Annotated in this window: 112 protein-coding genes, 1 tRNA gene, 1 other RNA gene and 4 other annotated features (2 of these 118 cut by a window edge); of the genes, 10 read left to right on the top strand and 104 right to left on the bottom strand. The window is 42.3% G+C overall.

Annotated elements, in window-relative coordinates:
* From cymR to EDD69_RS15230, 9 genes are all read right to left on the bottom strand, one after another.
* Window positions 1-124: the 5' end (the start) of a cysteine metabolism transcriptional regulator CymR gene (cymR, locus tag EDD69_RS04030; RefSeq protein ID WP_132947673.1), read on the bottom strand. 293 nt of this gene lie to the left of the window's left edge; 124 of the gene's 417 nt are visible here — the first part of the coding sequence; it begins with the start codon at window positions 122-124; its stop codon lies beyond the left edge, outside the window.
* Between the two features lie 73 nt (window positions 125-197).
* Window positions 198-1,481 (bottom strand): replication-associated recombination protein A, encoded by a 1,284-nt coding sequence (locus EDD69_RS04025; RefSeq protein WP_132947672.1) that lies wholly within the window; start codon window positions 1,479-1,481, stop codon window positions 198-200.
* A gap of 10 nt (window positions 1,482-1,491) precedes the next feature.
* The gene (locus EDD69_RS04020; protein WP_132947671.1) at window positions 1,492-2,322 is read right to left on the bottom strand and encodes a TetR/AcrR family transcriptional regulator; all 831 of its coding nucleotides are present in this window, start codon (window positions 2,320-2,322) and stop codon (window positions 1,492-1,494) included.
* A 93-nt stretch (window positions 2,323-2,415) separates the two neighbouring features.
* On the bottom strand, window positions 2,416-5,475 hold the full coding sequence (locus EDD69_RS04015; protein ID WP_132947670.1) for an efflux RND transporter permease subunit: 3,060 nt from the start codon (window positions 5,473-5,475) through the stop codon (window positions 2,416-2,418).
* 148 nt (window positions 5,476-5,623) lie between these two features.
* Window positions 5,624-6,388 carry a tRNA threonylcarbamoyladenosine dehydratase gene (locus EDD69_RS04010; RefSeq protein WP_132947669.1) on the bottom strand — a complete coding sequence of 255 codons (765 nt, stop codon included), beginning with the start codon at window positions 6,386-6,388 and terminating at the stop codon, window positions 5,624-5,626.
* Between the two features lie 132 nt (window positions 6,389-6,520).
* Window positions 6,521-6,710: non-coding RNA, 6S RNA (gene ssrS, locus EDD69_RS04005), on the bottom strand.
* Between the two features lie 58 nt (window positions 6,711-6,768).
* Window positions 6,769-8,553 carry an aspartate--tRNA ligase gene (gene aspS, locus EDD69_RS04000; protein ID WP_132947668.1) on the bottom strand — a complete coding sequence of 595 codons (1,785 nt, stop codon included), beginning with the start codon at window positions 8,551-8,553 and terminating at the stop codon, window positions 6,769-6,771.
* The gene (gene hisS, locus EDD69_RS03995; RefSeq protein WP_132947667.1) at window positions 8,553-9,833 is read right to left on the bottom strand and encodes a histidine--tRNA ligase; all 1,281 of its coding nucleotides are present in this window, start codon (window positions 9,831-9,833) and stop codon (window positions 8,553-8,555) included. The genes aspS and hisS overlap by 1 nt, the downstream gene beginning before the upstream one ends.
* Before the next feature lie 73 nt (window positions 9,834-9,906).
* Window positions 9,907-10,135, bottom strand: a binding site (T-box leader).
* Window positions 10,136-10,342: 207 nt separating this feature from the next.
* Complete coding sequence (locus tag EDD69_RS15230) at window positions 10,343-10,516, bottom strand: hypothetical protein (RefSeq protein WP_165871722.1); 174 nt, start codon at window positions 10,514-10,516, stop codon at window positions 10,343-10,345.
* Window positions 10,517-10,647: 131 nt separating this feature from the next.
* Here EDD69_RS15230 and EDD69_RS03990 point away from each other — a divergent pair, with 131 nt between their 5' ends.
* The gene (locus EDD69_RS03990; protein WP_132947666.1) at window positions 10,648-11,865 is read left to right on the top strand and encodes an N-acetylmuramoyl-L-alanine amidase family protein; all 1,218 of its coding nucleotides are present in this window, start codon (window positions 10,648-10,650) and stop codon (window positions 11,863-11,865) included.
* A 32-nt stretch (window positions 11,866-11,897) separates the two neighbouring features.
* On the opposite strand, the gene dtd is transcribed toward EDD69_RS03990, so the two are convergent.
* From dtd to EDD69_RS03955, 7 genes are all read right to left on the bottom strand, one after another.
* Window positions 11,898-12,338 carry a D-aminoacyl-tRNA deacylase gene (dtd, locus tag EDD69_RS03985; protein WP_132947665.1) on the bottom strand — a complete coding sequence of 147 codons (441 nt, stop codon included), beginning with the start codon at window positions 12,336-12,338 and terminating at the stop codon, window positions 11,898-11,900.
* 15 nt (window positions 12,339-12,353) lie between these two features.
* Complete coding sequence (locus EDD69_RS03980; RefSeq protein WP_132947664.1) at window positions 12,354-14,552, bottom strand: RelA/SpoT family protein; 2,199 nt, start codon at window positions 14,550-14,552, stop codon at window positions 12,354-12,356.
* 177 nt (window positions 14,553-14,729) lie between these two features.
* On the bottom strand, window positions 14,730-15,242 hold the full coding sequence (locus tag EDD69_RS03975; protein ID WP_132947663.1) for an adenine phosphoribosyltransferase: 513 nt from the start codon (window positions 15,240-15,242) through the stop codon (window positions 14,730-14,732).
* Window positions 15,208-17,592 (bottom strand): single-stranded-DNA-specific exonuclease RecJ, encoded by a 2,385-nt coding sequence (gene recJ / locus EDD69_RS03970; protein WP_132947662.1) that lies wholly within the window; start codon window positions 17,590-17,592, stop codon window positions 15,208-15,210. The genes EDD69_RS03975 and recJ overlap by 35 nt, the downstream gene beginning before the upstream one ends.
* Window positions 17,593-17,645: 53 nt before the next feature.
* Window positions 17,646-18,548 (bottom strand): cation diffusion facilitator family transporter, encoded by a 903-nt coding sequence (locus EDD69_RS03965; protein WP_207893244.1) that lies wholly within the window; start codon window positions 18,546-18,548, stop codon window positions 17,646-17,648.
* 92 nt (window positions 18,549-18,640) lie between these two features.
* Window positions 18,641-20,890: a protein translocase subunit SecDF gene (gene secDF, locus EDD69_RS03960; RefSeq protein ID WP_132947661.1), complete on the bottom strand. Its 2,250-nt coding sequence runs from the start codon at window positions 20,888-20,890 to the stop codon at window positions 18,641-18,643.
* 95 nt (window positions 20,891-20,985) lie between these two features.
* Window positions 20,986-21,267 carry a post-transcriptional regulator gene (locus EDD69_RS03955; protein WP_165871721.1) on the bottom strand — a complete coding sequence of 94 codons (282 nt, stop codon included), beginning with the start codon at window positions 21,265-21,267 and terminating at the stop codon, window positions 20,986-20,988.
* A 90-nt stretch (window positions 21,268-21,357) separates the two neighbouring features.
* Here EDD69_RS03955 and spoVB point away from each other — a divergent pair, with 90 nt between their 5' ends.
* Window positions 21,358-22,884 carry a stage V sporulation protein B gene (spoVB, locus tag EDD69_RS03950; RefSeq protein ID WP_132947660.1) on the top strand — a complete coding sequence of 509 codons (1,527 nt, stop codon included), beginning with the start codon at window positions 21,358-21,360 and terminating at the stop codon, window positions 22,882-22,884.
* On the opposite strand, the gene EDD69_RS03945 is transcribed toward spoVB, so the two are convergent.
* On the bottom strand, window positions 22,885-23,514 hold the full coding sequence (locus EDD69_RS03945) for a DUF421 domain-containing protein (protein ID WP_132947723.1): 630 nt from the start codon (window positions 23,512-23,514) through the stop codon (window positions 22,885-22,887).
* A gap of 140 nt (window positions 23,515-23,654) precedes the next feature.
* On the opposite strand from EDD69_RS03945, the gene EDD69_RS03940 reads away from it, so the two are divergent.
* Window positions 23,655-24,038, top strand: a complete 384-nt coding sequence (locus tag EDD69_RS03940) for a TIGR04086 family membrane protein (protein WP_132947659.1) — start codon at window positions 23,655-23,657, stop codon at window positions 24,036-24,038.
* 26 nt (window positions 24,039-24,064) lie between these two features.
* Here EDD69_RS03940 and yajC read toward each other — a convergent pair whose 3' ends face one another.
* From yajC to safA, 11 genes are all read right to left on the bottom strand, one after another.
* Window positions 24,065-24,328 carry a preprotein translocase subunit YajC gene (gene yajC, locus EDD69_RS03935; protein ID WP_132947658.1) on the bottom strand — a complete coding sequence of 88 codons (264 nt, stop codon included), beginning with the start codon at window positions 24,326-24,328 and terminating at the stop codon, window positions 24,065-24,067.
* A 25-nt stretch (window positions 24,329-24,353) separates the two neighbouring features.
* Window positions 24,354-25,493: a tRNA guanosine(34) transglycosylase Tgt gene (gene tgt / locus EDD69_RS03930; RefSeq protein ID WP_132947657.1), complete on the bottom strand. Its 1,140-nt coding sequence runs from the start codon at window positions 25,491-25,493 to the stop codon at window positions 24,354-24,356.
* 26 nt (window positions 25,494-25,519) lie between these two features.
* The gene (gene queA / locus EDD69_RS03925) at window positions 25,520-26,551 is read right to left on the bottom strand and encodes a tRNA preQ1(34) S-adenosylmethionine ribosyltransferase-isomerase QueA (RefSeq protein ID WP_132947656.1); all 1,032 of its coding nucleotides are present in this window, start codon (window positions 26,549-26,551) and stop codon (window positions 25,520-25,522) included.
* Window positions 26,552-26,576: 25 nt separating this feature from the next.
* The gene (locus EDD69_RS03920; RefSeq protein WP_132947655.1) at window positions 26,577-26,783 is read right to left on the bottom strand and encodes a DUF2905 domain-containing protein; all 207 of its coding nucleotides are present in this window, start codon (window positions 26,781-26,783) and stop codon (window positions 26,577-26,579) included.
* Window positions 26,776-27,780, bottom strand: a complete 1,005-nt coding sequence (gene ruvB / locus EDD69_RS03915) for a Holliday junction branch migration DNA helicase RuvB (protein WP_132947654.1) — start codon at window positions 27,778-27,780, stop codon at window positions 26,776-26,778. The genes EDD69_RS03920 and ruvB overlap by 8 nt, the downstream gene beginning before the upstream one ends.
* Before the next feature lie 13 nt (window positions 27,781-27,793).
* The gene (gene ruvA, locus EDD69_RS03910; protein WP_132947653.1) at window positions 27,794-28,390 is read right to left on the bottom strand and encodes a Holliday junction branch migration protein RuvA; all 597 of its coding nucleotides are present in this window, start codon (window positions 28,388-28,390) and stop codon (window positions 27,794-27,796) included.
* A gap of 78 nt (window positions 28,391-28,468) precedes the next feature.
* Window positions 28,469-28,891: a BofC C-terminal domain-containing protein gene (locus EDD69_RS03905; protein WP_424565331.1), complete on the bottom strand. Its 423-nt coding sequence runs from the start codon at window positions 28,889-28,891 to the stop codon at window positions 28,469-28,471.
* A gap of 132 nt (window positions 28,892-29,023) precedes the next feature.
* Window positions 29,024-29,761, bottom strand: coding sequence for a YebC/PmpR family DNA-binding transcriptional regulator (locus EDD69_RS03900; RefSeq protein WP_132947651.1), 738 nt, complete (start codon window positions 29,759-29,761; stop codon window positions 29,024-29,026).
* Window positions 29,762-29,845: 84 nt separating this feature from the next.
* Window positions 29,846-30,553 carry a YhcN/YlaJ family sporulation lipoprotein gene (locus EDD69_RS03895; protein ID WP_132947650.1) on the bottom strand — a complete coding sequence of 236 codons (708 nt, stop codon included), beginning with the start codon at window positions 30,551-30,553 and terminating at the stop codon, window positions 29,846-29,848.
* Between the two features lie 95 nt (window positions 30,554-30,648).
* Window positions 30,649-31,389: an NAD(+) synthase gene (gene nadE / locus EDD69_RS03890; protein WP_132947649.1), complete on the bottom strand. Its 741-nt coding sequence runs from the start codon at window positions 31,387-31,389 to the stop codon at window positions 30,649-30,651.
* Between the two features lie 120 nt (window positions 31,390-31,509).
* The gene (safA, locus tag EDD69_RS03880) at window positions 31,510-32,697 is read right to left on the bottom strand and encodes a SafA/ExsA family spore coat assembly protein (RefSeq protein ID WP_243643035.1); all 1,188 of its coding nucleotides are present in this window, start codon (window positions 32,695-32,697) and stop codon (window positions 31,510-31,512) included.
* A gap of 362 nt (window positions 32,698-33,059) precedes the next feature.
* On the opposite strand from safA, the gene EDD69_RS03875 reads away from it, so the two are divergent.
* Window positions 33,060-33,593: a transcription repressor NadR gene (locus tag EDD69_RS03875; RefSeq protein ID WP_132947648.1), complete on the top strand. Its 534-nt coding sequence runs from the start codon at window positions 33,060-33,062 to the stop codon at window positions 33,591-33,593.
* A gap of 21 nt (window positions 33,594-33,614) precedes the next feature.
* Here the strand turns inward: EDD69_RS03875 and pheA are convergent, their stop codons facing one another.
* From pheA to EDD69_RS03730, 29 genes are all read right to left on the bottom strand, one after another.
* Window positions 33,615-34,472, bottom strand: coding sequence for a prephenate dehydratase (gene pheA / locus EDD69_RS03870; protein WP_207893243.1), 858 nt, complete (start codon window positions 34,470-34,472; stop codon window positions 33,615-33,617).
* A 15-nt stretch (window positions 34,473-34,487) separates the two neighbouring features.
* Window positions 34,488-34,928, bottom strand: coding sequence for an ACT domain-containing protein (locus tag EDD69_RS03865; RefSeq protein WP_132947647.1), 441 nt, complete (start codon window positions 34,926-34,928; stop codon window positions 34,488-34,490).
* Between the two features lie 21 nt (window positions 34,929-34,949).
* Window positions 34,950-36,236 carry a GTPase ObgE gene (gene obgE, locus EDD69_RS03860; protein WP_132947646.1) on the bottom strand — a complete coding sequence of 429 codons (1,287 nt, stop codon included), beginning with the start codon at window positions 36,234-36,236 and terminating at the stop codon, window positions 34,950-34,952.
* A 21-nt stretch (window positions 36,237-36,257) separates the two neighbouring features.
* Window positions 36,258-36,806 (bottom strand): sporulation initiation phosphotransferase B, encoded by a 549-nt coding sequence (locus EDD69_RS03855; protein WP_132947645.1) that lies wholly within the window; start codon window positions 36,804-36,806, stop codon window positions 36,258-36,260.
* A 115-nt stretch (window positions 36,807-36,921) separates the two neighbouring features.
* Window positions 36,922-37,212 carry a 50S ribosomal protein L27 gene (gene rpmA / locus EDD69_RS03850; RefSeq protein WP_132947644.1) on the bottom strand — a complete coding sequence of 97 codons (291 nt, stop codon included), beginning with the start codon at window positions 37,210-37,212 and terminating at the stop codon, window positions 36,922-36,924.
* Complete coding sequence (locus EDD69_RS03845; protein WP_132947643.1) at window positions 37,206-37,562, bottom strand: ribosomal-processing cysteine protease Prp; 357 nt, start codon at window positions 37,560-37,562, stop codon at window positions 37,206-37,208. The genes rpmA and EDD69_RS03845 overlap by 7 nt, the downstream gene beginning before the upstream one ends.
* A gap of 10 nt (window positions 37,563-37,572) precedes the next feature.
* Window positions 37,573-37,881 (bottom strand): 50S ribosomal protein L21, encoded by a 309-nt coding sequence (gene rplU, locus EDD69_RS03840; RefSeq protein WP_132947642.1) that lies wholly within the window; start codon window positions 37,879-37,881, stop codon window positions 37,573-37,575.
* Between the two features lie 15 nt (window positions 37,882-37,896).
* Window positions 37,897-37,974 (bottom strand) — a sequence feature (ribosomal protein L21 leader region).
* A gap of 49 nt (window positions 37,975-38,023) precedes the next feature.
* Window positions 38,024-38,887 carry a M50 family metallopeptidase gene (locus EDD69_RS03835; RefSeq protein WP_132947641.1) on the bottom strand — a complete coding sequence of 288 codons (864 nt, stop codon included), beginning with the start codon at window positions 38,885-38,887 and terminating at the stop codon, window positions 38,024-38,026.
* Window positions 38,880-39,632: a M23 family metallopeptidase gene (locus EDD69_RS03830; protein WP_132947640.1), complete on the bottom strand. Its 753-nt coding sequence runs from the start codon at window positions 39,630-39,632 to the stop codon at window positions 38,880-38,882. Before EDD69_RS03830 ends, EDD69_RS03835 begins: the two co-directional genes overlap by 8 nt.
* Window positions 39,633-39,730: 98 nt before the next feature.
* Window positions 39,731-40,540 carry a septum site-determining protein MinD gene (gene minD / locus EDD69_RS03825; protein ID WP_132947639.1) on the bottom strand — a complete coding sequence of 270 codons (810 nt, stop codon included), beginning with the start codon at window positions 40,538-40,540 and terminating at the stop codon, window positions 39,731-39,733.
* Between the two features lie 2 nt (window positions 40,541-40,542).
* A complete protein-coding gene (gene minC, locus EDD69_RS03820; protein ID WP_132947638.1) occupies window positions 40,543-41,226 on the bottom strand; it encodes a septum site-determining protein MinC in 684 nt (227 codons plus the stop codon).
* Between the two features lie 68 nt (window positions 41,227-41,294).
* Complete coding sequence (gene mreD, locus EDD69_RS03815; RefSeq protein ID WP_132947637.1) at window positions 41,295-41,810, bottom strand: rod shape-determining protein MreD; 516 nt, start codon at window positions 41,808-41,810, stop codon at window positions 41,295-41,297.
* The gene (mreC, locus tag EDD69_RS03810; protein ID WP_132947636.1) at window positions 41,807-42,670 is read right to left on the bottom strand and encodes a rod shape-determining protein MreC; all 864 of its coding nucleotides are present in this window, start codon (window positions 42,668-42,670) and stop codon (window positions 41,807-41,809) included. The genes mreD and mreC overlap by 4 nt, the downstream gene beginning before the upstream one ends.
* A gap of 18 nt (window positions 42,671-42,688) precedes the next feature.
* A complete protein-coding gene (locus EDD69_RS03805) occupies window positions 42,689-43,711 on the bottom strand; it encodes a rod shape-determining protein (protein ID WP_132947635.1) in 1,023 nt (340 codons plus the stop codon).
* A gap of 84 nt (window positions 43,712-43,795) precedes the next feature.
* Window positions 43,796-44,467, bottom strand: coding sequence for a RadC family protein (gene radC / locus EDD69_RS03800; RefSeq protein WP_132947720.1), 672 nt, complete (start codon window positions 44,465-44,467; stop codon window positions 43,796-43,798).
* On the bottom strand, window positions 44,467-45,084 hold the full coding sequence (locus EDD69_RS03795) for a Maf family protein (protein WP_132947634.1): 618 nt from the start codon (window positions 45,082-45,084) through the stop codon (window positions 44,467-44,469). Before EDD69_RS03795 ends, radC begins: the two co-directional genes overlap by 1 nt.
* A 111-nt stretch (window positions 45,085-45,195) precedes the next feature.
* Window positions 45,196-46,014 carry an SPOR domain-containing protein gene (locus EDD69_RS03790; protein ID WP_132947633.1) on the bottom strand — a complete coding sequence of 273 codons (819 nt, stop codon included), beginning with the start codon at window positions 46,012-46,014 and terminating at the stop codon, window positions 45,196-45,198.
* A gap of 106 nt (window positions 46,015-46,120) precedes the next feature.
* Entirely contained in the window at window positions 46,121-46,588 is a 468-nt protein-coding gene (locus EDD69_RS03785; RefSeq protein WP_132947632.1) for a type II secretion system protein, read from the bottom strand.
* Window positions 46,589-46,605: 17 nt separating this feature from the next.
* A complete protein-coding gene (locus EDD69_RS03780) occupies window positions 46,606-47,319 on the bottom strand; it encodes a pilus assembly protein PilO (RefSeq protein WP_132947631.1) in 714 nt (237 codons plus the stop codon).
* Window positions 47,319-47,927: a PilN domain-containing protein gene (locus tag EDD69_RS03775; RefSeq protein WP_132947630.1), complete on the bottom strand. Its 609-nt coding sequence runs from the start codon at window positions 47,925-47,927 to the stop codon at window positions 47,319-47,321. The genes EDD69_RS03780 and EDD69_RS03775 overlap by 1 nt, the downstream gene beginning before the upstream one ends.
* Window positions 47,911-48,897, bottom strand: a complete 987-nt coding sequence (pilM, locus tag EDD69_RS03770; protein ID WP_132947629.1) for a type IV pilus biogenesis protein PilM — start codon at window positions 48,895-48,897, stop codon at window positions 47,911-47,913. Before pilM ends, EDD69_RS03775 begins: the two co-directional genes overlap by 17 nt.
* A gap of 12 nt (window positions 48,898-48,909) precedes the next feature.
* Window positions 48,910-49,674 carry a prepilin peptidase gene (locus tag EDD69_RS03765; protein ID WP_132947628.1) on the bottom strand — a complete coding sequence of 255 codons (765 nt, stop codon included), beginning with the start codon at window positions 49,672-49,674 and terminating at the stop codon, window positions 48,910-48,912.
* Between the two features lie 24 nt (window positions 49,675-49,698).
* Window positions 49,699-50,136 (bottom strand): prepilin-type N-terminal cleavage/methylation domain-containing protein, encoded by a 438-nt coding sequence (locus EDD69_RS03760; protein WP_132947627.1) that lies wholly within the window; start codon window positions 50,134-50,136, stop codon window positions 49,699-49,701.
* Between the two features lie 80 nt (window positions 50,137-50,216).
* Window positions 50,217-51,428 carry a type II secretion system F family protein gene (locus tag EDD69_RS03755; RefSeq protein WP_132947626.1) on the bottom strand — a complete coding sequence of 404 codons (1,212 nt, stop codon included), beginning with the start codon at window positions 51,426-51,428 and terminating at the stop codon, window positions 50,217-50,219.
* Window positions 51,429-52,469, bottom strand: coding sequence for a type IV pilus twitching motility protein PilT (locus EDD69_RS03750; protein ID WP_132947625.1), 1,041 nt, complete (start codon window positions 52,467-52,469; stop codon window positions 51,429-51,431).
* 11 nt (window positions 52,470-52,480) lie between these two features.
* Entirely contained in the window at window positions 52,481-54,145 is a 1,665-nt protein-coding gene (locus tag EDD69_RS03745) for a GspE/PulE family protein (RefSeq protein WP_132947624.1), read from the bottom strand.
* Window positions 54,142-55,476: a VanW family protein gene (locus EDD69_RS03740; protein ID WP_132947623.1), complete on the bottom strand. Its 1,335-nt coding sequence runs from the start codon at window positions 55,474-55,476 to the stop codon at window positions 54,142-54,144. Before EDD69_RS03740 ends, EDD69_RS03745 begins: the two co-directional genes overlap by 4 nt.
* A 14-nt stretch (window positions 55,477-55,490) precedes the next feature.
* Window positions 55,491-56,303: a PRC-barrel domain-containing protein gene (locus tag EDD69_RS03735; RefSeq protein WP_132947622.1), complete on the bottom strand. Its 813-nt coding sequence runs from the start codon at window positions 56,301-56,303 to the stop codon at window positions 55,491-55,493.
* A 5-nt stretch (window positions 56,304-56,308) separates the two neighbouring features.
* The gene (locus EDD69_RS03730; protein ID WP_132947621.1) at window positions 56,309-57,442 is read right to left on the bottom strand and encodes a hypothetical protein; all 1,134 of its coding nucleotides are present in this window, start codon (window positions 57,440-57,442) and stop codon (window positions 56,309-56,311) included.
* A gap of 103 nt (window positions 57,443-57,545) precedes the next feature.
* On the opposite strand from EDD69_RS03730, the gene EDD69_RS03725 reads away from it, so the two are divergent.
* Genes EDD69_RS03725 through EDD69_RS03715 form a run of 3 tightly spaced genes read left to right on the top strand, consistent with a single transcriptional unit; the run spans window position 57,546 to window position 60,314 of the window.
* The gene (locus EDD69_RS03725) at window positions 57,546-58,151 is read left to right on the top strand and encodes a type IV pilus modification PilV family protein (protein WP_132947620.1); all 606 of its coding nucleotides are present in this window, start codon (window positions 57,546-57,548) and stop codon (window positions 58,149-58,151) included.
* Window positions 58,135-58,698, top strand: coding sequence for a PilW family protein (locus EDD69_RS03720; protein WP_132947619.1), 564 nt, complete (start codon window positions 58,135-58,137; stop codon window positions 58,696-58,698). Before EDD69_RS03725 ends, EDD69_RS03720 begins: the two co-directional genes overlap by 17 nt.
* An 11-nt stretch (window positions 58,699-58,709) precedes the next feature.
* Window positions 58,710-60,314, top strand: coding sequence for a hypothetical protein (locus EDD69_RS03715; protein ID WP_132947618.1), 1,605 nt, complete (start codon window positions 58,710-58,712; stop codon window positions 60,312-60,314).
* A 36-nt stretch (window positions 60,315-60,350) separates the two neighbouring features.
* On the opposite strand, the gene EDD69_RS03710 is transcribed toward EDD69_RS03715, so the two are convergent.
* From EDD69_RS03710 to EDD69_RS03700, 3 genes are all read right to left on the bottom strand, one after another.
* Window positions 60,351-63,485 (bottom strand): VWA domain-containing protein, encoded by a 3,135-nt coding sequence (locus tag EDD69_RS03710; RefSeq protein WP_132947719.1) that lies wholly within the window; start codon window positions 63,483-63,485, stop codon window positions 60,351-60,353.
* A gap of 72 nt (window positions 63,486-63,557) precedes the next feature.
* A complete protein-coding gene (locus tag EDD69_RS03705; RefSeq protein ID WP_132947617.1) occupies window positions 63,558-64,895 on the bottom strand; it encodes a bifunctional folylpolyglutamate synthase/dihydrofolate synthase in 1,338 nt (445 codons plus the stop codon).
* A 65-nt stretch (window positions 64,896-64,960) separates the two neighbouring features.
* Entirely contained in the window at window positions 64,961-67,585 is a 2,625-nt protein-coding gene (locus tag EDD69_RS03700) for a valine--tRNA ligase (RefSeq protein WP_132947616.1), read from the bottom strand.
* A gap of 45 nt (window positions 67,586-67,630) precedes the next feature.
* Window positions 67,631-67,858 (bottom strand) — a binding site (T-box leader).
* 128 nt (window positions 67,859-67,986) lie between these two features.
* On the opposite strand from EDD69_RS03700, the gene EDD69_RS03695 reads away from it, so the two are divergent.
* Entirely contained in the window at window positions 67,987-68,178 is a 192-nt protein-coding gene (locus EDD69_RS03695) for a hypothetical protein (RefSeq protein WP_132947615.1), read from the top strand.
* Between the two features lie 23 nt (window positions 68,179-68,201).
* On the opposite strand, the gene ysxE is transcribed toward EDD69_RS03695, so the two are convergent.
* The 9 genes from ysxE to EDD69_RS15225 form a co-directional block, all read right to left on the bottom strand.
* Window positions 68,202-69,182 (bottom strand): spore coat protein YsxE, encoded by a 981-nt coding sequence (ysxE, locus tag EDD69_RS03690; protein WP_243643034.1) that lies wholly within the window; start codon window positions 69,180-69,182, stop codon window positions 68,202-68,204.
* 22 nt (window positions 69,183-69,204) lie between these two features.
* Complete coding sequence (locus EDD69_RS03685; RefSeq protein ID WP_132947614.1) at window positions 69,205-70,125, bottom strand: LysM peptidoglycan-binding domain-containing protein; 921 nt, start codon at window positions 70,123-70,125, stop codon at window positions 69,205-69,207.
* Window positions 70,126-70,219: 94 nt separating this feature from the next.
* Window positions 70,220-71,515, bottom strand: a complete 1,296-nt coding sequence (gene hemL, locus EDD69_RS03680) for a glutamate-1-semialdehyde 2,1-aminomutase (RefSeq protein WP_132947613.1) — start codon at window positions 71,513-71,515, stop codon at window positions 70,220-70,222.
* 15 nt (window positions 71,516-71,530) lie between these two features.
* A complete protein-coding gene (hemB, locus tag EDD69_RS03675; RefSeq protein WP_132947612.1) occupies window positions 71,531-72,508 on the bottom strand; it encodes a porphobilinogen synthase in 978 nt (325 codons plus the stop codon).
* Between the two features lie 9 nt (window positions 72,509-72,517).
* Window positions 72,518-73,267, bottom strand: coding sequence for a uroporphyrinogen-III synthase (locus EDD69_RS03670; RefSeq protein ID WP_132947611.1), 750 nt, complete (start codon window positions 73,265-73,267; stop codon window positions 72,518-72,520).
* Entirely contained in the window at window positions 73,267-74,196 is a 930-nt protein-coding gene (gene hemC, locus EDD69_RS03665; protein ID WP_132947610.1) for a hydroxymethylbilane synthase, read from the bottom strand. The genes EDD69_RS03670 and hemC overlap by 1 nt, the downstream gene beginning before the upstream one ends.
* 20 nt (window positions 74,197-74,216) lie before the next feature.
* A complete protein-coding gene (locus EDD69_RS03660) occupies window positions 74,217-75,038 on the bottom strand; it encodes a cytochrome C assembly family protein (RefSeq protein WP_132947609.1) in 822 nt (273 codons plus the stop codon).
* Between the two features lie 16 nt (window positions 75,039-75,054).
* The gene (gene hemA, locus EDD69_RS03655; protein ID WP_132947608.1) at window positions 75,055-76,389 is read right to left on the bottom strand and encodes a glutamyl-tRNA reductase; all 1,335 of its coding nucleotides are present in this window, start codon (window positions 76,387-76,389) and stop codon (window positions 75,055-75,057) included.
* A 153-nt stretch (window positions 76,390-76,542) separates the two neighbouring features.
* Window positions 76,543-76,704, bottom strand: coding sequence for a hypothetical protein (locus EDD69_RS15225; protein WP_165871719.1), 162 nt, complete (start codon window positions 76,702-76,704; stop codon window positions 76,543-76,545).
* Window positions 76,705-76,807: 103 nt separating this feature from the next.
* Here EDD69_RS15225 and EDD69_RS03650 point away from each other — a divergent pair, with 103 nt between their 5' ends.
* Window positions 76,808-77,287 (top strand): LiaI-LiaF-like domain-containing protein, encoded by a 480-nt coding sequence (locus EDD69_RS03650; RefSeq protein ID WP_132947607.1) that lies wholly within the window; start codon window positions 76,808-76,810, stop codon window positions 77,285-77,287.
* Between the two features lie 49 nt (window positions 77,288-77,336).
* Here the strand turns inward: EDD69_RS03650 and yihA are convergent, their stop codons facing one another.
* The 26 genes from yihA to EDD69_RS03525 all read right to left on the bottom strand — a co-directional run bounded on the left by yihA (window position 77,337) and on the right by EDD69_RS03525 (window position 104,200).
* Complete coding sequence (gene yihA, locus EDD69_RS03645; RefSeq protein WP_132947606.1) at window positions 77,337-77,918, bottom strand: ribosome biogenesis GTP-binding protein YihA/YsxC; 582 nt, start codon at window positions 77,916-77,918, stop codon at window positions 77,337-77,339.
* A complete protein-coding gene (lon, locus tag EDD69_RS03640) occupies window positions 77,915-80,239 on the bottom strand; it encodes an endopeptidase La (RefSeq protein ID WP_132947605.1) in 2,325 nt (774 codons plus the stop codon). The genes yihA and lon overlap by 4 nt, the downstream gene beginning before the upstream one ends.
* 125 nt (window positions 80,240-80,364) lie before the next feature.
* Window positions 80,365-82,023: an ATP-dependent protease LonB gene (gene lonB / locus EDD69_RS03635; RefSeq protein WP_132947604.1), complete on the bottom strand. Its 1,659-nt coding sequence runs from the start codon at window positions 82,021-82,023 to the stop codon at window positions 80,365-80,367.
* Window positions 82,024-82,134: 111 nt separating this feature from the next.
* Window positions 82,135-83,397 carry an ATP-dependent protease ATP-binding subunit ClpX gene (gene clpX / locus EDD69_RS03630; protein WP_132947603.1) on the bottom strand — a complete coding sequence of 421 codons (1,263 nt, stop codon included), beginning with the start codon at window positions 83,395-83,397 and terminating at the stop codon, window positions 82,135-82,137.
* Window positions 83,398-83,610: 213 nt separating this feature from the next.
* Window positions 83,611-84,897 carry a trigger factor gene (gene tig / locus EDD69_RS03625; protein ID WP_132947602.1) on the bottom strand — a complete coding sequence of 429 codons (1,287 nt, stop codon included), beginning with the start codon at window positions 84,895-84,897 and terminating at the stop codon, window positions 83,611-83,613.
* A 132-nt stretch (window positions 84,898-85,029) separates the two neighbouring features.
* Complete coding sequence (locus tag EDD69_RS03620) at window positions 85,030-85,950, bottom strand: tetratricopeptide repeat protein (protein WP_243643033.1); 921 nt, start codon at window positions 85,948-85,950, stop codon at window positions 85,030-85,032.
* Window positions 85,951-85,986: 36 nt separating this feature from the next.
* Window positions 85,987-86,130: a hypothetical protein gene (locus tag EDD69_RS15220; protein WP_165871718.1), complete on the bottom strand. Its 144-nt coding sequence runs from the start codon at window positions 86,128-86,130 to the stop codon at window positions 85,987-85,989.
* A 125-nt stretch (window positions 86,131-86,255) separates the two neighbouring features.
* The gene (leuD, locus tag EDD69_RS03615; RefSeq protein WP_132947601.1) at window positions 86,256-86,840 is read right to left on the bottom strand and encodes a 3-isopropylmalate dehydratase small subunit; all 585 of its coding nucleotides are present in this window, start codon (window positions 86,838-86,840) and stop codon (window positions 86,256-86,258) included.
* 11 nt (window positions 86,841-86,851) lie between these two features.
* Window positions 86,852-88,267, bottom strand: coding sequence for a 3-isopropylmalate dehydratase large subunit (leuC, locus tag EDD69_RS03610; protein WP_132947600.1), 1,416 nt, complete (start codon window positions 88,265-88,267; stop codon window positions 86,852-86,854).
* A gap of 15 nt (window positions 88,268-88,282) precedes the next feature.
* Window positions 88,283-89,398, bottom strand: coding sequence for a 3-isopropylmalate dehydrogenase (gene leuB, locus EDD69_RS03605; RefSeq protein WP_132947599.1), 1,116 nt, complete (start codon window positions 89,396-89,398; stop codon window positions 88,283-88,285).
* A gap of 14 nt (window positions 89,399-89,412) precedes the next feature.
* The gene (locus EDD69_RS03600) at window positions 89,413-90,963 is read right to left on the bottom strand and encodes a 2-isopropylmalate synthase (RefSeq protein ID WP_132947598.1); all 1,551 of its coding nucleotides are present in this window, start codon (window positions 90,961-90,963) and stop codon (window positions 89,413-89,415) included.
* The gene (ilvC, locus tag EDD69_RS03595; protein ID WP_132947597.1) at window positions 90,950-91,975 is read right to left on the bottom strand and encodes a ketol-acid reductoisomerase; all 1,026 of its coding nucleotides are present in this window, start codon (window positions 91,973-91,975) and stop codon (window positions 90,950-90,952) included. Before ilvC ends, EDD69_RS03600 begins: the two co-directional genes overlap by 14 nt.
* A gap of 25 nt (window positions 91,976-92,000) precedes the next feature.
* Window positions 92,001-92,519, bottom strand: a complete 519-nt coding sequence (ilvN, locus tag EDD69_RS03590; protein WP_132947596.1) for an acetolactate synthase small subunit — start codon at window positions 92,517-92,519, stop codon at window positions 92,001-92,003.
* On the bottom strand, window positions 92,516-94,234 hold the full coding sequence (gene ilvB, locus EDD69_RS03585; protein ID WP_132947595.1) for an acetolactate synthase large subunit: 1,719 nt from the start codon (window positions 94,232-94,234) through the stop codon (window positions 92,516-92,518). The genes ilvN and ilvB overlap by 4 nt, the downstream gene beginning before the upstream one ends.
* A 69-nt stretch (window positions 94,235-94,303) precedes the next feature.
* Window positions 94,304-94,557: a binding site (T-box leader), on the bottom strand.
* A 12-nt stretch (window positions 94,558-94,569) separates the two neighbouring features.
* Complete coding sequence (gene ilvE, locus EDD69_RS03580) at window positions 94,570-95,472, bottom strand: branched-chain-amino-acid transaminase (RefSeq protein ID WP_132947594.1); 903 nt, start codon at window positions 95,470-95,472, stop codon at window positions 94,570-94,572.
* A gap of 292 nt (window positions 95,473-95,764) precedes the next feature.
* A tRNA-Arg gene (locus EDD69_RS03575) sits at window positions 95,765-95,838 on the bottom strand.
* A 118-nt stretch (window positions 95,839-95,956) separates the two neighbouring features.
* On the bottom strand, window positions 95,957-96,469 hold the full coding sequence (locus EDD69_RS03570) for a metallophosphoesterase family protein (RefSeq protein WP_132947593.1): 513 nt from the start codon (window positions 96,467-96,469) through the stop codon (window positions 95,957-95,959).
* Between the two features lie 3 nt (window positions 96,470-96,472).
* A complete protein-coding gene (locus EDD69_RS03565; protein ID WP_132947592.1) occupies window positions 96,473-97,078 on the bottom strand; it encodes an XTP/dITP diphosphatase in 606 nt (201 codons plus the stop codon).
* A complete protein-coding gene (gene rph, locus EDD69_RS03560; protein ID WP_132947591.1) occupies window positions 97,075-97,845 on the bottom strand; it encodes a ribonuclease PH in 771 nt (256 codons plus the stop codon). Before rph ends, EDD69_RS03565 begins: the two co-directional genes overlap by 4 nt.
* A 99-nt stretch (window positions 97,846-97,944) precedes the next feature.
* Window positions 97,945-98,994, bottom strand: a complete 1,050-nt coding sequence (locus EDD69_RS03555) for a GerMN domain-containing protein (protein WP_132947590.1) — start codon at window positions 98,992-98,994, stop codon at window positions 97,945-97,947.
* 80 nt (window positions 98,995-99,074) lie between these two features.
* A complete protein-coding gene (gene racE / locus EDD69_RS03550) occupies window positions 99,075-99,887 on the bottom strand; it encodes a glutamate racemase (RefSeq protein ID WP_132947589.1) in 813 nt (270 codons plus the stop codon).
* A 127-nt stretch (window positions 99,888-100,014) separates the two neighbouring features.
* Window positions 100,015-100,239, bottom strand: a complete 225-nt coding sequence (locus tag EDD69_RS03545; protein ID WP_132947588.1) for a helix-turn-helix domain-containing protein — start codon at window positions 100,237-100,239, stop codon at window positions 100,015-100,017.
* Between the two features lie 279 nt (window positions 100,240-100,518).
* Window positions 100,519-100,983, bottom strand: a complete 465-nt coding sequence (locus EDD69_RS03540; protein ID WP_132947587.1) for an acyl-CoA thioesterase — start codon at window positions 100,981-100,983, stop codon at window positions 100,519-100,521.
* A 62-nt stretch (window positions 100,984-101,045) separates the two neighbouring features.
* Window positions 101,046-101,807, bottom strand: a complete 762-nt coding sequence (gene sdhB, locus EDD69_RS03535) for a succinate dehydrogenase iron-sulfur subunit (protein ID WP_132947586.1) — start codon at window positions 101,805-101,807, stop codon at window positions 101,046-101,048.
* A complete protein-coding gene (gene sdhA, locus EDD69_RS03530) occupies window positions 101,804-103,564 on the bottom strand; it encodes a succinate dehydrogenase flavoprotein subunit (RefSeq protein ID WP_132947585.1) in 1,761 nt (586 codons plus the stop codon). Before sdhA ends, sdhB begins: the two co-directional genes overlap by 4 nt.
* Before the next feature lie 27 nt (window positions 103,565-103,591).
* Window positions 103,592-104,200 (bottom strand): succinate dehydrogenase cytochrome b558 subunit, encoded by a 609-nt coding sequence (locus tag EDD69_RS03525; RefSeq protein ID WP_132947584.1) that lies wholly within the window; start codon window positions 104,198-104,200, stop codon window positions 103,592-103,594.
* Between the two features lie 303 nt (window positions 104,201-104,503).
* Here EDD69_RS03525 and EDD69_RS03520 point away from each other — a divergent pair, with 303 nt between their 5' ends.
* Complete coding sequence (locus EDD69_RS03520; RefSeq protein ID WP_424565329.1) at window positions 104,504-104,947, top strand: YslB family protein; 444 nt, start codon at window positions 104,504-104,506, stop codon at window positions 104,945-104,947.
* Between the two features lie 103 nt (window positions 104,948-105,050).
* Here the strand turns inward: EDD69_RS03520 and uvrC are convergent, their stop codons facing one another.
* The 9 genes from uvrC to EDD69_RS03475 all read right to left on the bottom strand — a co-directional run.
* A complete protein-coding gene (gene uvrC, locus EDD69_RS03515) occupies window positions 105,051-106,832 on the bottom strand; it encodes an excinuclease ABC subunit UvrC (RefSeq protein WP_132947582.1) in 1,782 nt (593 codons plus the stop codon).
* A gap of 5 nt (window positions 106,833-106,837) precedes the next feature.
* Window positions 106,838-108,241, bottom strand: coding sequence for a nucleoporin-interacting protein (locus EDD69_RS03510; protein WP_243643032.1), 1,404 nt, complete (start codon window positions 108,239-108,241; stop codon window positions 106,838-106,840).
* Between the two features lie 44 nt (window positions 108,242-108,285).
* On the bottom strand, window positions 108,286-109,212 hold the full coding sequence (locus EDD69_RS03505) for an FTR1 family iron permease (protein WP_132947581.1): 927 nt from the start codon (window positions 109,210-109,212) through the stop codon (window positions 108,286-108,288).
* Window positions 109,213-109,240: 28 nt separating this feature from the next.
* On the bottom strand, window positions 109,241-109,987 hold the full coding sequence (locus EDD69_RS03500; protein WP_132947580.1) for a hypothetical protein: 747 nt from the start codon (window positions 109,985-109,987) through the stop codon (window positions 109,241-109,243).
* Window positions 109,988-110,061: 74 nt separating this feature from the next.
* Window positions 110,062-110,808 carry a glycosyltransferase family 2 protein gene (locus EDD69_RS03495; RefSeq protein WP_424565328.1) on the bottom strand — a complete coding sequence of 249 codons (747 nt, stop codon included), beginning with the start codon at window positions 110,806-110,808 and terminating at the stop codon, window positions 110,062-110,064.
* Entirely contained in the window at window positions 110,768-112,261 is a 1,494-nt protein-coding gene (locus EDD69_RS03490) for an alkaline phosphatase family protein (RefSeq protein ID WP_132947578.1), read from the bottom strand. The genes EDD69_RS03495 and EDD69_RS03490 overlap by 41 nt, the downstream gene beginning before the upstream one ends.
* Window positions 112,258-113,193, bottom strand: coding sequence for a lysylphosphatidylglycerol synthase transmembrane domain-containing protein (locus EDD69_RS03485; RefSeq protein WP_243643031.1), 936 nt, complete (start codon window positions 113,191-113,193; stop codon window positions 112,258-112,260). Before EDD69_RS03485 ends, EDD69_RS03490 begins: the two co-directional genes overlap by 4 nt.
* Window positions 113,183-114,127 carry an NAD-dependent epimerase/dehydratase family protein gene (locus EDD69_RS03480; protein ID WP_132947577.1) on the bottom strand — a complete coding sequence of 315 codons (945 nt, stop codon included), beginning with the start codon at window positions 114,125-114,127 and terminating at the stop codon, window positions 113,183-113,185. The genes EDD69_RS03485 and EDD69_RS03480 overlap by 11 nt, the downstream gene beginning before the upstream one ends.
* Before the next feature lie 117 nt (window positions 114,128-114,244).
* On the bottom strand, window positions 114,245-115,343 hold the 3' portion of the coding sequence (locus EDD69_RS03475) for a hypothetical protein (RefSeq protein WP_424565327.1). The gene runs 95 nt beyond the window's last position; 1,099 of the gene's 1,194 nt are visible here — the last part of the coding sequence; the start codon falls outside the window, past its right edge; the stop codon is at window positions 114,245-114,247.

Genomic DNA, 115,343 nt, shown 5'->3' with positions numbered 1-115,343 from the left:
AATAATGTTCAGACAAATTGTTCATTTGAGCGATCATTTTTAATGAAATCGGTCCTTCCCCATACCGTTTCGCTAACTCAATCATAATGGTTAAACCATATCGGCCTTTCGTTGATATCTTCATAGAATCCTCCGTTCCAATCCCCTTGTTTTCCTATCAGAAACATACGTTATTATATCACAAAACCGAGAAGCATTCAGGATTGACGCTTTCGCTCCTCTAAACGTTCATATACTTTTGCCAAATATTTTTCTTCCCCATGTTCCTTTGGTTTGTAATAACGCACGCCGACTAAATCATCAGGCAAATATTGTTGATGCACCCAACCATGCGGATAATCGTGCGGATATTTATAGCCTTGTCCATGTCCAAGCTGCTTGGCTCCGCTATAATGCGCATCTTGCAAATGCGGAGGAATCGAACGCCCCTTTCCGCTTCGCACATCCGCTAAAGCAAGATCAATGGCTTTATAAGCCGAATTTGATTTTGGCGATAAACACATTTCGATCGTAACAGCAGAAAGAGGAATACGTGCTTCAGGCATTCCCAATCGTTCCGCCGCTTCAATGGCCGCCATGACCTTTACGCCGATCATTGGATTCGCTAACCCGATATCCTCGTATGCAATGACGGCGAGACGGCGACAAACCGCGGACAAATCCCCGCCTTCTAACAAGCGCGCCAAATAGTGCAACGATGCGTCAACATCGCTGCCACGAATGCTTTTTTGCAAGCTTGATAAAAGCGAATAATAAATATCTCCACCTTTATCATGAGTAAATCCTTTATTTTCAATACATTGTTCGACCGTATCCATTTGAACAACAATGACGCCATCGATGGATTCAGACGCATAAACAACCTCTTCTAAAATGGTAAGCGCCGATCGCGCATCACCGTTCGTTGAAGCAGCAATTTTTTGCAATGCTTCATCGGTGATGTTAATGTTTTGTTCACCCAGTCCTCTTTCCGGATCCGTCAACGCCCATTTTAACAATTTGAGCAACTCTTCATCCGTTAGTTTCTTTAACTGTTTAATTTGTCCGCAGCGGCTGCGAATCGCGGGATTGACCGCATGAAAAGGGTTTTCCGTCGTCGCTCCGATCAACGTCACAAGGCCGCTTTCAACATGCGGCAACAAATAATCTTGCTGTGCTTTAGTAAAGCGATGAATTTCATCGATAAACAAAATGACATTTCCCATCATTTTGGCTTGAGCAACGACTTCTTCGATTTCTTTTTTTCCAGCCGTCGTTGCATTCAGCATATAAAACTCTTTTTTCACTGTCCCGGCAATCGCATAAGCAAGCGATGTTTTGCCAACTCCCGGTTCGCCGTACAAAAGCATGGACGGTACATAATCATTGCGGATCATTTTGTATAAGGCGGTATTCGGACCGATAATGTGCTGTTGTCCAACGATTTCATCAATCGTCCTTGGGCGCATGCGAAATGATAATGGCTCTTTGGCAAATAGCATCCAACATCCCTCATTTCAAATACAGTGCTAATTTCGCCCTTAACGCTGGAAGAAATTCGCTTAGCTTCGTGCGTTCGAGATATAAAAGAAACGCCTCAATGATCATTTTGCGCGGCTTCTCGGAACAAATTTCTTGCTTAAACATGAAAAGCAATTCCATTAAATCGTCATCCTCTTTTGCTTGCTCGATCATTTGCTCAATCGTTTCAATGATTTGTTGTTGAAACATTTTTTCATCATCTTGTTCGATTACAAGAGAGGTCTCTCCGCTTAACAAACTATCGACAATGGCATCGAGCCGCTTCATTAAAAAAGGAGCAAGCCGTTGAAATTCAATTTCTTTTTGCTCAAAGATGGCATAAAATAAATACTCTTTCAACATTCCATTCAGCATGATCGCACAATCAACAGCAAATGGGCGCAAGCGTTCACCATATATTTCAATCATCGACTTTACATACCAATTAAATATTTGGGTGCGAATATGAAAAACGAGCGCGTGTAATTCTTCGCTTACTTTTTCCGCTTGATCTCCCATATGCATTTGCACAAATTCTTTATGTCGGTCAAACGCTTCAATTTGAAGCGAAAGCTGTTTTAAAAATTTCTCACGCGGAGTGAGTGTGTGATCGTTTGCAATTTGCGAAAATTGATGAAACAACCGTTCGTAATGAAAACGGAAAATAGATAAAGCAATTTCTTCCTTGGATTTAAAGTAATTGTATAACGATCCTTTCGCTAAGCCGCTATGCTCGGCAATTTCTTGCATCGATGTCGCATGATAGCCTTTTTGAGCAAACAGCTTCATCGCCGCTTCAATAATTTGTTCTTTTCTGCTCAATGTTGCCCCTTCCTTATCGAACATTTTGATTTCATTATAACATAAGTCATGATGAGCAAATAAGGCTGACCCCTATCGAGCCAGCCTTGCTCACTAATCTTCCATTTTTCGTTCCGCTTTTACCTGACGAAAGAAAAACAACTCATACACAACCGGAATAATGATAAGCGTTAACAAAGTGGAAGAGGTTAATCCACCGATGACGGTAATCGCTAATCCTTTTGAGATGAGCGTTCCTGATGATTTCGTCAAGGCGAGCGGAATGAGTGCAGCAACCGTTGCAAAAGCGGTCATTAAAATCGGACGCAAGCGCGTTTTTCCAGCTTCAACAAGCGCTGCGCGAATCGCCATTCCTTTTTGTTCACGATTTTGCCCAATGCGGTCAACAAGAACGATCGCATTCGTTGTAACAATTCCAATAAGCATCAATAAGCCGATCATGACGCTGACCGACATCGGTTCATTCGCGATAAATAGCCCGAGCAACGAACCGATTGGAACGAAAATAAGCGAAGATAAAATGATAAACGGAATGCGCGCTTTGCCAAATGTAATCAACATGGTAATGTAAACAAGTCCGATGGCAATGACCATAGCGAGTCCCAGTTCTTTGAACGTCTCAACCGTTTCATCGCTTCCGCCTCCGACTTCAAGCGATACTTCTTTCGGCAAGTCGACATCGTTTTTCACGCTTGCGATGACGTCTTGCGTCACTTTTTGAATGTTATCCCCAACAATTTGAGCGGAAACGCGCGCAAATACTTTTCCGTCTAATTTTTGAATCGATGTAAACGTATCTATTTTTTCTACTGTTGCTAATTCCGTGATTGGGACAAGACCGCGCTTTGTAAAAATCAACGTGTTCTTTAACGCTTCAAGCGAATCGATATCTCGGTCATAAGAAAGCTGAACGGTACGTTCAACACCATCAAGCGTTAATGTCCCCACCTGTACAGGTTTTGTTTGGTCAGCAATCGTTCCAAGAATTTGGAATCCGGATACGCCATATTCCGCCGCTTTTTCTGGATCAATATTGACAACGATTTGCTTTTGTTTATCCGAAAAGTTGTTTGTCACATACTTTAAGTCATCGCGCGATTTCAAATAATTTTCAACCTCTTTTGCTGCTTTTTGAAGAGCGGCTAAATCCGTTGAATATAAATCAATATTCACGTTATTGTTGGAAGGAGGTCCACCTGATTGCAACTCCTGTACGCCGACGATGGCTCCTTTTACTTCTTTTTCGGCGATTTCCTTCATATTCTTTTCTAATTTTTTAATAAACGGCGCAACATCCACGCCTTCTTTCAAATTAATAAAATAGTTCGCTTGATTTTGGCGTTTTAATCCTGTACGGAAATCACGACTGCCGATCCCTGCGGTTACTTCTTTAATTTCCTCTAAATCCGCAAACATGTTTTCAATTTTCAGCGAAACATCGTTTGTTTTTTCAAGCGATGTGGAAGATGGAAGCTCCACCGCGGCAATTAACGTTTTTTGTTCTTCATTTGGAATGAATGTAAAGCCAAGTTTTGGTACGATCGCAAGAGAAGCGAAAAGCAATACAACCGAAAGAACTAAAATTAAGGATTTATGGTTCAACGCCCATTCAATGGTTTTTCCATACCAACGTTGCAATGCGCCCTCTTTTTCTTCAGGCGGAACTTTTTTAAACGAGAATTTTGCTAAAATCGGCACAATTGTAACCGAAACAACGAGAGACATTAAAAGCGCAAACACGATCGTTAAGGCAAATGGCATGAAAAATTCTCCTGTGATACCGCCAACAAAACCGAGCGGTAAAAAGACGACAACGGTCGTAATCGTTGAAGAAGTAATCGCTTTTAAAATTTCTTTTGTTGAATCTTCCACAAGTTCATCCGTTATGCCAGTTTTTGATTTTCGCACGCGCCGGAAAATGTTTTCAATGACAACGATACTATCATCAACCACTCGTCCAACGGCAACCGCCATTCCGCCAAGCGTCATGATGTTCAGCGAAATATCCATCCGCTGCAAGAAAATCGACGCTACTAAAAGCGATAACGGAATCGAAACGATCGCAATCACCGTTGCACGCACATTTCGTAAAAAGACGAGCACAGCGACAGAAGCAAATAACGCTCCAAGCAATCCTTCACGAATAAGCGTTTCAACTGATTTTTTAATTCCTTCCGCTGAATCAAAACCGATGGCGTAATCTAATTCATCCTTGTAATCATCTAATACATTGAGCACCTTTTCAGCCACTTCGACCGTGTTGGCATCTTGTTTTTTCGTAATGGCCATGGATAGCGATGGTTTTAAGTTATATCGAGTAATTTCACTTTGATCGGTGATCGTTTCAATTTTGGCAATATCTTTTAATTTGATTGCTCCGTTTGCCTGAAACGCTGCTGGTGCTCCTTGCATGTTGGAAAGCGGCGAAGAAAGCGATAAGTTTTCAAGCTGCTTGATTGTCTCTAATTTTTCTTGAACGCGAACAGGAATTTGTAGCGTATCTGTATTTATATTTCCAGCAGGGAACGAAAGGAATTTTTCGTTAATTTGATCTTTAATTTGAGATAAGCTAAGTCCTGCTTGCAACGCTTTTTGTTTATCGATCGTGATTTGGACAATTTCTTCTTTCATTCCGCCGACGGAAACAGAGTTGACACCATTAATTTTTTTCAACTCTGGAATAATTTCTTTTTCCAACAACCCCTCTAAGTCCGTATCGCCTTTCGCAAATAATGAAATGTTAAAAATCGGGAATGTCCCAAAGGAAAAACGGTTAATTTTCGTTTGAACATTTTCAGGAAGCTTCGTATCTTTAATGAATGAATCGACTTGCCGTTCCACTTCATCCATATCCGTATCAAAAGGAAACTCTAAGTTGATGATCGCAATGCTCTCAAACGAAGAGCTTTGCATTTTTTTCATTCCTTCAATCGATTTAAATTTTTCTTCAAGTTTGGAAGTGACTTGTTCGTTCATATCTTCCGGAGAAGCGCCGGGATAAACGATTTCAACGGATAATTGCGGGAATTCAATGTTTGGTAATAAATCCACTTTCAAGGAGGAAAATGAATACAATCCGCCTAATATTAACAGAAATGAAATGATAAAAACCGCAACAGCGTTTTTTAGGCTAAATCTCGTTAAAAAATTCATAACTCCCTTCCTTTCCCTTCAAAAATAACATGACCATCCGGTCGTATAATAACGACCAGACAGTCGCATTTTCAATATAAATGATTTATGTCCGCTTTGCAACTAATTTATGCCAAATAAAAAATCGCAAAGCGGATCGCCTTGCGATTTATTCTTGTCCGACTCGTTGAATTGGAATGTCTTTTAACAGTTCTCTCACGACGTAAGAAGCCATAATTAAACCGACCGCAGATGGAACAAACGCATTCGAAGATGGCGGCATTTTTGCTTTACGAATGGTTGATTGGTCGTTTCCTACTTCTTTTCGTACGTCTTCACGAATGATAATCGGGCTCTCATCGGAAAAAACAACAGTAACTCCTTTGCGAATCCCTTCTTTACGCAAACGGTTACGAATGACTCTCGCGATCGGATCCGTATGCGTTTTCGAAATATCGGCAATTTGAAAACGAGTCGGATCCATTTTATTGGCCGCTCCCATGCTTGAAATAAGCGGAATACCTCGCTTTAAACATTCTTTCATTAAATGAATTTTGTATGAAATCGTATCGGACGCATCGATCATATAATCGATGTCATATTGAAAAATTTGTTCATACGTTTCTTCCGTATAAAACATTTTTAACGCAATGACTTCGCATTCTGGGTTAATATCAGCAATTCGTTCTTTCATCACTTCCACCTTTGGTCGTCCAATCGTGGAAAGAAGGGCATGAATTTGCCGATTGATATTTGTAATGTCGACATCGTCTTTATCAATTAAAATGAGGCGTCCGACTCCTGAACGGGCAAGCGCCTCAACAGCAAATGAACCAACGCCGCCGATTCCAAGAACGGCAACTGTGCTTTCACGCAGCTTTTGTAATCCTTCTTTTCCGATAGCTAATTCATTGCGCGAAAATTGATGCAACATCTTTTTTCCTCCATTTCAATTTCAAAAAATCCAATATGAATATTTCGGCCGAAATGACAACAAAATTATTGCACAAAAAAAGCTCTAACGTAAAGGCTATGCTTTACGTTAGAGCTTTATTCGTATGAAAAAGAAAGTCCCAATCGTGCCGTCGATGCCTTCGTTTTGAACCCGCTCTCCAACAGGTGGGTGCCCTGTTTCAAGCTTCCGTAAGTCCTCTTGTTCGTGAACGAGGCATGTACTCCACCTGAAAACCCGGGCTCCCGTATAACATATTGTTCGGTCAAAACAATAGGTTATACGACGAACACATCAGGACTTATTTGTATTTGTATGTTAACATACTCTTTTTTGCATTTCAAGCTGTTGCGATCAGCCATTTAGTCCATTTTTTGAACGGAGACCTGCTTGACTTCGAGATGCAGTTCGTTCAATTGCTCATCGCTTACTGGACTAGGCGCTTCCGTTAACAAGCAACTTGCGCTTGCTGTTTTTGGAAAAGCAATTGTATCACGAAGATTCGTACGTCCCGCCAACAACATAACAAGACGGTCTAATCCTAATGCGATTCCTCCATGTGGAGGTGTGCCGTACTCAAACGCTTCGAGCAAGAAACCAAACTGTTCTTTGGCTTCTTCTTGCGTAAATCCAAGAACGCGGAACATTTTTTCTTGGACATCTCGCTCAAAAATGCGCAAGGATCCTCCGCCAAGTTCATATCCATTAAGCACAAGATCATATGCTTGTGCCCGTACTTTTTCTGGTTCTGTTTCTAATTTTGGCAAATCTTCGCGTACCGGCATCGTAAACGGATGATGCGCAGCATAGTAACGACCTTCTTCTTCATCATATTCTAGCAATGGCCAGTCCGTAATCCACAAGAAGTTAAATTTCGTTTCATCGATCAAATTTAATTCTTTTCCGAGTTTCAAACGCAACGCTCCAAGCGCATCAGCAACCACTTTTTTCTGATCCGCAACAAACAGCAATAAGTCGCCGGTCTCAGCTTCTAGCGTTTGCATCATTTCTTTTTGTTCTTCCTCATTAAAGAATTTCGCAATCGGTCCCTTTAAGCCGTCCGCTTCAACTTTTAACCATGCTAACCCTTTTGCGCCGTAACGAGCGACAAATTCCGTTAAACGATCAATGTCTTTGCGCGAATATTTCTCCGCGGCTTGTTTAACATTGATCGCTTTTACTTGTCCGCCATTTTGCACAGCGCTCGCAAACACTTTAAAGCCGCAATCTTTCACCTGCTCAGATAAATCCACAAGCTCCATTCCAAAGCGCGTATCTGGCTTATCCGAACCGTAGCGGTTCATTGCTTCATCGTATGACATGCGCGGAAACGGAAGTGGCAAATCAATGCCTTTGGCTACTTTCATTACTCTTGCCATCATCTGCTCAACCATCGCCATAATATCGTCTTGGCTCATAAACGATGTTTCAATGTCGACTTGCGTAAATTCAGGCTGACGATCCGCGCGCAAATCTTCATCGCGGAAACAACGCGCAATTTGATAATAGCGCTCAAAACCAGCGACCATTAGCAGCTGTTTAAAAATTTGCGGCGATTGCGGAAGAGCATAAAATTCTCCTGGATGAACGCGGCTCGGCACTAAGTAGTCACGCGCCCCTTCTGGCGTGCTTTTTGTTAAAATTGGCGTTTCTACTTCTAAAAATCCTTCTTCATCTAAAAAGTCACGAATCGCCTTTGTCACTTGATGTCTCATTTTAAACGTTTGGAACATGACAGGGCGGCGCAAATCTAAATAGCGGTACTTTAAGCGAACATCTTCAGATACATCTGTTTGATCCGCAATGACAAACGGCGGTGTTTTCGCCTCATTCAAGATGGTCACGCGATGAGCGTGTACTTCAATTTTTCCTGTTGCTAAATTCGGATTGATCTGGCCTTCTTCACGCGCCACAACCGTTCCTTCCACATCTAAGACATACTCGCTTCGAATCGTTTCTGCTACTTTCAGCGCTTCTTCTGACACTTCAGGGCTAAACACGATTTGGACAATTCCCGTGCGATCGCGCAAATCGATAAAAATGAGTCCGCCAAGATCGCGGCGTTTTTGCACCCAACCTTTTAACTGAACTTTTTCGCCAATCGCTTTCTCCGTCACTTCTCCGCAATAATACGTTCTCCCAAACATCAATACTCCCCCTTACAAACCTTTTTCATATATGTTGTTAACTCCGAAAGAGCAACTTCCACTTGCTCGCCCGTTTGCATATTTTTAACATTCGCAACGTTGCGCGCTAATTCATCTTCGCCAACAATGATCACATACTTTGCTTGCAAACGGTCAGCCGCTTTAAATTGCGCTTTCACTTTCCGATCTTGATAGTCTTTTTCCACGCTTATTCCTTCGTTGCGTAGTGCATAAACGAGAGGGACTGCCTCCTTCTTCGCTTCCTCCCCAAGCGCAACGACATAGCAGTCGATGCCTTCTTCGATTGGCAATGCAATTCCTTCTGCCGCAAGCGCTGCAAGCAAACGTTCGATGCTTAACGCAAAGCCAACTCCCGGCGTTTCAGGTCCGCCAATTTCTTGAACAAGGCCGTTATAGCGACCGCCGCCACACAGCGTCGTAATCGCTCCAAACCCTTCTGCTTCGCTCATAATTTCAAAGGCTGTATGGTTATAATAATCCAGCCCACGAACGAGACGAGGATCGACTTCAAACGGAATACCCAGCTTGTTTAAATACGATTTGACTTGTTCAAAATATGCACGCGACTCCTCGTTTAAATAATCTAAAATGGACGGAGCGGTTTTCATTAATTCATGCTCCCGATCTTTTTTACAGTCTAAAATGCGAAGCGGATTGTTCTCTAAACGAACTTGGCAATCTTCGCAAAATTCGTGAATGCGCCCTTTAAAATGCGCGATAAGCGCTTCGCGGTGCGCTTTTCGGCTGCTTATATCTCCTAAGCTGTTAATGACTAATTTGATCTTTTTCAATCCTAGCGAACGATAAAGATCCATCGCTAAGGCGATCACTTCTGCATCAATGGCCGGATCATTGCTGCCGATCGCCTCGACACCAAACTGCACAAACTGGCGAAAACGCCCGGATTGCGGCCGCTCATAGCGAAACATCGGACCGAGATAATACAATTTAACGGGCTGATTCGGATCTCCGTACATTTTATTTTCAACAAACGAACGAACGACTGCCGCTGTTCCTTCAGGTCGAAGGGTAATGCTTCGGCCGCCGCGGTCCGTAAAGGTGTACATTTCTTTTTGAACGATATCCGTCGTATCGCCAACACCACGTAAAAACAGTTCCGTATGTTCAAAAATTGGTGTACGAATTTCTTTATAATTGTACCGACGACAAAGTTCTCGTGCGATTTGCTCGACATATTGCCACTTGCTCGATTCGCTTGGCAAAATATCTTGCGTTCCGCGTGGAATTTGAAACGCCATGGTTCGACCTCCTGAATCAAAATTTTTATGTACAAAATATATATACCAAAATAAAAATCTCCCATCCCTAACCGATAGGGACGAGAGACATTTCCCGTGGTGCCACCCTAGTTGAAGCTGTACGCTTCCACTTCATCCGTTAACGCTCGGAAGGCGTTCTCCCCTACTAACTCAAACGCGTTCAAGGAGAAACCTACGGAGTGTTCGTTCGTTAAGTCATCATGGAGAAATGCTCTCAGCCTACGGCATTTCCTCTCTGGCCATGTGTACTCTTAACTACTCTTCTCCATCATCGGTTATACAAAATGTTGAATTTTTCTTCTATCTTACGAATGAACGCCCCATTTGTCAAGGTCTCTCACCGCTAAGTGTGAGTCAAGTTTTTTGGAATCCTTCCCTTCCGCTTTTCTTCCAATCCGAACGGCGAACGCTCCACGGACAAATCTATTTGTCCGATGGCGTTCTCGTTCGGAAAAAGCAGCAGAAAATTACCTTCCCAATAAACATTGCTAAGAACGCGATAAATGCTTTTTTAGCTTTTGAACATCTCGGAGCGTTAAACCGAATTCTGAAGCCAGTTCAAAAGATGTGAGATCGCTTTCTTTTTGAATAAAATCATGAAAATTTACATGAAAAAACGGAGATTGCGTATGAACAAACTCACCTTTTTCACTATGTCGCATCTTTTTTCTCCTTTCATCAATTTCTTCCTATTATTCCCGTTTTCCTCTTTTTTACGTCACGAAAACAGAAAGGATTTTTCCATTTTATCGAGAATATGGTATTATCGATATCTTTTTTAAGGGGGAACTTCATGCGAAAGTGGCTATCCATTCTACTATTCTCGTTATGTTTTTCTATTGTCGCTCCATCTGTCGCGGCTGAACGATCCATCGTAATCGTCACCGTGGAACGGCTCAATGTTCGAAGCGGCCCAGCACTGACGTTTCCAATTCAAACAAAAATAACAAAAGGCGAACGATATGTTGTTTTAGACAAAAAGGGAAAATGGTTTCAAATTCAGCTTTCAAACAATCAAAGCGGATGGGTATCAGCGGATTACGTCAACATCGAAAAAGCTGGGAATACGGTTGTTTGTGAAGCAAATCAGCTTCGCCTGCGGCAAGGACCTGGATTGAACTTTTCGATTATTGGCTATATTGTCCGCGGTGAAAAGGGGATCGCCTTGCAGCAGAAAGGCGAATGGGTGAAAGTACAATGGAACGGAAAAGAAGGATGGGTCCATCGCGCGTACATATCATTTGTAGACAAGTTAGCAGAAAATCGTTACGTCCATGTTCTTTATGACAAAACCAATATCCGTGCAACCGCTTCAACGGAAGCACCGATTATCATGAAAGCAAAACGAAACGATACATTCCCGATTGTTCGCAAAGAAGGACAATGGTATGTCATACAAGTAAATGAACGAACAACTGGATATATTGCCGAGTGGGTCGTCAAAACGAGCGATCAACAAATAGAAGAGCAGACGATTCACGGTAAAACGATCGTCATTGATGCCGGACACGGCGGGAAAGATTACGGAACGACTGGAGCACAAGGAACGAGGGAAAAAGCGTTAACATTGGCAACTGCCAAATTGCTGCAAACAAAGCTTCAGGCGTTGGGCGCAAACGTCATTTTAACAAGAGAAGACGATACGTTCCGATCGTTAAGTGAACGAGTGATGCTCGCTCATCAAACCAAAGCGGATGCTTTTATTAGCATTCATTACGATAGTTCTCTTAGCCGCTCGGCTAACGGATTAACAGTTTATTACTATAAAGAAAAAGATCGATTGCTTGCTCAATCGCTTTCTTCACAACTTTCGCGTCTATCCTACATCAATCACCGCGGCATTCGCTTTGGCGATTATCATGTATTACGCGAAAATAATCGAAGATCGGTATTGTTAGAGCTCGGTTATTTAAGCAATCCAACGGAAGAACAAATCATCACTTCAGCGAATTATCAACAAGAAGTGACCGAAGCCATTTGTAGAGGGCTTGTCGATTATTTTGAAAAATAAAGAGGCGACTCACACATCGGAGTTCGCCTCTCTCATTTACTTTCAACGATGAGCGTCACCGGTCCAACGTTTGTAAACTGCACATCCATCATTGCGCCAAACTTTCCTGTTGCAACGCGAATCCCCTTCTGGCGCAATTGTTCGTTAAATGCCTCATAAATGGCAAGCGCATGGTCTGGTTTTGCTGCTTCCATAAAATTCGGACGTCTTCCTTTTCGACAATCCCCATACAACGTAAATTGCGATACAGATAAAATTTCCCCTTGCACATCCAAAAGCGATAAATTCATTTTTCCTTCTTCATCATCAAAAATGCGCAAATTTGCTACTTTCTCAGCAACAAATGCCGCATCTTCTTCCGTATCCGTATGGGTAATTCCAACAAGTAAGACAAGGCCAAAATCAATGCTTCCAACCGTTTCTCCATCGACAACTACCTTTGCATTTTTTGCACGCTGCACAACGACTCTCATCACACAAAATCCTTTCTAGTTCATGATTCTTCGTACCGAGTAAATATCAGGAATTTGTTTAATGCGATCAACCACTTTTTGCAAATGACTCACATTGTGAATGAAAATGGACATATGAATGGTTGCGATTTTATTGCGGTGATCCGTCCGCCCAGAAACGGCGGAAATGTTTGTTTTCGCTTCGTTGACCGCTTGAAGCACTTCGTTTAACAAGCCGCGACGATCATATCCTGTAATCTCGATATCGACCGTATATTCTCTTTGACAATTCGTTCCGCTTTCCCATTGAACAGGAATCAAGCGCTCTTTCGCATCGTCTGTTAAAACATTCGGACAATCGATACGGTGAACCGACACACCTCGTCCTTTTGTAATAAACCCGATAATCTCATCACCAGGAACAGGGTTGCAACAACGAGATAAGCGAATAAGCAAATTATCGACGCCTTCAACACATACTCCGTAATCGCGCTTTTTCGCTGAAGAAATCGTTTTTGCTTCTTTCAATGCTTCTGCTAATTTTTTCTCTTGCTCCTCTAAATTGCGCTGTTTTCGCCATTTTTCCGTGAGACGATGCGCCACTTGAGCTGCGGTAATCCCGTTATAGCCAACGGCTGCATACATATCTTCTTCGTTCATAAAATTAAATTTTTCCGCAACTCTCTTAACATTTTCAGCAGTAAGCACCTCTTTGACATCGAAATTCATATTGCGTATTTCTTTTTCAACAAGCTCTTTTCCTTTTTCAACATTCTCTTCGCGGCGTTGCTTTTTGAAAAATTGACGAATTTTATTTTTCGCATGCGATGTTTGCGCTAATTTCAACCAATCCTGGCTCGGACCATATGAATGATTGGATGTTAAAATTTCAACAATATCCCCTGTCTTCAACTGATAGTCGAGCGGCACCATCTTGCCGTTCACTTTCGCGCCAATGGTTTTATTCCCGATTTCAGAATGGATGCGATAAGCAAAATCGATCGGAACGGAGCCTGCTGGAAGTTCGATGACATCTCCCTTCGGTGTAAATACAAACACCATATCGGAAAATAAATCCATTTTTAATGTTTCCATAAACTCTTCGGCATTGTTCGTATCGTTTTGCCATTCTAAAATTTCACGGAACCATGACAACTTCTCTTCAAATGAATTTGGCTTAACCGTTTTTCCTTCTTTGTATGCCCAATGCGCCGCAATTCCAAATTCAGCGATTTGATGCATTTCAAACGTGCGAATTTGCACTTCCAGCGGCTCGCCTTTCGGGCCGATCACGGTCGTATGAAGCGATTGATACATATTCGGTTTCGGCATCGCAATATAATCTTTAAAACGACCTGGCATCGGTTTCCAACATGTATGAATGATGCCGAGCACCGCATAACAATCTTTAATGCTTTCGACAATAATGCGAACGGCCAACAAGTCATAAATTTCATTAAATTGTTTATTTTGCAATGCCATCTTTCGATAAATGCTGTAAATATGTTTTGGACGTCCAGAAATTTCAGCTTGAATGCCTACTTCACTTAACCGTTCACGCACTTCTTGAATGACTTCTTCAAGATATTGCTCTCGCTCCGCACGCTTTTTCTTCATTAAGTTCACAATGCGATAATATTGCTGCGGATTCAAATAGCGTAAAGCGGTGTCTTCTAATTCCCATTTAATTTTCGAAATTCCAAGTCGATGGGCAAGTGGCGCAAAAATTTCAAGCGTTTCATTGGCAATGCGCCGCTGTTTTTCAAGCGGCAAATGCTTCAATGTGCGCATATTATGAAGACGGTCAGCCAGCTTAATTAAAATCACGCGAATATCTTGCGCCATGGCCACAAACATTTTACGATGATTCTCTGCTTGTTGCTCTTCATGAGATTTATATTTAATCTTTCCGAGCTTCGTCACTCCATCAACAAGCATCGCCACTTCTTCGCCAAATTCGTTCACTAAATCTTCTTTTGTTACGTGTGTATCTTCTACAACATCGTGTAAAAAGCCTGCGGCGATCGTCACTGGATCCATCTCTAAATCCACTAAAATGCCCGCCACTTGAATCGGGTGAATAATGTACGGTTCTCCCGATTTTCGATATTGATCGCGATGCGCTTTTTCTGCAAATTCATATGCTCGAACAATAAATTCGACATCATTTTTCGACAAATACCGGCTTGCTTTTTCGATTACTTGCTCTGCCGTCAATACTTGTTCGTTCGCCATGGAATCACCTTTTGATTTTCAATTATACAATCCCTTTTAATTTTTTATTATACATATTTCAACAAAAAAAAGCATTGTCATTATTATCATGAAAAATTTTCTAGATGTAAAGAGCTAACGACAAGAAAATACGTTCATAGGAAAGAAGGAGCACCCTTGTGAGTGCCCCCTTTACCATCAAAATTGCATTAATGCTAAAATATCGTATCCTTCTAATTTCTTGCGTCCTTCTAAATACGTAAGTTCAATCAAGAACGCGATTCCAGCGACGATTCCTCCAAGTTGCTCGACAAGCTTAATCGTCGCTTCAATGGTGCCTCCCGTTGCCAACAAATCGTCTGTAATTAAGACGCGTTGCCCAGGTTTAATCGCATCTTTATGCATCGTCAAAACATCTTTTCCGTATTCTAAACCGTATTCAACGCGGATGACTTCGCGCGGAAGCTTTCCTTCTTTGCGGACAGGAACAAAGCCAACACCAAGAGCATATGCAACAGGGCAGCCGATAATAAAGCCGCGCGCTTCTGGCCCAACAACGACATCAATTTTCTTTTCACGCGCATATTGCACAATTTGATCCGTGGCATATTTATATACTTCGCCCTTATCCATAATCGTTGTAATATCCTTAAATTGAATGCCCGGTTTTGGAAAGTCAGGAACAATCGTTACGTATTGTTTCAAATCCATGAAAGTTTTCCTCCTCATTCAACGAACGTTTCGTGTCTTCAAACCAACGTTTTAGTTGGTGATAAGATGAATATAAAAAGATATTTTCAAGCTCGACTTGAGCCTGTTTCGAACGATAAGTCGGCGACTGTGTCAAATCACGTTTCGCTGGGTGATGATGTAGCGAAACAATTCCGTTTTCAATTGCCACAAACTCTAATTCATGAAAAACTTGAATCATAAATAGAAGTGTTTCCTTTGTCCATCCGCGTGAACGAGCAAGATCATCCGCATATCGTTTCAAATCAAACGGGCTGCGCTTTCGCAAAAAAGCATAAAGCCACTTAAAATGCTCGCGCGTTGGCAATACGCTAAAAAAGTGATTCTCCCTTTGATAGAATAACGCATAAATGCGTTCAGGTAAACTACAACTTATTAAAACTTGCATCATTTGTTGTGAAGGAGGCAAATCAAGGAAAACAACGTATTTTTTGCGCAAGTCGATCGCTTTTGCTTCTTCTAATGTTCGAATATACACGATTTCTGTGTGATCGACCGGCAGCTGCAGTTCAGCTGCTGTTTCGCTTCGAAAAGCAATAAGCAAGCGCTTCTCTTTTGGTAATGAATCAATGATTTTTCCAACATTGCGCATGTTGCGAATATCGAATAGTTGCCATTCGTCAATAGCCACATCTTGAATCATCAGTTGAGGTTTGCGGAAATGATTCCATTCGTTAATCACGAGCTCCCCCACGACAGAGAGACGAGCATTTGGTGAAATTTCTTCCGTTAGCGGGCCAAGTCCAAATCCAATCGCATCGAGCGTTTTTCCGTTCGCCGAAAGCACTGCTTTCATATGATTTTGCTCTGCGCCGATCCGGCGAAGAAGATCGACCTGCACATTTTGAAGAAGGATGCGCGGTTTTGGATTTCCCATTCCAAACGGAGAAAGACGGTTCATTTGTTCGATTGTTTCAAGTGAAATATCATCAATGGAGCATTGCACATCAATGGCCGTAATCGGAATAAAATCATCGTCCGTTAACTGTTGCCTCGCAGCTGTATTCAACCTCATGCGCAATTCCTCAATATGTTCAATCGCCAACGTCATGCCAGCTGCCATCGGATGTCCGCCAAAATGCGGCAATATATCCCGACAACTAGACAAATTAGCAAATAGATCAAATCCTTCAATGCTTCGCGCTGACCCTTTCGCGACCCCTTTTTCTCGGTCAATGCTCAGCACAATCGTCGGACGATAAAAACGCTCAACTAAACGCGAAGCAACAATCCCGATCACTCCAACATTCCAATTTTCTTTGGCCACGACAAGAACGGCATTGTTTTCGGGAGGATAATGCGTTTCAACGAGTTGAATCGCTTCTTCTGTTATTTCGTTAACCAGTTGTTGCCGCTCGCGATTCATCTCATCAATCTGTTCGGCCAACATCATTGCTTCCTCTTCATCTTTTGTCATCAATAATTGCACAGCGCGATCCGCACAATCGAGCCGACCGACCGCATTAATACGCGGACCGATCATAAACGCAATTGTATCTTCATCCACATCTGACAAAGAAACGCCGCATTGTTTGCATAACGCTTTTAAGCCAACTCGATTCGTTCGCTTTAACTGCTCAATCCCTAAACGAGCGATGAGATGATTTTCTCCGCGAAGCGGAACGAGATCAGCAATCGTTCCAATCGCAGCTACATCTAGCAATTCATTTGGAACTCTTCCCAGAAGAGCGTGAGCAACTTTAAATGCAACGCCAACTCCTGCTAAGTCTTTAAATGGATACGTACTTCCTGGTTTTTTCGGATGAACGATCGCATACGCATCGGGAAGCGTTGGTCCCGGTTCATGATGATCGGTAATAATGAGATCCATTCCTAACTGTTTGGCAATTTCCGCTTCGTGCAGCGCTGCAATACCTGTATCGACCGTAATAATGAGCGAAACACCATCATCTTTTGCCGCACGAAACGCATTTTCATTCGGACCGTATCCTTCTGAAAAACGATTCGGAATATAATAATCGACATTGGCTCCTCTTTGTTGTAATGCGGTAAGCATGACAGCCGTGCTGCTCACCCCATCTGCATCATAGTCGCCGAAAACGAGAATGCGTTCACCAGTTGCAATCGCTTTCTCAATTCTGTCAATGGCTTTATCCATTCCATCTAGTAAAAACGGAGAATGAAATGACTCTTTTCCATTTAAAAAAGATTGAGCGGCTTCAATCGTATGATAGCCGCGATTGACAAGCAAGGTGGCAACTAAAGGTGCTATATTCAATGCTTGCGCAATCATGTTCACTTTATTTTGATCGACATGTTTCACTTGCCAGCGGGTTTTTGGTGCCAACATATCTTTCACCCCTTAACCATATCATTATACAAAACAAATAGAGAAGGGGCAATTCATCGTTCCTCAGTTCCATTGTACGGGTTAATATGCACCATGACATTGCGAACGTTTGGAAAGGTCAGTAGCTTTTCCTTTACTTTCTTTCCAATTTGATGCCCTTCCTTAACAGTCATATGAGGGGCAACAGAAATTTTTAAATCGATAATGACATAATGGCCATGTTGGCGCGCATGCAGCTCATCAATTTTTTTCACTTCTGGAAACGATAATACCGCTTGACGCAGATGGTACGCATCTTCTTCATGCCAAACGTGGTCCAGCGTGTTATGAATCGATTCTGCCCCAACACTCCAAGCCATTTTTATCACAAGAAATGAAACAAAGAGTCCTGCCACTGGATCGGCGTATACGAGCCAGTCGATATTCATGTTTGCTCCAATGATCGCCGCTCCTATGCCAATAAGAGCCGCAAGGGATGAAAAGACGTCCGAGCGATGTTCGTACGCATTGGCAATAATCGCATCGCTGTTAATTTTTTTACCAATATGATATTTGTATCGAAACATCGCTTCCTTCACGACGATCGAAAAAATAACAGCGTAAATCGCCATCGTCTTCGGTGGTTCCACTTCCTTAAAAAAAGAAACAAACGAAGATTTTCCAATTTCAATTCCGATCAAAAATAACACAACAGCGACAATAATGGCTGCAATCGATTCCGCTTTGCCGTGCCCGTATGGATGGTCTTCATCTGGCGGTTGTTTTGCGATCCGCAAACCGATCCAAACGGCAAGAGAACCCGCGACATCGGAAGCGGAATGAACAGCATCAGCAATGAGCGCTTTGCTATTGGCCGCCATGCCAATTCCCCATTTGATCGCCGCTAGGACCACATTGCCGATGACACCGATCATCGCTGCAAATTCAGCCTGTTTAAAACGCGTCTCTTCATTCAAGCATTCCTCTTCCTTTCAATTCATGATCTGTCCACCTTTATTGTATCCTATTTATTTACAAAAAATGACGCCACGGCCAATGCCGTGACGTGTTATACTTCAGGTTCTAAATCTTTCTCGATTTGCGGTTTTCTTTTTCCTTCTTTCAGTTGTTTACTTTTCCAAACAAGCCATAATTGGGAAGCGATAAATAAAGACGAATACGCTCCTGAAATCAAACCGACAAGCAAAGCAAGGGAGAAGTTGCGGATCGATTCGCTTCCAAAAATCAACAAAGCGACAACGGTAATAATGACGGTTAAAACAGTGTTAACAGAACGCCCAAATGTTTGTTGTAAACTTTTGTTGACGATCTCGACAAGATCTTCCGCTTTTTTCACTTTTCGTTTCTTCATGATGTAACGAATGCGGTCGAATGTCACGATCGTATCGTTAATTGAATAACCGATGATCGTTAACACAGCCGCAATAAACGTTAAATCGACTTCAAGGCGCGTTAAACTGAAAAAGGCGACGATGAGGAACGCATCGTGTAAAAGCGCAATAATCGCCGCTAATGCCATATAAAATTCAAAGCGGACCGCCACGTAAATAATAATTCCAACCGAAGCGATTAAAACCGCAATAAATGCATTGCGCGCTAATTCTTTTCCTACCGTCGGTGAAACGGTACTCACGCTCGGTTCCTCTCCGTATAACTTCTTAAAATGCGTTTTCACTTCGGAAATTTGCTTTTGGCTTAACACGCCGATAAAACGAGCGACACCAATTTCTTTTTGAGCACCAGACAAAACGACGTCTTTTGGTTCAAGGCCGAGCTGTTCAAATTGTTCGGTAATTTCGTTTGCATTTAACGTTGTTTTTCCCATCACTTCAATGCGTGTACCGCTGGCAAAGTCAATGCCAAGGTTTAATTTTGCCGTTAGCAAAACAACGATGCCGACAACCGTCAGCGCGCCTGAAAAAATAAAAAACTTTTTGCTATGTTTAACAAAATCGAGACGTTCAAATTTGGTCGGTATGTTCGTATCATCTGTTGTTTTCGTAATATCTAAAATCACGCTTGGATGAACACCGAAGTATTGCGGTTTTTTATTGAAAGCTCGACTTTGTACCAATAAGCCAAGCAATAAGCGCGTGAGGTATACATTCGTTAAAAAGCTTGCTAAAATGCTGATGATCAGCATCGTCGCAAATCCTTTGACGGAGCTTGTCCCGTAAATAAATAAAACAACTCCAGCAATAATCGTCGTAAGGTTTGCATCTAAAATCGTCGCAAATGAACCGCGGTTTCCGACGCGATAGGCAGACATAATCGATTTACCTAGTTTAATCTCATCTTTAATGCGCTCATATGTAATAATGTTCGCATCAACAGCCATTCCGACGCCGAGAATGAGCGCCGCAATCCCTGGAAGCGTCAATACTCCGTTCATCCAATCAAAAATAAGCAAAATTAAATAAATATAAACGCTTAGCGTTATCACCGCAACCAAACCTGGTAAACGGTAAAAAGCGATCATAAATAAGAAAATGATAGCGACGGCAACAATTCCGGCAAACACTGTTTTTTGTAACGCATTTTCACCAAACTGCGCTCCAACCGATGTAGAGTAAATTTCTTTCAGTTCCACCGGAAGCGCTCCAGCGTTTAATAAATCAGCAAGCTGTTTCGCTTCATCAACCGTAAAATTCCCTACAATCGATACATCCGTTTGATTAAACACTTGATCGACGCGAGCGGCTGAAATAAATTTTGGATGCTCTTTTCCGACTTCTTTTGCGTATGAGTCGACCCCTTCCTTGAAATCAAGCCAAATGACGAGAATGTTATTTGGGGCCATGCTAAGCACTTTTTCGGTTACTTGCTTAAATTTATTTGCATCTTTTAGCGTGATGGCTACACACGGTTTTCCTTTATCGTCAAACGTTTGCTTCGCTCCGCCTTCGACGAGATCGCTCCCGTCCATCAATACGTTATCATTGACATCTCGAAACGTCAGTTTTGCTTCTGTGGAAAGGATTTCACGCGCTTTATTTTGATCTTTCACGCCAGCTAATTGAACGCGAATGCGATTCTTTCCTTCAATTTGGATGTTCGGTTCGCTTACACCAAGCACGTTAATTCGTTTATTTAAAGCGCTCACCGTACTAAGCAAAACGTTTTTGTCAATTTTGTCGCCTTTTTTCGCCGGCTTGACTTCGTATAAAATTTCAAATCCGCCTTGAAGATCTAGGCCAAGCTTAATATCTCTTACAATTTTTTCCGCCGTTCCTCCAATCGTTCCGCCCAACAAAAGCAGAAGCAGGAAGAAGGCAATGATTCGACTGCGTTTTACCATAAAAATCCTCCTCTATTCTGGCGTTTGCCAGAATTTTTACCAACAAGACAAATTATGAAGTAGATTGCACATCCTGTCAATTTATGCAGGAAAAATTAAAACAATTGTTCTAATTCGGCTGCTCCCTCTTCGGTAAACCAATTTTCTTTTTTTTGTTCTTTTGTCGTGACATACGTCATGTAGTCGCTCGCTGTTAACGAAAGAATATCGCTTACAAGTTCAAATAGCTTTTTTTCTTCTTTTAGTCTTTTCCACTTTTTGCTTTTTAAACAGTTCCAAACCTCATCGACAGTGGCTTGCTCATATCCGAGTAATTTTAATTCATCCACTTTTGAAATAAGCGCAGGCATTAATTGTTTACGTAATATTTCATTCATCGCTACTCCCCCATTTTGTCATGCTTGGACAACTCATGCATATAGTTAATTGTATAAAAGATGACCTCATTTGAGAAGGTAGGGAGCGAGATGTCAAAGTTTTTAAAAGGGACGATCATTTTAATCATTGCGGGATTGATCACAAGAATTCTCGGGTTTATTAATCGAATTGTCGTTGCCCGCCTTATTGGTGAAGAAGGAGTCGGACTATACATGATGGCTGTGCCGACGCTCGTATTAGCCATTACGATCACCCAATTCGGACTTCCGGTCGCTATCTCCAAGCTCGTTGCTGAAGCGGAAGCGATCGGGGATCGGCGCAAAATAAAAAAGATTTTAGTCGTTTCGTTAGCGTTAACAACCGGATTAAGCATCGTTTTCTTTCCGGCGCTTCTTTTCATCGCTCCCATTTTATCAAAGACGTTGTTTACCGATTCACGCGTCTATTACCCGCTCATCGCCATTGCACCCGTTGTGCCCATTATCGCGATTTCATCCGTGTTGCGCGGCTATTTTCAAGGAAAGCAGCAAATGAAACCATACGCGTATTCGCAGCTTCTTGAACAAATCGTGCGCATTTTGCTTATCGCCGCTTTTACAACAGCGTTTCTTCCGTACGGAGTGGAATACGCAGCAGCAGGAGCGATGCTTTCAGCGGTCATTGGCGAATTCGTTTCGCTTATTTATTTATTCATCATGTTCAAATTAAAAAAACCGTTAAAAATCCGGCATCGTTTTTTTGCATATGTGAAAGCAGGAAAAGATACGTTTGTTTCGCTTATGCGCATCGCATTACCGACAACAGGCAGCCGCTTAATTGGCTCGATCGCATGGTTTTTTGAACCGATTGTCGTTGCCCAAAGTTTGGCCATTGCAGGAGTTACAGCTGTGAACGCAACAAAGCAATACGGAGAGTTGACAGGATATGCTCTGCCGCTTTTAATGTTGCCTTCCTTTATTACATACTCGTTAGCCACCTCGCTCGTTCCAGCCATTAGCGAAGCGGCGGCAAAAAAGCGGCAATTGCTGATTGAATATCGCTTACAACAAGCGATGCGCCTTTCTCTCTTGGCAGGCGGACTATCGGTCGTCGTTCTATATGTGTTAGCTGAACCAATTATGCAGCTGATGTATGGTACAAATAACGCAGCCGTTTTTGTCAAAGTGATGGCTCCATTTTTTCTCTTCTACTATGTACAAGGGCCGCTTCAAGCGGTATTACAAGGGCTGGATTTAGCAAAAGCAGCGATGATCAACAGCTTCATCGGAGCGGCAATAAAAACATTGCTGATCTTTCTGCTCGCAACCAACCCGTCTTTAGGAATCATGGGAGCCGCTCTGGCGATCACCGTCGGCATCGTACTTGTGACACTTCTCCATCTAGCGACCATTATCAAAGCGGTTTCCCTTTCTTTTTATGTTAAAGAATATATCGCCCATATTCTCATGATCGTGATCGTGGGTGTCATCGGACATGTACTTTTTAACTACCTTTCTCTTTCCCTTTCTGTTCGAACCTCCGTCACCATGATCGTGATGTTGATCGTTTATGTGGTTCTTTCAATATTTTTCCGTTTCATTAAAAAAGATGAAATAAAGCAAATCTTTCATAAATAACTAATCTTTTTCATCAATATAAAAAATGCCGTCTTCGTACGTGCAATACGAAATTTTTTTAATATCTTTATATCCACGCTTACGCAATTGTTGGCGAAGCCATAAATTGGTTTGATCAATAAGCGCTAAATGTTCTTCTTGAATGACACCGTCTTTAATCAGCGGCAACGCCAAGGACGGTTGTTTCTTTTTTCCTTTTTCTTTTTCAAACACCGATAGTTTCCCTGAAGGTTCTAAAATCGCAAATTCGACATCTGCCACATTTTTTACGTTTTTTTCACGCAATTGCACAAGCAAATCATCGAAGTTATAACGTTGTTTTCGCATCGCTTCTTCATCGATTTTTCCTTTGTTAATAATAATCGTAGGCTTCCCATCCACCAGCTCGCGAAACGTTTCGCTTTTTAGTGACAAAAGCGCAAATAAAATTTGAATGATCATTAAAACCAGCATGGGCACCACCGTATGAAGCAGCGGATCTTCCGTTTTTTCAATCGCTATAACGGCCATTTCCCCAATCATGATAAAGACGACTAAATCAAGAATGCTTAATTCGCCAATTTCCCGCTTCCCCATAATCCGAAAAATCAACAAAATTAAAAAATATAAAAACAGCGTTCGCGCAATCATGATGACATATTGTTCCAACGTTCATCCTCCTTTCTGTTCATAGTGTGAATCAATCATTTTTGTTCATACATTTTTATTCTAATTCATGAAAAAAACGAATATGTTGTTGTAAAGGAATGTTGTCCAAAGGAGGGGAAGACATGGTGAGATGGGGAAAGGCAATCGCTTACGGGGTCACCACCATTTTTTTGCTCGCGATCGTCATTAGTTTTCTTTTAGCGCTCATTTTGAAATTGACCAATTATCAAGAATCATCATTGCAATGGTTTATCAACGTTTGTGCCTTTTTCGCCGTTTTTTTCGGAGGATTAATCGCAGGTGGAAAAGGAAAAGAAAGAGGATGGATTTTGGGCGGATCAACGAGCTTATTATTTACATTAATCGTGTACTTATTTCAATTCCTCGGCTTAGAACAAGCTTTTTCGGTTGAGCAATGGGGGTATCATGCTGGGTTTCTTATTACCGCCATGGTTGGCGGAATGATTGGCGTGAACATCGCATCTTCACGTTCGCGAAATTCATAAAAAAGGCGGTCGCTGTGACCACCTTTTTATTTTTCGCTGACCACTTCGCGTATAGCGGCGCGGTCGTATGTAAGACGAGAACCGTCACCAGCGCGAATGACAACCGTATTTTCGTCAAGCGAATCAATGATGCCATGCAAGCCGCCAATCGTGATGACTTTGTCACCTTTTTTCAAGTTCGCTTGCATTTGTTGTATTGCTTTTTGCCGCTTTTGCTGCGGACGAATCAGCAAGAAGTAAAAGATCGCCAAGAAGAAAAGAAGCGGCAAAAGATTCATCAACGTGTTCATTTCGTTCTCACCCCTTTCTAAGCAACTAGAAGTTTTTCGCATTTGGTTTATTAAATCCATAACGTTCAAAAAACTCTTCACGGAAATCGCCAAGACGATCTTCACGAATGGCTTGACGGACTTGCTCCATTAATTTTATCAAAAAGTAGACGTTATGGTAAGAAGTGAGTCGAATACCAAACGTTTCATCGCACTTAATAAGATGGCGAATGTAAGCGCGCGTATAATTACGGCATGTGTAACAATCGCAATTTGGATCCAGCGGTGAAAAGTCGCGAGCGTATTTCGCGTTTTTAATGACGACACGCCCTTCGCTCGTCATCACCGTGCCATTTCGACCAATTCGAGTCGGCAATACGCAATCGAACATATCAATTCCACGAATCGCACCATCAATGAGTGAATCAGGTGAACCGACGCCCATTAAGTAACGCGGTTTATTTGCCGGTAAAAGCGGCGTTGTAAATTCAAGCACTCGGTTCATTACTTCTTTTGGCTCTCCAACAGACAGTCCCCCAACCGCATAACCTGGAAAATCGAGCGATACTAAATCTTGTGCACTTTGCTTGCGCAGATCTTCAAATTCGCCGCCTTGCACAATTCCAAATAATCCTTGTTCGTTTGGTCGCTTATGGGCTTTTAAACAACGCTCCGCCCAGCGACTTGTTCGTTCAACGGATTGTTTCATATACTCGTATGTCGCTGGATACGGAGGACACTCGTCAAACGCCATCATAATATCCGAACCGAGCGCGTTTTGAATTTCCATTGCTTTTTCTGGAGAAAGGAAGAGCTTATCCCCATTTAAATGATTGCGGAAATACACGCCTTCTTCTTCGATGCGTCGGAATTCGCTTAAACTAAACACTTGGAATCCGCCTGAATCCGTTAAAATCCCGCGATCCCAATTCATAAATTTGTGCAACCCGCCCGCTTCTTTTACAATTTCATGACCGGGACGGAGCCATAAATGATACGTATTGCTTAAAATAACGCCTGCTCCCATCTCTTTTAGTTCTTCCGGTGATAATGTTTTTACCGTCGCAAGCGTTCCAACTGGCATAAACATCGGCGTTTCAAACGAACCGTGCGGCGTATGCAAAATTCCTAATCGCGCACCCGTTTGCTTACACGTTTTAATGAGTTCATAACGAATCGGTGTCAACTTCAGATAGCTCCTTTCTTTGTTGTTCAAATGATAAGCATCGCATCGCCAAAACTGAAAAAGCGATAACGTTCTTTAACGGCTTCTTCGTATGCACGCAACACATTTTCCCGGCCAGCTAACGCGCTCACAAGCATGATCAGCGTGGATTTCGGCAAATGAAAGTTGGTGACCATGCCATCAATCGCTTTAAACTCATAGCCTGGATAAATAAAAATATCCGTCCAACCGCTTTCAGCAACAAATGTACCGTTATGTTTAGAGGCAATCGTTTCAAGCGTGCGCGTCGATGTCGTTCCAACCGCGATAATCCGGCCGCCGCGTTGTTTCACTTCATTTAAGAGGCGAGCCGTTCCTTCTGTCATTTGGTAAAACTCGGCATGCATATCATGTTCTTCCACATTTTCAGCGCTGACAGGACGAAACGTTCCTAAGCCGACGTGAAGTGTAATAAAGGCGATATGTACACCTTTTGCCCGAATGTCATCAAGAAGCTGCTCCGTAAAATGCAATCCTGCTGTCGGTGCAGCTGCTGAACCAAGTTCACGAGCATACACCGTTTGATAGCGTTCACGGTCATCTAATTGCTCTTTAATGTAAGGAGGAAGCGGCATCTCTCCAAGCGCCTCGAGCACTTCGTAAAAAATGCCGTCATAGGCAAACTCCAACACTCGCCCTCCATGTTCCAACGCCTCCACGCATGTCGCTTTTAATCGGCCATCGCCAAATGAAAGCGTTGTACCGACTTTGACGCGCTTTGCTGGTTTGACAAGCGTTTCCCAACGGTCTCCCTCTAGCTGCTTTAAAAGAAGAACTTCAATATGCGCCCCTGTATCTTCTTTTTCGCCATAAAGGCGAGCTGGTAATACACGCGTATCGTTTAAAACGAGACAATCACCCTCATTTAAATACGATAAAATGGCGCGAAAGGTTTCTTCATGTTTGGTCTCACCTGTGCGTTTGTTTAACACCATCAACCGCGATGCTTCCCGATTCGGAAGCGGCGTTTGGGCAATGAGTTCTTCTGGTAGATGAAAATCGAATAAATCTACTTTCATGCTGCTTCACCTGCTTATTCTTGTTTTAACGAAAACGTCCGAGAATATAAAAGATCAATGACAAAAAGATGCTTAATAAGATTGATGTGACAATTGGAAAATAAAACGTTGTATTTCCCTTTTTAATGATGATGTCTCCAGGCAATCTTCCAAGCTTAATAAATTGCATAAGAAAACCAATGATGATGAGAATAGCACCGATCATCATAATGGTTTTCGGAAGACTATTCACGATGGGACACCTCCATTCCGAAATGTTGATAAGCTAAATGCGTGACAATGCGTCCGCGCGGTGTTCGTTGTAAAAAGCCAATTTGCAATAAATACGGTTCGTATACATCTTCAATCGTTTGTGCCTCTTCACCGATCGTTGCGGCAATCGTTTCCAGTCCGACTGGACCGCCGCGAAATTTTTCAATGATATTTTTCAACAGCTTATGATCAATATGATCCAATCCTAATCGATCGACTTGCAATAATTCAAGCGCTTCTTGCGCCAAAGGAAGCGTAATCGTTCCATCGCCGCGAACTTGAGCGAAATCGCGAACGCGCCGAAGTAAGCGATTCGCAATACGCGGCGTTCCTCGAGAACGTCTGGCAATTTCAAAGGAGGCATCGTCCTCAATTTCTACAGAGAGAATATGCGCCGTTCGTTGAACAATTTGAGCAAGTTGTTCCGTCGTATAATATTCTAATCGACTTAAAACACCAAAGCGATCGCGAAGCGGAGCAGATAAAGCCCCCGAACGTGTGGTTGCTCCCACAAGTGTAAACGGCGGAAGGTCGATGCGTACCGAACGCGCTGTTGGCCCTTTCCCGATCACAATATCCAAACAATAATCTTCCATCGCTGGATACAGTACTTCTTCCACCGCGCGAGGAAGACGATGGATTTCATCGATAAACAGAACATCTCCAGGTTCAAGCGATGTTAAAATGGCCGCTAAATCGCCCGGACGTTCAATGGCTGGACCTGCGGTTGTTCGTAAATTGACCCCCATTTCATTCGCAATGATTGCCGCCAGCGTCGTTTTTCCAAGCCCAGGCGGCCCGTATAAAAGCACATGATCGAGCGTTTCTCCCCGCATTTTAGCTGCCTCAATAAATACATTTAAGTTATCTTTTACTTTTTCTTGGCCAATATATTCTCGCAAAAATTTTGGGCGAAGGCTATACTCAAGCGATAAATCTTCATGGTTTGCCGCGCTTGAGATGAGTCGTTCCTCCATCGCGCTCTCCCCCCTATTTCAATAGTTTTTGTAGCGCCAGTTTAATGTATCCTTCTGTCGACAGCTGCTCTTTCTGCAATAAAGGAAGGATTTTTTGAATTTCTTTTTCCGCATAGCCAAGTGCTTTTAGCGCTTCGATGGCTTCTTCTAACGCTTGTAAACGAGGAACAACCTCTTCGGTAAACAAATCTGGCAATGCGTTTGGAATGATGTGATGCAGCTTTCCTTTTAAATCGAGAATCATTTGCCGAGCTGTTTTTTTACCGACCCCTGGGAATTTGCATAAAAATTTTTCATTTTCCGTTTCAATCGCTTCAACGAGTTGCTGCGGTGCTCCGGCAGCTAAAATCGCCAATCCGCCTTTCGGCCCGATGCCTGATACTTGCAAAAGTTTCGCAAACAACGCACGCTCTTCGCGCGTATGGAATCCGTAAAGCGCCATAACATCTTCACGCACATATTGATATGTATAAACCGTAATCGGATTTTGTCTGTCGACTCGAAACGAAAACGGATTGGGCGTAAAAATTTGATACCCGATTCCATTGTTTTCAATCACAATATATTCTGGGCAGACGTAATCAACATAGCCGCGAATAAACTCAATCAACAGCGATACTCCTCTCCATTTTGTCGCTGTTTCTCATTTTAACATACAACAAGCAAAAAGTCCCCTAGCGCTAGGAGACTATTTGTAGAAAGGTTTATACGTTTCAAGGATACGCTCATAATTCTCTTTTGAGTGAACGCGAATTCCTTTTTTTAATTTTTCGTGTTGATGACTTTCAAGCTTTTCGACGTCAATTTGAAAAAACGATTGAATAACGCGTGAAGATTCGTCAGGTTTTCCTTCAAAAATAGAAAGCGTCCCATCTTCTGTAATTCCAAAATATCCGTTCGCTTTTGCTAATGGCGAAATATCGTTCATCTCTTTTTGGAAGACGATTTGCTCATCATCCATATTGACGAGCTGCCACTCTTTATATTTCTTCCAAATTTCCTTCATGGACGTAACCGTCTCTTCTTTAATTTCTTCACTCACTTCCCCATCTAAATACATTCTCTCTAAAATGACTGTCATCTCAACGGAGGAGGCTTGCACATTTCCCATTAAAAGAAAACTAAATATGATTGACAATATTCCTTGCATCATAGTTCACCTCATTTTACAGTTTCACCATCATGAGAAATTTTATCCAAAAAATAAACGGCCTTGTCGAGCGGACAAGACCGTTTATTGTTATTACTCAAGCACAGACTCATCTAAATTGTGGTAAACTTCCTGCACGTCATCATCATCTTCAAGCATATCAATAAGTCTTAGCATTTTTGTTAAGTCATCGCCCGTTAATGTCGTGTATGTTTTTGGAATCATCGTAATTTCCGCGCTAGCAAACGTAAATCCTTGCGCGGCTAACGCATTTTTGACTTCTTCAAAGTTTTCAGGAGATGTATAAATTTCGAATGAATCTTCTGTTGTTTCCATTTCGTCTGCGCCTGCTTCAATCGCTTGAAGAAGCATTTCATCTTCATCTATGTTCAAGTCTTCACGAGCAATGACAAGCAAACCTTTTCGGTCGAACAAATAAGAAACGCAACCGGTTTCCCCAAGATTTCCGCCATTTTTCGAAAAGGCGACACGAACGTTGGAAGCGGTGCGATTTTTATTATCGGTAAGGCATGTAACCATGACCGCAACGCCGCCTGGACCGTATCCTTCGTACTTGATTTCTTCGTAATTGGTATGCTCTTGGTTTCCTGTCGCTTTTTTAATTGCGCGTTCAATATTTTCATTCGGCATATTTGCCGCTTTTGCTTTTTCAATAGCGAGACGTAAGCTTGAATTGGAACTTGGGTCACCGCCGCCCATTTTTGCCGCTACATAAATTTCTTTCGCTAATTTCATAAATAGTTTTCCGCGTTTGGCATCTTGGGCATTTTTGCGCCGCTGAATGTTTTTCCACTTGGAATGTCCAGCCATTTATATCCCCTCTCATTCATGAAGATGTCCACTAAACACTATAGCAAAAATAAAACAAAAAGAACAGGGGAACTCCCTGTTCTTTTAGCCACGATTCATAAACGGCCGTTCGATCCGATCTCCCATATCGTTAAAAATCGAGCGAATGTCATCTTGGATTCGATCCATCGGGCCGCCATCGCGAATGTCGTTGTCAATGGTGCGAATGCGATTATACATGCTTGGATTCGCTACAACGCGAACCGACTTTCCTTTTGTGTACGGAGCAATCGCCCGTTTGACAAACTGTTCCACGCGAGTGTCATCTTTACCGTTTGTCGAAACCGCTACTAAAACACGATCACCTGAAACAAGTGTACGTGCATCTTTCACATTTTGTACACGAATAGCACGCTTTGAAATTTTTTCAGCGAGCGCACCGTCGTAGTTGTTGTAGTAGGATGAGCGCGTACGTCCATCCATCGTATTTAAATGCCCATGGTAATTGCGATCGGCTCTGCTAAAGTTCCTGTCTACAGATGGAACACGATTCGTCGCATAACGATTCGTCGTGCCGCGATCGAACATTTCTGTAATCGGACCATCGTTATCACGAACGGCACGAACATTTCCGTTCAAGCGATTTGTTCCATATCGACCGTATTGATACTGGTCGGTTAAATTATTTTCATTCGAATAATAACCAATTGGACGCGTTTGATTATTATAACGCGTATCGAACGCCTGATTATTACAAGCCACAAGCCCGCTAAGCGCAACGACGGCTCCCAACGCCACGATTTTTTTTCGCAATCCCAAAACCCCCTTCTGTTTAGTGTAGACAAAACCGTCTACATGATTATGTTGACACAGAAAGGGGTTTTTATGGCTGTTACTTATCGGCAAAATTAGAACTTCGGTGGCGCAATCGCAAGTCGGCGTTTATGATGTGAACGTTCATGTAAGCGTTCAATAATTTGTCGATCTTTTTCTGGAATTTCTTCTCCTCTTAAATATTTGTCAATCATTTCGTATGTCGTGCCCATTTCATTTTCATCTGTTTGTCCTTCCCAAAGTCCCGCGCTTGGTGCCTTTGTGATGATTTCTTCAGGCACGCCAAGAATGCGAGCCATTTCGCGCACTTCTCCTTTTGTGAAATGGACAAGCGGAACTAAATCAACTCCACCGTCCCCATATTTTGTGAAATATCCCGTATACCATTCAGCTGCATTATCCGTTCCCACAACGATATAACCATAGTTGTTCGCTACGGCATATAATGTTGTCATCCGCAAACGCGCGCGCGTATTTGCATCACCAAGGCGAGCCGCATTCTCATTCCATTCTCCTTTTGCTTTGAGCTGCTTCTCAATTTCGCCGAACAATACTCGATGCGTTTCCGTTAAGTCAATAATGTGATAGTCAATGCCACAACTTGCAACGACCTTTAATGCATCTTCTTTATCTTTCGGATTGCTTTTGCATGGCATAATTAATCCTAAAGAACGGTCAGGAAACGCTCGCTTAATTAAATGGGCAACGACGGCAGAGTCGATTCCTCCGCTAATGCCGACAATCGCACCGTTCAGCCCAGCATTTTTTACTTGTTCACGTAGCCACTCAACTAATTTTTCAATTTTTTGTTCCATTTATGTACATCCCTTTCTACATAGTTTAAAATTATATGTTCATTTATTATATGCTCATTTTATCACACAAAAATTTAAAATAAAAAGAGACGATTTTCTTTCATCGTCTCTTTTCGTTGCTTAATCCTCATTTTCATCTTCACGATAAGGAACTGGCCAATAAGGTGAATATGGCATTGGCTGTGCCCCGTATGGCATCATCGGAGAATATGGAAACGGATAGGTCGGCATCGGCTGCGGCATTATGCTTGGTTGAGAATATGGCTGAGAAGGTGGTTGATAATATGGTTGATATTGGTCATACGGCTGTGGCATTGGCGAGTACGTTGGTGCTGTGCTTGGCCCCATTGGAAAACTCGTTCCGATTGGTTGAGTTGGCATACTTGGCTGCATGAGCGGTTGATACGGAGACGGTGGTTGAACATTTGGCTGTTGCGGCCAAACATTTGATTGGAATCCATCACATCCGCAATCATCCATTTGCTCTCCGGCTAGTTGATAAGGCATAAAAGGTTGTACGGGAGGATACATTGGATAAAATCCGTATCCAGGCAAAACAGGTGTCATTGGGATACATGGAATCGGTGCAATTGGCTGCATGATCGGTTGTTGCATCATTGGTTTTTCCGGCATCGGTTCTGGTGGAGCAAGTGGCACTTCTTCCTCTTCCTCCTCTGCTACGGCAAACGGATTTGGTTGAATAGGTGCCTGATACATTGGGCCGATATTTGGCTGAATAGGCACTTGATACATTGGATCGATATTTGGCATTGGTGGAATGTACGGCATTTTCGGAATTTCTGGAGCAGGCTGTTCATCGACTTCTTCCTGTTTCATAATATCCGGCAAAATATTTGGCGGTTTCGGCGGAATTTGTGGCCCTTTTGGTTCCACCTTCTTCTCTGCTACCGGTAAAGTGGTTGGTGGCACGACGTTCATAAGCGGGGCGACATTCATCGCTTTTTCTATTTCTTTTTCCGGCATCTTCTCTATTTCTTTTTCCTTTTCCACTTTTATCTCTTTTTTGTGTTCAATTTCTACATCAACATCCACCGCAATCATTTTCGGTTTTTCTTCCGCATATGGATGCTCAACCTTTGGCTCTTCTTTTAGTTTCATCTTCGGCTCTTCTTTTTTTACTTGTTTCACTGGAGCAACAGTCGTTGGTATTTTAATTTTCATCCCTGGCATAATTAAATCCGGATTGCTTAAATGAGCATTCATTTTTTTTAACTGCTCGAAATCAACCCCATACTTTTTCGCGATCTTCCAAAGTGTATCCCCTTTTTGGACAATATGAATTTTCACGCGTTTTTCCCCCTCCTATGATAAGACGTGGCGTCTATGTCAGCTTCAGCTTGTCGGTATTAGGCTTCAACATAACTTATGAGCCTACAAAGTGATTTATGATAAAAAATAAACAAGGTCTGGCAGAAAAAAATGCCAGACCTTTATGCGTGTATTAAGCATCTGCTCAGTACCAAAAGCGCGTTGCAAGCTGTTTCTTCTGAACGATGATTGAATTTACAGCTTTCCCTTTTTCAAGCGATTTAAGCACCCAATGCAAATATGGCAAATCAATGCGTTTCATGGACACATATATGGTAGAATAATACGTAAAACAACGATCGATCTATTCGAACAGCTTTTGTAAAAGAAAGGATGGGAAAATGAAAAAGGAGAAGAAAATTCTTGGGGAAGAACGAAGAAAGCTTATTTTACAATGGCTAAAAGAAAGCAACCGTCCGATCACAGGTGCAGAATTATCGAATAAAACAAACGTCAGCCGCCAAGTGATTGTTCAAGATATTTCGCTTTTAAAAGCGCGCAATGAACCCATTATTGCGACAAGCCAAGGGTATTTGTACTTATCAACACCGCCGGCTGAAACGTATACGCGTGTCATCGCTTGTTGCCATACACCAGAACAAACAAAAGAGGAATTGTATCGCATTGTCGATCACGGGGTAACGGTGAAAGATGTTAAAATTGAACATCCTGTCTACGGTGATTTAACCGCTTCCATCATGGTAAGCAACCGTCTAGAAGTCGATCAGTTTATTCGCAAAATTGAAGAAACCAAATCCGCCTATTTATTGCAATTAACAGGAGGAACCCATTTGCATACGCTTGAAGCGGATTCCATTGCTAAATTAGATGCGGCATGCGAAGCGTTAGAAAAGGCTGGATTTTTAATTGAATAGGGTTCAGACAACGTCTGAACCCTATTTTTGTTTCACCGTATAGTACGGATAACTTCCGAGCACTTGAACCGCACAATCAAGCGCCTCTAGCTCAGCGATGGCGCCTGGAATAAGAACATCGTCTAACTTTTGGTCGATGTCGATAATGAAAAAGTAGTTGCCGAGTCCCGTTTTGGCTGGACGGGACTCAATTTTCGTCAAGTTCAGCTTTCGCCAAGCAAATGCAGATAATACTTGATGAAGAGCCCCGGCTTGATCTTTTGGCAATGTAATCATCAGCGTCGTTTTATAGCCATCTGGTTCATGATCAATCGGCAATTCACACGGCTGTTGATGAAGAATAATAAAGCGCGTGTGGTTGTAATCATAATCATGAATATTTTCTTTAGCAATGGCAAGACCGTATTCTTTCGCAGCGAGCCGGTTTCCAATCGCCGCTGCCTTTTCGTGCGGATGCTCGCTTACATATTTTGCTGCCGCGCTCGTTGATGCCATATATTCATAACTTGCCCTTTTTAAATGGCGATGCAAAAATTTATGGCATTGTGCAATCGCATGCGAATGAGAATAAATTCGCTCAATGTTTTTCCATGCATCCGCTTGTTGTGGGTGAACGAGCAAATGCTGCTCAATCGGCGCCACAATTTCGCCAACAATCGGAAGCGAACATTCATGAATCAAATAATCAATTGTTAAATTTACCGATCCTTCAAGCGCATTTTCGAGCGGAACTACCGCTAAATCCACTTCCCCATCTCGCACCGCATCAATGCATTGCGGAATCGTGTTGTACGGAACGCTCTCTGCGTTCGGAAAGATTGCCGTTACCGCTAAATGGGTAAATGTCGCTTTCGGACCTAAATACCCAATCGTCTGCACCCCTGTTTCTCCTCTCTAAGCCCCTGAACCGAGAATTTCAACTTTTTCAACAAACGGCAAATGTTTTAATTGCGAAAGCAATTCATCAATCGTCATCGTCATTTCGCTTGTGCTGATCGATAATGTAACGTTTGCTCGACCTTGAAGCGGGATCGTTTGATGAATCGTCAGCACGTTGCAATTCGCGGAAGCGACAACGCTCAGCAATTTAGAAAGGGTCCCTGAACGGTCTTCAAGATGAAAAAAAAGGGTAATAATTTTTTCGCGCACCATCGTATGAAACGGAAACACCGCATCGCGATATTTATAAAAGACGCTGCGGCTCACATCGACCATTTGCACCGCGTCGGCAACGGAATCGACCTTTTTCCGCTCGATTAACTCTTTTGCCTCCAACACTTTTTTCATTGCCTCTGGCAACACATCTTCGCGTACTAAATAAAACTTTTTGTCCACCGCACAGGTTCCCCTCTCTTTCTAATCGACGAATTCAAATTCGTAATCTAACAATTTGACGATATCTCCGTCTTTCGCTCCGCGTTCCCGCAACGCATCATCCACGCCCATCGCACGCAATTGTCGGGCAAAACGGCGCACCGATTCTTCGCGCGAAAAGTCGGTCATTTTAAATAGCTTTTCGATTTTTTCTCCGGATAAAATAAACGAACCATCATCGTCACGTGTAATATGAAACGGCGGTTCTTCTTTTTCAAGCTTGTACACAACGCGATGAACCGCTTCCTCTTCTTGCGGATAAAGCGGGAATTCCGGCGTTTTTTCAAGCAAATCGGCAATGGCAAATAACAATTCGCGCAATCCTTTTCGCGTTAGCGCAGAAATCGGAAAAATTGGCACATCCTCTTGCAGTTTTTCTTTAAACACCTTTAAGTTTTCTTCCGCATTTGGCATGTCCATTTTATTGGCAACAATAATTTGTGGACGTTCCGTTAAACGCAAATTATACTGTTTCAATTCTTCGTTAATGATTAAATAGTCTTCGTACGGATCGCGTCCTTCGATCGCCGCCATATCAATGACATGAACGATGACGCGCGTCCGTTCAATATGGCGCAAAAATTGATGACCAAGTCCGGCTCCTTGATGCGCTCCTTCGATGAGTCCAGGCAAGTCAGCCATGACAAAGCTTCGACCATCATCGGTTTCGACAACGCCGAGATTTGGAGCGAGCGTTGTGAAGTGATAATCAGCGATTTTTGGTTTTGCCGCTGAGACGACCGATAGCAATGTCGATTTGCCGACGCTTGGAAAACCGACGAGACCGACATCTGCCAACAATTTTAATTCGAGCGTGACGTAGCGTTCTTCACCTGGCTCGCCATTTTCAGCGATTTCCGGTGCAGGATTCGCCGCAGACGCAAAACGAGTGTTGCCGCGTCCGCCGCGTCCGCCGCGCGCTACAACGAAGCGTTGTCCATGCTCGGTTAAATCCGCGATCACTTGCTTTGTTTCATCATCAATCACAACCGTTCCAGGCGGCACTTTAACGATTAAATCTTCGGCATTTTTTCCATGTTGATTTTTCGACATTCCGTTTTCGCCGCGCGGCGCTTTAAAATGGCGCTGATAGCGAAAATCCATCAGCGTGCGCAATCCTTCATCGACGACAAACACCACGTCGCCGCCTTTTCCTCCATCGCCGCCAGCGGGCCCGCCTTTCGGAACGTACTTTTCGCGACGAAAAGCGACCATTCCGTTTCCGCCGTCTCCACCTTTTACATATATTCTCACTTGATCGACAAACATCTTCCTTTTCCTCCGATCTTTTCATGGTGTGGAAAGATGAATAACTAAACAGGCCGTTAATTCTTCATTATGTACAGCAAAATCGGAAACAAATAACGCCCCTGTTTGGCTATGTTGCTTAAGCCAATTGATCATGGCCTCAGGCTTTATGATGCTTCCACGAAAGTCAAAAAACAATTGCGCGTTTTTATCTGTCAAATCAATGGTGATCGTTAAATAGTTTTCGACATCTGGTGCAGAACATTCCTCAAGCTTTCGCAAAAAATGGCGACACCATCGCGCCAATGGTTGATCGTAAGCCGATAAATTCACTTGCTCGCCAAGCACTTCATATTCGAGAAAAATGGAATGTGTTTCCCAATGATACGTCATCAATAACTCGGCAAATTCATTGGCCTGTAAATTCGTCAACTTTGCTTCGTTTTGCGCCGACATGATAATTTCCTCAATAATTTCATGCACCCGCTCAAGCTTATTGAGCGCTAAATTCCCTTTGATTAATTGAATTTTATTGAGCCAATCATGCCGAGAATGCCGCAATGCATCAACAATCGTCCAACGCTTTTCCATCGATACTCTCCCGTGAATATTTTGAATATAATTATAACAAACGAATTCGTTCATTGCCTACTATTCTTAACAAAAAGAAAACCCTAACCAAAGCAGGTTAGAGTTTTCTTTAACATTATGCTTCTTTTACAACAGGATAAACGCTCACTTTTTTGCGATCGCGGCCCATGCGTTCAAAACGAACGATGCCGTCCACTTTCGCATAAAGTGTATCGTCGCCGCCACGACCAACGTTTAATCCAGGATAAATTTTTGTACCGCGTTGACGATAAAGAATAGAACCGCCTGTTACGAACTGACCGTCAGCACGTTTTGCACCAAGGCGTTTTGAGATAGAATCGCGACCGTTCTTTGTAGAACCTACTCCCTTTTTAGATGCAAAAAACTGAAGATCTAATCTTAACATTTCGTTTCACCTCCTAGTGATTTCGTCGTCAGCTTCACGTATTTGCCGTAATCGCGTTCGATCGTTTGCAGTGAAACGATCATTCCTTCAAGGAGGAGCTGCACTTTCTCTTCCGTGTGACGGTCCTCAATCAACGGGACTTCACAATGAAGATAGCCGCCTTTTTCTCCTTGTTGAATGGTCGGTTTGACGTTTGTCAATTTCATCACTGCATTGATCGCACCGAACGAAACAGCCGATACGCCCGCACACACAATATCTTTGCCGCGCTTGGCAAAATCAGCATGTCCGCTTAACGTAAATGCACGAATTTTTCCGTCATCTGTTCGATAAATCGTAACGTCTATCATCGTTGACGCCTTACGCGTTAATTTTTTCGATGACTACTTTTGTGTAAGGTTGACGATGACCTTGTTTACGACGATAGTTTTTCTTTGGTTTGTATTTGAAAACAATGATCTTCTTTTGACGACCATGTTTTTCAACTTTTCCAGTTACAGTTGCACCAGGGATCGTAGGATTGCCCACTTTTACGTTTTCGCCACCTACGAATAACACCTTGTCAAATGTAACTGTTTCACCTTCAGGTACGTCGATTTTCTCGATGTAAATTGTTTGACCTTCTTCTACTTTAATTTGTTTTCCACCAGTTTCAATGATTGCGTACATATTTTGCACCTCCTAAATTAGACTCAGACTCGCCAGCTACGAGGCGGTTCAATCGAACGCTTAAAAACCTGAGCTGAGCGGTTGTAGCACGGGTGCTACAAATAACAACATAAGAGATGATACCATAAGAAGAAAAGAAATGTCAATAAGGATAAAGAAGATTTGCGATGACATCATTCGTTCGCTTTTCACGAAAATAAGCGTGAAGCAATTCGTTTTCATCCAATTCAAATTCTTCCCTTCCTTTTTCAACAACAACGGCGTGTTTTTTTCCGCGCTGAAACATTAAAAGTACGCGAAAAAGCGGATCCGTCGGCGCAACGACAAGACGCTTTAAACTGCGATATTCTACTTTTTTTCCGTAATATCGTTCAAGTAAAAAACGCATCCACACGTATTGTCGATGCCGCCATTCTTGCCGGAGCGAATAGGCTAAAAAAAGCCCAATCATCCATAAGCTTAACTGCGTTGGTGTGAACGCAATCAACAACATGAAAAAGACCATCAACAGCCCAGCGGAGCAATAAATGGTCCATTCATGCGCGCGGCGAAACGAAGTGAAATACGTCCAAACCAAAAAAAGCAATTTCCCGCCGTCTAACGGCCAAATCGGCAATAAATTAATGCATAAAATCGATAAGTTATACGCTGTTATTTCCGAAAAAAGTTCAATCGAAAGCCATCCGCTTTCTTTTCCTAAATATGCGAGAAGAAAGATGAATAAATGTTGGACAGGACCCGCTAACGTCACAATCAGTTCCTCTTTGAGCGGTCGATTTCCGTGTTCATCCATCTCTGCAACTCCGCCAAACGGCAATAACAAAATTTTCTTGATGCGCCATGAAAAAAAATGGGCAGCAAACGCATGGCCTAATTCGTGAAACAAGACGATTAAAAAAACAATAAAAAGCGATTTAAAATTGGCGGTTATCACTGCAATGAAAGCAACGAACCATAAAAGCGGGTGAATGTGGATGTTCGTCAACAAAGAAAGCCATTTATTCAAAGGAAATCACCTGAATCGGATCAATGAAATGATCCCCTTGTTTAATCGCAAAGTAAAAAACTCCTTTCGTTCCTCCCTCATTATTCATCGCTTTGCCTACTTCTTTTCCCGCTTCGATAAAGTCGTATAACTTCACAGAAATAGCTGCTAAATTTCCATACCATGATTCGCTGCCGTCCGCATGTTGAATAACGACCGTTTTTCCATGCCCCTCCTTCACTCCGGCAAAAATGATCACCCCTTCGCTCATCGCTTCAACGGATGCATTCATTTCCGTTTCGACCATGACGCCTTGTCCATTATCTTGAAAGCTTTCGAGCACGCGACCCGAAGCAGGGAACGCATACTGCGTAGAAGAAGTTTCATGTTTTTTCTCTGTCGTAAAAAAAGCGAGCGGTTTACCGAACTGTTTTTCATACCAATTAGCGACGGTCGCAAACTGAAAATCTTGCTCCATTACCTGTTTGACAAAGGAACGAGCTTCTTCCCATCTTGGAGATTCGCTTTTGAATAAAATGGCAACGCTAAAAAAAAGCAAGGCAGCAATTAAGCTTTTCAACAAAAAAATGTCCTTGCGAAAAAGCGGGGGATGCGAGTTCTCTTCTTCTCCATCGTACGTAATGACCGTTTGCCCTCCATATTTCTCCTCTTCTGTCCAATCGATCAATGCTTTTTGAACGTAGCGTTCTTTTTCTTTTTTTCTCTTTGCGATTCGTTTGCGAATCTCTTCAATTCGATCGCTCATTTTCACACCTCTCTCGTCCAATTTATACTTTGTACTATATTTATTTCAAAATGGGAAAGATATGAATAAAAAAAGCACCTCCATACGCAATGGAAGTGCTAGGATCGAACGCCGAAAAACTTTTTAATTTTCGCCAATAACCCTTTATTTTCTTCATCTTCGAGCGATAAAAGAGGGACGGACTCTCCAAGCAAACGACGAGCAATGTTGCGATAAGCGAGCGATGCTTTACTATTTGGGTCTAAAACGATCGGCTCCCCGTTATTGGAAGCTTTAATCACATTGTCATCATCAGCAATAATTCCGAGCAAATCGATCGACAGATGCATGACAATTTCATCAATATCCAACATATCATGATTTTTCACCATATGACTGCGGATGCGATTAATGATCAGGCGCGGCGGACGAATGTTTTCCTCTTTCTCAAGAAGCCCGATAATGCGATCCGCATCACGTACTGCGGAAACGTCCGGTGTTGTCACAACAATCGCTTGATCCGCCCCTGCCACCGCATTTTTATAACCTTGCTCAATTCCAGCAGGGCAATCGATTAACACATAATCATAATCTTGTTTTAATTCATCAATGAGCTGTTTCATCTGTTCAGGAGTAACGGCTGATTTATCGCTAGTTTGAGCGGCGGGCAATAAATAAAGCAGATCATCAAAGCGCTTATCTTTGACAAGCGCCTTTTGCACTGCACATCGGCCTTCAACAACGTCAACGAGATCGTAAATAATGCGATTTTCAAGCCCCATAATGACATCAAGATTGCGCAAGCCAATATCGGTATCAACAAGGCAAACTCTTTTTCCTAACAACGCCAGCGCCGTGCCTAAGTTCGCTGTCGTTGTCGTCTTCCCAACGCCGCCTTTTCCAGATGTAATGACAATCGCTTCTCCCACTGTCAAAAACTCCTTTCTAACCGAGTTAAGTTCGGGCGTAAGTGTGTTAATAGCTGTAAACGGTCGACGACAATTTGGTCATTCTCATCGATGTATGCGCATTCCATTTCATTGCCCTCATCTGTTCGATAATCAGGGGCGCGATTCATGACATCGCTAATCCGAAGCTGAGTGGGTTTCATAATGGATGCAGCAATGATCGCTTGTCGATTTCCGTCATAGCCTGCATGAGCGATTCCTCGCAATGCTCCCATGATAAAGATATTTCCACTCGCAATCACCGTGCCTCCTGGATTGACATCTCCGATCAATAAAAGATCTCCTTTTACGTGTAACACTTGTCCAGAGCGTACAATTTTAGCAACGGAGACAATTTCATTTTTTCGTTTCCATTCCAATGCTTCTTGTTTCGTCATAACATTGCTTTCAATAGAGTCAACGACTAAATTTTTTTTCGCACGAATGATCGCACGCAGCCTTTCTTCTTGTTCGTGCGTTAAATAGCGATTCCCTACATGTAATCGAACGGCAATGAACGGACCGTCTTGTTCATCAGTCTCGTTGATCGCTAGTTTTTCATCTAATTCTTTTAATAGTTCATCGTATGAACAAGTATCATCGAGATGCAACGTTAGTCCGTCTTTCGTCCCTTTCATCGCTACGTATTGTTTTTTTGGCTTGTTCACAACGTTCACCTCAACGAATATTTCTCCAAACACCCGGCATATTCCTTTGTGTCACTTGACATTTTTCTTCAATTTTCACGACGATACGCCGTCCACTGCAACAATTTTTGCTTTAACGGATAAGCGAAAAGCAGCACCAAAATCGTATGGACAAAGACGGTTGGGAATAATCTGTCATTTAAAAACGCGGAAAACGTCATCGTCGTTCCGCCGACAATGAGTTGAATTCCGTATACATAAAATTCGACAAAAACGATGGCCGTTAGTGCAAGAAATGAAGCAGTGAAAGAATTCGTATGAAATATTTTCATCGCTTTTGCGGTTAAGTACGCAACGATCGTAAAAATAAACGCATATACTCCTAATATTTCGGTATAAACAATGTCATATAAAAAACCAAATAAAAAGCCATACATCATTCCGTCTGTTTGTCCGACAAAAATCGTCACGAATACGAGAACGACAAGAAGAAAGCGCGGAACGAACAAATACGATTGAAACCATTTTTCAGAAAACAGTTCAACAAAAACGCTTTCGAATAAGAAAACCATCGTTACAAGAAAAGGAAGGAAGAACTTTTTCATCGCTTCTCTTCCTCCTCTTGTAATTCGTCAATTTTTCGTTTGACAATGATGACATCATCAATATCATAAAAATTCGCTGCTGGTTTTACGTAAACAATTTGTGTTAATCCGTATTCATCCGGAACGACGTCCATCACTTTTCCAATGACGAGCCCTTTCGGAAAGATCCCGCCAAGTCCTGATGTTAACACGTTTTGCCCTTTTTTAATTTTCGCATCATATGGGATTCGTTTCAATAAAAGCGCCTCACGCTCTGCATCATATCCTTCGATCAATCCAAACACATTTTCTTTGCCTTGCACAAAGGCAGAAATGCGGTTTTTCCGATCTAATGCACTCAACAGCTGAACGTTTGAGCTAAACGGTGAAACGCTCCGAACTTTGCCGACAAGCCCTCTTGGCGTAATGACCGCCATATCTTTTTTCACGCCATGTTGTTCACCTTTATTGACGATCAGCATTTCTTGCCATCGATCTGGATTTCTGCCGATCACGGTTGCTTGAATAGCAACAAAATCACGCAAACTTTCTTTTTTGTCCAACAGCTCACGAAGCTGTTCATTTTCTTTTTTTAACGATTGCACTTCTGTTTCAAGAAGCACATATTTCTCCAGTCGCGCTTTTAATCGTTTATTTTCCTCATATGTATTGCGCAAATCATTCACATTTTCAAAGAAGCCCGCAACAAGCTGTGCGGGCTGATGAACAAGAGATTGCACAAAAACGACGGCATCTTTCACAAATTTTTCAGGCCAAGTAAGATGTTGCCGATCTTTCAATGAAAAGCCAATCAATGCCACGAGAATGATGATGCTCACCAACAACAAAATTAACCGTTTATTTAAGAAAAACTGTGGCATGATGACACCTTCTTACGATTAGCGATAGTCTTTCGCTTTATTTTTAAATAAATGAATGTGTTCAAGCGCTTTTCCTGTACCGATCGCCACGCAATCAAGCGGATTTTCTGCAATGATGACCGGCATGCTTGTCTCTTGGCTAATCACTTTGTCTAAATTGCGTAAAAGCGCGCCGCCGCCTGTTAACACGATGCCGCGGTCCATAATGTCCGCTGCCAGTTCAGGTGGCGTTTTTTCAAGCGTATTTTTAACGGAATCCACAATCGCATAAACCGTATCACGCAACGCTTCCGCAATTTCTTCTGCGTGAATTTCGATCGTCTTCGGCAATCCTGTCAACAAATCGCGTCCGCGAATTTCCATGCTGCCGATGCCGTCAGGATTGCCTGCTGAACCAATTTCAACTTTAATCGCTTCAGCAGTTCGTTCTCCGATCATTAAATTGTACGTTTTGCGGATGTATTGGATGATCGCTTCATCCATCTCATCACCAGCGACACGAATGGATTGGCTTGTGACGATTCCACCGAGAGAGATGACCGCCACTTCCGTCGTACCGCCGCCAATATCAACGACCATGCTTCCTGTTGGCTCCCATACAGGCAAGTTCGCTCCGATTGCTGCCGCAAACGGCTCTTCAATCGTATAAGCATCGCGCGCACCTGCTTGACGGGTCGCATCGATGACAGCTCTTTCTTCAACGGCTGTAATTCCAGAAGGGACACATACCATCACATACGGTTTTCCAGCAAAAAGACCGCTATTTTTTGTCGCTTGTTTAATGTAATATTTCATCATGATCGCAGTCGTTTCATAATCCGCGATCACTCCATCTTTCATCGGGCGAAGAGCGACAACATTCCCCGGTGTACGCCCGATCATTTGCTTCGCTTCGTTACCGACCGCAACGATTTGCTTCGTATCTTTTTGCAATGCAACAACGGACGGTTCACGAAGAACAATTCCTTTTCCTTTCACATATACAAGCGTATTAGCTGTACCTAAATCTATCCCGAGATCTCTTGATCCAATTCCAAACATATTCGTATCTTCCTTTCCGAAACAAAATGCTTTCAAAAACTCATGACATTTATTATAACGCAATCAATTAGAAAAGAGAATGACTTATACATATCCTTTTTCTTTCAAACTTACATATGTTTTGTCACCGATAATTAAATGATCAAGCAATTCAATGCCGATGAGATGACCACATTCCGCCAATCTCCTCGTCACTTCAATGTCCTCACGACTTGGAGTCGGATCGCCAGAAGGATGATTATGCGCACAAATAACGGAAGCGGCCGAACGCTTAATCGCTTCTTTGTACACTTCGCGCGGATGCACAATCGAAGCGTTTAAACTGCCGATAAACACCGTTTTTTTGTGAATGACTTGATTTTTCGTATTTAAGTATAAACAAACAAAATGCTCTTGTGATAAAAAACGCAAATCCTCCATCACATATTTTGCCCCATCTTCTGGCGAACGAATCACATATCGATCATCATACTGCAGCTGATGGACACGCCGACCGAGTTCAAGAGCCGCGATAATTTGAATCGCTTTTGTTTTCCCAATTCCTTTGATGCTCGTTATTTCTTCAATCGTCGCATCTTTCAAAAGGCGGAGTCCTTCAAAGTGAGTAAGCAAATGTTGGGCCAGAGCGAGTACAGAGTGTTCTTTCGTCCCCGTTCGCAATAAGATCGCTAACAGTTCTTGATTGGATAAGCTTTGCGGTCCGTCCGAAAGCAAGCGTTCACGCGGCCGATCATCATGCGGAACATTGCGAATCATTAATGTTTGTTTTCGCAAATATGCTCCTCCTCTATTTTAACCTTTTTTTCGCTAAATGGGGAAAATCCGAATTTTTTTAATTCACGTGCAGTTTTCGCAATCGGTAAACCGACAACGGAAAAATAGTCGCCTTCTATTTTCCGAACAAATAAAGAGCCGAATTGTTGAATACCGTAAGCTCCAGCTTTATCGAGCGGCTCTTTCGTCGCAATGTAATCCCAAATCTCTTCATCGGTCAAATCCCAAAACGTCACTTTTGTCTGTTCGGCAAACGTGATTTGTTCTGTTTCCGTACAAATCGCCACGCCTGTCCACACTTCATGCGTCGCGCCTGCTAACATCTTCAACATACGAAACGCATCATTTTCATCTTTCGGTTTGCCAAGAATCGTTCCTTCATAAACCACAATCGTATCCGCACCGATCACGCACGCATCTTTCGCTTTCGCTAATACCGCTTTCGCTTTTTTGAACGCTAATTGTTGGACAATTTCCTTTGGAGGTAAGTTGGGGTCAAATGATTCGTCGACATCGCTTACGAGGATTTCAAATGGGAGTTGAATCATCTCAAGAAGCTCTTTCCGGCGGGGAGAACTAGAAGCTAAAATAAGTCGCATAAGCCATCACCTTTCGCATTTGTTTCTGGAAGATACACTTGTATCGTACCAGATTTATACACGAGACACAATGATTTGACAAAATAAAAAAGAAGCAAGGCTCCTTGCTTCCTACGAAGATTTCAGCACGTTCAACAAATGTTGCTGCGCTTGCCAAATCGCTGCTTTCTCGTTTGTTTGTTTATACGCTAAAAGGGCGTTGTACGCTTTCCCCAAATGCCCTTTTTTCTCGGTTTCGTCCAACTGATCGTACATCGTTTTTAACGTTTTCCATTGTTCTTCATCGATCGTTTTTACAGAAAAAAGCGATGTGGAAAACGTGATGAGTTCCTCAAAAAATTGACGATGGTCCTTGTTCATCTTCACCGACACATTCCACGGCTTTACATACGTTTCTTGACCGATTTGTTGATAAGCTTCGACAAACGAAGCGAGATCTTCTTTCCGCAATCCAATGCCAATTAATAAATAGACTGGGTCTTTCCCAACGGTTAATGTTGGAAAATGAGCCGCTTGCAACTTATTGACATACGTCTTTAACGTTTGTTCATTTGTAAACGCGCCGCCTTGAACGACAAAAACAGATAATGGATCCAAAGATCGCGATTCGTTTTGTTCGTCGATCGTTTCCTCTTTCAACGTAGCAGAGGCAGGCACTTCTCTTTCTTGTTTTGGAATGATTGTCAGCACACCAAATCCAAAGCTTGTCCCAAGTAAAACAGCTAACACAATCGCAACCATCGCTGAGCGCCAACGTGGTGAATGTGCTCGCCATCGTCTTGGACGTGCTTTTTGTTCGCTGCTCATCTCGTTGTGTTCGCGTTCCTCGACAACCATCAAATCTTCTTTTCGTTCCATCGTTTTTTCTTCTATATAAGGACGTTCTTTTCCGTTCACTTTAATCGTAATGGTTTTCGTCGGCTTGTCCAATCCTTTTCCCTCCCGCTGTCGTTCTTTGCCCATCGTAACATAAAAAAACAAAAAAAGAACGAGACATTTGTCGTCTCGTTTCAGAAGGTTTTCGTCAAATTTCGCATCATTCCACATCTTTAATGAACGTGACAGATAATTCCTCAACGGGAATTTCATCTTGCATTTCATTGTATGAACAAAGTTGCTTCGTTTCTCCTTTTAAGCAAATGGCATATTGTAACGTTCCATCGCTCCGTTTTTTTACAAGAACATACGATTCATTCGTCTCAGGCGGCAACCGTCGTGACGTATACGGATCTTTCATCGGCTCAAGCACGCCATCATTCACGAGCTGTTGATACGTTAGCTTCTCTGAGTGATTCGGCTGCAAAAATTCAACCTTTTGTGCCCCGACATGCAATCGTGCCGCTTCATACATCGCATACGCATGACCGACGAACGCTTGTGCCCTTGACTTTTCAATAACGTTCCTCATTGCAATCGAAGCAATCGCCGCGACAATCCCTAAAATAACAATAACGGCAAGCAGCTCAATGAGCGTCATTCCTTTTTCATTCTTCCATGCGCGCATCATATGCGCCCCCTCGTTTATTCCTCAATCAAAGAAGGAAACGGATTTCGCTTTTGACTTGGTGATGGCACGTCAATTGGCGGCAGTTGTTTTTTAAGTTCTTTTAAATCAGGGGCATAAAAAGTCGACACCGTTAATGAATAGGTAAGCGGCTGAATTTCATCCGTAAGCGACGTTAATTCGGGTTGCCCCGTAAACGATAGCGATTCCACTGCGATGATTCGTTTCGCATGCTCTAACGTTTCAATGAACCGTTCTAACTGATAATAAGAAGGAGACTGAACCGTTAAATCGACCGAAAGCTTTTTGATTCCGCTTGGTAAAGAAGACGATGGCGATTGTTCAGAATCGTTCGTTTGCGCACTTTGCTCCTGTTGCTCGTTTGGCGCGCCAGTCACACCCTCTCCATCGCTAAACGTCATGTTGGAAACGAGGCTGTTTGAAACAACCTCCGCTTTCTCGATTTCAAGTAAAAATTGTTCAAAAAACGGCTGAACGGGCACCCTTTTTTGCAATTCCACTACGCTCAAGAGCCGCTCGTCGTTTTGTTCATTCTGTTTCGCTTGAATCGTTTTTAAGAGCGTCTGCTCTGTTTTTAATTCCGATTCGAGCTGCTCAATGCGATCTTTCATCGGTTTCAACGTATAAAGATAAAGAAGAAAAAGAAGGGCGCTCAACAAGAAGAGAGAAAAAATGAAAAGAGCGAATTGTTTTTTTGATAATCGCCACATTACGAATCGCCCTCCTTCTCGCTTTTGCGCAACTCCTCCTCGTTTAGCTTCAATTGAAATTGTCCAATATAGCGCGGCATGGTTTCCTCTTCTATTTTACTTTCTTGCTGTTCAGCGTCGCTTTCTTGCTGTTGGGCAATAGTTAAGCTTGTTAATTTCACGTCTGTAACAAACGGGGCTTCCGATAGTGCTTTAACGTAGGCAGCCGCTTCTCGATTCGTATCAAATTGAACAGTCAGCTGAATCGTTTCTTTTTCTTGATAAGAAAAATTCATGATGAAACCACGTTCAGGGAGCAGTTTAATCAATTCTCGCAAAATGCGGACGGTTTCAAGCGGATATTGCTCTGCCCACTTAACCGCCTCTTCCAGCTGTTGGGCGCTGCCGAACCACTGATCTGAAGACATCTTTTGTTCTTCAGCAATGCGGAGCGCTTTCGTTTCATCGAGCCGCGCCTTTAATTGCTCGATGCGATTTTCCATTTTTCCCATAAAAACATAAAAAATCGCACCAGAAACCAAACAAAAAAGAGCAAGCACCGTTACTAAAATGAGAAATAGTCGACTTTTCGGTTCTTTTTTCGGCAGTAAATTAATTTCCACTAGCATGAGCCGTTCCCTCTTTTAATGCGAGTCCTATTGCCAAATAATATGAACGATCAACCTCTTGCCCATCTGCATTCACCGTCATTTCTTGAACAGGAACATCCAGTCGGTTGCGCAACATGTCCGTAAACGCCGAAAGAAGCGGATGATCCCCCGTCATGACGATGCGCGTAATTTGCTCATTTCCTTGATGAATCGAAAAACGGTAAAAATTCATAAAGCGCTCCATTTCTTTATAAATGTCTTCTAATTGCCACTCTGGCCGCTCGTTTTGTTTCGTCCATTTCCATCCCGCCTCTGTTCGTTCCCAATCGGCAAAATGGGAATCAAACGCAAGTTGGCGGGTAAAAATCGGTTTATGTTGATGAAAAACACTCACGTTTAACGATGATAAATCAAATTGAACAAACAATAGATGATCGTTTTCGTCTGCTTGTCCGTACTCATAAAATAGCCGATAGAGGCTGAGCGGAGAAATATCGGCAACAATCGGCTTCAAATCCGCTTGTTCAAATAATTCCGCATACTTCATCACAATCGATTCCGGAGCAGCAAACAGCAAAACGTCTAGCTTATCTTTTTTTCGTTCAAGCACAACAAAATCAAATACCGCTTCTTCAAACGGCAAGTGAATGCTTGAACCTAACTCCATAAATAAATAGCCGCGAATTTCATCTTGCTGCAAATCAGCGGGAATAGAGATTTTACGAATAACGACAAATGGATCGGGAACAAGAAAACGAATGCGGCGATTTTTTAGTTTCCATTCCGTGACACATTCTTCCATAATGAGCATAAAACGCTCTTCATCCACGATTTTCCCATCACGAATGATGCCCTCTGGCAAAAAACGTTCGCCGCATTTATGAACGACAAGCGGATGTCGCTGTTTTAATTCAACGTAACGAATGACATGGTCTTTGACAACGATATTGGCAATTTTTTTCCGAAATGAAAAAAGACGAAAGACCATTGTTGCTTCTCCTTACATGAAAATAAACTGCATATATAACTTCAGGATAGACTGTCCAAAAAAATAAGCGGTAAGCGTGCCAACAACAATCGCGGGCCCAAACGGCATCGGCTGGCCGCGCTTCACTTTGCCGATCGCCATGCCAATGAGCCCAAAAATCGTTCCGTACAGCGTCGATAAGAAAAACGCCAGCAATGTCATTTTGATTCCGAGCACAAGACCGACCAAAGCAAATAATTTAATATCCCCGCCGCCCATGCCGCCTTTGCTGATCACGGCAACGAGAAAAAGCATACCAAACCCAACAAGGGCACCGGCAAGGGCATCCCACCATGGCGCAAGCGGAGAAAGCCACAAACGCTCAAGCAAAAAAAGCGGGGCAAAAAAAAGCAAAATTTTATCGGGAATGAGCATATAGCGCACATCGGAAACGAAAATAATCATCAATAAAGAAATGAGCGTCCAACTAACGAACAATTCTTTTGACCATCCGACCAACAACGGGGAAATGGTAAAAAGAATCGCCGTGGACAGCTCCACAAACGGATAAAGCGGGGAAATGCGCACACCGCACCCGCGACATTTCCCCTTTTGCACCACATACGAAACAACAGGAATCAACTCCCAAGCCGTCAACGTCCGCTCACAACTCGGACAATGCGAACGCGGCCGAACAATCGACTCCCCCTTCGGCACCCGAAGCCCAACGACATTGAAGAAGGAGCCGAGGAGTAATCCTACTAAAAGAGTATATAATTCTGTAATTTCTATAATCATGATATAGGGCCTCGTTAACTATAATTAATTACCACCAGTACCGCCTGTACCACCACTACCGCCAGTACCTTTTGTTTTATTTTGTAAATCTGATTCAGTCAAAGAAGCTTTATTTAAAACTTCATTAGCCTCATGGTTTTTTAACGTATAAGTATATTTTCCATTAGTGTCTTTGTCGACGGTAACTGTATAATTCTTATCTTTAACACTGTCTAAATAAGGGTCTAGCTCAGTATTTGTTAAATTTGCAGGAAATGAAGCTGGTGTATTAGCCGTCATATAAAGTTTAGCAGCATTGATAATTTGAATTCCTTCAGCAATCTTTGCGTCATCTTTTGACTTATTAATAAGCCCTCCAATACTCGGAATCGCAATCGCTGCAATAATTCCCAAAATAACAATAACCGCCAAAAGCTCGATCAACGTTAATCCTTTCTCGCTTTTAATGAGTCGTTTGAACATTATTTCCTCTCCTTTTCATTTTTTGTTTTTCCATCTACTACTATTTTACAATATAGGTCGATCGTTTGAAAACTATGAATTTACGATTGAATGTGATTAAAAATATCAAACATTGGTACTAGAATCGATGTGACAATCGTCCCAACAACCCCAGCGAGAAGGACGATCATAAGCGGTTCAATTAAGGACTTTAATCGGTCGGTGGCCGCTTCGACTTCCGCTTCGTAAAAGTCGGCGACTTTCGCAAGCATGGCATCGAGCGAACCTGTTTCCTCACCAATGGCGATCATTTGGGTGACAAGCGGTGGAAACGCCCAATGGCGCCGCATCGGCTCGGTCAGCGATTGACCACGTTCAAGCGAGTCGCGCGCCTCGCGAATCACTTTTGCGATCACTTCGTTTTCAACGACGTTTTCAACGATCGAAAGCGCCTGTAAAATCGGAACGGAACTTGAAAATAAAGAACTCAATGTCCGCGTCATTCTTGCAAGCACGGCTTTTTGCAACATTCCGCCAAAAATCGGCAAACGCAACAATACATAATCGAAGTAATATTTCGTTTGTTTTTGCCTTTTCATCACCATAATCAGAGTATAAAAAGCGAGCAAGCTTAATAAAACAAGCCACCAGTATTGTTGCATCACTTCGCTCGCTTTTAAAACAAACTTCGTAATCGCCGGAAGTTCAGCGTTAAAGTCGGCAAACATCGCCACAAACGTCGGCACAACGCTGACAAGTAAGAAAATGACGACACCGACCGCAATCAAACCAACCACGATCGGATAGGCAAGAGCGGAAACGATTTTTTGACGCGTTCGATGGACTTTCTCAAAATGGTCGGCGAGCCGCTCAAGCGTTTCATCCATATTTCCGCCCGCTTCTCCTGCGCGAATCATATTCACAACGATCGGAGGGAAAATTTGTTTATGTTTAGCCATCGCCGCGGAAAGAGGATTTCCTTCCCGCAATTGTTCTTCAATGTCGATCAACACTTTTTTTAACGCTTTGCTGTCCGTTTGGTTCGCTAAAATGCGCGTCGCATCCACCACCGTGACTCCCGCTTTTAACAGCGTCGCAAACTGGCGCAAATAAATGACAAAATGCTGCAACTTGACGGGATTTCCAAACGTAATTTCTTTCGTTAATAACGTTTGCGGCACTTCGCGCAAGTCGATCACTTTAATGCCTTGCTCGCGCAACTTTAAGATCGCTTCCCGCTTTGTAGCGCTCGTCACAGTTCCTTTTCGCTTTCTTCCGCGCACATCGCGCCCTTCGTATCGAAACTGCGGCATTTACTCCCCCCTTTCCTGCAAATAAGGCTCAACCGCTTCTTTGGCGACAAGTCCTTGTTGTAACAGCTCTTTCATGCTTGCCTCAAGCGTTTGCATCCCTTGCGCTCGGCTCGTTTGCATGACGCTGACGATTTGATGCACTTTTTCGTTGCGAATTAAATTTGCCACCGCCGCATTGTTAATTAAAATCTCGGTTGCGGCAACGCGCGCAGTTCTTTGCGGATTTGGGAAAAGGCGTTGCGAAATAATCGCCACGAGCACCGATGCAAGCTGAATGCGAATTTGCGCTTGCTGCGCCGGCGGAAAGACATCGATAATGCGGTCAATGGTCGCAGGCGCACTCGATGTATGAAGCGTGCCGAGCACTAAATGCCCCGTTTCCGCGGCGGTAATCGCGGTCTGAATCGTTTCTAAATCGCGCATCTCGCCGACTAAAATCACATCAGGATCTTGGCGCAACGCCGCGCGCAATCCGCTTGCAAAATTGTTCGTATCAAAGCCGACTTCACGCTGATCAATAATGCAGTTGCCGTGCTTGTGCAAATATTCAATCGGATCCTCAAGCGTAATAATATGCCTTTTCATCGTTTTGTTCATATAATCAATCATCGCAGCAAGCGTCGTTGATTTTCCGCTTCCTGTCGGTCCTGTCACAAGAACAAGTCCTTGCGGTTTAGCCGCGATTTTCTTTAATACTTCAGGCAGCTTTAACTCATCAATCGTCGGGATTTTCGTTGGAACGACACGGATGGCAAGCGAAATGCAAGAACGTTGTTTAAACACATTGAAGCGAAAGCGGGAGATACCGGGAAGTCCGTAAGAAAAGTCAAGTTCTCCTTGCTCTTCAAATCGCTTCCACAATCGGTCCGAAATGACCGCTTTTGCCATCGCTTCCGTATCTTCTGGTTTCAATACCTCTTGTCCATATCGTTTCAGCTCTCCGTTAATGCGCATAATCGGAGGAACACCGACGGTTAAATGTAAATCCGATGCCTTCAATTCAAATGCAGCACGCAATAATTGGTCCAATCGTTGTTTCATGCTCCATCACCTTAGCTTAAAATGGATACGCGCAACACTTCTTCCGTTGTCGTTAAGCCTTGCTTCACTTTCAGCAGCCCATCATCAATTAAAAAGATCATTTTATTTTTAATGGCGAGCTCACGTAGTTTCGAAAGCGGTTCGCCATTTAAAATCACCTTGCGCATCTCATCGGTCATCACCATCAGTTCATGAAGCGCAATTCGCCCTCTATATCCCGTCATATTGCACGTTGGGCACCCGCGGCCGCGCATCACTTTTTCAATTTTCAAACCGCGGCGCGCGAAAATTTCAATTTCTCGCTTCGTCGGCTCTTGCTCTTGCTGACAATCGCGGCAAACGCGGCGAACGAGCCGTTGCGAAACGACTCCAGAAAGCGATGTCGCCACTAAAAACGGCTCAACGCCCATGTCGATTAACCGCGCAACCGTGCTTAACGCATCGTTTGTGTGCAGCGTACTTAACACGAGATGTCCCGTTAATGAAGCTCGAATCGCTACTTCTGCTGTTTCGCGATCGCGAATTTCTCCAACCATAATAATGTTCGGGTCTTGGCGCAAAATCGCACGCAACCCTTCGGCAAATGTCATGCCGACATTTGGATTAACTTGAATTTGGTTAATGCCTTCTAATTGATATTCAACTGGATCTTCAATCGTAATAATGTTCACTTCTTCACTATTTAAGCGATTTAACGCCGCATAAAGCGTTGATGATTTTCCTGACCCTGTCGGCCCTGTAATGAGCACAATTCCTGTCGGTTGTTCAATTAATTGGATAAAGCGCTGTAAATTGATTTTATTAAATCCTAACTTATTGATATCGTTGAGCGCTGTTCCTAAGTCAAGAACCCGCATCACAATTTTTTCGCCATAAATCGTTGGGATTGTCGAAACGCGCAAATCGATTGGATGGAAATCGATGTTCATTTTAATGCGTCCATCTTGCGGAACGCGATGTTCCGTAATGTCCATGTTCGCTAAAATTTTAATGCGCGCCGTTAACATTCCTTGCATATGTTTTGGCAACGCTCGCTCCGTCCGCAACAAACCGTCAACCCGATAACGAATCACAACTTTTGTCTCTTGCGGGTCGATGTGAATATCGCTCGCTCGCTGTTCAACAGCCATCTGTAAAATTTGATTGACGAGCCGAACGATTGGTGAATCGTCTTCCACTAGACGTTCTTGTTCGACCGTTTCCGGTGTCGGTGCGGCACTTAAAAATTCTTCCATCGAATCGTCAACGTCATAATATTTATTAATCGCTCTCAAAATATCGTCTTTCGATGCGATCGCCGTTTCGATATGAAAGCCCGTCGAAAGCCGCAAATCATCAATCGCAAAAAAATCCATTGGATCCGCCATCGCAACAAGAAGGCGATCGCCTTCTTTTTTCAGCGGAATGAGCATATTGCGCTTCGCAAATTCTTTTGGCACTAAACTCATGAGCTTCGGATCAATCGGATAACGATACAGACTAACGTGCGGGATCCCAAGTTGAAATTCGAGTACTTCAATAAGCTGCTGTTCTGTGATGTAACCGCGTTGGAGAAGAGCGTCGCCGAGCTTTTGCCCCGGCGCTTTTTCTTTTAACGTTTCTTCTAGTTGTTCTTTCGTGATGATCCCTGCTTCAACTAACAAATCACCCAATCGTTTTCGTTCTTGTTTTTTCACGACGACTCGCCTTCCTCGCTCCCTTTCATTTGTTCTTGTTCATGGCCCCATATGTCTTCATCGCTTGCTTTTGAACCGCTTGTTGATGAATTTTGTTTTGTTTTGTTCTCTTGGCTTTCTGGTGAACTTGGTTCTGTTTGAGAAGTTGTTTCTTTGTCCTCTTGAGAAATTTCTCCATTAGGCATTTCATTTTTTAAACCGCGCACTACAACGGTGTGAACAGGAGGATAAAAATCTTCCGCAACCAATTCTGTTTCAAGCAATTGGTTGTTCCAATCATAAATCTCTTTGTGAACCCGAACGAGCATTCCTTGCTTTCCTTCCTGCTTCACACGCTTTTCATCCGGTTTAAGCATCGCGCTATATTGAGCGACCGTTTTCGGTTCATAATATTCGATCGGATCAACTTTAATCGCATATTTATGAATAAATGGAAAACCGATGCACGACACTTTTAATTGATTGGCTTCGATTGTCAATTGCAACATATACGCTGAATCGTTTGGGTTAAAGAAAATAAAATCCCGTTCTCCTTCCTCCACCCTCGCTTCAAAGCCTGGACGAATGTTCGCAGGTAAAGCGGTGCTTGTATGTCTTTCAATCACTTCAAAATTTGTTGGCAAAATCGCTTCATATATCGCTGAAGCAAGAATCGTTAATGCATCTGACGAAATCGTTTCTCCTTGTTCTTTCATGTAATCTAAAAGCGAAAACATTTGTTTTTCGCCAATCGTAATCGATGAATGGCGGGAAAGCCATGAACGCAGTTCCGCTTCATGTTGTCCAACAGCAACCATTGCCTTGGAAATGACAGTTTCTTGTTTTTGCTCCATTTTTGCATAACTCATGAGCGCAAGTTGAGCGGAAGGTTGCAATGAAGCAGCAATGCTTATTAATTGTTGCTTAAGCGCTTGTTCGTCAAGCCACTCGGAAAACGTATTTCCTGCTAATTTTTCAAGCACAGAGCGCAACGCGTTTTCATCGACTGAAACGAGGAGAGGGGAACGCTTTCCATTTACCGCTCGTTGTACGCTTTCCTTTACCGCAAATGAAAACAAGTCGATCGGTACATTGGCCTCTTTTCCATCATATAAAAGGGTGATCGCGGCTGACTGTTTCCAATCAGCCACTTTCTTACTTACACGCTGAATCGCCTCTTCTTTGGAAAGATCAGCAACGCTTACCGTACCGACTACCGTTCCTTTCGGAAAAACGTTTTTGTTGAAAAAGAATGATTCATATGCAAACGTAGCCGCTTGTGAAAATGTAATCAAATAAGCGGTGCTAACAACTAGGAGGAAAAAGAGTTTAAGCGCGGCGTTTCTTTTCACACCTAAATGCCTCCTTACTCCTCTTCAACGTGCATGGAAAGCTCGACAATCACGCCTGGTCCCTCTTCTTGAGCACGCATGACATCTTCAGCCGTTAAAACGGTGCCTGCTGGAATGAAAACATTTCCATTTCGATCCATGATGTCTTTTTTCACTTTTTTCCCTGCCAAAAGTTCAATTTGCTTTCTTTTTAACATTTGAATCTCGTAATCTTCTTGATCATCAACAACGTTGCTTTTTTGATCGTTCTCAACGATTGGTTGTTCACCCGCCAACATTGCAGAGGATTGGCTTTCTTTTTCGGCTGCCTCGTTTGATTTTTCAAGTTGATTTAGCTCATTCACGTCATCCGCAAAGGAAGAAGGAGCTTCTTCACGAACAATAATGATGTCTTTTCCGTATGTTAACACTTGTTTTGCTGGCAAAATCGTTTCACGATCGCCAACATGCAATTGCAAACCTAGGATCATTCCTGTTTCTTCATCAATGAAAAATTCGATTGCTTCTCCAAGCAATTCCCCTTTTCGTGTCATAACTTTCGCGTTTTTAATCGCAATTTTTTTATTCACTAATTCATTGGCAATTGGAATGACATTTAAATCGATAATTGCACCTTCTTCTTCAATCGTTACCGCAAATTCACCGATTCCAACGATTTTACGGAACGGGATCGCTTTTACGCTAATTTGCCAATCTTCTTGTTCAACGACTAAGAAATCGACACTCCCTTTTTCAGGATTAATGACTAATGAATTGACTTTTCCAACTTGTGAACCGTTTTGAATGCTGATAATTGGAAGTCCGATTATTTGTGTGCTACTCTTCATCTTTTTCACCCCATTTTTTGTTGAACGTATTCAATGAGAAATTCAATTTGTTGTTGAAGAATCGGATAGCTTGTCCATTTTTCTCGAAGTTCCATTAATAATTGTGAAAGCTTCTCATATTGATGTGAAGCTAAGTAATGTTCAATTAATAGAGTTGCAAATGTATAATAGTCTTGCTCATGCAAGTTCGGATGCAAATGTTCGCGGATGAGTCGCTCATATTCATCGCCATCAACATATTTCCGCATCGCTTGTAATTGAGCGGCTAAATTTTTCATTAACTCTTTTTGTAACGGACTTTGTTTTTCTTCAGTTTGTTCATTTTCTAGATCGATTTGTGGATCTTCTTCGATTAATGTCAATTCTTCTAGTTCTTCATAGGAATCTTCCTCTGTCCACGCCGCTAACAGTTCAGCTTCGGATGTTTCTGTTTCGTTCTCTAGGAACAATTCTTCTAATTCATCATCGGTTTTCTCCGGCTCTGTCCATTTTTCTAGCTGTTCATACTCCGATGATTCCAACTCGTTTTCTAATGGTTGATCAAACAACTCGTCCCATTCTTCATCTGAAGATAATTCATCAAACAAAGGCAGAACCTCTTCTTGCGTTTCTTTCTTCTCTAGCCCTTCATCAAAATTTTGAGATAAAGATAGAAGCTCTGTTTTTGGCTCTTCAATCGCTTGAAGCGCATCATCCAAATCGCGATGAACCAGTTCTTCTAAATAATCATCGGACGATGATTCGTCAACCAAAACACTCGCTTCTTGCGGTGTCTCCTTTTGCAATGTTTCATCCGAAGATCCTAAGCTTTCTATCCATTCCATTTGTTCTTCGTCTTCAACGGCTTCTTCTTCGATCACCACCATTTTTTCCTCCTCATCATCCGTTAACGCTGTGGCATATAAAAGATGCTCTAGTTTACGGTCAAGCAAATATGTACTAGCCGCTGTTAATAAAAACAGCAATAAAGCTACTTGCCAAAGCGGAAAAACCGCTTTCGCCAATAAGCCGAATGAACCAAACAACAGCGACACAATCGCCACCGTCCACGCTCCGCGGCGCGTTAGACCTAGCGGCAGAAATAATAGAACGGGGATCAGAATAAGAAAAGCAAGCGCGATAAATAAAAGCGAAATCAACCTCTCACCCCTATTTCACCATATTTCACCATAAATTCAAACGATAGATAACTCTAACATATTGTATAATAAAGTTATGTATTTTAAAAGAAGGGGAAAGAAAATGCGTAAAAAGAAGTGGACCGTTGTCAACCAGACGCACGGGTTTACATTAATTGAAGTGTTGTTATCCATCATGATCTTATCTGCTGTGACAACTGGAATGTTTATGTTCTTTACAAACGCGATGAAATACACAACATATAATCAAGGAAAAACCGTCGCCATCAACATCGCTCGCGGTGTTTTAAACTATATGGAACGTCTCGATTTTGAAAACGTGAAACAATATATGCAAACGGAAATGGATAACAGAAAAGAGCCGTTTGTCAAAATCGATGCCTCCAGCTGCCATGCACCATTGTTTGATGACGAGACTGTGTGCCGTGCACTTCTTCGCCCAACAATCAACAACGTTGTCTATGATGAAAATCGCATTCAAGTATGGCTCGTTCCTTACAACGGTGAGAAATGGACAGAGCTGAAAAATAATCCCCCTTTATCGCTTCCTGAAAAACTAAAAATGAAGATTCACAGCGAAACGAGCGAAAACAGCGATTCACGATTACAAAACTATTTAATAAGGGTGTACGTCACCGTTCGCTGGGGCGAAAACGATGAAGACGTTGAGGTACTCGAAGGGGTGATTGCCAATGAAACGATTCGTTAACGAAGAAGGATTGACGCTCATTGAATTGCTCACGGCTCTGACCATTGCTTCGCTCATATTCGCTTCCGCTTACGGCGTATTCTTGAGCGGGATCAAAGCGTATAAACGAATCGGCATTGAAAATCAACTGCGCAGCGAAGCCGATTACGTCATTGCGACGATCATGAATGAACTGTACCGATTCGCTCCCGACGGCATTGACACTGCCTCTTCAACAAATGAACGGATCACATTTATAAAAAATAAACAAAAAGTCATTGATCCAGACATTGGTCTTGTTGAAGAAAAAAAAGTGAACGAGCAAACGTTGACGATTGAACTACAAAATGAAACGATATTGATGAACGGTGAATCACTCAACTCTGATAATTTAAAAATCGTCCCAGAAAAATCTTCATTGTCTTACGATTGTGTCAGAAAAGAAGGAACGGTTTGTCGCAGTGGAATCGTCACCATTGTCCTGTCCGTTCAAGATCGCGATCACGACAGCGAAGATGATTTATTATACATCGAACCATTTTCATTAAAAACGGAATTTGGTTTCTAGGGGGGATGCTGGTGAATGAAAAAGGATATAGCTTAGTGTTCGTTTTACTGACCGTAACCATTTTTTTTATTCTTGGTTTGACGATTTTATCCGTTAGCATCTATCAAGCTAAATTTACACAAGTGCGCATAGAAGACGTCGAATCGCTTCACGAAGCCGTCAAAGCTATAGAAGAAACAATTGCGGAGCTCAAAGTAAAAGTGGAAAATCTAGATTTATCCACTCCGAGTCAGTTAGATAACGATTTAGGAAGCGCACAATCTGGATTTATCAAAGATCTTATGGATCGGCACGGTGTTTCTATTGAAGATATGACAAAAGAAAACAAAATCGAACGCAACAAACTATTTACACGCGTCTACGTCATTTCCAAACGATACGGCAACAAAACCGTTTCGCGCCAAGTCATCATAACGAACACACCAAGCTTTCTTAAGTATGCAATCGGCTCGCGCGAAGATGTCACATTAAACGGCGGCTCTTACATTGACGGAAATATTTACGCAGAAAAAAATTTTTATGTCACGAACGTCGCCAACTACATTTACAATTCACAAAAATATAGCGAACCAACATCGTTTCCGACGACAAGCGAAACGAGTGTATTATTTGTCGGCGGCAATCGCTATGCTTGCAATCATGAAAATGGTAGCTGCTACAGCACCGCCAACAATCGTTTCGAGCGGATCATGGCTAACTACCGTTTAAACGAGGTTACCTTTGAAGATCAAGGCCCTTCTTTACAAAAAGAATATGATGAATTTATTGATGTCGATTTTGATTGGACATTTAAAGACAAATTATTAAACGCGGCAGGAATTGAAACGTTTAGTAAAGAGTATGAAGCAAATATTAACAAAAGTAGTGATCAATTACTCGATGAACTAAAAAACAATTTTACTGTTTTAGATAGTACGCAATCCCTTTTCACAAGCTTGTCAGAAATGCCATCGAATCAGTCGATTCTTCTTGAATCAGATGAAATATCATCGTTTTTTATTGAGAGCGGAGAAGTTGATCTAGAAAATCGGTGGCTAATCGTCAATGGTGATTTATTTTTAGGCAATAGCATAAACAAACCAGTAAAGATACGAGGAAATATTCTCGTATTCGGCAATTTAACGATTAGCGGTGATGTCCAATTTGATTCAACGATTTACGTTCTTAATCGTACATTCATTTATAATGCAAATATTTCGGGCTGGAATGATAAACAAGTCGTTTTATTATCAAAAGGACCACTGGAAATTGCCCGGATCAATGAATTTCAAAACAATTTTTCATTTGATACACCAAACCTTAAAGGATATTTTTACACCGATAGTAACGCTGTTCTTTATGCAGTAGGGTCGTATGTGAACATTAAAGGCGGGTTGTTCGCGCGCGGAAATCCAGATGAAACCGTTTCAGATGCAGATACATCCGGCCTTGTCATTAACGCATATCGTGGAGAGGCGGAAGCGCATAGTGACAGCATTTCGTTCGTTCCATCAGAAAATAAAGAACAATCTCGTTTCGTTGTTCGTCATGATTACTCGATATGGATCGATCGAGGCCTAGGACTTCCATTTGTAAATAAGCTGGATTTAATTGTTGATAAAATCAAAGTAGAATAAGAAACCGACATAGTTAAGCCTATGTCGGTTTTTTCATTACCATCGGTTTGTTCCACCATTGTCTCCTGGATTTGTGCTTTTTTCTTGAACAACCACAATGACGGAGTCTTTGATGTCTTGATCATCTTTCCCTTTCTGCTCAGCAATCGCCGTCACGGTCGCATAACCGATATCTTTTGCTTGAACAAACCATTTTCCGTGTTTAAAGAGCACTTCGACATACTCAGGCGCGCTTGATTGAACCGTTTTAATATTTTTGTTTGTGGCGTTGCTTGGGATAAATTCGATTTTTGAATCAAGTTCCACTTGTTCACCAATCGTTACATATAAAACTGGTTGTTTAAAACGAATGGATTCAAGTGGAACAAATGGGTCGATCACTGTAATTCTTGCTGTAGCCGTAACGTTACTTCCATCTAACGCTTTTACTGTAATATCAACAACCCCTGGACGAAGAGCCACTACGTTTCCTTGATCGACGGTTGCCACGCTCTCATCACTCGATGTCCATATAAGTGATGGATCCGTCGCATCATTCGGTACAATTTCAACAGAAATCGTCTGTGTTTCCCCTACATTCATGGTTGATTGATACTCAAGTTGTAGTTGGCTAATGAGCTTCTTGTAGGTTAAAGACACCGTTGCAATACCGTCTCCTTTTGTAAAGCCGCCTGTTGCCTTTACAGAAATCACAGAATAGCCATCGAAAGTAATCGGTATTTCATAAGGAGCATTTAACGGCTTCCAACTTGAATCTTGTTGTTTCTCATTTTCCACTTGATACTCATACGACACACCTTCGCCTGCTACCAAACCGACCAAGCGCACTTTCACTGGTTCTGTGACGATGGAGCCACTCGCCACTCCTTGACCATTTTCTGTAAAAATACCCAATTGAGGAGTTAAATTCAATTCAACAACTTGATCGTTTTTATACGTCACGACAATAATCAAATCCTGACTATTTGGCTTAAATTCGAGCGATTTGATCGGCAACATCAGCAGACCATAGTCATTCGGATGCTTCGTCGTCGCAAGTAAATTCGTACTTTCTTCAGCAGATTGCCATTTAGAAACAAGTCCGCGACTATCTCCTTCATAATAAATATCAGGGAATTCCAATAGACGTACTTTCATGCTAATGAGTTGCGGAGCCACTGGCAACGTCGAGGTGCGTGAACCGTGTTTGCTATCTGTAAAAGAAACGGTCGCTTTCGGCAACTGCACCCCTTCCATCGCCCAATTTGCCTGCAAGGTCAAATCCGCTGTAAGAGTTTTGCTATTTAATTGCGTATAATCAATCGTCGTGTTTGGAAACGCGATTTCCGCATAGGTGACACCGTTATCGCTATAAACCGTTACATTAGATGAAGGAATAACCGTAATCCCTTCAGGAAGAGGTTGAATGATTTTAATATTGTTTAAGTTCCCTGAAACACCTTTACCTACATATCCAACCGCTGTTAATGAATATTGCGCCTTAAACTGATTGGAGTCGCTGTTGCTGTTTCCGAATTTGATTAAGTCATGAACATCCCTTGAAATTCCTTGTAAACGAACACTTCCTTCAAACGCCGGCGGCACTTCATCTTTCACGACAACCGTTGCTGATTTTGTTATGGTTGGTTGCAACACTCCGTACACATCGCGATACGTTAATTCCACATCAAACGTATATGTTCCTTTTTCTTTAAATAAGACAGGAATGGAAATGTTTACAGGTGGAGGAGTTCCTTGTCCTACTTTATACGGAATAGTAAACGAAATATACGCGTTTTCTTTTTTCTCATCAAGCCAAACGTTTTCATTTTCGACAATTTGTACGTTTCCGTTAAACGCTTTTAACGGAATTTTTACGGTTCCGCTTAACATTGGATCCGTAGCCAATTTTGAAAACTGTTGAAAAATCTCAGTCAAGTTTTGTGTCGTTCCTTGCTTGGCTATTCCACCCGTCATCGAAGATAATTTTTCTAAATAATCCATATCGACTTCTTGGTTATTGCCAAAGCCGATGGAGTAAAGCATAATATTGTTCATGCCAAGATCTTTTGCAACGTTAATTCCATGGGTACGAATTTTTTCTTCGAAATTTTTGTAAGTTGTAGAACTACGATATGTCGTTGTTTGTTTCCCACTTGGATAGTAAACCGTTCGATCCACTGTTTTTCCATCAGAATATAGTATATATTCAACATCTAAATCCTCTGTTTTTTCATTACATTCTTTCCACCACAATATTCCTTCACAAACTTCATACGTAACCGACTCCTTCGCTTTCGAAACCGTCGGCTTTCCATCCGTTAAAAAGATAATATATTTTTTACGGGTTGGATCGTTAAAAAACAATTGCGCTTCTTGCAACGCTTGCGTATAGTTTGTTCCGCCATTAGCTCGAAGATCATCCACTTTTTCCGCAATCTCGTCTAAATGCCGTTGAACATCATATGTTCCAGTAGGAAACTTCACAACATCTTTAACGCTAGTTGAAAAAGGAACAAGGGCAAATCGGTCATTCGGATTGGCATTCGCTTTAAAATAGTCTACTGCTGATTTAAGTGCTTGTTTAGCGCTTTGAAATTTAAATTTTGATTCACCCATCGAACCTGATACGTCAAAAACAAACACCACATCAATCGGCGGGCGGACAATGCTGTCGATTCTTCCTTGAGGGATTAATGTGATGTCCAATCTTCCTTGCGCATCACCATTAGGCGGTTTGGCATATTCAGGCTGTGAAAACGACACATCAAAATCTAATGAGGGTTTATGAGCCAATACATACTCATATGGAGTAGATGGGAACGAAAAATAAAGGTCTTCTTTTCCATTTCCTAATGTTCGATACGCATCGACGATAATTTCGTATGTGACATTCTCCTCACTCGTCTGCGGCCATTTTCCGGTCATGTCGAGAGAAAACGTATATTTTTTTTGTCCGTTTTTATCTGCAGGTACTTCGACGGCGTTTGTACGGAAACGGACCGTTGAATTGCTATTTCCTTTTATGCTAATCTTCACGTCAAAAGAAGTAATGGTGTTTCCTTTTCCATCTCCTTCGCCAGGCGCTGTTGCCCAACCTTCAATTTGACTTTCTGTAACCGTCGTAATACCTCCATCTTTTTTATCTTCTCCCCATGCAACTCGCGCATCAACAAAGAGAAAACCGATCATAAATAATACTACAGTAGCTAGTTTTAAAACTTTTCCCGTCCTTTTCACCCACCTCTCCCCCTTTCCAAAGACCTATTTTTCTTTTATTATATCAGCAATTTTTCCTACAAAGGTATTCATTTTTAAAAACTTTCGCACATCTGATATGAAATAAAGCGAGCCTGTAATGACGATTAAATCATCGTTTTTTGCCGTTTTTCGCTTTTGTTTTATCCATTGTTTCCAATCGTCTACACATTGTTTGGCATGGTGATTACATTGTTCGGCCAGCTCTTCCGCTGTTGCTGCGCGCGGGAAGTCAAACGATGTAAACGTAATCGTTTCAGCAATATTCGCAAGCGCTTCAATCATTGGCTTGAGCGGTTTATCGCGCAGCGCACTAAATAAAACATGAACGCTTTTGTTTGGATAATGCGTTTGAATCGTTTGAACGAGGCTTTCGATTCCTTCCATATTGTGCGCCCCATCCAGGATGATCGGCGGCCGTTTCGATATTTTTTCAAAGCGTCCGATCCATTGTGCTTGCCGCACTCCCTCACGTATATGTTGTTCTTCGATAATGAATGAATAGTACGTGCGCAAATAATCAGCCGCCATGACAGCTAATGCCGCATTTTTTACTTGATGCGCTCCAAGCATGGAAATGGATAAATCGCGATATAGTGCAAATGGCGTTTGCAGCGAAAACTGTTCGCCGTTTTCTGTCGCTTCATGATGTGTAATTGTAAAATGATTGTTTAATTCATACACTTTTGCTTTCAACGATTTCGCACGTTCATAAATGACGTCAAGCGCTTCTTTTTGATCGACAGCCGTAATGACCGGAACACCTGCTTTGATAATCCCAGCTTTTTCAAATGCGATTTGCTCTAATGTATCTCCTAATATATGTGTATGATCAAAACCAACGTTTGTAATCAAAGAAAGCAACGGATAAATGACATTGGTTGAATCCAGTCTGCCGCCAAGACCGACTTCAAAAAGGACGACATCTTGAATGTTCATTTTGCCGAAGTAATAAAGCGCCATGGCGGTAATGACTTCAAACTCGGTTGGTCCGCCTAATTCCGTTTGTTCTAATTCTTCGGCAAGCGGTTTGATCACTTGAACGAGCTTCATAATTTCAACGTCGCTAATCGGTTTGCCGTTAATGCTGATGCGTTCGTTAAATTGCTCAACATATGGCGATGTAAATGTGCCGACCGAATAACCTGCTTGCTGTAAAATATTGCGCAAATAGCAAACGGTCGAACCTTTTCCGTTTGTTCCGCCTACATGAATTGCTTTAATGCGACGCTCTGGATGATCCAATTTTTCCATCATCCACTCCATGCGCTTTAATCCCGGTTTCATCCCTAACGTTAAACGACTATGAATCCAATCAACAGCTTCTTTATATGTACGAATCATTGTACACCATCCCCCTTTTTCATAAATAAAAGACGAATCCAAACGGATTCGTCTTCATCATAAGACTATTGTTTTAATTGCGCAAGACGAGCGCGTACCGCTTCACGCTTTTCGAGATAATCTTTTTCTTTTTTGCGCTCTTCTTCCACGACGTGCGCCGGCGCTTTCGCAAGGAAGCCTTCGTTGCTTAATTTCTTTTGCACTCGCTCGACTTCTTTATCGAGCTTTTCTAGCTCTTTTTCAAGGCGCTTAATTTCTTCTTCAATGTTAATGAGCCCTTCAAGCGGCAAGCTTAATTCGGCACCGGTTACGACAGCGGTCATCGCTTTTTCGGTTACCGGAATATCTGTGCCAATGATGAGTTCGCTCGGATTGCAGAAACGTTCAATGTACGAACGGTTCTTTTCAAGCGTTGCGGCGATTTGCTCATCTTTTGCTTTAATGTGCAATGTAATCGGTTTGCTTAACGGCGTGTTCACTTCGGCACGAATGTTGCGCACCGCGCGAATGATGTCAACAAGCAAGCGCATTTCTTCAGCAGCTTGTTCGTCTGTTAATTCAGGGCGAACTTCTGGCCATTTCGCCACTGTAATCGATTTTCCTTCGTGCGGAAGTTGTTGCCAAATTTCTTCTGTAATAAACGGCATAAACGGATGAAGCAAACGCATCGTATTGTCAAGCACATATGCAAGCACTGAGCGCGTTGTATGCTTTCTTGCCTCGTCGTCACCGTAAAGCGGCAACTTCGCCATTTCGATATACCAGTCGCATAAATCATCCCAAATGAAGTTGTAAAGGACGCGGCCCACTTCACCAAATTCATATTTTTCAGCGAGCTTTGTCACTGTTTCAATTGTCTCGTTCAAACGAGCTAAAATCCATTTATCCGCGACGGATTTTTCGCCGGTTAAGTCAATTTGTTCGTACGTTAAGCCGCCCATATTCATGAGTGCAAAACGGGAAGCATTCCAAATTTTGTTCGCAAAGTTCCATGTTGCTTCCACTTTTTCCGTGCTGAAGCGCAAATCTTGTCCTGGCGCGCTTCCTGTCGCCAAGAAGAAGCGAAGCGAATCGGCACCGTATTGATCGATTACCTCCATTGGGTCGACGCCGTTGCCAAGCGATTTGCTCATTTTTCTTCCTTGTGCATCGCGCACTAAACCATGAATCAATACATCTTTAAACGGACGTTTGCCTGTAAACTCAAGCGCTTGGAAAATCATGCGCGATACCCAGAAGAAAATAATGTCATACCCTGTCACTAACACGTCCGTTGGATAGTAGCGTTTGTAATCGTCCGCTTGCTCATCCGGCCAACCCATTGTCGAGAATGGCCATAACGCGGAGCTAAACCACGTATCTAAAACATCTGGATCTTGTTCCCAATTTTCAATATCTGCTGGCGGTTCATGATCAACGTATACTTCGCCTGTTTCTTTATGATACCAAGCCGGAATGCGATGACCCCACCATAACTGACGAGAGATGCACCAGTCGCGAATGTTTTCTAACCAGTGCAAATATATTTTTTCAAAGCGCTCCGGAACGAAGTTTACTTTTCCTTCTGTTTTTTGCAACTCAATCGCTGCTTCCGCAAGCGGCTTCATTTTGACAAACCATTGCGTTGAAAGGTAAGGCTCAACAACCGCACCGCTTCGTTCGCTATGACCGACGGAATGCACGTGTTCTTCAATTTTGAAAATAACGCCTTGTTCTTGCAAGTCTTTGACGAGTTGTTTACGACATTCGAAACGATCGAGACCTTGATATTGCATCGCGTTTTCGTTCATTGTGCCGTCTTCGTTCATAACAAGAATGCGCGGCAAGTTATGGCGATTGCCGACCTCAAAGTCGTTCGGGTCATGCGCTGGCGTAATTTTCACCGCTCCTGAACCGAATTCCATATCGACATACTCATCGCCGATGATTGGAATTTCACGGCCAACAATTGGCAAGATCACCGTTTTGCCAATTAAATGTTTATAGCGTTCATCCTCTGGGTTCACAGCGACCGCCGTATCACCAAACATCGTTTCTGGTCGTGTCGTCGCCACTTCGATGTAGCCAGAGCCGTCCGCAAGCGGATAACGCATATGGTATAGCGCACCTTGAACGTCTTTATAAATGACCTCAATATCCGATAACGCGGTTTTCGTCACTGGATCCCAGTTAATAATGTATTCCCCGCGATAAATAAGCCCTTTTTTGTATAGGGAAACAAACACTTCGCGAACCGCTTTTGACAATCCTTCATCGAGCGTAAAACGTTCGCGCGTATAATCAAGGCCGAGACCTAATTTTGCCCATTGCGCACGGATATGCTTCGAATATTCTTCTTTCCATTTCCACGTTTCTTCTACAAACTTTTCGCGTCCTAAATCATAACGCGATTTTCCTTCATTGCGCAATTTTTCTTCTACTTTTGCTTGCGTTGCAATGCCGGCATGGTCCATTCCCGGAAGCCATAATACATCGTATCCTTGCATGCGCTTCATGCGCGTAATAATATCTTGCAATGTCGTATCCCATGCGTGTCCTAAATGGAGCTTTCCTGTGACGTTTGGCGGCGGAATGACGATCGTAAACGGTTTTTTTCCTTCTTCTCCTGTCGCTTCAAAAAACTTTCCTTCTAGCCACCAGTTGTAACGATTCGCTTCTACTGATTTATGGTCGTATTTTGGCGATAACACAATGTTCCCTCCTTAACCTAAAATAAAAAAACTCCTTATCATCCAAAAAAGGACGAAAGGAGTAAACTTCCGCGGTACCACCTTTTTTCTTAAGCCACAAGGCTTAAGCACTCAAACACGTAACGGCTGTGCAACCGGCTTCTTCTACTTCGAGTTCAAAGAAGCAGCTCAAGGGCGACCTTCCGACGACCACAAACCTAGGAAATCTCGCAGCTATTGATTTCCCTCTCTGCAGGCGGGTTTCGCCGTACTCTTCCCTTTCTTCGCTTTTCGTTTATGTAATTCATTCATAATACTACATAAAAAAGGTATGAATCGTCAATAATCTTTGCCACATTTTCGCCACTTTATACACCAAAAAACGAAAGATGACATATGATGCATAAGAAGGGGGAGTTCACATGCGAAAACGATATAACCCTTATGCGCTTCCGCCATGGCTGCGACAGCTTCGCGCCATCTGCGCCCAATTTATCATTCCCATTACGATCTTTCAGGCGATTCGCACCATCTTTTTGCCGACGACATTTGATGTCATTTTATTAGCCATCTTTATTTTACTCGCCATTGCCTTTTACTTCGAATGGCTATAAAAAACAACCGTCTGCCTATACGCTTACGGTTGTTTTTGTTTCGCTTCCATCCATTTTGAAATGACGTATTCAATATTTTTGATTTGCCAATATGCTTTTTGCAGCCGTGCGACATATTGTCGTTCCGTGTGATGAGAACGGTGATGTTCATACTCATAAACGAGGCGATACAGCATATGAGGATAGGCTAAATAGCTGTAAAAAAGCGCTTGTTCGTCTTCAGACAGCGGAAGTTCTTGTTCATAGTCGTTCATCCATCGTACACCATCATCACACATAAACGGATATGTGCGCAAATAAGAATGAAAGAAAAGAAATAAATCATGAAACGGTGCAGCCCATTTGGCGTGTTCCATGCTAATAAAATACCTTGCTCCGTTTTGTCCCTCAACATAATGATCAAACGACGGATTTCCGTGAATGAAAGCGACGCGTATTTTTTTCTTTTCTGTTAATACTTCATGCCAACGTTCTAACATTTGCTCCGAAAACAAGTACGCCCGCATCACTTCATGAAAATACGTGCAAAATTGCAGTTGAAACGGAGACATATACCATTGTTGTTCGCATTTCTCCATATAATCGTTCAGAAATTGTTTTTCTTTATTGCTTTCATTTTTTCGCTCATCGTAATAACGCTGAATCTCTTCCGCTGTTACAGTCCGTTCTTTGATGGAATGCTTGTGCCATGTTGCTAAATCACGAAAGAAATGAGCGTTTGTTTCTTTTGGCTTTTTTAGCCATGGCATTAAATAATAAAATTGCTCGCGAAAACGAACGAGCGGCTGGTTCGGCATCGCCTCGTAAATCGGAGGGACCATGGGTAACCGCAGGCGATAAGCTTGTTCAATCGCTTGCCATTGCTCGAAGGAATGAAGTTCTTTTAAAGCAAACGTTCCTTTGTTCGTATACACTTTTTTTACTTTCCCGTTCTCTTCGATGTAATCGACATGCAAATGATACGTGCGCAAAACGGGAACGTATCGTTGCCAACTCTGTTTCAACGAACACACTTCCCTTATACTCTTATACTCTGCTAACAGACGGTGCAGGAATATATAACAATTGCCCTTGATGAACGTCTGCGGTGCTTTCGAGGTGATTCACACGCAACAATTGTTGAACAGATAGATCGTAACGCTCGGCAATCTTGTCCAGCGAATCCCCTGGTTGAACGATGCAAATTTTTAACTGTGAAAAATCATTTCCTTGTTCTTTCTCAAATAATTTTGTTAAATAAAGAGCATTTTCATTGCGTTTTTCGTTTATTTCATTTTCTCGCCCTTTTACTTCAAGCTGGAACGTCTTTTTTTGTATTTCTTCTTTCTCTTCTATTTCGATGTTTTCTTCTGTTTCGATTTGTTCGTTTGTTACGTTTTCATCTTCTTCAAGCAACCAAGCATCATCTTCTTGATACGCTTCTTTGCGGGCGATCACTTCAAACGGTTCAAACTCTGTGAACGCATCATTGCCCTCTTCTAACCAATCGTTCTCATCTTGCTCATCTTGCTCTCCTTGCTCTTCGTTTCGTTCATCCGCCTCTTCCATCACAATACCATGGATCGCTACTTCGGCTGTCAACCGCAGCTGATGATCGTTCAAATCGTAGTCAAATGATTCGATGAACACATATACATCTTCCAAATCAGCAACGCGTTCTTTCGGAACCATCACATCAATCGGAAAATGATGCAAAAACTCATGAACATCGTCTTCACGCACATTCACTTGCTCAATGTAACGTGAAACATCCATGAGATCTTCCCTTTCTTCTTGTTCCGTCTCTCCCTTTTCATATTCTCCCGTCAATTCTAATACGCCACGAATATTTACATATTCCTCTTGTTCTTCAATTGTAATAATCGGTTGTAACGAAATCGATAAAAATTGATCGACTTCATGTTCCCGTCGAAAAGCAACCAACTCTTCAAGCGAAAAACGCAACATATTGATCCTCGCCCTCCTAAACGCCCAAATTTTTATGACATTACCACTGTTATGCAAACAGCATTCAAAATATGCAAATGAAAAAAGCGACGCCTTATAAGGCATCGCTAATTTTCGCAAACGCTTTTCGAGCTGCTTCGATCGTTTTTTCAATATCTTCATCGGTATGCGCGGTTGAAAGGAACATTCCTTCAAATTGGGAAGGTGGAAGGAAAATTCCTTGATCCGCCATTTCGCGATAATAAGCCGCAAACAAATCTAAATTCGATGTTCTTGCTTTTTCGTAATTGGTCACTTCCTCATTTGTGAAGAAGAAACCGATCATCGAACCCGCTTGATTAATTGTATGTGGAATGTTGTATTCTTTTGCCGCTTCGCTTAACCCTTCTGCTAAACGATTCGCTTTCCGTCTGAATTCTTTATACGTTTCTGGTGTCAGTTGCCGCAATGTTTCGTATCCTGCTGTCATCGCCATCGGATTTCCTGATAACGTTCCCGCTTGATAAATTGGCCCGCTTGGCGCAATTTTCTCCATAATTTCTGCTTTACCGCCGTACGCGCCAACCGGAAGGCCACCGCCGATGACTTTGCCAAGACACGTTAAATCTGGAGTTACGCCATAGTATCCTTGTCCGCTATAATAGTCGACACGGAAACCGGTCATGACTTCGTCAAAAATTAAGAGCGCTCCATATTCTCTCGTCACCTCACGCAACCCTTCTAAAAAGCCCGGTTGCGGCGGCACGACTCCCATATTTCCTGCCACAGGTTCAACAATCACCGCAGCGATGTCCTCTCCAAATTTTTCAAACGCATAACGAACGCTTTCTAAATCGTTGTACGGGACCGTAATCGTATGCTGAGCAACGGACTCCGGTACCCCAGGGCTATCTGGCAATCCGAGCGTTGCCACACCTGAACCCGCTTTAATTAAGAGTGAATCGCCATGGCCATGATAGCATCCTTCGAATTTCACAATTTTATTTCGGCCTGTATAGCCGCGCGCAAGCCGCAATGCGCTCATCGTCGCTTCCGTTCCAGAGCTCACCATGCGAACAATTTCAATCGAAGGAACGCGCTCAATGACCAGTTTCGCCAATTCATTTTCGATGAGCGTTGGTGCGCCAAAACTCGTTCCTGTTTCCGCCACTTTTTTAAGCGCTTCAACTACTTGATCATTCGCATGGCCTAAAATAAGCGGCCCCCATGATAATACGTAATCAATATATTCATTGCCATCAATATCATAAATTTTTGACCCTTTTCCCCGCGCCATGAAAATCGGATTCATCTTAACAGCTTTGAACGCGCGAACAGGGCTATTGACTCCCCCAGGCATTAGTTGAACGGCTTCTTGATACGCTTCTTTTGAACGTTCGTAGCTTCGCATGCTTCTTCCTCCCCTTTACTCTTTTAACCAACGCGCCACATCTTTTGCAAAGTACGTTAAAATCAAATCCGCACCTGCCCGCTTCATGCTTGTTAGCATCTCAAGTACGACCGCTTTTTCATCGATCCAACCGTTTTGCGCCGCCGCTTTTACCATCGAATATTCACCGCTTACGTTATAGGCGACGATCGGTAGATGGAAATGATTTTTTAAATCGCGAATAATGTCTAAGTAAGACAACGCCGGCTTGACCATGAGGAAATCGGCGCCTTCAAGCGTATCGGACTCCGCTTCACGAAACGCTTCCAATCGATTCGCCGGATCCATTTGATACGTTTTGCGATCGCCGAATTTCGGTGAACTATGTGCCGCATCGCGAAACGGACCGTAAAACGCAGACGCATATTTAACAGCATAAGACATAATTGGAACGTGTGTAAAACCTGCTTCATCCAACGCATAACGAATCGCCGCAACGAAACCATCCATCATGTTCGATGGCGCAATAATGTCAGCACCTGCTTTCGCTTGGCTGACAGCTGTTTTCGCAAGCAAATCAAGCGTTGGGTCATTTAAAATTTTTCCTTCTTCCACAATGCCGCAATGGCCATGGCTCGTATATTGACATAAACATGTATCCGCAATGACCACTAAATCAGGAAACGTTTCTTTTATTTTCCGGATTGCCTTTTGCACAATCCCATGGTCATGATAGGCTTGCGAACCAACTTCATCCTTCTCGTTCGGCACTCCAAAAACAATGACCGATTTGATCCCGAGATCCACCGCTTCAGCAAGATCCTCGATTAAGTAATCGAGCGATAATTGATAGACGCCCGGCATCGATGCCACTTCATTTTTTTTCTTTTCCCCTTCAACGACAAAGACAGGATAAATGAAATCTTCGACATGTAAATGCGTTTCGCGCACCATCGCACGCAAATTGGCTGTTTGACGCAAACGACGATGACGAGCAAATTGTAATTCTTTCATTTTATCACCTCATTTAAAGTAATCGTTCATCGCTTCGATCATGCCATCGATCGTATATGTATGCGGACAAATATCAACGCGCATGCCGAGTTCATGCGCAGTCTGTTTGGTAATTGGTCCGATGCAGGCAATCGCAACATCTTTCAACCATTGATCAAGCGGACAGCCATCCAGCAATTCCATAAAATTTCGAACCGTTGATGAACTTGTGAATGTAATCACGTCTAGCTCCTTCTTTTCCAGCAAACGAATAAGCTCTTCTTTGGCCGCTTTGTTGATGCTTGTTTCATAAACGATGAAATCGGTCACTTGGGCAAATGATTGCAGCTCATTTCGCAATGTCTCTCGCGCTAAATTGCCTTTGACAAGCAAAACGCGCTCTCCTTTTTGCACATGTTGTTTCATCGCTTCTGCTAAGCTTTCCGCCACAAACTCATCCGGAACGAGGTCGATAGGCCCCCACTTTTTTTGTAAAGCTTGCGCTGTTTTCTCACCGACAGCTGCCACTTTCGGCCTTTTTTCTTCAGCCGGTGATCCGGCCAATTCAAAAAAATATTTCACGCCATTTTGGCTTGTAAACACGATCCAATCGTATTCATTCCAATGCGCTAACACCGTTTCATCGATTTGCTGCGGCAGCGAAGTTTGAATGAGTGGAACTTCAACCGGCAACGCGCCTTGTTCTTTTAATTTTGCCGAAAAGGATTTCGCTTGTTCCCTCTCCCGTGTCACTAACACCTTTTTCCCCCGTAACGACATTACGACATCCCCTTTAACACTCGTTCGATTAACTCTTTTCCTCCGCGAGCAATCAGACGATCGGCCGCTTCATTGCCAACTTGCTCTGGATCTTTTCCGATCACCGTTTCTTTTAAAATTTCTTTCCCATCCGGTGTCGCCACGAGCGCGGTTAGCACAATTTCGCCGCCTTCATTCATAAACGCGTAGCCAGCGATCGGGACTTGGCACCCTCCTTCAATTTTATGTAAAAATGCACGCTCGGCCCTCACCGCTTGCGCCGTCGTTTCATCGTTTAGCTTCGCAAGCCAAGAAAGCAGTTCTTCATCTCCTTCTCGGCATTCAATCGCCAACGCGCCTTGTCCAACAGCAGGAAGGCACACGCTTGGCTCCAAATATTCCGTGATCACATCTTTTGCCCAGCCCATGCGATGAAGCCCTGCCGCCGCAAGAATGATCGCATCGTATTCATCTGTTTTCAACTTCGCTAATCTCGTGTCGATATTGCCGCGAATCCACTTAATTTCAAGATCCGGACGAAGCGAAAGAAGCTGAGCAGAGCGACGTAAACTGCTCGTCCCTACAATCGCCCCGCTCGGCAACTGAGCAAACGGAACATGGTCTTTTGAAATGAGCACATCGCGATGATCTTCTCTAACTGGGATACATCCGATCATTAACCCTTCTGGTAAAACGGCTGGCATATCTTTCATGCTGTGGACGGCAAAGTCGATTTCGCCATCCAGCATCGCTTGTTCAATTTCTTTCACAAACAATCCTTTGCCGCCCACTTTGGACAGCGTAACGTTTAAAATTTGGTCCCCTTTTGTCACGATTTCTTTTATTTCAAACTGAAACGGCGCGCCTAGCTGTTTCAGCTTTGTAATCACCCAATTTGTCTGGGTTAAAGCGAGCTTGCTTCGCCGTGAACCGACAACAATTTTTCTCATTTTTCTTCCTCCAACAATCACTAAAAATGAAATTGTGATAGTGTACCAAATAAAAAGAAATTCACCAATAAAAAGAGAAACGAACCGATGTTCCAAAATGCCATCTCTTTCCCTTGGACTCCTTGAACAATTCGCTTATAAAAATAGAAACCGTATGCCGCTAAAACAGAAAACGAGCCAATGACCTTTGCGTCATACCAAGAAAAATGGTCTACTTTCATATATGCCCAAACAACACCTAAAAGCAAACCTAAAAGCAAAATCGGTAAACCGATTCCGTTTAAAATGTAAGACATATCGTCCAACTTGGCTAAATCCCCTAGCCGCAACAGGCGCTTTCCCCATTTTTTCTTCTTTAGTAAATTATACTGAATTAAGTATAAAAGAGAAAAGATAAACGAAAGCGAAAACGCTCCATACGATAAAATCGCCATCGTAATATGGATCATCAGCAGCTCTGACATTAATCGCTCAGCGATTCCCGCTGACGCGTGCTGTGCGGGGGCAAAGGTATGCAACGCAAGAATAAAAAAGGCAAGCACATTCGTGAAAAAGACGATAAAATCGACGCGCAACAAACGATTGATTGCAAGCGATAATGTGATTAAAATCCAAGCATAAAAAGAAAGACCCTCCACAAGCGTCAGCACAGGAAATCGTCCCGTTTCAATCATCCGCTCAATGAAGAAAAACGTCTGCATTCCCCAGACAATAGAAAGCAACCAGAAGGCTATGCGATTCGCCTTCCGGTTGTGATGCAAAAAGTCAATAAAATAAAACAGGACAGATGATGCATGCAAAAGGAGCGATAATTCGTACCATCTTGTCATATTCTCAATCATCGAACAATTTCCTTTCTCATGATTGGAAAGATGGCTCGATCGCCTGTTTCTTTGTACAGCTATTGCGTTCGCGCTGCTGTTTTACTTCCTCTTCAATATTAAAAATTTTCATAAATAGTTGAAGCGCTTCTTCCGCATTTTCTTCCGCAGCTAATTCTTTCGCACGCAAAATCGGATCGCGCAACAATTGGTTGACGATGCTTTTCGTATGTTTATTTAACACTTTTTTATCCCGTTCTGATAAATGCGGCAATTTCCGTTCTAAACTTTTCATCGTTTCTGCTTGAATGGCCATCGCTTTCTCACGCAACGCCGCAATCACCGGAACAACGCCAAGCGTGTTGAGCCATTGTTGAAACTCATCCATTTCTTCCGCAATCATTTGCTCAATTTGCGCGGCCGCCTTTTTCCGTTCTTCCAAATTCGCTTGAACAATTCCTTCTAAGTCATCAATATCGTACAAGAAGACGCTGTCCAACTCCGCTAAAGCAGGATCTAGATCGCGCGGAACAGCAATATCAATCATGAAAAACGGACGGCCTTTGCGCATTTTTTCCACAACCGCCATCATTTCTTTCGTGACAACATATTCTTTCGCGCCAGTGGAACTAATTAAAATGTCCGCTTCTAAAAGCGCACATTGCAGCTCTGAAAGCGGTTTTGCGTTTCCTGAAAAACGTTCCGCAAGCTGCTGTGCTTTTTCAAATGTTCGATTGACGACGGTCACCTTTTTCACGCCGCTCCCATATAGATTTTGCAGCGCCAATTCGCCCATTTTTCCCGCGCCTAAAATGAGTACGTGTTTATCAGACAAATCGCCGAAAATCTTTTTCGCTAATTCAACGGCCGCATAGCTCACCGACACCGCGTTGGCTCCGATTTCCGTTTCCGAATGCGCGCGCTTTGCAAGCGTAATCGCCTGTTTAAATAATTGTTTAAACACCGTGCCTATTGTGTTTTCTGCTTGTGCAAGAAGAAAGCTTGAACGAATTTGTCCAAGAATTTGCGTTTCACCAAGGATCATCGAATCTAACCCACAGGTAACGCGAAACAAATGCTCAATCGCTTCTTGTTCTTCATATATTTTTAAATAAGGCACGAATTCTTCTTTATCAAGATGAAACCAATCCGCTAAAAACGATTTTATATAATAACGCCCTGTATTTAATTGATCGACGACAGCGTAAATTTCCGTGCGATTACATGTCGAAACAATGACGTTTTCTAAAATGCTTTTTTGTTTTTGTAGCGCTTTCATTGCCTCTGACAATTCTGCTTGGTTAAACGTCAATTTTTCACGAATTTCAACAGGGGCTGTTCGATAGTTCACGCTTACAACAACTGTATACAAATCCCATCACCCTCGGAGGTCAAAATTATCTCATCCTATTATAGCACGTCTACCATTTATTTTTTTGTTAAAAATGTGAACACAATTTGACAACTTTTTATATTTAGCAAAAATTACAGAAATTGTTGTCGTTCACCATCCGTCTTTAGTAAACTAGTGAACAGGTGTTGCTACTATATATGATAAGCTTAATTTTCCGACATAAACAAGCTTTTCTGCCACTTCTCCGAACGAAAACGCCATCAGACAAACGAATCTGTCTGTCATGCGTTTTACGTTCGGAATCGGCATGCTTCTAGCATGCCGGGGCGGCAAGAAAAATCTTGCCGCCTATGGCAGAAAAGCGGTCTTCTATTCATGATGTGTCGAAAACTCAACTTGAATCTATATAGTGTCGCATGGAATTGGGGGAATTTCAATGAAAAAACGTGGAATTTTTTCTGGCATTCTTTTGACTGGATTCGGACTTTATTTTTTATTTGAACGACTATCGTTATTTCCAATGCTTCATACGTGGCCAACATTGCTTCTGATCATCGGCATCGCCTTGCTTGGACAAGCATATATCGGAAAAGAATATGCAAATATTTTAGCTGGTATCGTATTAGTCGGATTAGGTTCCCATTTTCATCTCATCACATTGTTTCCGACATGGCCAAACGATATCAGTATGTTTGTTCTCATCATCGCGATCGGCCTATTGTTTCAATATCAAAAAACAAAACAAGCGCTATTGCCAACCATTCTTTTTTTCCTGCTGGCCGCTGCTTTTTTATTTTCTAATCAGTTGAAAAACGCGACAAACCTCTTTACCACTGGCATTGAATCGCTATTGAACTTCTGGCCGCTTGCGTTTATCGTTCTCGGATTGTATTTATTGTTTGTAAAGAAAGCGTAATTATTCCATAAAAAGAAAATGTGGGCATATCACCCACATTTTTCGTTTTTTATATCCATTTTTGCAGCGCTGCCCATGCTTCATCTTTACCTTGACCTGTTTCTGCTGAGAAGATGATCAGTTCATCTCCTTCGACGATGTTTAATTTCTCTTTGACCACTTTCGCATGCTGTTTCCATTTGCCGCGCGAAATTTTATCCGCCTTCGTCGCAATGACGATCGTTGGAATCTCATAATGCTTTAAAAACTCATACATCATGACATCATCGTTTGTTGGCTCATGGCGCAAATCGATAATCAACACGACCGCCTTCAACTGTTTGCGAGTCGTAAAATACGTTTCAATCATCTTTCCCCAAGCTTCGCGCTCTTTTTTCGATACTTTCGCAAAGCCGTAGCCGGGAACATCGACAAAATAAAACGCCTCATTGATGCGATAAAAGTTTAACGTTTGCGTTTTCCCCGGCTTTGATGAAGTGCGCGCAAAATTTTTTCGGTTAATCATTTTATTAATAAACGACGATTTTCCAACGTTGGAACGCCCCGCTAATGCAAACTCAGGCAAATCGCCTGCCGGATATTGTTCTGGTTTCACGGCGCTAATGACCATTTCTACACTTGTAATTTTCATCTCTTTTCACCTACCAATGCATGTTCCAATACTTCATCCAAGTGTGAAACGAGAACAAATTGCAAGTTTTTCTTCACTACATCCGGAATTTCCTCTAAATCTTTTTCATTTTCTTTCGGTAAAATGACTTTTTTCAATCCCGCACGATGCGCGCTTAACGTTTTTTCTTTCACTCCGCCGATCGGCAACACGCGACCGCGCAACGTAATTTCTCCCGTCATGCCGACATGTCGGCTCACAGGCCGGCCCGTTAACGCTGAAATTAAAGCGGTTGCGATCGTAATGCCGGCAGACGGCCCGTCTTTTGGAACCGCTCCTTCTGGGACGTGAATATGAATGTCGTTTTTCTCATGAAATTCAGGATCGATGTTTAACTCTTTTGCCCGCGAACGAATGTAGCTAAATGCCGCTTGTGCCGATTCTTTCATCACATCGCCAAGCTGCCCTGTCAATATTAATTTTCCTTTTCCAGGCGCCAATGACACTTCGATCGCGAGCGTATCTCCCCCTGCGGTCGTGTACGCTAACCCAGTGGCGACGCCGATTTGGTCTTCTCGCTCTGCCTGACCGTAATGATATTTTGGCTTTCCTAAAAATTCGCTTACATTCTTTTCGGTGACAATGACTCGCTTCCGTCCTTCAGAAACGATGATTTTCGCTGCTTTTCGGCAAATCGCTGCCAACTGGCGCTCTAAGTTGCGCACGCCTGCCTCACGCGTATAGTAGCGAATGATTTGCATAAGTGCCTCATCGCGAACTTGTAACATTCCTTTTTGCAAACCGTGTTCTCTCATTTGTTTTGGCAATAAATGTTCTTTTGCGATGTGCAGCTTTTCTACTTCTGTATATCCCGCAATTGTAATGACTTCCATTCGATCTAACAATGGACCTGGAATGGTGGCCAACGTATTCGCTGTTGCGATAAACATCACTTTCGATAAATCATAAGGTTCCTCAATGTAATGATCGCTAAATGAATGGTTTTGTTCCGGATCCAATACTTCAAGCAACGCTGCAGATGGATCGCCGCGAAAATCACTCGACATTTTATCAATTTCATCTAACAAAAAAACAGGATTAATCGTTCCAGCTTTTTTCATTCCTTGAATAATGCGCCCCGGCAATGCACCGACGTATGTGCGACGATGTCCGCGAATTTCTGATTCATCGCGCACTCCACCTAAAGAAATACGAACAAAATTTCGATTGAGCGATTTAGCAATCGAACGAGCGAGTGATGTTTTTCCGACCCCAGGCGGACCGACTAAGCAAAGAATCGGACCTTTTAACGACTTCGTTAATTGTTGAACGGCTAAATATTCAAGCACGCGTTCTTTTACTTTTTCAAGCCCATAATGTTCCTCGTTTAAAATTTTCTCCGCGCGATGAATATCGTGAATGTCTTCCGTTTGTTTCGTCCAAGGAAGCGCAATGAGCCAATCTAAATAGTTGCGAATGACGCTGCTTTCTGCAGAGCTTACAGGAATTTTTTCGTATCGTTCCAACTCTTTTAGCGCTGTGGCTTTCACATGTTCAGGCATGCCGACTTGTTCAATTTTTTCTTTTAACGCTTCAACTTCGCCTGCTTTTCCCTCTTTTTCCCCTAATTCTTTTTGAATCGCCTTCATCTGCTCACGCAAATAGTACTCTTTTTGCATTCGGTCCATCGATTGTTTCACGCGCTGGCTAATGCGTTTCTCTAGATTGAGAATTTCTTTTTCGTTATGGAGAATTTCAATCATTTTATGAACGCGTTCTTTCACATTGACCGCTTCAAGCAGCTGTTGTTTTTCTTCTAATTTAAGAGGCAAGTGAGAGGCGATAATATCCGCCATGCGCCCTGCTTCATCAATGTCCATAATCGACGTATAAATATCGGCTGAAAGCTTTTTTGAAAGCTTTATGTATTGCTCAAAATATTCGAGCATTGTTCGTCTTAATGCTTCAAGCTCCATATCATGCTCAATATCATCCACAAATTGTTCAACTTGCACCATGTAGCACGTGTCATCTTCTAAACATTTTAAAATTTTTCCGCGTGAAATTCCTTCAACTAAAACGCGGAATGTACCGTTCGGAAGCTTCAAAAGCTGTTTCACGCGCGCGACCGTTCCCATTTCATATAAATCATCTAACTCTGGATCTTCCACTTCAACATCTTTTTGCGAGGTCAATAAAATGAGATGATCGTTAACCATTGCTCGCTCTAGCGCTTGAATCGATTTTTCTCGCCCGACATCCAAATGCAACACCATCGTCGGAAAGACGAGCAATCCTCTAAGCGGCAGAAGCGGAATCACCTTGCTTTTTTTTCTCGCCATAAATAAACCGCACCTCCATATTGCTTCTATTGCCCTATTGTATAGCACAGAAAAACATTTGTAAAATCATACATGATCGATCGCAAAAAATCGACTTCAACCCATCCGTCGAAGTCGATTCTAAATTAAATTTGCTCTGTTTTTGGCAAATGAGGAATGGAAGGAATCGCTCGATTTTGTTCGCGAAAAACAAAGGAAAATACATCCCGAACATGATCGACTGGAACAATTTCAATATCTATAATTTGCCGCAAAATGGATTGCATATTTTCGCGCGGAATGATGACCGTTTTCACTCCCGCCTGCTTAGCTGCTTTTACTTTCGGAAAAATTCCACCAACTGGTTTTATGTTTCCATGTATACCAATTTCCCCTGTCATCGCGATCAGCGGATCAATCGGCAAGCGATAAACAGCTGAATAAATGCCTGTTGCCATGGCAATCCCAGCAGACGGGCCATCAATCGGAATGCCGCCAGGAAAATTAACATGAATATCGTATTGATCAGCAGGAACTCCCATCGCCCGTAAAACGGTGATCACGTTTTCAATAGATCCTCTAGCCATGCTTTTGCGACGAATCGATTTACCCTGGTTTCCGATACTTTCTTCCTCAACAATGCCCGTAATGTTAATTGTTCCTTTTTCTTTCGTAGGCAATACCGTCACTTCGATTTCAAGCAATGAACCCATATTCGGACCATAAACGGCTAAACCATTCACTAAACCAACTTTCGCTTCGTTGCCAACTTTTTTTTCAGATCTTGGGGATAGTTGACTCGAATGAATCACCCACTCAATATCTTGCCGCAAAATTTTAGAACGGTTTTCGGAAATGACCATTCCCGCGGCAATTTGCAGCGTATTGACTGCCTCCCGTCCATTCCGAGCATACGACGATAATTCAAGCACGGCTTGTTCTTCGATTGGCAATTTTACTTTTTCAGCTGCTTTTCGAATAATTTGGGCAATTTCATCTTGATCTAATTCACGAAAAAACACTTCCATACAACGCGAGCGAATGGCAGGTGGAATTTCATTCGGTGTTCGTGTCGTCGCTCCGACAAGACGAAAATCAGCGGGCAACCCATTTTGGAAAATATCGTGAATGTGATTAGGGATTTGCGGGTTTTCTTCGCTGTAATAAGCGCTTTCAAAAAACACTTTTCGATCCTCTAATACTTTTAACAGTTTGTTCATTTGAATCGGATGAAGCTCGCCAATTTCATCAATAAATAATACCCCGCCGTGGGCATTTGTGACCGCTCCTTGCTTCGGTTGCGGAATGCCCGCTTGGCCCATTGCCCCCGCTCCTTGATAAATCGGGTCGTGTACAGAGCCAATGAGCGGATCAGCAATTCCCCGTTCATCAAAACGTGCCGTCGTTGCATCCAACTCAACAAATACCGCATCTTTGCGAAAAGGGGAAAGCGAATTTTTTTTCGCTTCCTCTAGCACTAATCGTGCAGCGGCTGTTTTTCCAACACCCGGAGGACCATAAATAATCACATGTTGCGGATTTGGTCCGCATAATGCCGCCTTTAACGCCTTTATGCCATCTTCTTGTCCAACAATATCATCAAATGTTTTTGGCCTCACCTTTTCAGCTAAAGGCTCGGTCAAAGAAATCGAGCGCATCTTGCGGAGCTGCTCCATTTCTTTACGCGCTTCTTTATCAATCGTAATCTTTTGCGTTCGTTGACTTTTTAATAAATTCCAAAAGTAAAGTCCGATGACAATCCCGAAAAAAAGCTGAATCAGTAGAGCAATATTGGTCCAATTCATCAAAATTCCTCCTGCACGCGATTTTTTTAGTATGTATAGTATCCCCGTGCAATTAGTCAAATAAACAAAAAAAGATCGACTTTCCGAACTGGAAAATCGATCTTTTCTTCGTTATGCAGAAGTTTTTCTTTCTTGCACAACAACCGTTCCATCGCGAAGAACGAGCGTTGGCTCTTTTTCTCCTCTCACCGTTTCAGCTGTAATGATGCATTTTTGAACATCGGTGCGAGAAGGAAGTTCAAACATCACATCGAGCATAATTCCTTCGATGATCGAGCGCAAGCCGCGCGCACCCGTTTTTCGCTCGATCGCACGTTTGGCAATTTCGCGCAACGCTGCTTCTTCAAACTCAAGTTCAACATTATCTAATTCAAGCATTTTTTGATATTGTTTGACGAGCGCGTTTTTCGGTTTCACTAAAATTTCCACAAGCGCATCTTCATCTAATTGCTCAAGGCTTGTGATGACCGGAAGACGTCCGACAAACTCTGGGATCAGACCGAACTTCAACAAGTCTTCAGGCAACACTTTGGAAAGAAGGTTTTTTTCATCGACGTCTCCTTGTGCTTCTGCCCCGAAACCGATCACTTTTTTACCGAGACGGCGTTTAATGATCGTTTCTAATCCATCAAACGCTCCGCCGCAAATAAATAAAATGTTGGTTGTATCAATTTGAATAAACTCTTGATGCGGATGTTTTCGGCCGCCTTGTGGCGGAACGCTTGCAATCGTTCCCTCTAAAATTTTTAAAAGCGCCTGTTGCACACCTTCGCCCGATACGTCACGCGTAATTGAAGGGTTTTCAGATTTGCGCGCAATTTTATCAATCTCATCGATGTAAATGATTCCTTTTTCTGCTCGTTCGATATCGTAGTCAGCAGCTTGAATGAGTTTTAATAAAATGTTTTCAACGTCTTCACCGACATACCCAGCTTCTGTTAACGATGTTGCATCGGCAATGGCAAACGGAACGTTTAAAATGCGTGCTAACGTCTGGGCAAGCAACGTTTTACCGCTTCCTGTCGGTCCGATCATTAAAATATTGCTTTTCGATAGCTCGACATCATCGATTTTACTGTTGGAGTTGATTCGTTTGTAATGGTTATATACAGCAACAGAAAGCGCTTTTTTCGCCGCATCTTGCCCGATGACATACTCGTCTAAAATTTGTCGAATCTCTTTCGGCTTTGGCACATCTTTAAATTCTACTTCTTCCTCGGTACCTAACTCTTCTTGCACAATTTCTGTACACAATTCAATACACTCATCGCATATGTACACACCCGGACCTGCAACGAGTTTACGCACTTGTTCTTGCGTTTTTCCGCAAAACGAACACTTCAACTGCCCTTTTTCATCATTAAACTTAAACATTATGTCACCCCTTGTTATCTTTTTCTCATGCGTCCATATGTACGAAAACCCAACTAAAAAAAACGTTATGTATTCGTCATTTTATCATAATTTGCTATCATTATGCCAACAAAAAAGAAAAATGTGTGCGAAAAGTTAGAAAATTTAACCTTAGATGAAAATATGATGAAAGAACAAGGCACGACAACGCGCACCTTGTTCTTCACATCATTATTATGCAACAACTTTGCTATTTTCTACAAGGAAATCGATCGCTTTTCTTAATTTCAAATCTTCTTTTAAGCCTTCAAGACTGCCTAACATGGATTTTAATTTTTCCACTTCTAAATTGTACATTTTCGCCATTTCTTCAAGTTCTTTGTTGATTTCTTCTTCTGTTACTTCAATATTTTCCGCTTTCGCGATTGCTTCTAATGTTAATGTAGCGCGAACGCGTTTTTCTGCTTCTTCTTTCATTTGTTCACGCAATGCCGCTTCATCTTGTCCAGAGAATTGATAGTACAATTCAAGATTTAATCCTTGCATTTGTAAACGTTGTTCGAATTCGCGAAGCATGCGATCTGTTTCGTTTGTGATCATCACGCTTGGAATATCGATTTCTGCGTTTTCTGCTGCTTTTTCTACTAATGCATTGCGAAGAGCAGCTTCTGCTTCTTCTTTTCTAGCTTTTTCAAGGCGCTCTTTGATTTTTGCTTTTAATGCATCAAGCGTTTCTACTTCTTCATCAACGTCTTTTGCAAATTCATCATCGAGCGCTGGAAGTTGTTTTGTTTTAATTTCATGAAGCTTAATTTTAAATACCGCTGGCTTTCCAGCTAATTCTTCCGCATGATATTCTTCAGGGAATGTCACGTTAATTTCTTTTTCTTCTCCCGGCTCCATGCCGATTAATTGATCTTCAAATCCAGGAATAAATGTGCCTGAACCGATTTCTAAAGAGTAGTTTTCCGCTTTTCCGCCTTCGAACGCTTCACCGTCAACAAAACCTTCGAAGTCAATGATGACAGTATCGCCATTTTCTACTTTTCCTTCTTCTTTCACAACCAATTCTGCATGGCGTTCTTGTAAACGTTTTAATTCGTTTTCAACATCTTCGTCTGTTACTGTATCGTTCATTTTTTCGACTTCAAGTCCTTTATATTCGCCTAGTTTTACTTCTGGCTTCACTGTTACTTTCGCTTTGAAGATTAAGCTTTTTCCTTTTTCCATTTGCTCGATGTCGATTTCCGGACGATCCACTGGTTCAATTCCTGTTTCCTCTACTGCTTTTGCGTATGCCTCTGGCAATAAAATGTCTAACGCATCTTGATAAAGCGCTTCAACGCCAAAACGCTTCTCGAATAAAGCGCGCGGTACTTTCCCTTTACGGAAACCTGGGATTTGAACTTTCTTTACAACTTTCTTAAAAGCAGCGTCTAAGCTTTCGTTTACCTTTTCAGCGTCAACCTCAACCGTAAGGACCCCTTGGTTACCTTCAAGTTTTTCCCATTTAGCTGACATACAAATTCCCTCCAACATAAAAATTCAATATTCATAACTACCACATATATGTAGGCGTGCATGAAATACATATGTGCAATACAACCACTATATTATACCATACTAACGGTTACTTTCAACAGAAAGCCTGCTTTAAAAAAAAGAAATATCTTCTATTTTTTGAATTTCTTCAATAAGCGGATGAAGCGCTTCCGTTTGCTGCCCCTGACATTGCTGCACAAATGCATATAACGCTTCCGCCCACTGTTCGGCAGGAAATTCGTCAGGAACAAACGGGTACATCATATATAAATAACGAAGCCAAATGCTCTTCACCCATTCATATAAACTAGGATTTTGTTGCGTAAACTTGTTTTCAACAATGCTTAACACTTCATCTGCAAATGCGGCTTGTTCATTCTCATCGAGCTGAATGGGAGAACATTGCATCATCTTTCCAAACTTTTGAATGGTGACGACCTGCTTCACTTGCTTGCTCATCAGCAAGCGCAAGATCATCGTTTTGACAAAAGGGTGCTTTCTCTCATCGCTTAAATAGTCGTTTAAAACTGGAACAATCGGTTCAATATATTTATTTTCCAGCTGTTTGATGATTTGCACATGCTGCTCCCAATCATCTTGTTCCAAAAGAGAGCTAGTCAACTGTTTGATTTCATTTTCTGCTGAAGAACGGCAAATTTTTTTACTGAACTCGAGCAACGGAAGAAAAGGGGTACAGTCTCTTCCTTCCTTCTGCAACCGTTCAATCGTCGCAATCACTTCATCGTATTGCTGTAAATGAATCAATATGGATAAGTAGAGAGACCAATCTCCTTTTCCTTGTTCAAGAAGCGCTTGGCATCTCTTTTTTGCTTCCTTTGCTTCTCCAAGCTCAAAAAGACAAACAACCATCGCGAGTTCCAGATCGGCATCGTCTGCGTCAAATTGCTTCGCTTGCTCAAGCCATTCATACGCTTCCTTATACCGCTTGGCTTGCAGCGCCTCCATTCCCTTTTCCAAAAGGCGCTCTTTTAAATGAGGAAACGGGACGATTTTTCCTTTTTTCTCTTTCACCGTCGTTCCACCTTCATGCAAATTTTGCTTTTCAGTTTAACAATCTTTTTTGTCAAACTCAAGTATATATGATAAGCTTAATTTTCCGACATGAACAAGCTTTTCTGCCATTTCCCCGAACGAAAACGCCATCAGACAAATAAATTTGTCTACCATGCGTTTTACGTTCGGGATCGGCATGCTTCTAGCATGCCAGGCGGCAAGATTTTTCTTGCCGCCTATGGCAGAAAAGCGGTCTTCTATTCATGATGAGGTATGTTGGAAACTCAACTTGAATTTATATAGAAAAACACCCTTGACATACGTCAAGGGCGTGATTTTTCGTATTCAACAATGTATGGTTCATACACAAACGTTAAATCGATTTCGTCCCAACCTTTTAAAAGCAACTGTTTTCGATATGGATCAATTTCAAATGTGCGGCGAAATCCCTCTTCGTCATAAACGGCTTGTTCCTCAAGCGAAATCGTTAATTCGTAATCAGCAGCTTCCGCTTTTTTCAACAAATATTCGACATCTTCTTTTGCTAGTTTAATTGGAAGCAAACTATTTTTTAAACAGTTGTTATAAAAAATATCCGCAAACGAAGGAGCAATGATCGCTCTAAAGCCATAATCAAGCAGCGCCCACGGTGCGTGTTCACGCGACGAACCGCAACCGAAGTTTTCATTCGCCACTAAAATGGTCGCACCCGCATTTTCAGGGCGGTTTAACTCGAAATCGGGATTTGGCTTGTTTTCATCTATATAACGCCAATCGTAAAAAAGGAACTGACCGAAACCGGTACGCTCAATTCTTTTTAAAAATTGTTTCGGAATGATTTGATCCGTATCGACATTGGCTCGATCCAAACCGGCTACTTTTCCTTTATGAACAACAAACGGCTCCATACTATTCCCCCTTATCGCACCGCTTCTTTTTGTAATGTGCGCACATCAACAAAATGGCCGTAAATGGCCGCAGCCGCTGCCATCGCTGGACTGACAAGATGCGTGCGCGCTCCTTTCCCTTGTCTTCCTTCAAAATTGCGGTTGGATGTGGATGCACAGCGCTCTCCTTCCGGAACGACATCCGGATTCATACTTAAACACATGCTGCAGCCGGAATCACGCCATTCAAAGCCCGCATCGATAAAAATTTGCGCCAATCCTTCTTCTTCCGCTTGTTTTTTCACTTGTTGCGAGCCCGGAACGACTAGCGCACGCACGCCGGGAGCGACTTTTTTTCCTTTTACTATTCGCGCCGCCTCTCGCAAATCGCTCAATCTTGAATTCGTACAGGAACCGATAAACACGTGCTGCACCGCCACTTCCGTAATCGGAGTTCCCGGTGTAAGCCCCATATATTGAAGCGCCAGCCGCGCTGCTTTTTGTTCCGTTTCCGTCGCAAACTGTTCCGGGAACGGAATCGTTTCATCGATGGCAATGCTCATCCCCGGCGTTGTTCCCCATGTCACCGTCGGAGCAATTTCGCTACCATCGATTTCTACTACTTGATCATACACCGCTCCTTCATCCGTTCGCAGTTGCCGCCACTTTTCTACCGCTTTTTCAAACGCTTCGCCTTTCGGAGCGTATTTGCGTCCTCGCAAATACTCGAATGTCACCTCATCCGGACTGACTAACCCCGCTCTTGCTCCTGCTTCAATCGACATGTTGCAAATCGTCATTCTCTCTTCCATTGACATGTTTCGAATAACGTCCCCTGTAAATTCAAGAACGTACCCTGTTCCAAAATCGACGCCAAATTTGCGAATAATGGCTAAAATCACATCTTTCGCTGATACGCCAGGGGTTAGCTTTCCCGTTACGTTGACTTGCATCGTTTTTGGACGATGTTGCCATAACGTTTGCGTTGCCAATACATGTTCGACTTCGCTTGTGCCAATTCCAAAAGCGAGCGCGCCAAACGCTCCATGCGTCGATGTATGGCTGTCGCCGCAAACGATCGTCATTCCTGGCTGAGTTAGCCCAAGTTCAGGTCCAATGACGTGGACAATGCCTTGTTCAGGGCTATTTAAATCGGCAAGAGGAATGCCGAATTCACGGCAGTTTCGCTCAAGCGCGGTCATCTGGTTTTTAGCTACTTCATCTTCTATAACAAAACGGTTGACGGTCGGAACGTTATGATCCATCGTCGCAAACGTTAAATCAGGTCTGCGCACTTTTCGTCCTTTTTGCCTTAATCCTTCAAACGCTTGCGGCGATGTTACTTCATGAATTAAATGTAAATCGATATATAATAAATCCGGCTTTCCTTCTTCACGATACACGACGTGCTCTTCCCAAATCTTTTCAACAATCGTTTTGGGCGCCAATGGATTCACCTCCGATCACACATACACTTGCATAATATTTTCGATCGCCGCATCGTCTAAAATCGCTGCTTTAATTTCCGATACCATTTCACTCGTTGAAACAACTCGCTTTCCTGCTTGCGCAACATCGGCTGTACGGTAACCGGCTGCCAATACTTGCTCCACCGCTTTTTCAATCGCATCGGCCTCTTCATTCATTCCAAATGAGAAACGAAGCATCATCGCGGCTGATAAAATCGTTGCAATCGGATTCGCTTTATTTTGACCAGCGAGATCCGGAGCGGAACCATGAATCGGTTCGTAAAGCGCCGGTCCCGTCATAGACAAGCTTGCTGATGGCAGCATTCCAAGCGAACCTGTCAACATGGACGCTTCATCGCTTAAAATATCGCCAAACATATTCTCTGTCACAATCACATCAAATTGTTTTGGATTGCGAATTAATTGCATCGCGGCATTATCGACAAGCATATGTTCAAGTTCGACATCCGGAAAACGTTTGGCCACTTCTTCCGCAACTTCTCGCCACATTCGACTCGATTCTAGTACGTTCGCCTTATCGACAGATGTTACTTTTTTCTTGCGCCGTTTCGCCAACATAAATGCCGCTTCAATGATGCGCTTTATTTCTTCACGTTTATAAAACAATGTATCGACAACGGCTTCTTCCCCTTGCTCCACTCGCCGTTCGCTCGGTTTACCAAAGTAAAGCCCGCCCGTTAATTCACGCACAATCATAAAATCAACATTTTGAATGACCGTTGGCTTTAACGGAGATGAATCAACTAAACTTTCATAAAACTTTACCGGGCGCAAGTTAGCAAACAAATTCATTTCCTTTCGAATTTGAAGCAATCCTTTTTCCGGGCGTAAATGCGGCGGATTTCGATCCCATTTCGGTCCGCCGACCGCTCCAAGCAGCACTGCATCGCTCTTTTTGCACATTTCTAACGTTTGATCAGGAAGAGGAGTTCCTTCCTGATCAATCGCTTCTCCGCCGATTAACCCATAAGAGAAATGAAATTGATGATGAAAACGGTCGCCAATGGCCTTTAAAATTTCAACGGCTCCCTTCGTCACTTCTTTTCCAATTCCATCTCCAGGCAAAACCGCAATCCGATATTCTCCCATTTTGTCCTCCCCCTTTATGATTGCGCTGCAACTTGTGCTTGCTCTTCACGCATTTTTTCGATGACAAACATCCGATTGACTGCGTTAATATATGCCTTCGCTGACGCTTCAAGCACATCTTGAGCAGTGCCGCGCCCGCTCACTTCTTTTCCATGAAGCGAAATTTTCACAAAAACTTGCGCCAGCGCATCACGTCCGCTTCCGACGGATTCAATTCGATAGTCTAGTAAAGTGACAGGAAGTTGAATGCATTTTTCCAACGTATTGTAAAGCGCCTCGACGCTTCCTGCTCCAGTCGCCGCTTCTTGAATTTCTTTTCCTTCGCCGTCTTTCAAAACGACAACAGCTGTTGGAATTTGATTCGTTCCATATTGCACTTGAATCGATGACAATTGATAAAAATCTTTATAGCTATCTAATTTTTCATCTAAAATAAGGGCGATTAAATCGTCGTCTGTAATATCTTTCTTTTTATCCGCCAATTCTTTAAAGCGAACAAATAAACGATTCACTTCTTCTTCCGACAATGAATAACCTAATTCATGAATGCGGGTGCGGAATGCATGGCGCCCCGAATGCTTGCCTAGCACCATTGAATTGGACTGCACACCAACTAATTCCGGCGAAATAATTTCATATGTTGTTTTTTCCTTTAAAACGCCATCTTGATGAATACCCGATTCGTGAGCAAATGCGTTTTTGCCCACAATCGCCTTATTCGGCGGAACAACCATCCCCGTCAACTTGCTGACAAGATTGCTCGTTCGTTTAATTTCTTGCAAATTTAATCCTGTTGTTGCCTGATAATAGTCTTTGCGAATATAAAGCGCCACAGCCACTTCTTCTAATGCGGCATTCCCAGCTCGCTCGCCAATTCCATTGATCGTTCCTTCGATTTGGGTTGCGCCATGTTCAATCGCTGCGAGCGAATTGACAACCGCCATCCCTAAATCGTCATGACAATGAGCAGATAAACTAACTTTTTCAATATTCGGAATATTCTGTTTTAAAAAGGTGAAAATCTCGCCATATTCTTTCGGCGTGATGTAACCAACCGTATCAGGAATATTGATGACGCTTGCTCCCGCTTGAATGACTTCAGAAATAATTTTCGCCAAAAACGGTAAATCGCTTCGACATGCATCTTCTGCTGACCATTGAACAATCGGAAAATATTTTTTGGCATAGCGAACCGCTTCCACTGCGGTTTCAATGACTTGTTCCGGCGTCATTCGCAATTTATATTTCATATGGATCGGGGAAGTGGCAATGAAAAGATGAAGCCGCGGCTCCACTCCCCCTTTTAACGCCTCCCACGCCGCATCGATATCCGCTCGAACAGAGCGTGATAATCCTGTCACCGAACAACGTTGAATGGTTTCAGCAATCGTTTTTACAGATTGAAAATCACCTTTAGAAGCGGCAGGGAAGCCCGCCTCGATGATATCGACACCGAGGCGTTCCAATTGCCGAGCAATTTCTAGTTTTTCATGCAAGTTTAAATTGACACCTGCCGATTGTTCACCATCGCGCAACGTTGTATCAAAAATGTTAATTTTTCGCACTAGCCGTCACCACATCTTTCTGTTTTGAATTTACAAACGGCATCATTTTTCTTAATTCACGTCCAACCACTTCGATTAAATGTTCATTTTCACGGCGATTGATCGCATTGAATTCCGGACGATTGGCTTGATTCTCTAAAATCCACCCTTTTGCAAACTTTCCTGTTTGAATGTCCTCCAACACTTTTTTCATTTCTGCTTTTACGGACTCATTAATAATGCGTGGTCCTGAAATGAAGTCACCCCATTGCGCCGTATCCGAAATTGAATAGCGCATACCAGCAAGACCGCCTTCATACATAAGATCAACGATGAGCTTTAGTTCATGTAAACATTCAAAATAAGCGATTTCTGGCTGATATCCTGCTTCAACAAGCGTTTCAAATCCAGCTTTCACAAGCGATGTTAATCCCCCGCAAAGAACAGCCTGCTCACCAAATAAATCTGTTTCTGTCTCTTCTTTAAACGTTGTCTCAATGACACCCGCCCGAGCAGAACCGATCGCTTTCGCGTAAGCAAGCGCCGTTTCTTTCGCTTCGCCTGTCACATCTTGATAAACGGCAATTAACGCAGGCACTCCAGCCCCTTCTGTATAGGTGCGACGCACTAAATGACCAGGACCTTTTGGAGCAACTAAAAACACATCGACATCGTTTGGCGGAACAATTTGATTAAAATGAATATTGAATCCATGCGCAAACACGAGCGCATTGCCCGGCTGCAATTCTGGTTCAATTTCCTCTTTATACACTTTCGGTTGATGTTCATCTGGAAGAAGAATCATAATAATGTCGGCTTGTTTTGCTGCTTCACGCACCGGCAAAACAACAAATCCGTCTTGCTCTGCTTTTTCCCATGATTTTCCCTTGCGTAAACCGATGACAACATCGACACCGCTTTCGCGAAGATTAAGCGCATGAGCATGACCTTGCGATCCATACCCGATGATCGCTACCTTTTTATTTTGCAAGTATGCTTCGTTTGCATCGCCATTGTAATATACCTTTACCATATTAAACCTCTCCTTTTTTGAATATTTAGATAATAAAAGGTAATTTATTAGAAGACGCAGCCCGTTGGGAGCCGCGCGGAAACGCAGTTGTTCCTGTGCGCGCAACTTCTTTAATGCCATATGGTTTCAACAAGTCAATTAATGCTTCGATTTTTTCTGATTCACCCGTCACTTGAACGACGACGCTCTCTCGAGAGACGTCAACGATTGAAGCGCGAAACGGCTCAATCAATGTATAAATTTCACCGCGCGTCGCAGAAGTGACAGCGACTTTAATAAGCGCCAATTCTCTTGCGATAATCGCTTGATCAGTAATATCAACCACTTTTAATACATCGATTTGTTTATTGAGTTGTTTTGTAATTTGTTCAGCAATTCGCTCGTCATCAACATTGACGACAAACGTCATCCGGGAAATCCCTTCCATTTCCGTATGGCCAACTGTAATACTTTCAATGTTGTAGTGCCGCTTTGTAAATAGTCCCGTAATCCGGTTGAGAACACCTGGACGATTATTGACTGTCATCGTAATAATTCGTTTCACAACTTCACCCCCACCATTTCATGTAAACCTTTCCCCGGCGCAACCATCGGATAAACATTTTCATCAGGAGTCACGTGGAAATCAAGCAACACTGGTGCGTTGAGGGCGAATGCTTCTTTTAAAACGCGATCTGCTTCCTCTTCGTTTGTCGCCCGCAATCCTTTGATTCCATATGCCTCTGCCAAACGGACAAAATCAGGTTGATTTGGAATAAGCGAGTGTGAATAACGCTTTTCATAGAAAATTTCTTGCCATTGTCGAACCATTCCAAGTGATTGGTTATTGACAATGACAATTTTGATCGGTAAGTTCAATTCTTGAATAACCGAAAGTTCTTGCAATGTCATTTGGAAACCGCCATCCCCGACAATCGATACAACCGTCGCTTTTGGATCGGCTAATTGTGCACCAATTGCGGCTGGAAGACCAAACCCCATCGTACCGAGACCACCAGAGGTAACCCAGCGATGTGGATATTTAAACTTGTAATATTGCGCCACCCACATTTGATGTTGACCGACATCCGTCGTCACAATCGCCTCGCCGTTTGTATATTCGTAAATCATTTCGATTAATCTTTGCGGCTTTAACGTTCCTGGCTCCTGCTTATACATGAGCGGATACTCTTTTTTCCAATTGTTAAGCTGTTCAAGCCATGCTTTTGTATCAGCTGGCTTTCCGTTTTGATGGATGAGTTGTTTTAACGCTTCTTTTGCATCCCCGACAACCGGAATTTTGGTTGGAACGTTTTTGCCGATCTCCGCCGGATCGATATCAATGTGAGCAACCGTTGCCTTAGGCGCAAAATATTTTAAGTTTCCGGTCACCCGGTCATCAAACCTTGCTCCGATATTAATTAATAAATCACACTCATATAAAGCCATATTGGCGGTATACGTTCCATGCATTCCTGCCATTCCTAAAAAGAGCGGATGATCAGCAGGAAAACCACCGAGTCCCAACAACGTATGAACAACAGGGATGTTTTGTTGCTCTGCGTACGTTCTCAATTCTTCAGATGCATTCGCATGCAATACGCCTGCTCCCGCTAGAATAACCGGCTTTTTTGCTTGGCTAACCGCTTCAACAAGCTTGCGAATTTGCAAATGATTCGGCTTCATCGTAGGCTGATATCCAGGTAACTTGATTTCTTGGTCATAGTCAAATTCTGCTTCAAGCACAGACATATCTTTTGGAATATCGATTAAAACTGGACCCGGTCGTCCCGTTGTCGCAATATGAAATGCTTCCTTGATGATTTTTGGCAGCTCATGAATGTCACGCACTTGATAGTTATGTTTTGTAATCGGCATCGTAATTCCGACGACATCCGCTTCTTGAAACGCATCTGAGCCGATCACATTAGAAGCAACCTGTCCTGTGAATACAACAAGAGGAATTGAATCGATCATGGCATCTGTTAAACCTGTCACAATGTTCGTGGCTCCAGGTCCTGATGTAGCAATAACGACACCAGGTTTTCCAGATATGCGCGCATACCCTTCTGCCGCATGAATCGCTCCTTGCTCATGCCGTGTCAATACATGGAAAACTCCTGAATTGTACAACTTGTCATAAATCGGCAAAACCGCACCACCTGGATACCCAAAAATCACTTCGACCTTTTCGGCTTTGAGCGCTTCAATTAACATATCCGCTCCACTCATTGTCGTTTTTTGCGTCACTTTTTCTTCCAACTTCATATTCGCTGCCATTTTTCTTCTCACTCCTCAAAAAATGTGAAATAAGAAAAGCCTTTTCGCCCCTATCACGACCATTTCGGCCGAAGGGGCGAAAAGGCTTAGCTTTCCGCGGTACCACCCTTCTTCGTGGCGATGACGCCACCTCAGGAGCAACGATGAATCGTTGCTCTTTTTAGTAACGAGTGCATAAACACCCGTCCAACCCTACTAGAAAACTCGTTCAGGTTGGCGCTCAGAGGGGAGTTCACCGAGCGGAGACATCACCGGTTTTCAGCTTCCCCGGCTCTCTGTAGATGCCTTTCCCGTCGGTTACTTATCCTCTTCAACGCTTTGGCAATATTCTATTGTCAGCCCACATTCGCATTTTGGGTTGGATATACTTTTACGCCTTCAGTGACCACTCGTTTTCGGAATTCTTCAAGAAGGCGCTTTGTATGAACACCTGGAACACCATCGCCAATGACGCGGCCATCTACTTTTACAACCGCAATGACTTCAGCGGCTGTGCCAGTAAGGAAAACTTCATCAGCCGTATACACATCGTGGCGAGTAAACGGTTCTTCTTTTACGACGTAGCCAAGATCTTTTGCAATTTCGATGATCACATCGCGCGTAATCCCTTCTAGTGCACCGATATAGCCTGGAGGCGTATACAACTCGCCATTTTTCACAATAAAGACATTATCAGCGGAACCTTCCGCTACATACCCTTGGTCATTTAGCATTAACGCTTCGCTTACATTGGCTAAATGCGCTTCAATTCTTACTAATACGTTATTTAAATAGTTTAATGATTTTACTTTCGGACTAAGCACATCAGGACGATTTCTTCTTGTTGCGACAGTGACTACTTCAATGCCTGTTTCATATAAGTGCTTTGGAAAAATCGCAAGCGGTTCAGCGATGACAACTACTTGCGGTTTTTTGCATTTGTATGGATCGAGCCCGAGATCTCCGACGCCTCGAGAAACCACAACGCGAATGTACGCATCCTGGAATTGATTTTTTCGAACCGTCTGAACAATAATATCTGTCAGCTCTTCTTTTGTGTAAGGGATGTTCAATAAGATTGACTTAGCGGAGCGATATAAGCGATCAATATGCTCTTTCATTCGAAAGACGTTGCCGCTATATACACGAATTCCTTCGAATACCCCATCTCCATAAAGAAATCCGTGATCATATACCGAAATTTTTGCATTTTCCTTTGTCACAAACTCATCATTTAAAAAAATCCACTGTTCGCTCAATTGTCTTCCCCTCTTCCCCTGTTTGCTTATCTGTCTGTTACTGCGTCTTTCTGAAATTGAAGATTTGTTTGATTTATTTGACAATTATCATACGACCATTTTGAGGAAGAGTCAATACCATTTCATCGAATTTTTTGATTATTTGGATTAGTTTGTTTTATTGGATACGCTTACATGATTGATAGATAAAGAAAACTAGATCGATAAGAATTTTTTATTTTTTACTTATGGGAAAGGAATTGAAACAAACAAAAAAATCCTCTTGCATTAAGCAAGAGGATTTTCTTTCTAGCGTCCCAGGAGAGATTCGAACTCCCGACCGACGGCTTAGAAGGCCGCTGCTCTATCCTGCTGAGCTACTGGGACACGATGTATAATTATTTTTTTGTCGTCCTTTCAGACAATTGTCATTATAATAACCCTTTGATGCAAAGTCAATAGTTTTTTTGAGGGACAAGAAAAAATTCTTGCCCCTGTTTTTATTTTAACAAAGTTCGTATTGTGTTGACAATTCTGGAATGAGTGTGCCGTCTATATGATAAAAGTGAACAGTTGCTCTTTGATTGACGATTTCTAAAATCACGTATGTTTTTTCACGGCGCAGACGAGGCAAGTAAATGCTACCAGGGTTAATAAAAAGAACGTCATCTATTTGTTCCGAACCTGCGATGTGAGAGTGACCGAAGCAAACGATTTTTGCGCCAACCTCTTTCGCTTTATAGTATAAATTCATAAGCGTCATTTTGACGTTATATAAATGGCCATGCGTGATCAAGAAACGAATACCGTCTATTTCATGAACCATTTCATTCGGGAAACGTTTTTCAAAATCGCAATTCCCTCGCACATAGAGAACATCTTTTAACTCAACATGCTCCGCCGATAATTCGGAATCGCCGCAATGAATGACCGCCTCAATCTCGTGCTGATGGCGTTCTCTAATCTTCGTTAATTCTGCCGTCAATCCGTGGCTGTCACTAACGATTAGCACTTTCATTTGTTAGCTCTCCTTCACAAATGCTTCATCCCATATTTGTTCTAATCGTTTTAGTGCATTAGCGCGATGGCTAATTTCATTTTTTTCCTCTTTCGTCAACTGCGCCATCGTTTTTTGCTTTTCAGGAACATAAAAAATTGGATCATATCCAAAACCGTTCGTTCCGATCGGCTTTTCTGTGATATACCCTTCACACGTTCCATCAACCGTAAACGTTCTCCCATCTGGCGTTGCAACGGCAAGGGTGCAATGAAAGCGTGCCGTTCGCTTTTCAAACGGTACCCCTTCAAGCTCCTGCAATACTTTTTGAATATTGGCTTGATCGTCTTTTGCTTCGCCCGCGTAACGTGCCGAATAGACTCCAGGTCTTCCTCCTAACGCATCAACAATGAGTCCTGAATCATCCGCAATGACCGTTTCCTTTAGATGTTGAGCGATCGTTTTCGCCTTTAAAATCGCATTTTCGGCAAATGTCGCTCCCGTTTCTTCCACATCAGGGCATTCGTTATAATCGAGAAGCGATTGAACTTCGATCCCTTTTTTTGAAAAAAGTTGCTCAAATTCGGCAACTTTTCCTTTGTTTCGCGTAGCAATAATGACTCGTTTCACTTTGTTTCCTCGCTCTCATTTAATGCTTTTGGAACGATTTGATCAGCTAGCGCTCCAAGCGCTTCTTTTTGAATAGCGATCAGTTGTCGAATGCCCCCTTCTGCCGTCATCAACAGCTCGTTTAATTGTTCGCGCGAAAACGTCGATTCTTCACCGGTTCCTTGAATTTCTACAAATTGTCCCGATCCAGTCATCACAACGTTCATGTCGACTTGGGCTTTCGCATCTTCGGCATAGTTTAAATCTAAAATGACCCCGTGTTCTGCATCAATTCCGACCGATGTGGCAGCGAGAAAATCTGTGACAGGCAATGCTGGCAATTTTTTTTCTTCAACAAGTTTTCCAAGCGCCAATGTCATAGCAACAAACGCTCCAGTAATGGAAGCGGTTCGCGTTCCACCATCGGCTTGAATCACATCGCAATCAATCCAAATGGTCTTTTCTCCTAATTGCTGAAGATCGACAACCGAACGAAGAGCCCGACCGATGAGACGTTGAATTTCCATCGTTCGCCCTGATACCTTTCCTTTGCTTGCCTCACGTACATTTCGTTGCTCTGTTGCGCGCGGAATCATCGCGTACTCAGCTGTAATCCATCCTTTTCCCTCCCCGCGCATAAATGGAGGCACTTTATCTTCAATGCTAGCTGTACAAATCACTTTTGTATCGCCAATCGCAATAAGCACAGATCCTTCTGGATGTTTCAAATAGTTCGGTTCAATATGTACTGGACGAAGCTCAAAGTTTCCTCTTCCATCTACTCTCACTATTCATAATCCTCCTCATATACATTCATGAAATAAGAGGCAGTTATTTTCTCTGCCTCTTCACAATCAACCTTTATATAGTATAGCAAAAAATTGTTTTCAAAAACTACCTGTGTTCACTTTTTCCGGCCTTGCAACAGGTTCAGACAGCGGTTTTCCGTTTTCATCAACAAGATCTGCTTTTCCATTCACCGTGATCGCTACCTTTTCTACACCAGGTTGTTCTGTTAAAGAAAGAACTAATGAATGAAGAGCATGCTGCGAGATCACATTTTTTTGTGCGCTCCCATAAATCGCCTCATTGAAATTTAATGTTACTTTTCCGTTTTCGTACTTCGGAGCATCCAGCAGTTTCACATCAGCTTGAAAATCACTTAACAATCCCGAGCCGTAGCTAGGTCCTTTAATTAATTCATTGACAACAGCCGTCAACTGATCTTGTTCCCCATTCGGCACTCGGCGCGTCACAGGAACATAGTACGTTTGATCGCCTTCTTGAGCAAGAAAATAGACAATGACAGCGTGTGTGTTCGTTATATCAATCACGCCGTTCGTTTCGATATTAATCCCATCTTCGCGGCTCAATTCTTCACTGATCGGTGTACCGTTTACAGGCATCACATGCTGATCATGGCCGTTCATGCGAATTTTTACTCGTTTCACGTTATCAAACTGCGTCAATGTCCATGTGATCGCTTGTAAAATTTTCTTTTCATCTTCTGGTTTGTAATGAGCAAATTCCTTGGAAAAATCGACAATAAGCGTGCCATCTTGTTTAATGTTTACGCTTAAAATTTCCGTATCCGCTGGCAACACGGCTCGAAAACCATTTGGCAGCATTTCCGATATCGGCCCGTTTTCTACTAAATACTCTAATACTTGTTTAGCAGCTGCATTCGTTTTTGGTAAAGCAAATGTTTGTGGAACAACAAAACCATTTTTATCAATTAAGTACAATTCTCGCTGAATCGTTTCTGTTGCCTTTTCTTTTTCATTGGTTTGTTCGATTTCTTGCAATGATTGCTCATCTTCCAAATAGGTGACATCTTTCGGCGGATCAATTTCTTTCACCGCTTTTTCTTTTCCAAACAGCCCGCATCCTGAAAGCAAAATGGCGAAAATCATTAAAATAGACCACGCACGGCGCATGGAATTCCCCTCCTAATCACAGTTTGTACTACTATGTATACGAGCTATTTTTGAAAATAGAACGTAAAAAATCCTTCGGCTTATGCCGAAGGATTTTTTTGTAGATTGATTGTGTACACATTTTCAATTGGATGCCCAAACCACTTTGAGGCAATTTTTTGAAACGTTTCTTTTGAGCCAGTTGTTAAAAACAAATGGTCTCGACGTTTTTCCCCTGTGTAAAGCAGGTGACTATGGTGCAAAATCGTGCTTACTTCTCGAGCTGTTTCATCACCAGAGCAAATCAATTCCACTTTTTGTCCCATATATTCGCTGATCAGCGGACTAAGCAACGGATAATGCGTACATCCTAAAATGAGCGTATCAATTTTACTTCCTTTTAGCGGTGCAAGCGATTCAGCAACAATTTGCTTTGCATGCTCACCTTCAAAATTTCCGCTCTCAACAAGCGGAACAAATTTAGGGCATGCCAAGCTTTCCACTTTTACACTGCTATTGATCGATTTCAACGCTTGTTCATACGCACCGCTTTGAACGGTACCAACCGTTCCAATCACACCGATATGATAATTTTTTGTAATTTTTAATGCCGTTCTTGCTCCGGGATGAACAACTCCTAACACAGGAATATTGAGTTTTTCACGAATTTCTTCCAATGCGACCGCTGTAGCCGTATTACAAGCAATGACAAGCATTTTTATATCGTATTGCAATAAATAATTCGTCATTTCCCACGTAAATTGACGAATTTCTTCACGCGGTCGCGGACCATAAGGACAGCGTGCCGTATCACCTAAGTAAACGATTTGCTCTTTTGGCAGCTGCCGCATGATTTCTCTTGCAACGGTTAAACCGCCAACTCCTGAATCGATAACTCCAATTGGTCTTTCCAAGTGATCGCCTCATTCTTTCTTGATGTATATGATGTATAACAAAACATTTTTTATTATAGCAAAAACGATTATTTTTTGGAACAATAGAAAACCGGCTGCCTAAGAGATGAAGGTCAGCCGGTTTTCATTATAGTTCAAGTTCACCCATTCGAAGCAGTTCTACAACCGCTTGTGATCGCCCCTTAACTCCAAGCTTTTGCATTGCATTCGAAATGTGATTGCGAACCGTTTTTTCGCTAATGAATAACTCACTAGCAATTTCTTTTGTCGTTTTGTCTTGCAGCAATAATTCAAATACTTCTCTTTCTCTTTTGGTAAGCAACGGTTTCGGCGAATATTGTCGTTCTTTCAAGTACGGTAACCCTCCTTGCTTTAACCAGACCTAAACGGATGGGTATATATTTAGTCAAAATATAGTATGTAAAAAAGGAGGAAACCGTTACAAAAATAGATATAGATTCAAGTTGAATTTTCGATCTATCTTCATCATGAATAGAAAACCGCTTTTCTGCCGTAGGCGGCAAGAAAAATCTTGCTACCTAGCATGCCAATCCCGTCCGTGAAACGCATAACGGACAAATTCATTTGTCCGCTAGCGTTTTCGTTCGGGATGAGCGGCAGAAAAGCTTGTTCATGTCAAGGTTTCAGATGATCCCTTTAAGATGCTGCGCATTTCATCGCTCCAAGGAATGCCTTTTCCTGTTTGTTTTGAAATTTGCACCATGATTCCTCTTCCTGTAAACGCGATCGTTCCGTCTTCTTTTTGTCCAATATAGTGCAAATCGACAGAAGAATTACCGATTTCATGAACTTTTACACCGATCTGTAATCGCTCCGCAAAATAAACTTGCTGTAGAAAATGACATTGCAAGTCAGCCACAACTGGAATGGCTTCAGACGTCTCGCTTAACCATCGATCCATTAATCCAATATGCCTTAAAAATTCAATCCTTGCTTCCTCAAAATAAACAAATGGAACGGTATTATTCAAATGGCCAAATGCATCTGTTTCTGAAAAGCGAACTTTAATTGGATGAAAAAACGAAAAAGATGCTTTCCATTCGTTTAAATCGTCAATGTAAGAAATGTGTTTCAATGACCCTCTCCCCCTTTTTTTAAAAAAGCGGCTGACCCTTTCTCGAGTCAGCCATCCGTCAATCACACTTCATCGCTTCCAAAGAAGTTGCGGAACATTTGAATCGTCGCTGCACGGTTGAGTGCGGCAATAGATGTTGTAAGCGGAATGCCTTTCGGGCAAGATTGAACGCAGTTTTGCGAGTTTCCGCAGTTTGCAAGCCCACCATCTCCCATGATGGCTTCTAATCGCTCTGCTTTATGCATCGCTCCAGTTGGATGAGCGTTAAACAAACGAACTTGCGAAAGCGGTGCAGGTCCGATAAAGTTTGACTTGCTGTTTACGTTTGGACAAGCTTCTAAACATACACCGCACGTCATACATTTTGATAACTCATAAGCCCATTGACGCTTCCGTTCCGGCATGCGCGGACCTGGCCCCAAATCATATGTTCCGTCAATCGGAATCCATGCTTTTACTTTTTTCAACGAATCGAACATGCGGCTGCGATCCACTTGAAGGTCGCGTATAACCGGGAACGTCCGCATTGGTTCAAGGCGAATCGGCTGTTCCAATTGATCAATTAAAGCGGTGCATGATTGTCGCGCTTTTCCGTTAATGACCATCGAACAAGCGCCGCAAACTTCCTCTAGACAGTTCATCTCCCAAACAACTGGGGTTGTTTTTTCTCCTTTTGCGTTAACGGGATTGCGGCGAATTTCCATCAGTGCAGAAATGACGTTCATATTTGGGCGATACGGAATCACAAATTCTTCTTCGTAAGGAGGGGAGTCAGGACGATCTTGTCTTGTAACGATAATTCGAACCGTTTTATTTTCGCTCATGCTTTTACTTCCCCTTTCTTCTTCGTGTAGTCGCGCTTGCGTGGTTTAATTAACGATGTATCGACATCTTCATAATGGAATGCTGGTCCATCCGGAGTAAAGCGCGCCATCGTTGTTTTTAACCATTCTTCATCGTTACGTTCAGGGAATTCTGGCTTATAGTGAGCACCGCGGCTCTCATTGCGATAGTAAGCACCAAGCGTAATCACTCGCGCTAATTGCAACATGTTGTACAACTGACGCGTAAAGACTGCGCCTTGATTGCTCCATTTTGCCGTGTCGTTAATGTTAATATTTTCATAACGTTCAAGCAACTCTTGAATTTTTTCATCTGTTTTTAATAACTTGTCATTATAGCGAACGACCGTTACGTTATCCGTCATCCATTCACCGAGCTCTTTATGGAGAACATAGGCATTTTCTGTACCATCCATCGACATAATTTTGTTCCACTTTTGCTCTTCTTGTTTTAAGTAACGATCATACAATGAAGACGGCATGGCATCAGCAGATTTTTCAAGTCCTCTAATATATTCAACCGCTTTCGGACCGGCGACCATTCCGCCATAAATGGCTGATAAAAGCGAGTTTGCTCCTAAACGGTTCGCACCGTGCATTGAGTAGTCGCATTCTCCTGCTGCAAACAATCCTTTAATATTGGTCATTTGATCATAATCAACCCATAATCCGCCCATTGAATAGTGAACAGCAGGGAAGATTTTCATCGGCACTTTTCGAGGATCTTCACCCATGAACTTTTCATAAATTTCGATAATTCCACCAAGTTTAATGTCTAATTCTTTCGGATCTTTATGAGACAAGTCGAGATAAACCATGTTTTCGCCGTTAATTCCTAATTTTAAATCCACACATACATGGAAAATTTCGCGTGTCGCAATATCGCGCGGCACCAGATTTCCGTACGCTGGATATTTTTCTTCTAAGAAGTACCAAGGTTTTCCGTCTTTATATGTCCAGACTCGTCCACCTTCTCCGCGAGCGGATTCGCTCATTAAACGAAGCTTATCATCTCCCGGAATGGCCGTTGGATGAATTTGAATGAATTCCCCGTTCGCATAGTAAGCTCCCTGCTGATAAAGAATGGATGCTGCAGAACCTGTATTAATAACAGAGTTCGTTGATTTACCGAAAATCATCCCTAGTCCGCCCGTTGCCATAATGACGGCATCAGCAGGAAACGCTTTAATTTCCATCGTCGTTAAATCTTGAGCGATAATTCCGCGACAAACTTGCTCATCATCTAAAACAGCAGCTAAAAATTCCCATCCTTCATACTTCGTGACAAGCCCAGCAACTTCATGACGACGCACTTGCTCGTCCAACGCATAAAGGAGCTGCTGTCCTGTTGTCGCTCCCGCATATGCAGTACGGTGATACTGCGTTCCGCCAAAGCGGCGAAAATCAAGAAGACCTTCAGGCGTGCGGTTGAACATCACACCCATACGATCAAGCAAATGAATAATTCCAGGAGCTGCTTCGCACATCGCTTTTACCGGTGGCTGATTCGCTAAAAAGTCACCGCCGTATATCGTATCATCAAAGTGTTCCCAAGGAGAGTCTCCCTCCCCTTTTGTATTAACCGCACCGTTAATCCCACCTTGCGCACAAACAGAGTGAGATCGCTTTACTGGCACTAATGAAAATAAATCCACTTTCACGCCCGCTTCTGCCGCTTTAATGGTTGCCATTAAACCGGCTAGTCCTCCACCTACAACGATAATTTTTCCTTTACTCATGTCTCCTCACTCCTCCAATGTTGTGGATTAAACGAATGCTAAAATCGCGCGAATTCCGACAATCGAAAGTGCGACGAAAATCCCCATTGTCACGTATGTAGAAATCTGTTGCGAACGAGGAGTCACAGTAATTCCCCAGCTTACAAAGAACGACCATAAGCCGTTTGCAAAGTGAAATACTGTTGACACAATTCCGACAATATAAAAGGCAAGCATAAATGGATTATCAACGATGTTGGCCATCATGTCGTAATTAACCTTTGCTCCAAATGCGGCTTGAACGCGCGTTTCCCACACATGCCACGTGACAAAAATAAGCGTAATGACTCCCGATAAGCGCTGCAACATAAACATCCAGTTTCGGAAGTAACTGTATCGACTTACGTTATTTTGCGCTGTAAAGGCGATATAAAGACCGTAGATGGCATGGAACAGCAATGGAAGAAAAATAACAAATATTTCAAGAAAATAACGGAATGGTAAATTTTCCATAAAATGAGCTGCGCGGTTAAACGCCTCTGGACCTCTTGTCGCAAAATGGTTCACGACTAAATGCTGAACTAAGAAAAGCCCGACTGGAATAACTCCTAACAACGAATGAAGCCGGCGGTAGAAAAATTCACGATTTTGCGCCATACATAACCCCCCTTAAAATAATGACAATGCTACATTGTGAAAAACTTTCTTCACACGCTCCCATCCTCATCTACTAGACTATTATCAATGGTGTTGTAAACACTTCCATTTCCATTGATAACGTCACATTCATTGTACTCCCAGAATGTAGGAGCGTCAAGAAAAGGTGTTCACGAAATGTTCAATTATTTTTTAATTTTAAGATAAAAATCAAATCTATCAAAATGCCAAATGCGAGAAAAGTCAATACTGTTTTTCCTTTCGACGTTCGATATAATTTTGTTAGAAAGAGGGGAGTCAATCGTGAAATCGTTTCAAGAACACAGTGAATTGTTAAAAGATCTTCATGTACCTGCGTTTGGCTATGAATTGATTCGCCAAGTTGTTTTTCCTAGCATGTTTGGTAAAGATACCTCCTTCATTTTGTACTGGGTAGGAAAAGAATTAGCGCGAAAATATCCACTCCAAACGATTGAAGAAATTATTTCATTTTTTGAAAAAGCAGGTTGGGGAACGTTAACGCTTCTTGAGGAGAAAAAGGATGAATACGAGTTTGAATTAAATGGTCCGCTTGTTTCGACGCGCTTTGATTGGGGTGACTCTTGCACGTTCCAACTAGAAGCAGGTTTTCTTGCCCAGCAAATTGAACAACAAAAAAGACAAATCGCCGAAACGTATGAACAGCAAAAGAAAAAATCGAAAACCGTATACTTTACGGTGAAATGGGATCGAAAAGATCACATCTAGTTTGAGGTTAGACATCGAGTACGCCTCGAAAAAGACATTCTTCCCGTTCAAAATGTTCATGCTTTCTTAACCAACTGAAAAAGCTGACCGCGCTTGCAAACGGTCAGCTTTCGTATTTTTGCAGCGTTTCATAAATTTTTTCCGCTACATTTCTCGGAATGTTCGCTCTTTGTAGCTCCTCAACAGTTGCCTCTTTCATTTTTTTGATGGAACCAAAATGTTGAAACAACGCTTGTTTTCTTTTCTCTCCGACCCCTGGAATTTGATCGAGGATCGATTGAAACGCAGACTTCGTTCGCACTTGTCGATGAAATGTAATGGCAAAACGATGCACTTCTTCTTGAATGCGCTGCAGCAAATAAAACTCTTGACTATTTTTTTCTAACGCCACAACCGTTGGAGGATCTCCAATAAGCAAATGTGATGTGCGATGTTTTTCATCCTTTACAAGCCCTGCAAGCGGAATGGACAGCCCTAGTTCATTTTCCAGCACGTCTTTCGCTGCTTGCATTTGTCCTTTTCCGCCGTCAATGATGATTAAATCAGGAAGCGGCAACCGTTCTTTTAATGCGCGCGTATATCTTCTTCGTACCACTTCGCGCATAGACTCATAATCATCTTGTCCTTGAACAGTTTTAATTTTATATTTTCGATACTCTTTTTTGCTTGGTTTTCCATCAATAAACACAACCATCGCCGAAACCGCATCTGTTCCTTGAATATTGGAATTATCAAATGCCTCGATTCGATGCGGCGTGGCAATTCCAAGCAGTTTCCCTAAATTTTCGACGGCCTTGATCGTTCTCTCCTCATCACGTTCAATTAAAAAGAACTTTTCTCTCAATGCAATTTCAGCATTTTTGCAAGCCAAATCGACCAATTCTTTTTTCTTTCCTGTTTTCGGCTGCGTCACATGAATTTCAAGCAGCTGCTCGACAATGGCTCCATCGACGCTGCGCGGCAATACGATTTCCCTTGGTTTAAAATGATGCTCTTTCGCATAAAATTGCCCCAAAAACGTTAAAAACTCTTCTTCTGGCTCCTGATACATCGGAAATAAAGAAACATCCCGTTCAATCAGCTTCCCTTGCCGAATGAAAAACACTTGCACGCACATCCAACCTTTATCGTAAGCATAACCAAACACATCGCGATCAATGAAATCGTTTAAAATCATCTTCTGTTTTTCCATAATCGCTTCAATATGCGCAATTTGATCGCGATACTCTTTCGCTCGCTCAAACTGCAACTCTTCAGCTGCTTGCATCATTTTTTCCGTTAATTCTTGTTTGACTTCTTTATATCCGCCGTTTAAAAAGCGCGAAATTTGCTCGACGATTCGTTTATTTTCTTCCTCCGAAACAGGATATACACACGGGGCTAAACATTGGCCCATGTGATAATACAAACAAACGCGTTTTGGCAATGTGGCGCATTTTCTTAACGGATAAATGCGGTCAAGCAGCTTTTTCGTTTCATGTGCTGCCTGCACGTTCGGATACGGCCCAAAATACTTTCCTTTATCCTTTTTCACTTTTCGCGTAATAACTAAACGCGGATGCGTTTCCGCGGTAATTTTAATAAACGGATAGCCTTTATCGTCTTTTAACATGACGTTATATTTCGGATCGTATTTTTTAATCAAATTCATCTCTAAAATAAGCGCTTCTAAATCGGATGAGGTGACGATGTATTCAAAATCGGCAATTTCGTTGACAAGGCGCAATGTTTTTCCATCGTGCGTACCTGTAAAATAAGAGCGAACCCGATTTTTGAGCACCTTCGCTTTTCCTACATAAATGACCGTTCCGTGCTTATCTTTCATTAAATAGCAACCGGGTTGTTCCGGTAAAATCGCTAATTTTTCTTTGAGACGATCATTCACGCTCATCACTCCATCCACTCATATACTGTAATGCGACCGTAAACGGGATCCGATAGACGACTTGAATGATAGGTCTTCACTTTTCGGATGTGCTTGCTAACGTCAATTCCTTGAGCTTGAAACCCCTTTACTACATGGTCCGTCACATATACCGTCGCATTTGGATAATTTGCCTTTTCACGTTCGAAAACATCGAATGAAAAAACGCGTTCATGTGGAAACGAAACATTTAAATACTGCAATACTCTTGTTTCTTCCCATGTAAACATGACGAACTTTTCGTCTTTCTCTTGAAAATCATACGCTAACTGATATACAGCAGGCAACTGTGTTGCTTGTTCCCTCGCAGCATTCGCACCGACGACGAGCTGGGTTACCAGCACAATGATCGCCATTGCATAAAAACGGGGGGAAGCATGGAAAAAACGAACAAGCACAAAAAAGATAAGCAGTCCGACGAAAGGAACGATGTGACGAGGCTTATCAATATTTTGAGCGAAAAGAGCCCATGAAAAGTAGCTTGCCATTAACCATCGATACATCGGCGACATGTTTATTTTGCCGCGATTGAAAAGGACGACCATCCCCCAAAAAATAAGCAACACAACAGACTGACAAGCCACTCCTGTCCAAATAATATTGTAAAAAACAAGCGTTAGCAGTCGATGCCAAAACGGTTGATCATCTGTGGAAATCGCCCCGCCCCATTGTTGAAAATGCCCGCTTGTAAAAGAAAGAGCTAGTTTTATAAAATTAGTGATTCCGCCTTCTGTCGCCGCCACCGCGCCAATCCAAAGCAGTTGAAACAAACAAGCTAGCAAGAAATAAAGCGCTATTCGTTTAAAATTGCGAATCGTTTTCCACCATACATATAAAATTCCAACCCCAAATGGGAAATAAGACAGACGAATACCAACAATGACGCTAAATAAAAAAAGAGGCAAAAGTTGCGCACTCCACTTTGACGAACGAAGTGTCCGCTCAAGCGACCAAATATACCACCATAAAACCGCAATCGCCGCCCCTTCCGACATCGGCTGCGTCACAATAAGAATGACATAGCTAAGCGATTGAATGAGCGCAGTCAAAAGCCAAGCATGCGCTTTCACATATTGCTTGGCCAATAAAAAAATAGGAATGGTTGCGCTCATCATGACCAATCCGTTCCAAATCGCAAGCGCTTGCGCTGGATTTTCTACAAATGAATGTACCATTATTCCGCCGAGGATGAAATATGGATATCCTGGAAAGTGAGGCTGCATCGCCAATAAATCGTAGCGATCTAAAGCGAGCGCAAAATCGACTTGATCCCACGTCGCTGCATACGGGCTCGCATACGCAAAAAATACATAATAAACAAACAAAAGAGAACCGATGCTGATCATGGTAGAGAAACGCCGAAAAATCATTCTTATTCCTCCTAAAAAAAAGTACAAGGGACCCCCTTGTACTTTTAAATCACATTTTTTGTTTTCTGTTCAAGCACGTTGACGTTTTTCTCTTCTTTTTTCGTTTCGCTTTTGGCGTAGCGCGATTGAATGAGCAAGTAAATGACGACAAAGTAGCCGATATACGCAAGAACTTCCTCAAGCGATGGCATCGCTGAATAGCCGAACAACGCTTTTAAGAAAATGCCAATATCACCGGATAACACAGGAGCCACACCGTGATCGCGCAAATAGTGTTCATAATCGATCGGATGCTCTGGTAAAAACCACGTAATGTCATAGACATGAGGCATAACGCTGCCGATAATATTTAAATCTTGTAACATCGAAATTCCTTGTACAAGCAATCCAGCGGCAATGAGAATGATAAAGGCACCGGTAACTTTGAAAAACGTTTTAAGCGGCACGCGCATCGTTCCTTTAAAAAACATATAGCTGACAATCGCAGCAAGAACGAGTCCAGTCACCGCGCCCCAGCTTTGCATCGCCGCACCGATATTTCCACCTGTAATCGCCGCAAAGAAAAAGACCGTTTCGACCCCTTCGCGCAACACGACTAAAAAGGAGTGCATCACCATTCCAAATACGTCTCCTTTAGAGACATATTTGCTCATTTTTCCTTCCATATTGCTCTTTATATCTTTGCTATGTTCCGCCATCCAAAATACCATTTGCGTAAGCAAAATGGAGGAGATGAAAATGATGCTAATTTTTAAGTACATTTCACTGCCCATCGCGGCAAATCCTGTAAAGACTACTTGGAATAAAAGCGCCACGCCGAAACTCGCAACGACGGCAAGCCATGCCCCGAGCCAAACATACTTTGTATAGCGTGCCTGATCAATTCTTTTTAAATACGAAGTAATAATTCCGACAATCAATAACGCCTCTAACGCTTCGCGAAACGTAATCAACAGTGCTTGAACTTCCACTTTTCGCTCCCCTTTCCTTCGATGGGCATTATTTTTTCTTTCTTACCGCATACACGACAACAGCGCCAATAATGACAACAATGACGATTAAAGGAATCCAGTTTTTCACCTTTGATAAGTCCGTCCATTCTTTTTTCTTCGCTGATGCTAAACGTTCCAAGTCGCTTTCGCTAAAATGACCGACTTCTAAGCTCTTTAACTTAAATTCTTTTTGCAATGAACTTAAAATCGTTTCTTTGCTTTTTTTGAACTGCTCGATGTTCGATTCTTTTTTTCCAACGCCAAATAAACCTGGATTACCGAGGGATTGAAGAGCTTGATCAAACTCTTTTTTGAGCTTTTGATCAAGTTCGCGATTTTTCTCCTGCACTACTGGTGAAAGCGCTTCATATGTAGCAAATGCTTTGGCTAATAATCGCTTGCTCGTATCATACTTTTCAAAATTTTTCTCAACGTTTTCAAGACGCCGAGCAATATTTAGCACAAGCACTTTTCTCATGCTGTCGATGACCAGTTGCTTATCCTTTTTTTCTAACGCTTCCAAAATAACTTCCGACGGCTCTGGGCCCATATGCATATCAATTTCTTTTTGAACCGTTTCATAAATTGCTTTTGCTTCATCAAATCGATTGTTTTCGAGTTTTGCTACCATTTCTTTATAGGCTTCCGCAACCGCTTCTTCGTTTGGATCCCCATATGAATATGCCAACGCGTCATGCGGCGCGAAATTGAAAACCACTATCAATGCCATACAAAAAAAGAGCCATTTTTTCATTCCGATCTCCTCCTACAATGATAATGATAATAATTATCATATTTCATGTCAATAAAAAGCTAGAGAGCTTTTCTCTAGCTTCGTGCTGTTTTTAGTTTATGAGCTTGTTCGTTTACAACGACCTTTTGAACAGGGCGGCGCATTTCTTTCCAAATCGCCGGAATAACCCGAGACAAATACGCTTGAAATTTAATAAACGATTTTCCTGTTGTTCGTACTTGATAAGAAATTGGCACTTCTTTTAAACGGAATCCTTTCCGTACTAAATTGAGCGTTAACACTTGTGCATAGTTATAATCGTGAATAATTTCCGCATGTTCCATCGCTTGTTTTGAAAACGCGCGCATTCCTGACTGTCCGTCATAAATCCACGTTTTTAATAAAATCGACTGCAATAATGTAAAGAAATAGTTTCCTAGCCGACGGTGCCATTTCATTCCTTTAATTGTTCCTAAAAAACGCGAACCCATCGTATAATCTGCTTCTCCATTTAAAATCGGCGCCACTAAGTCAGGAATCTGTTCAGCAGGATATTCATTATCGGCATCAATCATCACCCCGATGTCTGCTCCCAGCTGCAAACATTGTTGCAATCCCGTTCGAACTGCAGCGCCAAGACCTTTATTTTGCTCGTTTTGATAAATGTAGTCCGCTCCTGCTGCTTTCGCTACCTCGACGGTTCGATCGGTTGATCCATCATCTACAACAAGCACTTTTACCTCAACGTTTGGATGGAAGTGGCGAGGAATCTTTTGAATGACGGTTCCGATCGCTTCTTCTTCATTGTGTGCTGGCAAAAAAACGATGATTTTTTGCTTCATTTTCATCACCTTTCTTGATGGCTTCAATTAAAACAGGGCCGCGGCTGTGGCTTGGATAAGGTGCACCAAGCAAATAAGCGATCGTCGGCGCAAGAGAAACAAGGCTATGTTTCTCATCAATTCGTTTTCCTTTTTCAATTCTCGGTCCGTACATAAAAAACGGAACGTAACGCTCTCCTTCATCAAGATGGCCGTGGCCGCCAATTCCGTCCGCTTGTCCATGATCGGCACAAATAATCAGCGTGGCATTTTGCAGTTTTCCTTTTTGTTCTAACCACTCCACATATTCACGCACGAGCGCATCCGCCTCTTCAATTTTTTGAATGTATTCGTCATAGAGCACGCCGCGGCTATGTCCTGTTTGATCGGTCGCAATTAATTGAATGACAAACAAATCTAAATCTTGCTCCTCCATGATTTGCTTTGCCCGTTCGATGATGTTGCGATCGGCCACATCATTATGCATGACCGCTGTCACTGTCTCGACATCATTTCCTAGGGAATCGACAAGATGCGCAATTCCTAACACTTTTCCTTTTTTTCCGACTTTTCGAAGCGAGTCAAAAATGCTCTCAACTTTGATTCCAAGCTTCCAAACCATGTTGGAACGGATTCCATGCTCAAATGGATACGTTCCTGTCAACATGGACGTAAAACAAACGACGGTGCGTGCTGGATAAACGGTTTCCATTTGCGTAAAATCCGTACCATTCGCACGCAAAGACTTTAAAAATGGAGCCTTCGCTTGTTCAAAGCGATCTTTGCGCATTCCGTCAATGACGATGACAATAACTTTATTGTTGATCGGCTCATTAGGAGAAGGAACGTTATTCGTATAGGATTCGATCACTTTCGGCTTCCAATCGAATAAATAATGATGTAAAACGAATGAGAAAACGAATACAAACAAATAAAATAATGCGAAATGAATATAGTTAGTAATAGTCAAGTTCGAGAGGTTTTCGAATATATACTGCCATAAAGAAAGGAGCAACAAAAACTTTGGCAGCTGTTCTTGCGCGTTTCCGCTCGTGGAGTCACTATTTTTCAGCACCAACTTCCAAAAGCGAGTGAAATTGAGCCATGTTGTCCCAATTCGCAAATGATAATAAAGCGTTCCCCAAAAGAACACGGTAAAGAAAAAATATAATCCGACCGCTAAAAAAAGAAGCGGCAAAGGGGCAAAATTCCAAACAATTAAAAAGACCATATACGGAATCCATAAATAATTGCGCAAAAATAACGGATAATCATACATGTAATAAAGGGCAAAAAGCGGTAAAACGACTAGAAAACTAAAAAATAATGGCTTTATTTCTTCTACATTGATTCCATCTAAAACGTGAAAAACGAACATTGTCCCAACAACAAAAATGGGAGTAAACGGCTTTCCTTCATTTAACAAATTCCAACATCTCGCGGCGAATTTTTCAAATTTCGACGCTTTTTTCATTTCTTACTCCATCCTTTCTTTTGCGCCTTGCGCACAAATGAAAACATCTCTGGAACTCGCCATAATACATAAATGCCAACGAAATAAGAAAAAATAAATTTTAATGCATGGGTTAACAAAGCCATTGTGTAAGCTTCTTGCCAAGCAGGATGAAGACGCGTTAACGCAAACGTCATCACCGCTTCATACGTCGCTAATCCCCCAGGAGTCACTTGAAAAATTTGTCCCGCAACAGCCATACTGTTGACCCAAACCGCTTGCCCAAAAGAAAGCGGAAATGAAAAAATTTTCGCTACCTCAAATAAAATGACCGCCTCACAAATCCAGCTTCCGACAATCGCTATGATCATCGGAACACGAAACGGGCTACGAAATGCTTCGAAAAATAGTTGTTTATGCTTTTGAAAAAATAATGGCTTCCATTTCCAAACGGCCCATACGATCAAACTAAATCCAATCACGATAGCAGGAAAGAAAAGCAGCGAAACAGAAAACGTTCCGATATAGATATACATACCAATGACAACGAAAACAAATAAAACCATCATATCAAACAAGCGCATGATCGCCACAGAATGAGCAGCAACATCAAGCGGAACATGCTTTTCTTTCTTTACGCATACGCCAATTCGAACAAGATCGCCTATTTTCATCGGAGCAAGATGATTGACAAACAAACTCGCAAATAATCCGTCTAAACATGTTTGCAAGCGAACGTTTGGCATATACCATTTCCACGCAAACGCGCGCAACAAAAAAGAAAGTGCATAGACAAAAAAGATATACACCATTCTCCATGGATGAATAATCAACTGGCGAATAGCTTCCCAAATGATTTTTTCCTCAAAATGGCGGATCGTTAAATAAACAAAAACAGCAATAAGCAATAAACTGATCGTTCGAACAATCCATGTCATTTTTTTACCGTTCATATTCTTTTGCCCATGCGATTGTTTTCGCTAACCCCTCTTTCAACGAAAATTTTGGTTCATACCCAAGCAGTTTCCTTGCTTTTGAAATATCCGCCCACGTTGCGGACACGTCTCCTAATCGCGGACGTTCGTGAATCACCTTCATATTTGGAAAATATTGTTTTAAAGAAAGAAGCAATTCATTCATCGTCACCGGTTGTCCCGCTCCAAGATTGAAAATCTCGCTCCCGTTTTCCCTTGAAAGCGCAGCAACCATTCCGTCGACAATATCATCGATAAACGTATAATCCCTCGCCGTGTTTTCGCCATACACGGTAATCGGCTCATCTTTCAACAAACGACGAATAAACTTGCTGATGGCCATATCCGGTCTCCCCCAAGGGCCGTAAACAGTAAAATAGCGAAAAATCGTCAATGCATAACCATACAAATGGGCGTACGCATGACAAAAAGATTCAGCGCTGTACTTGGCAGCTGCATACGGAGAGATGACTTGACCGGTTGCCATTTCTTCTTTTAACGGTTGAAAAGGCCGGTTACCATAAACAGAGGAAGAAGAAGCAAATAACACATGACGCACTCCCGATTCTCCTGCTGCTTTTAAAACATTGACGGTTGCTTTCACATCATAATCGATATAAGCAAGCGGATCATCTAAAGAACGTTGGACACCTGGCAATGCCGCTAAGTGAAAAACAGCCTCGGGACGATGATCAGCAAAAATTTGCATCGTTTTCTCTAAATCTAATACATTCACTTCATAAAAGTGAAAGGATCCTTCTTTTTTTACCTCTTCTAATTGTTGTTTTTTGCGAATCGGTGAATAATATGAATCAAAATTATCAATGATGATGAGCCCATGTCCTAAACGAAGCAATTTTTTCGCTAAATGACTTCCGATAAAGCCGGCTCCACCTGTAATTAAAATTTTCAAACAAAACACCTCATTATTTTGGTATCAACAACATTATAAACAAGTTCACAAAAATTCGTATGCGCATAAATGCAAAAAACCTTGTATGAGAACAAGGTTTTTTGCTCTATAAATGGATTATTTTGCTTTTTCAATCACCGTATTTACTGTTGCTTCGATTTGTTCTAGAAGTTTTTCTGCTTCTTCTTTATTTTTCGCTTTTGCTGCTTCTAAATATTTTTGCGCTTGATCATTTAATGTTGCAAATGCTTGTTCACCTAATAGTGTTTTAATATCGTTTCCGATCATATCAATGAACAATGCTCCTTCAAGCGCTGTAATCACCGATTTATCTTGTCCCCAATTTTCTTCGCTTTCTTCATATTCATGTAATGCCACTTTCGCTAAACCGCGGATAAAGGCTTTATTAATCGCAGCAGGATCTAATGTTTTGACATCTGTTTGTAAATCAAATTGATTTAAAATGTAATCTGCTTCTTCCGCTGCATGTTTTTTCATGTAAGGATAAATGGATTGATAAAATGCCCATCCTTCTGCTTGCTCCACCTTTGCTTCTTCCGCGTTTTCTTTCGCTTCTGCCGCCGTTTTTGTTGCATAGCCATGTGGAAGCGCACCTGTTGCTAAATAGAACGTTTTCATTAACGTTTTATCTACCACTTGCTTTCCAAGCGCAAATGCCAAAGCATCATCTTTTTCTACTGCGCTCTCAATCTCTGAAAATGCGCCATTAATCGTATCAACTAAGCTTGTACCATATGCAGCATCGCGTTTTTCAACCGTAGACTGTAAAATGGCATAAAATTCTTTGGCTTCTTCAATTTCTTCTTTTACAACTTCTTTATTTCCCCAATTTTCTTCAATTTCAGCGAACTCGTGTTTAATTGTTGTATAGAACACTTTTTGCATCAACTTATCAAAAATTTGTTTAACAACCATTTTTCCCATTGAACCGTCTTTTCCAGCGTTCAATGCCGTTGTAATATGTTGATCAATGGTTTCTTCGAATTCTGCATCTCGTTTTTGTACAAGCGCTTGTAATTTTGTTTCATAAATATGGATGACTTTATCAAAATCGACATCTTGCCCTTCTTTTGCCTTCTCAAGCTCTGTTACTGCTTCTTTGAACGCTTCGCCATAATTGATTTCTTCGTGCTCTGCTTCTTCTTGTTCTGCTTGCTCTTCTTTTCGATCTTCTACCGCTGTTTCTTCTTTCTTC

Source organism: Thermolongibacillus altinsuensis (assembly GCF_004341205.1).
GTDB classification, from domain to species: domain Bacteria; phylum Bacillota; class Bacilli; order Bacillales; family Anoxybacillaceae; genus Thermolongibacillus; species Thermolongibacillus altinsuensis.
This window is presented reverse-complemented; position numbering and strand designations above follow the sequence as displayed.

Excerpts from the sequence above, each read along its gene's own strand:
- EDD69_RS04025 (WP_132947672.1), bottom strand. The coding sequence starts at position 1,481 with ATGCTATTTGCCAAAGAGCCATTATCATTTCGCATGCGCCCAAGGACG.
- EDD69_RS04015 (WP_132947670.1), bottom strand. The coding sequence starts at position 5,475 with ATGAATTTTTTAACGAGATTTAGCCTAAAAAACGCTGTTGCGGTTTTT.
- EDD69_RS04010 (WP_132947669.1), bottom strand. The coding sequence starts at position 6,388 with ATGTTGCATCAATTTTCGCGCAATGAATTAGCTATCGGAAAAGAAGGA.
- aspS (WP_132947668.1), bottom strand. The coding sequence starts at position 8,553 with ATGTTTGGGAGAACGTATTATTGCGGAGAAGTGACGGAGAAAGCGATT.
- hisS (WP_132947667.1), bottom strand. The coding sequence starts at position 9,833 with ATGGCGTTTCAAATTCCACGCGGAACGCAAGATATTTTGCCAAGCGAA.
- EDD69_RS15230 (WP_165871722.1), bottom strand. The coding sequence starts at position 10,516 with ATGCGACATAGTGAAAAAGGTGAGTTTGTTCATACGCAATCTCCGTTT.
- EDD69_RS03990 (WP_132947666.1), top strand. The coding sequence starts at position 10,648 with ATGCGAAAGTGGCTATCCATTCTACTATTCTCGTTATGTTTTTCTATT.
- dtd (WP_132947665.1), bottom strand. The coding sequence starts at position 12,338 with ATGAGAGTCGTTGTGCAGCGTGCAAAAAATGCAAAGGTAGTTGTCGAT.
- EDD69_RS03980 (WP_132947664.1), bottom strand. The coding sequence starts at position 14,552 with ATGGCGAACGAACAAGTATTGACGGCAGAGCAAGTAATCGAAAAAGCA.
- EDD69_RS03975 (WP_132947663.1), bottom strand. The coding sequence starts at position 15,242 with ATGGATTTGAAACAATACGTAACGATTGTTCCTGACTTTCCAAAACCG.
- recJ (WP_132947662.1), bottom strand. The coding sequence starts at position 17,592 with ATGTTGGCACCAAAAACCCGCTGGCAAGTGAAACATGTCGATCAAAAT.
- secDF (WP_132947661.1), bottom strand. The coding sequence starts at position 20,890 with ATGGTAAAACGCAGTCGAATCATTGCCTTCTTCCTGCTTCTGCTTTTG.
- EDD69_RS03955 (WP_165871721.1), bottom strand. The coding sequence starts at position 21,267 with ATGAATGAAATATTACGTAAACAATTAATGCCTGCGCTTATTTCAAAA.
- spoVB (WP_132947660.1), top strand. The coding sequence starts at position 21,358 with ATGTCAAAGTTTTTAAAAGGGACGATCATTTTAATCATTGCGGGATTG.
- EDD69_RS03945 (WP_132947723.1), bottom strand. The coding sequence starts at position 23,514 with ATGATTGCGCGAACGCTGTTTTTATATTTTTTAATTTTGTTGATTTTT.
- EDD69_RS03940 (WP_132947659.1), top strand. The coding sequence starts at position 23,655 with ATGGTGAGATGGGGAAAGGCAATCGCTTACGGGGTCACCACCATTTTT.
- yajC (WP_132947658.1), bottom strand. The coding sequence starts at position 24,328 with ATGAACACGTTGATGAATCTTTTGCCGCTTCTTTTCTTCTTGGCGATC.
- queA (WP_132947656.1), bottom strand. The coding sequence starts at position 26,551 with ATGAAAGTAGATTTATTCGATTTTCATCTACCAGAAGAACTCATTGCC.
- ruvB (WP_132947654.1), bottom strand. The coding sequence starts at position 27,780 with ATGGAGGAACGACTCATCTCAAGCGCGGCAAACCATGAAGATTTATCG.
- EDD69_RS03905 (WP_424565331.1), bottom strand. The coding sequence starts at position 28,891 with ATGGGAAATGTGCAAGCCTCCTCCGTTGAGATGACAGTCATTTTAGAG.
- EDD69_RS03900 (WP_132947651.1), bottom strand. The coding sequence starts at position 29,761 with ATGGCTGGACATTCCAAGTGGAAAAACATTCAGCGGCGCAAAAATGCC.
- nadE (WP_132947649.1), bottom strand. The coding sequence starts at position 31,389 with ATGGAACAAAAAATTGAAAAATTAGTTGAGTGGCTACGTGAACAAGTA.
- EDD69_RS03875 (WP_132947648.1), top strand. The coding sequence starts at position 33,060 with ATGAAAAAGGAGAAGAAAATTCTTGGGGAAGAACGAAGAAAGCTTATT.
- obgE (WP_132947646.1), bottom strand. The coding sequence starts at position 36,236 with ATGTTTGTCGATCAAGTGAGAATATATGTAAAAGGTGGAGACGGCGGA.
- EDD69_RS03855 (WP_132947645.1), bottom strand. The coding sequence starts at position 36,806 with ATGGAAAAGCGTTGGACGATTGTTGATGCATTGCGGCATTCTCGGCAT.
- rpmA (WP_132947644.1), bottom strand. The coding sequence starts at position 37,212 with ATGTTAAGATTAGATCTTCAGTTTTTTGCATCTAAAAAGGGAGTAGGT.
- EDD69_RS03845 (WP_132947643.1), bottom strand. The coding sequence starts at position 37,562 with ATGATAGACGTTACGATTTATCGAACAGATGACGGAAAAATTCGTGCA.
- rplU (WP_132947642.1), bottom strand. The coding sequence starts at position 37,881 with ATGTACGCAATCATTGAAACTGGTGGAAAACAAATTAAAGTAGAAGAA.
- EDD69_RS03830 (WP_132947640.1), bottom strand. The coding sequence starts at position 39,632 with ATGAGCGATCGAATTGAAGAGATTCGCAAACGAATCGCAAAGAGAAAA.
- mreD (WP_132947637.1), bottom strand. The coding sequence starts at position 41,810 with ATGAAAAAGTTCTTCCTTCCTTTTCTTGTAACGATGGTTTTCTTATTC.
- mreC (WP_132947636.1), bottom strand. The coding sequence starts at position 42,670 with ATGCCACAGTTTTTCTTAAATAAACGGTTAATTTTGTTGTTGGTGAGC.
- EDD69_RS03805 (WP_132947635.1), bottom strand. The coding sequence starts at position 43,711 with ATGTTTGGAATTGGATCAAGAGATCTCGGGATAGATTTAGGTACAGCT.
- radC (WP_132947720.1), bottom strand. The coding sequence starts at position 44,467 with ATGATTCGCAATGTTCCGCATGATGATCGGCCGCGTGAACGCTTGCTT.
- EDD69_RS03795 (WP_132947634.1), bottom strand. The coding sequence starts at position 45,084 with ATGCGACTTATTTTAGCTTCTAGTTCTCCCCGCCGGAAAGAGCTTCTT.
- EDD69_RS03785 (WP_132947632.1), bottom strand. The coding sequence starts at position 46,588 with ATGCGCGCATGGAAGAATGAAAAAGGAATGACGCTCATTGAGCTGCTT.
- EDD69_RS03780 (WP_132947631.1), bottom strand. The coding sequence starts at position 47,319 with ATGTGGCGATTATCAAAAAAACAATTCGCTCTTTTCATTTTTTCTCTC.
- EDD69_RS03775 (WP_132947630.1), bottom strand. The coding sequence starts at position 47,927 with ATGCTAGTGGAAATTAATTTACTGCCGAAAAAAGAACCGAAAAGTCGA.
- pilM (WP_132947629.1), bottom strand. The coding sequence starts at position 48,897 with ATGGTCTTTCGTCTTTTTTCATTTCGGAAAAAAATTGCCAATATCGTT.
- EDD69_RS03765 (WP_132947628.1), bottom strand. The coding sequence starts at position 49,674 with ATGATTATAGAAATTACAGAATTATATACTCTTTTAGTAGGATTACTC.
- EDD69_RS03760 (WP_132947627.1), bottom strand. The coding sequence starts at position 50,136 with ATGTTCAAACGACTCATTAAAAGCGAGAAAGGATTAACGTTGATCGAG.
- EDD69_RS03755 (WP_132947626.1), bottom strand. The coding sequence starts at position 51,428 with ATGCCGCAGTTTCGATACGAAGGGCGCGATGTGCGCGGAAGAAAGCGA.
- EDD69_RS03750 (WP_132947625.1), bottom strand. The coding sequence starts at position 52,469 with ATGAAACAACGATTGGACCAATTATTGCGTGCTGCATTTGAATTGAAG.
- EDD69_RS03735 (WP_132947622.1), bottom strand. The coding sequence starts at position 56,303 with ATGAAGAGTAGCACACAAATAATCGGACTTCCAATTATCAGCATTCAA.
- EDD69_RS03725 (WP_132947620.1), top strand. The coding sequence starts at position 57,546 with ATGCGTAAAAAGAAGTGGACCGTTGTCAACCAGACGCACGGGTTTACA.
- EDD69_RS03720 (WP_132947619.1), top strand. The coding sequence starts at position 58,135 with ATGAAACGATTCGTTAACGAAGAAGGATTGACGCTCATTGAATTGCTC.
- EDD69_RS03710 (WP_132947719.1), bottom strand. The coding sequence starts at position 63,485 with ATGATCGGTTTTCTCTTTGTTGATGCGCGAGTTGCATGGGGAGAAGAT.
- EDD69_RS03705 (WP_132947617.1), bottom strand. The coding sequence starts at position 64,895 with ATGATTCGTACATATAAAGAAGCTGTTGATTGGATTCATAGTCGTTTA.
- EDD69_RS03695 (WP_132947615.1), top strand. The coding sequence starts at position 67,987 with ATGCGAAAACGATATAACCCTTATGCGCTTCCGCCATGGCTGCGACAG.
- EDD69_RS03685 (WP_132947614.1), bottom strand. The coding sequence starts at position 70,125 with ATGTTGCGTTTTTCGCTTGAAGAGTTGGTTGCTTTTCGACGGGAACAT.
- hemL (WP_132947613.1), bottom strand. The coding sequence starts at position 71,515 with ATGCGAAGCTACGAACGTTCAAAAGAAGCGTATCAAGAAGCCGTTCAA.
- hemB (WP_132947612.1), bottom strand. The coding sequence starts at position 72,508 with ATGAAAGAATTACAATTTGCTCGTCATCGTCGTTTGCGTCAAACAGCC.
- EDD69_RS03670 (WP_132947611.1), bottom strand. The coding sequence starts at position 73,267 with ATGTCGTTACGGGGGAAAAAGGTGTTAGTGACACGGGAGAGGGAACAA.
- hemC (WP_132947610.1), bottom strand. The coding sequence starts at position 74,196 with ATGAGAAAAATTGTTGTCGGTTCACGGCGAAGCAAGCTCGCTTTAACC.
- EDD69_RS03660 (WP_132947609.1), bottom strand. The coding sequence starts at position 75,038 with ATGATTGAGAATATGACAAGATGGTACGAATTATCGCTCCTTTTGCAT.
- EDD69_RS03650 (WP_132947607.1), top strand. The coding sequence starts at position 76,808 with ATGAAAAAACGTGGAATTTTTTCTGGCATTCTTTTGACTGGATTCGGA.
- yihA (WP_132947606.1), bottom strand. The coding sequence starts at position 77,918 with ATGAAAATTACAAGTGTAGAAATGGTCATTAGCGCCGTGAAACCAGAA.
- lon (WP_132947605.1), bottom strand. The coding sequence starts at position 80,239 with ATGGCGAGAAAAAAAAGCAAGGTGATTCCGCTTCTGCCGCTTAGAGGA.
- lonB (WP_132947604.1), bottom strand. The coding sequence starts at position 82,023 with ATGAATTGGACCAATATTGCTCTACTGATTCAGCTTTTTTTCGGGATT.
- clpX (WP_132947603.1), bottom strand. The coding sequence starts at position 83,397 with ATGTTTAAGTTTAATGATGAAAAAGGGCAGTTGAAGTGTTCGTTTTGC.
- tig (WP_132947602.1), bottom strand. The coding sequence starts at position 84,897 with ATGTCAGCTAAATGGGAAAAACTTGAAGGTAACCAAGGGGTCCTTACG.
- EDD69_RS15220 (WP_165871718.1), bottom strand. The coding sequence starts at position 86,130 with ATGCCGATCCCGAACGTAAAACGCATGGTAGACAAATTTATTTGTCTG.
- leuD (WP_132947601.1), bottom strand. The coding sequence starts at position 86,840 with ATGGAGCCGTTTGTTGTTCATAAAGGAAAAGTAGCCGGTTTGGATCGA.
- leuB (WP_132947599.1), bottom strand. The coding sequence starts at position 89,398 with ATGGGAGAATATCGGATTGCGGTTTTGCCTGGAGATGGAATTGGAAAA.
- ilvC (WP_132947597.1), bottom strand. The coding sequence starts at position 91,975 with ATGGTAAAGGTATATTACAATGGCGATGCAAACGAAGCATACTTGCAA.
- ilvB (WP_132947595.1), bottom strand. The coding sequence starts at position 94,234 with ATGGCAGCGAATATGAAGTTGGAAGAAAAAGTGACGCAAAAAACGACA.
- EDD69_RS03570 (WP_132947593.1), bottom strand. The coding sequence starts at position 96,469 with ATGAAAGTGCTAATCGTTAGTGACAGCCACGGATTGACGGCAGAATTA.
- EDD69_RS03555 (WP_132947590.1), bottom strand. The coding sequence starts at position 98,994 with ATGCGCCGTGCGTGGTCTATTTTAATGATTTTCGCCATTTTGCTTTCA.
- sdhB (WP_132947586.1), bottom strand. The coding sequence starts at position 101,807 with ATGAGCGAAAATAAAACGGTTCGAATTATCGTTACAAGACAAGATCGT.
- sdhA (WP_132947585.1), bottom strand. The coding sequence starts at position 103,564 with ATGAGTAAAGGAAAAATTATCGTTGTAGGTGGAGGACTAGCCGGTTTA.
- EDD69_RS03525 (WP_132947584.1), bottom strand. The coding sequence starts at position 104,200 with ATGGCGCAAAATCGTGAATTTTTCTACCGCCGGCTTCATTCGTTGTTA.
- EDD69_RS03510 (WP_243643032.1), bottom strand. The coding sequence starts at position 108,241 with ATGATTTTTCGGCGTTTCTCTACCATGATCAGCATCGGTTCTCTTTTG.
- EDD69_RS03500 (WP_132947580.1), bottom strand. The coding sequence starts at position 109,987 with ATGAAAAAATGGCTCTTTTTTTGTATGGCATTGATAGTGGTTTTCAAT.
- EDD69_RS03495 (WP_424565328.1), bottom strand. The coding sequence starts at position 110,808 with ATGAAGCAAAAAATCATCGTTTTTTTGCCAGCACACAATGAAGAAGAA.
- EDD69_RS03490 (WP_132947578.1), bottom strand. The coding sequence starts at position 112,261 with ATGAAAAAAGCGTCGAAATTTGAAAAATTCGCCGCGAGATGTTGGAAT.
- EDD69_RS03485 (WP_243643031.1), bottom strand. The coding sequence starts at position 113,193 with ATGAACGGTAAAAAAATGACATGGATTGTTCGAACGATCAGTTTATTG.